General features: G+C 50.9%; 77 protein-coding genes and 1 riboswitch (1 of these 78 running past the window's edge). Of the genes, 21 read left to right on the plus strand and 56 right to left on the minus strand.

Annotation, left to right across the window (positions count from 1 at the left end; genetic code table 11):
* The 20 genes from ACTJKB_RS21675 to ACTJKB_RS21770 all read right to left on the minus strand — a co-directional run.
* A protein-coding gene (locus ACTJKB_RS21675) for a 1,4-dihydroxy-6-naphthoate synthase (protein ID WP_074110342.1) crosses the window boundary here: on the minus strand, nt 1–120 show its 5' end (the start). The gene continues 261 nt to the left of window position 1, outside the view; the window shows 120 of its 381 coding nt (coding positions 1–120); the start codon lies at nt 118–120; the stop codon falls past the left edge of the window.
* Nucleotides 121–133: 13 nt separating this feature from the next.
* Entirely contained in the window at nt 134–1,261 is a 1,128-nt protein-coding gene (locus ACTJKB_RS21680; RefSeq protein WP_440836446.1) for an RHS repeat-associated core domain-containing protein, read from the minus strand.
* 30 nt (nt 1,262–1,291) lie between these two features.
* Nucleotides 1,292–1,594: a hypothetical protein gene (locus tag ACTJKB_RS21685; RefSeq protein ID WP_440836447.1), complete on the minus strand. Its 303-nt coding sequence runs from the start codon at nt 1,592–1,594 to the stop codon at nt 1,292–1,294.
* Nucleotides 1,591–8,670 (minus strand): DUF6531 domain-containing protein, encoded by a 7,080-nt coding sequence (locus ACTJKB_RS21690; protein WP_440836448.1) that lies wholly within the window; start codon nt 8,668–8,670, stop codon nt 1,591–1,593. Before ACTJKB_RS21690 ends, ACTJKB_RS21685 begins: the two co-directional genes overlap by 4 nt.
* Nucleotides 8,671–8,695: 25 nt before the next feature.
* Nucleotides 8,696–10,795: an S-layer homology domain-containing protein gene (locus ACTJKB_RS21695; RefSeq protein WP_440836449.1), complete on the minus strand. Its 2,100-nt coding sequence runs from the start codon at nt 10,793–10,795 to the stop codon at nt 8,696–8,698.
* A 51-nt stretch (nt 10,796–10,846) separates the two neighbouring features.
* A riboswitch (cyclic di-GMP riboswitch) is annotated at nt 10,847–10,939 on the minus strand.
* A gap of 251 nt (nt 10,940–11,190) precedes the next feature.
* Complete coding sequence (locus ACTJKB_RS21700; RefSeq protein ID WP_020433541.1) at nt 11,191–11,427, minus strand: DUF6953 family protein; 237 nt, start codon at nt 11,425–11,427, stop codon at nt 11,191–11,193.
* 781 nt (nt 11,428–12,208) lie between these two features.
* Entirely contained in the window at nt 12,209–13,252 is a 1,044-nt protein-coding gene (locus ACTJKB_RS21705; RefSeq protein ID WP_440836450.1) for an ABC transporter ATP-binding protein, read from the minus strand.
* Nucleotides 13,253–13,292: 40 nt separating this feature from the next.
* A complete protein-coding gene (locus ACTJKB_RS21710; RefSeq protein ID WP_440836451.1) occupies nt 13,293–14,093 on the minus strand; it encodes an ABC transporter permease in 801 nt (266 codons plus the stop codon).
* A complete protein-coding gene (locus ACTJKB_RS21715) occupies nt 14,090–15,013 on the minus strand; it encodes an ABC transporter permease (RefSeq protein ID WP_440836452.1) in 924 nt (307 codons plus the stop codon). The genes ACTJKB_RS21710 and ACTJKB_RS21715 overlap by 4 nt, the downstream gene beginning before the upstream one ends.
* Before the next feature lie 99 nt (nt 15,014–15,112).
* Nucleotides 15,113–16,225, minus strand: a complete 1,113-nt coding sequence (locus tag ACTJKB_RS21720) for an ABC transporter substrate-binding protein (protein ID WP_440836453.1) — start codon at nt 16,223–16,225, stop codon at nt 15,113–15,115.
* Between the two features lie 189 nt (nt 16,226–16,414).
* Nucleotides 16,415–17,533 (minus strand): alpha/beta hydrolase family protein, encoded by a 1,119-nt coding sequence (locus tag ACTJKB_RS21725; protein WP_440836454.1) that lies wholly within the window; start codon nt 17,531–17,533, stop codon nt 16,415–16,417.
* A 77-nt stretch (nt 17,534–17,610) separates the two neighbouring features.
* The gene (locus ACTJKB_RS21730; RefSeq protein ID WP_440836455.1) at nt 17,611–18,048 is read right to left on the minus strand and encodes a MarR family winged helix-turn-helix transcriptional regulator; all 438 of its coding nucleotides are present in this window, start codon (nt 18,046–18,048) and stop codon (nt 17,611–17,613) included.
* An 84-nt stretch (nt 18,049–18,132) separates the two neighbouring features.
* Nucleotides 18,133–19,497 (minus strand): MATE family efflux transporter, encoded by a 1,365-nt coding sequence (locus tag ACTJKB_RS21735; protein ID WP_440836456.1) that lies wholly within the window; start codon nt 19,495–19,497, stop codon nt 18,133–18,135.
* Between the two features lie 73 nt (nt 19,498–19,570).
* Nucleotides 19,571–20,230, minus strand: a complete 660-nt coding sequence (locus ACTJKB_RS21740) for a dihydrofolate reductase family protein (RefSeq protein WP_440836457.1) — start codon at nt 20,228–20,230, stop codon at nt 19,571–19,573.
* Between the two features lie 18 nt (nt 20,231–20,248).
* Entirely contained in the window at nt 20,249–21,388 is a 1,140-nt protein-coding gene (locus ACTJKB_RS21745; protein WP_440836458.1) for a sugar ABC transporter substrate-binding protein, read from the minus strand.
* Entirely contained in the window at nt 21,351–23,339 is a 1,989-nt protein-coding gene (locus ACTJKB_RS21750) for an alpha-amylase (protein WP_440836459.1), read from the minus strand. The genes ACTJKB_RS21745 and ACTJKB_RS21750 overlap by 38 nt, the downstream gene beginning before the upstream one ends.
* Nucleotides 23,340–23,376: 37 nt before the next feature.
* Entirely contained in the window at nt 23,377–24,417 is a 1,041-nt protein-coding gene (locus tag ACTJKB_RS21755) for a zinc-dependent alcohol dehydrogenase (protein WP_440836460.1), read from the minus strand.
* A 248-nt stretch (nt 24,418–24,665) separates the two neighbouring features.
* Nucleotides 24,666–25,787 (minus strand): hypothetical protein, encoded by a 1,122-nt coding sequence (locus ACTJKB_RS21760; protein WP_440836461.1) that lies wholly within the window; start codon nt 25,785–25,787, stop codon nt 24,666–24,668.
* Nucleotides 25,788–25,882: 95 nt separating this feature from the next.
* Entirely contained in the window at nt 25,883–27,349 is a 1,467-nt protein-coding gene (locus tag ACTJKB_RS21765) for a sensor histidine kinase (protein WP_440836462.1), read from the minus strand.
* Nucleotides 27,346–28,041, minus strand: a complete 696-nt coding sequence (locus tag ACTJKB_RS21770) for a response regulator transcription factor (RefSeq protein WP_440836463.1) — start codon at nt 28,039–28,041, stop codon at nt 27,346–27,348. Before ACTJKB_RS21770 ends, ACTJKB_RS21765 begins: the two co-directional genes overlap by 4 nt.
* A gap of 313 nt (nt 28,042–28,354) precedes the next feature.
* Here ACTJKB_RS21770 and ACTJKB_RS21775 point away from each other — a divergent pair, with 313 nt between their 5' ends.
* On the plus strand, nt 28,355–28,744 hold the full coding sequence (locus ACTJKB_RS21775) for a hypothetical protein (protein WP_440836464.1): 390 nt from the start codon (nt 28,355–28,357) through the stop codon (nt 28,742–28,744).
* A 294-nt stretch (nt 28,745–29,038) separates the two neighbouring features.
* On the opposite strand, the gene ACTJKB_RS21780 is transcribed toward ACTJKB_RS21775, so the two are convergent.
* Both ACTJKB_RS21780 and ACTJKB_RS21785 read right to left on the minus strand, forming a co-directional pair.
* A complete protein-coding gene (locus ACTJKB_RS21780; RefSeq protein ID WP_440836465.1) occupies nt 29,039–30,061 on the minus strand; it encodes a S66 family peptidase in 1,023 nt (340 codons plus the stop codon).
* Nucleotides 30,062–30,282: 221 nt separating this feature from the next.
* Complete coding sequence (locus tag ACTJKB_RS21785; protein ID WP_440836466.1) at nt 30,283–31,311, minus strand: AI-2E family transporter; 1,029 nt, start codon at nt 31,309–31,311, stop codon at nt 30,283–30,285.
* 315 nt (nt 31,312–31,626) lie between these two features.
* Between ACTJKB_RS21785 and ACTJKB_RS21790 the strand changes: the two genes are divergently transcribed.
* The gene (locus ACTJKB_RS21790; RefSeq protein ID WP_440836467.1) at nt 31,627–32,466 is read left to right on the plus strand and encodes an SDR family oxidoreductase; all 840 of its coding nucleotides are present in this window, start codon (nt 31,627–31,629) and stop codon (nt 32,464–32,466) included.
* Between the two features lie 156 nt (nt 32,467–32,622).
* On the opposite strand, the gene ACTJKB_RS21795 is transcribed toward ACTJKB_RS21790, so the two are convergent.
* From ACTJKB_RS21795 to ACTJKB_RS21820, 6 genes are all read right to left on the minus strand, one after another.
* A complete protein-coding gene (locus ACTJKB_RS21795; protein ID WP_440836468.1) occupies nt 32,623–33,069 on the minus strand; it encodes a hypothetical protein in 447 nt (148 codons plus the stop codon).
* Between the two features lie 39 nt (nt 33,070–33,108).
* Nucleotides 33,109–34,038 carry an ABC transporter ATP-binding protein gene (locus ACTJKB_RS21800; protein ID WP_440836469.1) on the minus strand — a complete coding sequence of 310 codons (930 nt, stop codon included), beginning with the start codon at nt 34,036–34,038 and terminating at the stop codon, nt 33,109–33,111.
* Nucleotides 34,010–35,026, minus strand: coding sequence for an ABC transporter ATP-binding protein (locus ACTJKB_RS21805; RefSeq protein WP_440836470.1), 1,017 nt, complete (start codon nt 35,024–35,026; stop codon nt 34,010–34,012). Before ACTJKB_RS21805 ends, ACTJKB_RS21800 begins: the two co-directional genes overlap by 29 nt.
* Before the next feature lie 16 nt (nt 35,027–35,042).
* Complete coding sequence (locus tag ACTJKB_RS21810) at nt 35,043–35,888, minus strand: ABC transporter permease (protein WP_440836471.1); 846 nt, start codon at nt 35,886–35,888, stop codon at nt 35,043–35,045.
* 4 nt (nt 35,889–35,892) lie between these two features.
* A complete protein-coding gene (locus tag ACTJKB_RS21815; RefSeq protein ID WP_440836472.1) occupies nt 35,893–36,843 on the minus strand; it encodes an ABC transporter permease in 951 nt (316 codons plus the stop codon).
* Between the two features lie 83 nt (nt 36,844–36,926).
* Entirely contained in the window at nt 36,927–38,543 is a 1,617-nt protein-coding gene (locus ACTJKB_RS21820) for an ABC transporter substrate-binding protein (RefSeq protein ID WP_440836473.1), read from the minus strand.
* Nucleotides 38,544–38,769: 226 nt separating this feature from the next.
* Between ACTJKB_RS21820 and ACTJKB_RS21825 the strand changes: the two genes are divergently transcribed.
* Nucleotides 38,770–40,599, plus strand: coding sequence for a glycosyltransferase family 2 protein (locus ACTJKB_RS21825; protein WP_440836474.1), 1,830 nt, complete (start codon nt 38,770–38,772; stop codon nt 40,597–40,599).
* Nucleotides 40,600–40,669: 70 nt separating this feature from the next.
* A complete protein-coding gene (locus tag ACTJKB_RS21830; RefSeq protein WP_440836475.1) occupies nt 40,670–41,926 on the plus strand; it encodes an MFS transporter in 1,257 nt (418 codons plus the stop codon).
* A gap of 459 nt (nt 41,927–42,385) precedes the next feature.
* Here ACTJKB_RS21830 and ACTJKB_RS21835 read toward each other — a convergent pair whose 3' ends face one another.
* From ACTJKB_RS21835 to ACTJKB_RS21855, 5 genes are all read right to left on the minus strand, one after another.
* Nucleotides 42,386–42,562, minus strand: a complete 177-nt coding sequence (locus ACTJKB_RS21835; protein ID WP_440836476.1) for a hypothetical protein — start codon at nt 42,560–42,562, stop codon at nt 42,386–42,388.
* Entirely contained in the window at nt 42,562–45,204 is a 2,643-nt protein-coding gene (gene clpB / locus ACTJKB_RS21840) for an ATP-dependent chaperone ClpB (RefSeq protein ID WP_440836477.1), read from the minus strand. The genes ACTJKB_RS21835 and clpB overlap by 1 nt, the downstream gene beginning before the upstream one ends.
* A 153-nt stretch (nt 45,205–45,357) precedes the next feature.
* A complete protein-coding gene (locus ACTJKB_RS21845) occupies nt 45,358–46,359 on the minus strand; it encodes a DnaJ C-terminal domain-containing protein (protein ID WP_440836478.1) in 1,002 nt (333 codons plus the stop codon).
* A 358-nt stretch (nt 46,360–46,717) separates the two neighbouring features.
* Nucleotides 46,718–47,185: an Hsp20/alpha crystallin family protein gene (locus ACTJKB_RS21850; RefSeq protein WP_440836479.1), complete on the minus strand. Its 468-nt coding sequence runs from the start codon at nt 47,183–47,185 to the stop codon at nt 46,718–46,720.
* Nucleotides 47,186–47,348: 163 nt separating this feature from the next.
* Nucleotides 47,349–47,915: a GNAT family N-acetyltransferase gene (locus ACTJKB_RS21855; protein ID WP_440836480.1), complete on the minus strand. Its 567-nt coding sequence runs from the start codon at nt 47,913–47,915 to the stop codon at nt 47,349–47,351.
* A 102-nt stretch (nt 47,916–48,017) separates the two neighbouring features.
* Between ACTJKB_RS21855 and pdxR the strand changes: the two genes are divergently transcribed.
* The 4 genes from pdxR (at nt 48,018) to ACTJKB_RS21875 (ending at nt 51,671) form a co-directional block, all read left to right on the plus strand.
* A complete protein-coding gene (gene pdxR / locus ACTJKB_RS21860) occupies nt 48,018–49,439 on the plus strand; it encodes a MocR-like pyridoxine biosynthesis transcription factor PdxR (RefSeq protein ID WP_440836481.1) in 1,422 nt (473 codons plus the stop codon).
* Between the two features lie 127 nt (nt 49,440–49,566).
* Nucleotides 49,567–50,400 (plus strand): lipase family protein, encoded by an 834-nt coding sequence (locus ACTJKB_RS21865; protein WP_440836482.1) that lies wholly within the window; start codon nt 49,567–49,569, stop codon nt 50,398–50,400.
* Between the two features lie 31 nt (nt 50,401–50,431).
* On the plus strand, nt 50,432–51,244 hold the full coding sequence (locus ACTJKB_RS21870) for a lipase family protein (RefSeq protein WP_440836483.1): 813 nt from the start codon (nt 50,432–50,434) through the stop codon (nt 51,242–51,244).
* Between the two features lie 94 nt (nt 51,245–51,338).
* The gene (locus ACTJKB_RS21875) at nt 51,339–51,671 is read left to right on the plus strand and encodes a hypothetical protein (protein WP_440836484.1); all 333 of its coding nucleotides are present in this window, start codon (nt 51,339–51,341) and stop codon (nt 51,669–51,671) included.
* A gap of 772 nt (nt 51,672–52,443) precedes the next feature.
* Here the strand turns inward: ACTJKB_RS21875 and ACTJKB_RS21880 are convergent.
* Nucleotides 52,444–53,469, minus strand: coding sequence for a helix-turn-helix transcriptional regulator (locus ACTJKB_RS21880; RefSeq protein ID WP_440836485.1), 1,026 nt, complete (start codon nt 53,467–53,469; stop codon nt 52,444–52,446).
* 117 nt (nt 53,470–53,586) lie between these two features.
* Here ACTJKB_RS21880 and ACTJKB_RS21885 point away from each other — a divergent pair, with 117 nt between their 5' ends.
* Complete coding sequence (locus tag ACTJKB_RS21885) at nt 53,587–54,012, plus strand: VOC family protein (RefSeq protein ID WP_440836486.1); 426 nt, start codon at nt 53,587–53,589, stop codon at nt 54,010–54,012.
* Between the two features lie 99 nt (nt 54,013–54,111).
* Here ACTJKB_RS21885 and ACTJKB_RS21890 read toward each other — a convergent pair whose 3' ends face one another.
* The 4 genes from ACTJKB_RS21890 to ACTJKB_RS21905 form a co-directional block, all read right to left on the minus strand.
* Nucleotides 54,112–54,855 carry an MFS transporter gene (locus tag ACTJKB_RS21890; RefSeq protein WP_440836487.1) on the minus strand — a complete coding sequence of 248 codons (744 nt, stop codon included), beginning with the start codon at nt 54,853–54,855 and terminating at the stop codon, nt 54,112–54,114.
* Nucleotides 54,856–55,039: 184 nt separating this feature from the next.
* A complete protein-coding gene (locus ACTJKB_RS21895) occupies nt 55,040–55,279 on the minus strand; it encodes a hypothetical protein (protein WP_440836488.1) in 240 nt (79 codons plus the stop codon).
* Between the two features lie 347 nt (nt 55,280–55,626).
* Nucleotides 55,627–56,835 (minus strand): spr1629 family repressor/antitoxin, encoded by a 1,209-nt coding sequence (locus ACTJKB_RS21900; RefSeq protein ID WP_440836489.1) that lies wholly within the window; start codon nt 56,833–56,835, stop codon nt 55,627–55,629.
* 39 nt (nt 56,836–56,874) lie between these two features.
* Complete coding sequence (locus ACTJKB_RS21905) at nt 56,875–57,630, minus strand: spr1630 family ClpXP-sensitive toxin (RefSeq protein ID WP_440836490.1); 756 nt, start codon at nt 57,628–57,630, stop codon at nt 56,875–56,877.
* Between the two features lie 277 nt (nt 57,631–57,907).
* Between ACTJKB_RS21905 and ACTJKB_RS21910 the strand changes: the two genes are divergently transcribed.
* The 7 genes from ACTJKB_RS21910 (at nt 57,908) to ACTJKB_RS21940 (ending at nt 68,213) form a co-directional block, all read left to right on the plus strand.
* Nucleotides 57,908–58,621, plus strand: coding sequence for an ABC transporter ATP-binding protein (locus tag ACTJKB_RS21910; RefSeq protein WP_440836491.1), 714 nt, complete (start codon nt 57,908–57,910; stop codon nt 58,619–58,621).
* Nucleotides 58,614–60,212 carry a hypothetical protein gene (locus ACTJKB_RS21915; RefSeq protein WP_440836492.1) on the plus strand — a complete coding sequence of 533 codons (1,599 nt, stop codon included), beginning with the start codon at nt 58,614–58,616 and terminating at the stop codon, nt 60,210–60,212. Before ACTJKB_RS21910 ends, ACTJKB_RS21915 begins: the two co-directional genes overlap by 8 nt.
* 108 nt (nt 60,213–60,320) lie before the next feature.
* The gene (locus tag ACTJKB_RS21920) at nt 60,321–62,786 is read left to right on the plus strand and encodes a GH39 family glycosyl hydrolase (RefSeq protein ID WP_440836493.1); all 2,466 of its coding nucleotides are present in this window, start codon (nt 60,321–60,323) and stop codon (nt 62,784–62,786) included.
* 220 nt (nt 62,787–63,006) lie between these two features.
* Entirely contained in the window at nt 63,007–65,052 is a 2,046-nt protein-coding gene (locus ACTJKB_RS21925) for a beta-glucosidase family protein (protein WP_440836494.1), read from the plus strand.
* A gap of 35 nt (nt 65,053–65,087) precedes the next feature.
* Nucleotides 65,088–66,446 carry a glycoside-pentoside-hexuronide (GPH):cation symporter gene (locus tag ACTJKB_RS21930; protein WP_440836495.1) on the plus strand — a complete coding sequence of 453 codons (1,359 nt, stop codon included), beginning with the start codon at nt 65,088–65,090 and terminating at the stop codon, nt 66,444–66,446.
* Nucleotides 66,447–66,620: 174 nt separating this feature from the next.
* Nucleotides 66,621–67,406, plus strand: a complete 786-nt coding sequence (locus tag ACTJKB_RS21935; RefSeq protein WP_440836496.1) for a MerR family transcriptional regulator — start codon at nt 66,621–66,623, stop codon at nt 67,404–67,406.
* 81 nt (nt 67,407–67,487) lie between these two features.
* The gene (locus ACTJKB_RS21940; RefSeq protein WP_440836497.1) at nt 67,488–68,213 is read left to right on the plus strand and encodes a lysostaphin resistance A-like protein; all 726 of its coding nucleotides are present in this window, start codon (nt 67,488–67,490) and stop codon (nt 68,211–68,213) included.
* 42 nt (nt 68,214–68,255) lie between these two features.
* Here ACTJKB_RS21940 and ACTJKB_RS21945 read toward each other — a convergent pair whose 3' ends face one another.
* From ACTJKB_RS21945 to ACTJKB_RS21960, 4 genes are all read right to left on the minus strand, one after another.
* The gene (locus tag ACTJKB_RS21945) at nt 68,256–69,191 is read right to left on the minus strand and encodes an alpha/beta fold hydrolase (protein WP_440836498.1); all 936 of its coding nucleotides are present in this window, start codon (nt 69,189–69,191) and stop codon (nt 68,256–68,258) included.
* 145 nt (nt 69,192–69,336) lie between these two features.
* A complete protein-coding gene (locus ACTJKB_RS21950) occupies nt 69,337–70,236 on the minus strand; it encodes a DNA-3-methyladenine glycosylase family protein (RefSeq protein WP_440836499.1) in 900 nt (299 codons plus the stop codon).
* Nucleotides 70,217–70,771 (minus strand): methylated-DNA--[protein]-cysteine S-methyltransferase, encoded by a 555-nt coding sequence (locus ACTJKB_RS21955; RefSeq protein WP_440836500.1) that lies wholly within the window; start codon nt 70,769–70,771, stop codon nt 70,217–70,219. The genes ACTJKB_RS21950 and ACTJKB_RS21955 overlap by 20 nt, the downstream gene beginning before the upstream one ends.
* On the minus strand, nt 70,764–71,339 hold the full coding sequence (locus ACTJKB_RS21960) for a bifunctional transcriptional activator/DNA repair enzyme AdaA (RefSeq protein WP_440836501.1): 576 nt from the start codon (nt 71,337–71,339) through the stop codon (nt 70,764–70,766). The genes ACTJKB_RS21955 and ACTJKB_RS21960 overlap by 8 nt, the downstream gene beginning before the upstream one ends.
* Nucleotides 71,340–71,568: 229 nt before the next feature.
* On the opposite strand from ACTJKB_RS21960, the gene ACTJKB_RS21965 reads away from it, so the two are divergent.
* Complete coding sequence (locus ACTJKB_RS21965; protein WP_440836502.1) at nt 71,569–72,198, plus strand: hypothetical protein; 630 nt, start codon at nt 71,569–71,571, stop codon at nt 72,196–72,198.
* A 219-nt stretch (nt 72,199–72,417) separates the two neighbouring features.
* On the opposite strand, the gene kdgT is transcribed toward ACTJKB_RS21965, so the two are convergent.
* The 3 genes from kdgT to ACTJKB_RS21980 all read right to left on the minus strand — a co-directional run bounded on the left by kdgT (nt 72,418) and on the right by ACTJKB_RS21980 (nt 77,098).
* Nucleotides 72,418–73,422 carry a 2-keto-3-deoxygluconate transporter gene (gene kdgT / locus ACTJKB_RS21970; protein WP_440836503.1) on the minus strand — a complete coding sequence of 335 codons (1,005 nt, stop codon included), beginning with the start codon at nt 73,420–73,422 and terminating at the stop codon, nt 72,418–72,420.
* A 170-nt stretch (nt 73,423–73,592) separates the two neighbouring features.
* Entirely contained in the window at nt 73,593–74,606 is a 1,014-nt protein-coding gene (locus tag ACTJKB_RS21975; protein WP_440836504.1) for a tripartite tricarboxylate transporter substrate binding protein, read from the minus strand.
* 173 nt (nt 74,607–74,779) lie between these two features.
* Nucleotides 74,780–77,098 (minus strand): helix-turn-helix domain-containing protein, encoded by a 2,319-nt coding sequence (locus tag ACTJKB_RS21980; RefSeq protein ID WP_440836505.1) that lies wholly within the window; start codon nt 77,096–77,098, stop codon nt 74,780–74,782.
* Nucleotides 77,099–77,431: 333 nt separating this feature from the next.
* Here ACTJKB_RS21980 and ACTJKB_RS21985 point away from each other — a divergent pair, with 333 nt between their 5' ends.
* Nucleotides 77,432–79,078, plus strand: a complete 1,647-nt coding sequence (locus tag ACTJKB_RS21985; RefSeq protein ID WP_440836506.1) for an SWIM zinc finger family protein — start codon at nt 77,432–77,434, stop codon at nt 79,076–79,078.
* Nucleotides 79,075–82,107: a DEAD/DEAH box helicase gene (locus tag ACTJKB_RS21990; RefSeq protein ID WP_440836507.1), complete on the plus strand. Its 3,033-nt coding sequence runs from the start codon at nt 79,075–79,077 to the stop codon at nt 82,105–82,107. The genes ACTJKB_RS21985 and ACTJKB_RS21990 overlap by 4 nt, the downstream gene beginning before the upstream one ends.
* Nucleotides 82,108–82,134: 27 nt before the next feature.
* Here ACTJKB_RS21990 and ACTJKB_RS21995 read toward each other — a convergent pair whose 3' ends face one another.
* Nucleotides 82,135–82,929 carry a hypothetical protein gene (locus tag ACTJKB_RS21995; protein WP_440836508.1) on the minus strand — a complete coding sequence of 265 codons (795 nt, stop codon included), beginning with the start codon at nt 82,927–82,929 and terminating at the stop codon, nt 82,135–82,137.
* Nucleotides 82,930–83,203: 274 nt separating this feature from the next.
* Nucleotides 83,204–83,380 carry a hypothetical protein gene (locus ACTJKB_RS22000; RefSeq protein WP_440836509.1) on the minus strand — a complete coding sequence of 59 codons (177 nt, stop codon included), beginning with the start codon at nt 83,378–83,380 and terminating at the stop codon, nt 83,204–83,206.
* Between the two features lie 177 nt (nt 83,381–83,557).
* Between ACTJKB_RS22000 and hflX the strand changes: the two genes are divergently transcribed.
* Nucleotides 83,558–84,835 carry a GTPase HflX gene (hflX, locus tag ACTJKB_RS22005; protein ID WP_440836510.1) on the plus strand — a complete coding sequence of 426 codons (1,278 nt, stop codon included), beginning with the start codon at nt 83,558–83,560 and terminating at the stop codon, nt 84,833–84,835.
* A gap of 107 nt (nt 84,836–84,942) precedes the next feature.
* Here the strand turns inward: hflX and ACTJKB_RS22010 are convergent, their stop codons facing one another.
* Nucleotides 84,943–85,692: an SDR family NAD(P)-dependent oxidoreductase gene (locus ACTJKB_RS22010; protein ID WP_440836511.1), complete on the minus strand. Its 750-nt coding sequence runs from the start codon at nt 85,690–85,692 to the stop codon at nt 84,943–84,945.
* Between the two features lie 165 nt (nt 85,693–85,857).
* On the opposite strand from ACTJKB_RS22010, the gene ACTJKB_RS22015 reads away from it, so the two are divergent.
* The gene (locus ACTJKB_RS22015) at nt 85,858–86,745 is read left to right on the plus strand and encodes a LysR family transcriptional regulator (protein WP_440836512.1); all 888 of its coding nucleotides are present in this window, start codon (nt 85,858–85,860) and stop codon (nt 86,743–86,745) included.
* A gap of 95 nt (nt 86,746–86,840) precedes the next feature.
* On the opposite strand, the gene ACTJKB_RS22020 is transcribed toward ACTJKB_RS22015, so the two are convergent.
* The 8 genes from ACTJKB_RS22020 to ACTJKB_RS22055 all read right to left on the minus strand — a co-directional run.
* Nucleotides 86,841–88,598 carry a hypothetical protein gene (locus tag ACTJKB_RS22020; protein ID WP_440836513.1) on the minus strand — a complete coding sequence of 586 codons (1,758 nt, stop codon included), beginning with the start codon at nt 88,596–88,598 and terminating at the stop codon, nt 86,841–86,843.
* Between the two features lie 97 nt (nt 88,599–88,695).
* Nucleotides 88,696–89,754 (minus strand): glycoside hydrolase family 88/105 protein, encoded by a 1,059-nt coding sequence (locus ACTJKB_RS22025; RefSeq protein ID WP_440836514.1) that lies wholly within the window; start codon nt 89,752–89,754, stop codon nt 88,696–88,698.
* Complete coding sequence (locus ACTJKB_RS22030; RefSeq protein ID WP_440836515.1) at nt 89,744–91,468, minus strand: glycoside hydrolase family 3 protein; 1,725 nt, start codon at nt 91,466–91,468, stop codon at nt 89,744–89,746. Before ACTJKB_RS22030 ends, ACTJKB_RS22025 begins: the two co-directional genes overlap by 11 nt.
* A gap of 1,032 nt (nt 91,469–92,500) precedes the next feature.
* Nucleotides 92,501–95,884, minus strand: coding sequence for a carbohydrate-binding domain-containing protein (locus ACTJKB_RS22035; RefSeq protein WP_440836516.1), 3,384 nt, complete (start codon nt 95,882–95,884; stop codon nt 92,501–92,503).
* Between the two features lie 304 nt (nt 95,885–96,188).
* Nucleotides 96,189–97,742: an ABC transporter substrate-binding protein gene (locus ACTJKB_RS22040; RefSeq protein WP_440836517.1), complete on the minus strand. Its 1,554-nt coding sequence runs from the start codon at nt 97,740–97,742 to the stop codon at nt 96,189–96,191.
* Between the two features lie 52 nt (nt 97,743–97,794).
* Nucleotides 97,795–98,697, minus strand: coding sequence for a carbohydrate ABC transporter permease (locus tag ACTJKB_RS22045; RefSeq protein WP_440836518.1), 903 nt, complete (start codon nt 98,695–98,697; stop codon nt 97,795–97,797).
* 92 nt (nt 98,698–98,789) lie between these two features.
* On the minus strand, nt 98,790–99,776 hold the full coding sequence (locus ACTJKB_RS22050; RefSeq protein WP_440836519.1) for an ABC transporter permease: 987 nt from the start codon (nt 99,774–99,776) through the stop codon (nt 98,790–98,792).
* 311 nt (nt 99,777–100,087) lie between these two features.
* Nucleotides 100,088–101,809 (minus strand): autotransporter outer membrane beta-barrel domain-containing protein (locus ACTJKB_RS22055; protein ID WP_440836520.1); only part of this gene is annotated, 1,722 nt, incomplete at its 5' end.

The raw sequence follows: 101,809 nt of genomic DNA on the forward strand, positions 1-101,809 counted from the left end.
AATGCTTGATTGTTCTAACACTCCACCAATGTTTTCCTTAACAGATTCTAGAACGGCAGTTCTAGCAAAATCAGTGTCCAAAAATATTTTACAAAAAGGGTCAAAATCATCATTTAACATATTCTCACCTCTATCATGGTAAAGGTATTTGAGTTCCATTATCGAATGGACCGCCGGACTTGACAATTGAGATATCTACATCCATTCCTAAAGCCTTCTGTAACTCTTGACGCAAACTACGCAATCCTGCTTCTCCGGACTGAATCTTCCCTGTTTCTATTGCATGTTGCATAGTTCTTTCTTTTGCCGAACCCGGATTAGGTATTCCGAACCTTTGGGTAATAAGTTCATCGAACTTCTCAGGAGAAACCCGTACAGCAAAATCAATGTCCGAATCAGGTCTTGCAGTACCATTGGCTCTACTTCCTTGAACAACAATATCATCGCTTATAGAGCCTACTTTTTGTCTTATTATTGATGAAGCATTGTTGAATTGTTCACTGGTCACCCCTTGAGGAATTGTAAGTTTTCCCGTCCCCTTAGGAACAACCGCCTCACTATCCGTCACCGTAGGGTTTTTTATCTTAACGGTACTTACATGAGTTACCCCATCCATTGCCATAGATGCAATATACCCTGACAAATTTGCATCAAAAAATTCACAGATTAACTCTTCTCTTGCCCAGCTTGCATTTCCGGCACTGTTCTTATACGCACTTGTTCCTGTCAATAAACCAAACAAGTAATTGTACCGGTTGGTTTTCAAAATGGATGCAAAGCCGTACCGTTCCCATATTTTATCATGATATGCCTGATACAGTTTGCTTCCTTTATTGAGGTTTTTCCCAATTGCATCATTCAGTAAGAACCTAAGTTCGTTTACATCATAAGGCTCCCATGGCTTGTTCCCGCTAGGGTCCGTATACCGCAAAGGATTATTCTCCACATACGTATACAAATTCAAGCTCAGCGGATTTGTCAGTTCCCCTTCATACGTATCCTCATTTATAAACCGTCCCATACTCGAGTCAAAATCCCGCGCCTGTGCATGGGAGTATCCGCTGTAGTAATCATAGCCCAGGCTGGTGTAGCCGAACAAGTTGTCCGGGCCGGACCAGTTCAGATCGAATTTCTCAGGCTCTTCGGCTACGCCGAATTCGTCGTAGCGGTACCGTGCGGACACGCTGCCGTCCTGGCCTTCCAGGCCGATGACGTTTTTCTTGCCAGCGAGGTTGTTTCTCTGCCAAGAAATAATGACCACATGAAAGCTTCCTCTAATGTGGTCATTATTTTATTGATAAAGGCCATCATTGAAAACTGAAGTAATTCTCATATATAATTCTGTAACAATGCTGGTGTCCTCATCTTTATTGGACGATATTTGGCTAATAACAGTTGTATATAGATAAAATAATTCATATGCCAATTTTTTAGATATATCATCTCTTCCTCTAGTGTGTTTTTTTAAATCCTCTAAATAATCAATCAACATTAATATTTCTCCATTTGGTATATTTCTGTCTTTCCTCATCAAAATAAGAATTTTATGAACAATCGATGATATTTCCTTCCTTAATTCAGCTTCATTTGTCATGGAATCCACCCCACTATCGCACTTCTTGGAATGTATTTATAAACTGATACTTCACTATCATTCTCCGCCATTTCAGCTGCATATTCGGTACCAAATGGTTCATATACTCCCATAAATTCATATTGTGCTGATTTTTTAATTGAACTAACTTTATTTAAATCAATCAAAACAATTCCATGCTCTCCTTTAAATCGCCCATTAGCTATTCTCAATTCTCTAGTTGTAGCTATCCAAGGATCAAATCCCATAGATATATCTTTTCCACCTTCTTTCTTGCCTCCGTCTAATATATGTTCAAGTAAAGACCATTCTCGGTGGGGAGGGGTATGTTTGGAAAGAATACCTCTGCCAGCTACTAAGTTACCAACATCATAGGGAGTAAGCGATCTGAACACTATATTTTTCGATGTATTCTTTTTAATATCCTCTGCTTCTTCTAAACTTAAAACAGAGATATTTAAACTCTCAGCAACCTTCGTATTTATATATTCCTGATCTTCACCTGCAGGTGTTGCAGCAAATAATGCACCGATAAAGGTTGCAACAACGGTAGCCGCCAAACCAATTCTGCGACTTTTTTTAATTTCTTTCCCTGCTCCGCCTGTTATAACCTTAAAATCCCTGATGATCTCTTCAACTGATTTTGGTAATGCTTCATGCCCACTAGGATCCGTATACCTCAACGGATTATTCTGCACATACGTATACAAATTCAAACTCAGCGGATTATCAATCTGCCCTTCATACGTATCCTCATTTATAAACCGCCCAATGCTAGAGTCAAAATCCCGCGCCTGCGCATGAGAGTACCCGCTGTAGTAATCATAGCCAAGGCTCGTGTACCCGAACAAGTTATCCGGCCCCGACCAGTTCAGATCGAATTTCTCCGGGGCTTCGCTGACGCCGAATTCGTCGTAGCGGTACCGTGCGGACATGCTGCCGTTCTGGCCCTCCAGACCGATGACGCTGCCCTGTGCATCACTCAGGTAAAAGAGGGTCTTCGACGCAGCAGACACAGCACTAGCTCCGCTGGCTCCGGCGGTCGGCTCCCAATCGTTGTTCGCGTCTCCGCTTACCAGATAGCTCATGCTGATCCGTTCTTCACCGGCTCCGTACACATAGGATTGCTTCCAGTTCTGGCCGTCTGCTCCGCTTGCGGTCAAAGGCTGCGGAATGCCCATGGTGATGTCATTGGTAAAATAAATGTCCAGCTGCCGCTTCTTATATTGCGGCTCCCAGCCATCCCGGTTGCCGGCAGGATTCCCTGGCAGGTACGCATCTTGAATCGCACCGTCTCCGAGGGTGGTCCGCATGCTGACCCGGTTGCCGTCACCGTCGTACTGATATGTGGTGATATCGCCACTCATTTTGGTGTTCCCGATCAGGCGGTTAGAGGCATCCCAGCGGTTGCTCTCCAGCACTTGCGGGCCTGCGGCCAGTGCAGCCTTCAGCATCGCTTCAGGGTTAAGAGCTTTGTCTGCCCCGTAAACCTCGTCCGTAACTCCTGTATCAAGCTTCGCATCCGGTAAGCTGGATAATGAAGCTTCGGCAGCATCTGGTGAAAGTGTTCCCGCAGGACTCCCGGAAGGACCTGCAATCGTTGACAACGGATCTAACAGCCCAGACAATGCATCTGTCGTTTTGACAGTACCTGTAGTTGTGACTGCATCTGTAGCTGTGACTGCTCCAGCATCTGCACCTGCATTCTTGCCCGCTTCCAGTCTCTTTGTATCCGAGTAAACACTGTCCGGTACTGAAATCTTCTGCGCATTCGCCTGCGCCGTGAACAGCTTCAAAGCCGATTCGCTGTCGATCCCGCTCACTTCCAGCAGATTGCCTCGCTTATCGTAGGTGTAGTCCTTATAGTCGCTGCCTTTTTCAAAATGGGTCAGCTTGTTCGCTGCATCGTAGGTATAGCTCTCCATGGCGGTACTTCCGGCCTCTGTGGCTTCTTTCCCTAACCGGTTGCCCACGGTATCGTAGGAGTATACGACCTTGGAGCCATTCTGCTTCTGCACCTGCACCAGTTGGTTCAGCGCATCGTAAGCGTAGTCTGAGATATCTGCCGGACGCTGAGCTCCGCTCGGATTATCCTCATCACTTCCGCCTTCCAGACGCTCCGTGCGTGTTTTGTTGCCAGCCGGATCATAGACATAGGTTAGCTGCTCCAACAGCCCGCCGCCCGGCGCCGTATGCTTCATCTCCAGCAATTGCCCCACGCCGTCATAGCTATAGGTACTCTTCCCGCTGTTCGGCAGCAGCTTCTCTGTCAGTCGGCCGCCCGCATCATATTGATAGCTGGTGATCTGGTTCTGAGCATCCGTCACCTGCTTGATCCGGTCTAACTTATCATAGTCATAGCTGACCACGGTGTTATCCGGGTAGATGATCCGGCTGCGCTGTCCGGTTGCCGTCCATTCATAACGCACGTTATTGCCGCGCGGATCAATGACTGACGTTGGCCGGTTCAGTGCGTCATAGGTATACCGCGTATTCCCGGTACTATCTGTCATGAGGGTACGGCGTCCCGCGAGGTCATATTCATATTTTACCGTAAGATTGCTGCCATATTTAATCTGCTCCACCTGATTGCCCTTATTATAGGCATACACGGTTGTATTGCTGTCCGGTTCTGTGATCTTCTGCAGATTGCCGTTGGCATCATAGGCAAGGGTCGTCTTCTCCTGCAGCGGATTCACTGATTCAATGACCCGATTGAGTGCATCGTACTGGTAGGAGGTCACCGCTCCCAGCGCATTGGTTTTGTCCAGCAGGTTGCCGGAGGCGTCGTAGGCGTACTTAGTAGTACTGCCCTCTGCATTCTTCACTTCCGTCAAGCGGCCGAGCGGATCATACGTAAAGGCCGTCTCATGATGATTGGCATCCACGATCTTCTCTATGTTGCCTTGGGCGTCATAGGTATAGGAGGTTTCATACCCAAGGGCATTGCGCACCTGTGTGCTGCGTCCCAGCGCATCGTATTCGTAAGAAGTCTTTTGTCCCGCCGCATCTGTAAATTCAGTCATTAGTCCGCGGTCATTGCGGGTGACTGTCGTTTCTTCATTCAGCGGATTGATGGTTCCGGCATCCAGTCCCCGGCTGTCGTATTTGGTCGTCCAGACCGAATGATTAGGGTCGGTGACAGCGACCTGGTTGCCGTTCTTGTCATACTGGTATTCGGTTACTGCACCCAGCGCATCCGTTTCCTTCACCAGTTGTCCAAGCGCATTATAGTCATAGTAAGTGCTGTTGCCCAGCGCATCCGTCTCTTTGATGGTATGGCCTGCCGCATCGTAGCGGTAACGGGTCTTGGCCCCAAGCGGATCGGTTACGCTCAGCAGTTCATTGCGCTTACCATACGTATAGGAGGTAATGTTACCCTTTGCATCCTTCTGGGTAAGCATGTTTCCGTTATCGTCATAGGTATATTTGCTCGCCTGGCCTTCAGCATCAGTAACTTTCTCCAGCTGTCCGACACTGTCGTAGCTGTAAGCCGTAACGGCTCCGGCTTCGTCCTTCACTTCTTTGACACGGCCAAGCGCATCGTAGGTCTGGCTGGTACTGTTATGGAGTGCGTCCTCTGTGCCGCTCAGACGGTACACATTATAGTTGCTAACCTTCTTGGTTCCAGCTGCATCTGTCTGCTCCACCGGATTGCCATTGGCGTCATACGTGACGTTGCTCGTCTGGTCCAGTGCATTGGTGACAGTAACCCCACGGTCTTTCTTGTCATATTCAACGGCCTGCAGTTTGCCTTCCGCATCCTTGATCTGAGTGGTCCGGTGCAGGGTATCACGTTCAATAATGGTCGTGTAGCCGCTTGGGTCCTTGATCTCCTTGGCGAATCCGTCGGCATCGTTGGTGTAAGCCGTGGTATGCCCTTCCGCATCGGTCACGGAGAGAGGAACCCCCTTGCTGTCCCAGGCAATGGCGACTGCGTGGCCAAGGGCGTCCGTACTTTTGACCAGGTTGCCTGCCGTATCGTAAGCATACGCGGAGCGGTTGCCGAGAGCATCGATCTCCTCAACCGGACGGTTCAAGGCATTATAACGTGTGAGTGTGGAATAACCGCTCTCATCCGTCCTCTGCGTTACATTTCCGCGCTCGTCGTAGGCCAATTTCCCTTTGTTGCCGTTAGCATCCGTAATGGCTGTTACCTGGTCACTGCTATCATAGCTGTATTTAACGATGGCTCCATTCGCCGCCTGGCGCTGTGCAACCTTGAAATTGTTGTTCCATACATAAGCTGTATCTTGATGCAGCGCATTGGTCCATGTGGTCTTGTTTGCCGTAGTGGCAATCGAAGAGGCTAATCCGGCAGTACTTGCCGCAGTAGCATGTCCGGAACTGGCTCTGTCGGCTCCATTGGCACTGCTGGTACCACTGGCACCGTTCGCTCCATTGGCTCCGTTTGCACTGCTGGCTCCGCTTTGTGAATAGGTCAAAATCGTCTGGCCTGTCCCTACACCCGTATGAACGATAGGGGTCTGGTTCGGGGTCATATCTCCGCCAAGAACGAATAGCCCGCCAGTCTGCACATTCAGATTATTATTAACACTGACATTGTCACGGACGAATAAGTCACCGCCGGTTACCGTCAAATTCGCGGTCTGGTTATTGGACACAATCCCGCCGACGACCATTTCCTGGGCAATGTTCATCTCCACGCGGGTGTTGATCGACAAATCTCCCGCAATCAGAATCCGCTTCGCCTCTATGGTCAGCCCGCCACTGTTGTAGGTCAGACTGCCGGTTTGCAGCGTATCCCCCACAGTTACGGAAGAATCATTGTTGAGATGAATCGTTCCCCCGGACCACAGATTGCCGTATAAACCTTGAACCTTCTGCACGTCGAGTGCAAGCTTGGTGTTGGCGTTCAGTCCCTGCTTCAGAACCAATGTGCCGTACACGCGTACTGTGATATCCTTATTCGTATTCATCCCGTCCACGATCAGGACTACGGGCTTACTGGGCGATCCGAAGGTAACGCTCTCCTCCACATTCAGCTGGCCTGTGCTGATCACAGCCGGGGATGCATTGCTCGCCGCAATAACTTGTTGGACCGCAGGAATACCGCCCGGAGCAGCAACCGCAGAAGCAATGAAGGCATCCCTTTTGCTGTCGTTGGTTCCGATGCTGCCCGTTAAATAATCGGCTATGAGCGGCTTCAGCCCTTCAACGTTCTTGTATGCCGGTGCATGGGCGAGATTGTTCATCGTACCTGACAAAATCACTTCATCCGAGTCCGGAATATCCCGTCCGTTCGCAGGGTCTATCCCTGTCTGACCGTCATCAGGCTCTTCGCCCCGAACCACTGGGGCCACGCGCCCTTCATAACTCGAAGAACTCGTATTCCCGTAAAAATCGGTAAAGCTGGTCACACGCTGATGGTCATCATAGGCTACGCCCATCGTCGCAGAACCCTTGGCATCCGTTACGTTGAGCACATGATGGCTGTTATCATAGGTAAGCTTGGTTGTGGCTCCGTCCACATCCGTAATCGAGGTCAGATCCCCACTTGCCGTATCGTAATGAAATGACATTTGCCGGCTGGCCGGGTCACTTACAGCAATCAGCTTGCCTGCTCCATCATAGCTTAGACTTAGGGATGCCCCGGCTGTACTGACCGCCTCCAGCTTCGTTCCCTGATATGAAAAAGTGATTTTATTTCCATTCAAGTCCGTGACCGATTGCAGCAGTCCCTCAGCATTGAAGCGGTAACCATCGCCTTGAGGCGATGTGAGGGTATAGGTCCCGGCAGATGGCGCACTTAGCGTCCAGTCGGTCCCGCGCGGGGTCAGATACGCTCCTCCGGACAACGGCACATATTCAAAAAGCGAACCGTCCGGGCTCATGACCTCCACCTTGCCGCCGCTCAGCGGGTTCAGTTTCCATTCATAGCTGTGATGCCAGCCAAGTCCAGCGACACCTGTGAACGGGTCACGGCTTAAATAGCTCAACCCGAATTGCAGCGGCATCAATGCTTGCAATGTAATTGAATCTGTCGAGTAGACAAAATCACCCCGGGCCGGATCAACCGGCGCCTGTCCCGACGGGTTCACGATCCGCAGCCGGTCATGAATGGCTGCTTCCGTAAATTGCGTCAGATCCCCGCTGGCAATAGCCCGGGTCGTCTGCGGATCAGTCAGCAAAACGGAGGTTAACCCGCTGATTGTTCCCGCCGAGGTTGCAGACAGGTTCAATACGGCAATATCCTTTGCCTTCTCCTTCATGGCTTGCACCGTATCCAGCTTATAGTAATAAGCCGCCAGGGCTTCCCAGCTGATTGAAAAAGCAGGAATAGGCGCACGCAGCACCGCAAGCGGCTCCGAATACCCTGAGAGCTTGCCGTCTTTCTTCGCTCTCGCCGTGATATGCGCGGCTTCACCCGGTGTGATCCCGATCTGCTGGCTCCATTGTCCTGCGTTGTTGACTGCAATATTGGAGAACAGCTTTTCCTCCCTAACGGATGGATAGTAGAGCTCTAATTCAAGCAGGGTTCCTGGTTCAGCAGTCCCGGATACCACAGATTGTCCGGAGGCAGCAGGTTTGATCTGCAATGCTGCCGGAGGCGCTACTTCGTCGCCGCCAAGAATTTCGAAGCTGGCAATTTGCCCGTAGTATACGCCAACTCCGTTATATTCGGCAGGGGAGATGCAGACGTTATAGCGCCCTTCCTCCAGCGGTACGCCTCCAATCTTGCCATCCCACTGATATTTGTGAACGATGTATTGACCGTTCTGTTTCGTTTGATAATCTCCGCTCGTAATCAGATCCCCCAGGAGCGGGGCCGAGCCGTCTTTTTGCGGAGTACACAGGTTGATGTTGGTCTTGTGAGACTCCTGGCCGTCGTCCGCCGCATTGAAGCTGAACGAGATTTCAACACTTTTACCGGGTCCCGGGCTCAGCTCACTGGGCTCAATTCGCATGTTGGTCGCCGCAAAGGCTGACGATGTGAGCTTGGTAAGTCCCGGAAGAACCGGGATGTAAGAGAGGACCAGCAGCAGCGCAAGCATAAGGTTCACACGTGTTTTCATGCTGCTGCGCCACTTCCTTGTTATCTTTCGAAATGTCATAGACTGATCTCCTATCCGTTATAAGTTAGAGTAATTTCAACTCGGCCAGCAGCTTGTACATAATGACTGCCGCCTCGGCTCTCGTGGATGAATCCTTAGGCTTCAAAAACTCTCCGCTGCCCTGCACCAGCTTCTTCTCGACTGCAGCAGCTACAGATTCCCGTGCCCATGCGCTAATGCTGTCCTTATCCTTGAATCCGGAGAGTCCAGCCTCACGCTTGACCGCATCCGCAGCAGAAGCCTTGTTGCCCGTATTGCTGTCAATCGCCCGCATCAGCATCACCATCATCTGTTCACGGGTAAGCGGATCATTGCCATGAAAAAGTCCAGCTTCTCCGGTTACGATTCCGGCCTTGGCTGCCGCCTCCACATAAGGGTAAGACCAGCTCGCCACAGGGACATCACGGAAGGTCGCCGTACCCGGCTGCACCGGCTGCAACTGAAGAGCTGTTGCCAGCAGCTTCGTGAATTCCGCCCGGGTCAGAATACCTTTTGGCGCATAGTTGGTTCCGTTCATCCCGTTCACAATTCCTCTTGCTGCGAGTACTTCTACCTGTTGCTGTGCCCAATGGCCTGACAAATCTGTGAAATCAATATCGCGCAGCATAACCGCATACAGTCCGGAGGCTGTAATCTTGGCCTGCACAAATCCATTCTCCGCTGCAGTCACTCCGCCGATATAGGTCCAGTTGCCTTTTGCCGGATTGTAGCTGTAGATTCCAAGCTTCTCACGACTTGTCGTCCAAAGCTCTTCCTTGGGATATTGAACCGCCAGCTTGGCCGGGATCAGGAATGGAGAACTCGCTTGTATCTGCCAGGCGGAACCTGCCTTCAGCAGTTTTTTGCCGTTTGCGTCGAGCAGTGCCTGTGTCTCCAGCTCCGCCTGGGCCAAGCTTACAGTGGTATTGTCCTTGAAGGTTCCTGCTGAAATCTCCAACCGCGCCCAGCCATTCAGTACAGACAAGATACCGCCGGCACTGCCGATAACCTGAGTATCCTTGGCTCCGGTTACTATAGGGATCTTCACTTCAGGAGTAGAACCTGGATTCGGGGCTGTACCTGGATTTGGAGTAGAACCCGGATTTGGGGTTGAACCTGGGGATGGAGCCGTTCCCGGACTTGGAGGAGTTGATCCTTCTTGCAAGTTAATCGATTCTATGTAGTCATTCTTCTTGCTGTACAACAGCTTATCGCCGCTTATACCAATCAGCTTAGCCCCTGCCTCTAACGCTGACAGCGGGTGTACCGCATAGGTTGAGAGGTTTACTTGCTTCAGGGTGACAACACCATTTACATCCTCTTGAAAAACGGCCTGTCCTCCGCCTATGGACATGAAGGCATACTCTGTTCCTCCAGGCTTCATCTCCGTGAGATCCACAGGCTGTGCCGTCAGATCTTTGATATTCAGAAGCACATATTTACTCTCAGAGGCGCCGTTCTTTTGCTTAAACAGCACATGGCTCCCGTTAAAAACAAACCAGTCCACGTAATTCGCTCCGCCCAGACTAACAAGCGCACGCGTGACTCCACTGCTTAAATCCAGCAGACTGAGGCCCCCGTCACGGGCATTCTTATACACCACTTCGCCACCGGCCAGTACCGGGAACCGTCCTTCGCCGAGGTCGGCTTCAACCCCCGTAGCCAGGTCATGATAGATCATGCTGCCGTAATTTTTGCGCTCGTACCAGACCACGCCAACTCCATCCGTAGTCGGATTCCCGTATTGACCGGACTGCTTGTTAAGCTTGATGCGGGTGCCTGTTGCAAGATTTGCAGAGTAGATATCCCAGTTCAGGGAAGATTCCTGCTCCGTTCCCTTGTCTGCCCACACGGCAATATTGCCGCCCACAGAAGGGGCATCCTTGGCGGATGAGCTCGTCGTAAGTACCGTATCCGCACCACTGGATTGATTCAGCGAGTACACCTGTCTGACCCCGCCCGCATCTGCTTCCAGCCATACGATCCGGTCACCGGATACACTATAGTCCGTTCTGCCCGGATCTGTCCCGGCTGCCGAAACCTGCTTCAAGCTGAGCTCACCGCTTAACAGGCCCCCAAGCATACACACCACCGCCACTGCGGCCACAAGGGGCCGCGACAACTTTATTTCCCTTTCCAACCTCATTCACTTCTCTCCCCCAGCGCTATTTGTAGGCACACCAAAAAACCAAGTGCCTTGAGCGGCCCGGCTACCCTAACATCCTTCCCGGATGAAGTAGGCCCGTGGCTTTGCGTCTCCGACTTTCGTACGGATTTGCCTTTGTTCCAAACTCGGTTTTCTGTCCCTTTACCCTTATGTATTTGTGACTTTCGATGTACAGGACTCTATCATTATCGGAATTTATTCCTGTAGAATTAAGATGTTCTATTTTTTCCTTTTTTAGGGATTTAGACATAGAAAAAACCACATTCAGGGGATGCCCCGCATGTGGTTTATAGTCAGCTTCTATACTTCTTCTACTGGACAAGCAGAAAGGGCTTCAACGGTCAGCAGCGTCATAGCTGGCCCGGGGGCATATTTCAGGTCCAGGCCCACAGGAATCCGTCACGGTCCCAGGCAATTCTTCCGCCGTGCAGCTTGCGGAAGGCCTTCTTCACATCCTTGGACAACGAAGCATTCCCGTTCTCATTCACAAATACAAACTGCTCGCCAAAATTAGCCTTCACATATTCAATCGCAGCGGTCTGGTACAGAGTTCCCGTAAAACGGATCTCCTTGACCATCCACTCCGCTACCTCTTGTGCGGTTGCTTCCATAAGGGTACTGCTCCTTCCTGTAAATCCCTCTACAATGCCTTCCCATTATAGCATGAATATGGTCACACGGGAGGTTCGCTGGACGGGGCAAGGGTCGGGATAATGGAGAGAGAATAGGCGGGCCGAAGATCAAGAACGGGGAGTGAACAGCACGACGGACGGGCAACAGTCATGGCAATTCAGGCAGAACAGGTTCGCATAGAAAGGATTAGAAGAAGTAGAAGAAGTGAAAGAAGTGAAAGAAGTGAAAGAAGTGAAAGAAGTGAAAGAAGTGAAAGCAGACGGGCACTCCTCCGCCTCCCCGCACATGCCCGCTGCTTGATGGTGTATAAGCCGAACTTAAGAATTCGAATATGCTACCCAATGAATTCTCTGTTCCTACAGAGATTCTTTCGATTCACAGAGATCGATTCTAAATCAACTCTATATCGTTTATGCTGAACGAAAAGACTGGCTCACGTATGCACGACGGAGGTTAGTTGGAATTTATACATTTAATTTCCGATAAATCGTATAAATACTAGTATTAGTTGGAATTTGTACACTTAATATTGGTTAACATGGATAATTCGGGCTGAAAGTAGATTTTTAGTTTTACTTTTTCCACTTCAGTGCTGTGATATCGTAATTCCAGCTGATTAGTGGTAGTTTTTCCACATGAATTTGTATATCAACGATAAGTAATCATAATTTAAGAACGTTGAGCGATACACATAGCAAACTTCCATTCCAGCGAAAGCATCGACGCTAAGCCTTGGAGTCAGGACTTATATCCCCGCCTCTACGCCCCCTCCTGCTCCAGATGCAGCAGCTGGGAGGGATCAAGCAACAGGGTCACATGATCCCCTTCCCGAACCCGCAGCCAGCGGCCGTCATTCAGCAGGTCTACGGTCAGACTGATCCCCTCTGCCATGACCGTGGCGCGGATGATATTGCCCAGAATCGACACGGCCTGAACCTGTCCGCGTACATCCACCATGCCATCCGCATCATCCTGGATCGCCTCTCCTTCCGGCAGCAGTGTTACCGCCTCGGGGCGGATCGCGAAACGGTCGGAGCGGCTGTCGATCCTGCGGAACAACGCGAGTGCCTCCGCCCGGTTGAATACGTTATAGCTGCCCATGAACCGGGCTGCGAATTCTGTGCGGGGCGCTGTGTACAGCTGCTCCGGGGAACCTTCCTGCACCATGCGCCCCTGGTTCATGATACAGATCCGGTCCGAGAGGATCAGCGCTTCCTCCTGGTCGTGGGTGACGAACAGCGTCGTCATGCCCAGCCGCCGCTGGATATCGCGGATTTCCGCGCGCAGATTCTTGCGGATTTTGGCGTCGAGCGCGCTTAGCGGTTCGTCCAGCAGCAGCAGCTTCGGCTGGACGGCCAGTGAGCGCGCCAGTGCCACCCGCTGCTGCTGTCCGCCGGACAGCGCCTGCGGATAGACATCGCGCTTGTCTTCGAGATCGACCAGCGCCAGCAGCTCTTCGCACCGGCTGCGCCGCGCCGCCGGTGCAACGCCGCGCATGCGCATTCCATATTCCACATTCTGGATGACGGTCAGATTGGGGAACAGCGCATAGGATTGGAACACCATGCCCACATCTCTGCTGCGCGGCGGCAGCTTCGTCAGCTCCTTGTCCGCGAGCACAATGCTGCCGCTGTCCAGCTCGGTCAGCCCGGCGATGCAGCGCAGGAGCGTGCTTTTGCCGCAGCCGGAAGGGCCCAGCAGCGTGATCAGCTCCCCCTCTGCGATTTTCAGATCCACTCCAGCCAGCACAGGCGCATCACCAAAGCTTTTGCGGACACCCTCCAGCTTCAGATAATCTTCCATTCCTTTATCCTCCTTATTGTGGACCTCCGGCCGCTAGACCTTACTTCGCCTGTCCTTTAATCTTCAAGCCAAGCTTCATCAGCACGGCCGACAGCAGCAGAATAAATACAAAATAGGAAATGGCAATTGCGCTGGCCAAATGTCCGCTTTCCCCCACCCGCTGGTACAAATAAACCTGAATCGTCTGGATATGGCCTCCCACCAGCATATTCGTCAGCACGAACTCCCCAAATAGCACGGAGAAGGACAGCAGCGCGGAGACCATGACCCCCGGCCAGATATTCGGCAGAATCACATTTACAAACGCAGTCCGTCTCCTGGCCCCAAGCAGCTCGGCGGCATTCAGCAGCTCTACGGCCGATACGCTCAGCAGGCTGTTGCGGATGCCCTGATACATATACGGCAGGATGACCACGAAATATGCCCCGACCAGCAAATAAGCAGTACCCGAAATGTCAAATGGGCCAGAGGAATAGGTGCGGATCAGACCTACAGCCGCCACAACTCCCGGCACAGCGTAAGGCAGAACAACAATCCCCTTCATGAAGCTCTCCCAGCGCGGAAAATAAACCGTAATGACAAAAACAGCCGGCAGCATCACGGCAAGACTGAGCAGCACACTGATGATGCACAGATACAACGAAGTCCACAGCGCCTCCAGAAAACGGATATCCCGGAACATGTCACCGAACCAGCTAAGTGTCCAGCTGCGGGGCAGCAGCGTATTCTGCCAATCCTGGGCAAAAGCATATAATCCCGTTGCCAGCAGTGGCAGCAGCAAATAGACCATGAGCAGGAGCATGAAGGTGCGCGGGGCGAAGCCCGCTTTGCGCGTATTCATTGTCCCGCCTCCTCACGGACTGCTGGCCAGCGCCGGTTGGATCGTCCGCTGCTGCGCTCCCGCCTGGCAGGACTTCTGCCGCCGAATCCTTCCATCCGCCGCACCATCCGCTGATTTAGGAACACAGCCAGCAGCGTACTTAGTGCAAGCAGAACCGCGAGTGTACTGCCCATCTCCGGCTGGGTCACCACATCGCCGGCGACCAATGAGCCGATGCGAACGGCGAGCAGGTTGTAGTTCCCCCCAACCAGCGCGTAAGCAGTGGCGTAAGCGCCCATCGCATTAGCGAAGAGAATGCCGAGTGTGCCGAAGATCGCCGGAGACAACACCGGCAGACCGACTGTCTTCCAGAATTGCCAGGGCCCTGCCCCAAGCAGGGCAGCCGCCTCTCTCCACTGCTCCCGGATGCCATAGAACGCCGGATACATCAGCAATAAGGCCAGCGGAATCTGGAAATAGACGTACACTAGAATCAGACCGGACCAGCTGTACAAGTTAAATCCGCCAAATACGCTCCAGCCCCACTGTTTGAACAGCAGCGTGAACACGCCATTGTTGCCAAGCAGAATAATGTAGGCAAAAGCCAGCGGAACCCCGGCAAAGTTCGAGGTCATATTGGACAGCATCAGCAGCCGGTCCCGTACCGCAGGTGCAAAGCGGGTAATACAGTATGCACATAGAAGCCCTACACCCACCCCGATCAGGCTGGAGAGGACGGAGATCAGCAGGCTGTTCTTGATCGCCTGCATATAGTAGGCGCTGCTCAGCGCATGCCGGTAGTTGCCCAGGGTGAAACCCGCTTCGTCCGCGCTGCGGAAGCTGCCCGACAGCATGGAGAAGACGGGCACCACCTGAAAGGCCAGCACCATCAGCACAAACGGAGCCAGGGCCAGTATCAGGCCGCGTTGTCTCTGTTTCATCCTGCACGCTCCTTTCGTGAAGAATAAGCAAGCGGGCGCCTTAGGCATACAGCTCAGGCGCCCCCATATCTCTTGTATGAAAACTGATTATAAAGACGGTTAGTTCAAATGCACAAGCACGCGTTCCTGCCACAGCTGGGGAAGGCTCTTCGCGGTTTTTTCCCACACTTTATAGTCCCCAACCGGCTTCACATTGGCGTATTCCGCTTTAGGCAGCAGCTTCGCGGCAACATCCTCCGGCAGCTTCACGCTGTCGCGGATCGGACGGGCATAGCCTTTAGCAAGATTGATCTGCCCTTCGTCGCTGAGAATATACTCACGCGTCAGCTTGGCCGCATTGGGATGTGGAGCCCATTTGTTGATGACCGTCGCATAGCCGCTTACCACACTGCCTTCCTTCGGAATCGCGACGTCAAAACCGTTTTTGTCGATCTGGTCCTTATAGTTCAGCGCGTTGAAATCCCACAGCAGCGTCACTTCCACTTCGCCCTTCTCGATATTGGCAAGTGAAGCCTCAGCATTGGAGAGCCGGCCTTTTTTCGCCAGGTCTTCAAAGAAGGCAATCCCCGGTTCAATGTTCGACTCATCTCCGCCAAAGGCAATCGCTGCAGCCAGCACAGCCATTTGGGCCTGAGCCGCTTTGGTCACATCGCCCACGATGATTTTGTATTTGCCATTCTTCAGGTCTTCCCAGCTCTTCGGCGGATCGGCCACCAGCTTGGTATTGGTCAGAAAAGCAATACTGCCTTGATAACCCACAACCCAGTTGCCGTCCTTATCCTTGGCCCAATCCGGGATCTCGTCCCAATGGGAGGTTTTGTAGGGCTGAGTTACGCCTTTATCCACTGCAACCGGACCGAAGGCAATGCCCACGTCGCCAATATCGGCTGTAGGCTTATCCTTTTCCGCTTCGAACTTGGCAATTTCCTCGGCACTCGACATATCGGTATCGGTATGTGTAATTTCATACTTGGCCGTAATATCATTCCAGGTATCCTTCCAGTTGGCCCACGAATCCGGCATGCCCACACTGACCACAGTGCCTTCTTTGGTAGCTTCGGCTTCAATTTCGCTTAAGCTCAGCTCTTTGGCCCCGGCATTACCGTTCTTTTCATCAGCTTTGGCTTCCGAGTTGGCACAAGCGGCAAGCAACAGGACGAGCAAGGACAACAGCAGACCCATGGATAAAAGTTTCGCGAATCTTTTTTTCATGATTTCCCTATCACTCCTATTTCTGATTTGCGGGCTCCCTCTCTGATCCAAGCTTATTCGCTGCCCAACTGAAGTATAGAGGGACACTATTCGCCAGACATTAAGAGTAATAGTAACATTTGTAAAAAAACAACTGTCTGGATTGCAGACAGTTGTTTTCTGTAATTCTTTGTAGTTACGCCGTACAAGCTACATACGCAGATGCTTTTTGAACCAATCCAACATTTCCGGGAAGACTTCGTCCAGATAATTCATGGTGCAATGCTCCGCATCCTCCATATAATTCAGCGTCGTTTCCCCTTTGGCCCAGCCCACCATTTTGTCAGCATGCGTCTTGGGCGAAGGCATCACCTCATCACGGCCCGCATGGTAAAAGAGCAGCGGTGAGCGTAGGGCGGGAGCCTCTTCAATATCATAATTGAACTGCGGGAGCGCTGCTTCCAGCGTTTCGCAGCCCGTCATATAGGTAACCCCCCGCTGCCAGATCGGATTCAGCTGCTTCAACCCCCGCAACCCGCCGATATACACCAGACCGCTGTTACCGGCCGTACATTTCACTCTCGAATCGCGGGCTGCCGCCTCAGGCGCCAGATATCCCCCCAGACTGAAGCCGACAAGGCCGATCCTTGTGAGATCCATTCCGCTCGGCGGCTGCTGTTCAAACCAGTCGATTACCGCGGATACCGCAGAATGGTAATCCCGGGCGTCAAATTTTAGCGAGCGCCACATTTCCCCCTGTCCCGGTCCGTCAAATGTAAAAAAGTTAAAACCCTGCCCGCTAAACACCGAGCCGAAATGATGCCCTTCCGCTTCTTTAATGTTATCCATGCCATTCACAAAAATAACAAGGGGTCTGCCCTCCGTGTCTGCTTTCCGCAAATAACCCGGGATGAAAACTCCGCGATACGGGATATCCACCCGGACAGGCTTCTCCGTGTCGTTATACAAAGAGAGCGCCCGGACATAGCTTTTTCTTGCCTTTTCCTGTGTGGCTTCTTTCTGCACGCTGTCGATAAAAAAGATATGCTGACCCGCATGGTAGCAGGCTACCGCTTCATGGAATAAAGCCCTGGATTTGCCCAGGCTGCCTTCCGCAAGTGCCCTTTCCGCAGTGCGGTACACCTCATCTCCTTCCGCCGTCCAGATCTCACACCACTTGCGCCAATCGCCGATTCTCGCCACCACTCTTCGGAGTCTTCCATAATCCGTCCCGAACATTAGAAACCTGCCATACCAGTGCTGATACACTCTCTCTTCATTAAAAACAAACCGGAATGCGAATCTTTCCTTCATTGTGAGCTCTGTCATGATCACCCAATCCTTTCGCGGTTGAAATTTAATAGTTATATATATAATAGCTATAACAACCATTTGGGCAAAAAAATTTATTGAGCGTTCCGGCAAATTTTCTCTAAGGTGTGGATGAATTGCGCCAGTTCCTCACCCGGGATATCTTGCTTAAATAGTTCATTTAACTGGTTCACATGAGGAATAAGGTCGGCAAACATCTCTTTTCCCGCTGCTGTCAGATAAATCTGATAGCTCCGGCGGTCTTTGCCATGCGCTTCGCGGGCCACATACCCCTTCTTGGCAAGCACATCCAGAATACGCGTAACATTCGTCTTGTCCTTGAAGGTTCTGGCCGCAATCTCGCTCTGAATGATTCCAGGCTCTGCATACAGCACATTCAGCACTGTCCATTGCTCAAAGGTCAGGTCGTAGCCCTTCTCCATAAAAATGCCCAGCATCCTGCGCTTGATCAGCACCTCGCCCTTGATAATCTGAAATCCAATCAGCTCTGTATAATCAAATCCGTTAGGCATACACCTCACCCATCCTCAACAAGTTGTCACAGCTATAGTAGCTGCAACAACCTTTATTTGTCAAGGACCTTTATCCGTAAAAAATCAGACTTCGAGTTTACTCAGATCGCTAACTAAATTTCGCATCCACTTGCGGGAGTAAATCCGGGCATAGCCGAAGCCAAAACGGACAACCTCCTCCAGAGAGATGACGAGATACACAAGGTAGACAGGCTGCTTCCAAATGTACGACAGCAGCAGCCCGGATGGGACGCCTATAAGCCACGTTGCGGTCGATTCCATGCCAAACACGAACTTGCTGTCTCCCCCGCTATTCAGAATGCCGCCGGCGATAATCATATTGGATACTTTGACCCAAAGAAATCCGGCGAACACGATAACGATATAAATACTCATTTGTTTGGCATCTTCGGAGATGTTGAACGCAGAGACATACAGCTTCGAGCCTGCCGCAATAATGCCCCCGACGATCAGAGAGATAATGATTCCAAGGCGAATGAACCGTTTGGCGTGACGGAGTGCGATATCGGTCTCGTTCGCGCCTAAACGGTTGCCAACCATTACCCCGGCTGCACTAGCCAGACCGGACAACAAACCGATGCAAAGCCCTTGCAGCGGGAATGTAATGGTCATCGCAGTCATCTCTGTCGTTCCCATGCGGCTGTAGATGATCGCATATGCCGTTTCACCCAATACCCAGATCAATTCAGTCAACAGCAGCGGATAGGTCGTTCCAAAAAACTTGCGGATGAGCGGTTTAGGAATCATGAATAAGTTCTTTAATCCAACAGCTCCCGGCAAACGATACCGGTATACGGCACCAATGATTAACAAACATTCGAAAACCCTGGAAATAAGGGTAGCCATAGCCGAGCCCTTCAGACCAAACTCAGGAGAGCCGAAGTGACCGAAAATAAGCACGTAATTCAGGATAATATTCAAACCAACTGTTATTAAGCTTACATACATCGGCCATTTGGCATGCCCGGTACTGCGCAAAATCGCGGAATACATCATTGTGAGCATGACAGGCACGAATCCAAGTGACATCACCCGCAAGAAAATGTAACCATCGTCTATTACATTCACGTCTGTGGTGAACATGCTCAGAAACAGCGGTGAATCGATGAAGACAGCCGCAGAGAACAGGAACGAGAACGCAAAGCCGACGATCAGCCCGAGACCCAGCACCTGAGATACACTTTTGGCATCTTTGTTCCCCCAAAACTGGGCAGCATAAATGGATACCCCTGTCGATAAACCGGCCAATACAACCGCGATGATCCCGTATATTTTCGTAGACATCCCGACCGAGGCAATCGCCACATCTCCTAGCTGTCCCACCATCAATTGATCCGTTAGGTTAAGCAGTGCCATCAGCAAGCTTTGAAGCGTAACGGGCACAGCGATTTTATATACACTTTTGTAGAAATCGTCCTTGTCTGGCATAGATTCTACACAACCCCCATATTCTCGATTTACAGCTCCCCTAGCCATTCGAAGTCTATGACTTAGTGTGAGGTCATATCACTTTTTTGTAGCGCATGAGCGTGTAATTATCTTTTGGCTGAACTTCTACAACCTTGAACTTTTTCGCAAAGCACAATTCCTGATATCCGTCTCCATCCACTAAAGTAATATTCGTGGAGCCGCCTATGATGATCGGAAGCTGCATCAGAATGATTTCATCGACGATGTCCTGATTGAAAATATGCCAGTTCAGAAAACCTCCTCCTTCTACCATCAGACTGGTAATGCCGTAGTTTTCCTCCAACTGGCGCTCAAGCTCCACGAAGTCGACTTTATCTTCGCCGCAGATGAGGCATTCCTTCCCTTTTTCCCGGATCAGTCTCATTTTCTCCTCGTCCCGCCCTTTCTCGGTCGTGACGATAATCGTCCTCCCCTGATCGGAGAGCACATTGCTGTCCAGCGGAATGTCCAAAGTACTCGTCGGAATGATGCGGATTGGATTTTTGTTGGCCTCATATCGATTCGTGAGAAACGGATTGTCCGTCAGAATTGTATTTTTCCCGACCATAATCCCCTGTACATTGCCCCGGAATAGATGGATGAATTCGATATCTTGACTGGAAAACAACGAAAATAGCTCCTTACTCGAATTGCCTGCCCCCATCGTTAGCTTTCCATCTATAGAAATTTGGCTGAATATAGTAGTTTTCATTTCGCTTCTCCCCGTCTCTTATTGGCTTTGAAATGCGCTTAAAGATTTCTGGATTGTCAGATCGATTTTTTGGAGCGCCTGTTCCGGATTACTCATAGGCAGTTCGGTCAGGCCCGCACTGAGCGCCTCCCAGATATGGATCATAAATGAATCGTTAGGCATCGGGCGCGCATGATCCAGAAGCGACAAAATCTTTTTTTTGTTAGGCACAGCTGAAGCGGCCAGATGATTCTGCACCTTCTCATGAGCCGGAATCCGCTGTACATGAAACGCCCACATCGACTGGCATTCTTCGCTTAGCATAAAACGCGTGAACGATAAGATGTTGTCCCGTTCCTCCGATGCTAACGAATGATTAGGGTAAATCAGACCGATGGATGAAGACATAGACAACGATTGCCGGCCTGCAATGATTGGAAGCTGACAAACCCCAAGCTTATGTTTCATATGCTTATCCAGATGGTTATAAATCCACTCGCCGCAAATAATAGCGCCGACCTTACCGTCAATGAACTGCTCAAGCAGTCCGTTTGAGCCGTCGAGACTGGTGAGTACACCTTGGTCCATTTTGTTGCGGATGAAATGAAGCGCCTGCTTCATTTCAGAGGTGGCAAGATTCGGCTTGCCTGCCTCTACAGGCCAACCGCCAAATGCCGAGAGGAACGGAATGAACCAGTAGCCCTGCTGTAAATCCGCCCCGATGGGCACAATGTCCTGAGCAGACAGCTGCTCCGCTGCCTCTTCGAATATGTCCCATGTCGTCGGCGGACTGGCATAAATTTCTGTATTGTAATAGACAACCAAGTGGTTGCCCCGCAATACCGGTACACCATACTGAACACCATTTACCTGCATTGTTGAAAGAGCACCTTCAGTGAGCACATCGGCAAACAGCCCGCCCGGCACTTCGGAGTACAGCCCGTTCCCGACATAGGAGGACATGTCAGCAGGAACCATTGCCAGCTGCGGACCCTGACAGGTGTCCTTAATTCGGTTCAGACCCGCAATGAGCTCCGTAATGTTCATCACTTGTGGGGTCACCTGTATACCGAAGCGCTCCGTGTACAGCTTGCAAATTCCCTCCAGCACTTCAATCGAGGTATCCCCCGGACCATCAAATTCATGCCATAAGACGAGTTCTTTGTTGTTCCTCTGCATAGCAGCCTCTCTCCTTTAATTGACTATTGTTGCTGACAAGCACCACTGCCTGATTGGGTGCAAGCAGCAAGTGGTCTAACGACTGACCTATATTGCCGGTAGTTAAGGAGCTATCCAGTGCCACAGTCATTGGACCGCGGCCAGGGACGGCAGCCATCAAATCGATTTCAGAGCAAGCATCAGCATTCAAATTAAAGCAGCACAGCATCGTTAGATCCCCACGCATGTATCCGTAGAGCACGGTACCCTCCGGTGATTCAGCCACGAAGAAATTCTCTGGCTTGACCAGCTCGAGCCAGTCTTTTTTGAAGTCACTTAGCTCAGCCAGCAGTGGCAGAAGCGGTGCAGGATTCGTCCAATTAATCTGCAGGACATTAAAAAATGCGCGCGGGATGTCGCCTCCGTTCGTATTGTCTCCAAGGCCGCAGTTCAATGGCTGCTCTTCGTTCATTTCATAACCGGTTGTCACGTATGGAATCGCGTTCGGAAGAAATTGATTAAATACCGCGGTCATACGGGCAACCTCTACGCCGCCCCGGCTCGTGATCCGGGGCGTATCTGCCGTTTCTGCACAGGCAAACACATGGATATTTAACTCAGGCAGTTCCTCCAGGTATGCAACCAGATTATCCTTTGTCATTTGCGTCATGACATTCCATCCGCTGCCAAGCATAATATTGTAGCCGGTGCTGGCCGCTTTCTTGTGATTGCGGTTAAACAAGTCTTCGCTGATCAATATGGCATTCGGATTTATCTCTTTTATCGTGTCAAAAATACGGGTAAGCAGCTGAGTCGGAAGCACATGTCCGATGTCAATCCGGAAGCCGTCAATGCCATACGTTTCGAGATTAAACCGTACTGCCTGCTCCAGAACATCCCACAGCTCCAGATTGGGTTCTTCTCCCGGGTAGTCATTGCATTTAATGGTATCGAACAGCACAAATGGCGCTTGATCCGGACGTATAAGATGTCTCACTTGCGGAGAGAAATCCTTATAGAGACGCAAGAACGTAATGTCTGTCCATATCGGTTGCACATCATTAATCCAGTCAGAATGCGCCGGAGAAGTCGTTATCCCCAGTTCTTGCTCCACCAAGGTCAGTATTTCTTCTCCGGTTCTGGCAGCCCTTTCTCTTAACTGCTGCCAAATGACTGGATTCAGTTCGTTTGGCGGCTGTGAAAACTTCCGAAGAAACGCTTCAGTCTCTTGGCTTCGATAGACCAGCTCCAGCTTGTCAGGCGTACATTCCTCAAAAAAACCAAGCTCTGGAATCGAAGGCGGTGCAAAGCCCTCGAGAGCATCAGTCTTGATCCAATACACCCAATCCGGATGCTCGGCTATGAACTCACTGTTTTTCGCTGTTACGCGCGGAATGAAATCGACAACGGTCTTAATATCAAGCAAATGGCAAGCTTCTACCAGAGCGCCAAGCTCATCGTGAATGGTGAAGTTGTCCATACCGTCGAGCAGGCTGTCATGCAGGTTCTGGTCCAGGTGGAATAACGATTGCACGGCATAAGGCGATCCGATGTCTCCCTTCAGGTTCAACGTGCTATACTGGTTAACCGGAAGCATGTACAAAATATTGATACCCATCCTTTTCAGCAGCGGCAGAAGAATACAGAACCGCAAAAAAGTACCAGACTCTGTTGTTCCATCATGATTGTAATCCCAAGCTGTTGAGTAGCGGACAAGCGCGGAATAGATAGCACTGTCGTCCAGATTCGTGCGCTCCTTGAGCAAATGCCTCCACGAAAGCTTGTCCAAATACTTGAAGTGCTCCGTCATAAAATCATACGGGTGTACACAAATTTCACCCTCTTTGGCGAAGAGAACACGTTCATATTGGCACTCGTTCCACACAGCAGGTATCCAAATCGGCTCTACGTCTTTATCCTTGTGAGTAGACAAGTAATCCTGAACAAGTCTTAATTTGCTGTCTTTGCTCATTAGCAGGTGCCACCTCTCGTTGATCGTAGTTCTACGTTTACGGAACAAAAACCGTCTTTACAGTTTCACTCCCTACCGGCTTCAAAGTGTCCAATTCATAGCCGATAAGCTCGTTAATCGCTGCTTCGTGCTGATTCAACTTCACTTTTCTAGTCACTAGATTCTTCAATTCCGGTGTTTCAGCAGCAAATCGTAAAGCCTCCTCGAACATGTTACGGTACTCCCCTGCTGCGATAATTTTGATCGCCTGCTGTGCAAACTTGGTGGGGGAAAATGTATACCGGTACTTCGCATTAATCCCAAAAGGAACAATACGCCCTCCACGCTCAATCCATTTCTCTGCGAATTCGAGCTGGGTGCCCACCGTATCGATAATCAGATCAAATTTGTGGCCCGAGCAGATCTCGTTTACGGTGGCTTCAATGAGTTGGGATGGTGTCATAGCGAAATCTGAAATTTCTCTTGCAAAGGCGAGCCGGTAGGGGTTAATTTCTGTCGCAACTGTGAGCGCTGCTATCGATTTGCTGACCATTTGGCACAAAATACCCATCGGGCCCGACCCGAGAACAAGTACCTTATCGTCTGCCGAAACGCCAGCCTCCTTGAAATTGTGCATTACACATGCAAGCGGCTCAATCAAAACCCCCGTCTCCCAGCTCATATGGTCCGGAATACGGTGTGCAAACGTTTGTGCAGTTGAGTAAAAAAAAGTGAATGTCCCATTTCGATTCAAGCCTGCAATAGGCATTCCCTTTCCGTCTATGCCCGTACACAGGTGAGGCTGGTTTTTCAGGCAAAAATAACATTCACCGCAACTTTGATTCGGATCAATAACTACCCGGTCTCCCACCTTCACGCGGTCGACGCCGCTGCCGATTTCTACGACGGTCCCTACAGCCTCATGACCGCGAATAATATCTGGAGCACCCTCCTCTTTACCGGTTATGACCGCTAGATCCGTTCCGCACACACCTGTCATTTCAATCCGGATTTTGACTTCATCCGCCGCTGTGATCTGCGGCTCCTCACAATCGCAGAGTTCCAGCTTGTGATTGGATGACCATACCAGAGCTTCCATCTACTCGCCTCCACTTTCATCCTTTTTTCAGAAAAATTTGATTCTCTTTCAATTTCGTCCAAAATATATCACATTGCCTTTGTCGAAGTAAGGTGAAATTTGTAATTAAATGTTATCCATTAACATTTTCACATAAATAACACATGCGAAAGCGTTATTATTTATATTTATGGAGTCGTGAATTTCTTCTCGGCAAACCACAAAAAAGGCATCCCCAATAATCCCTAAGGATGCCTTTATTCGGCATATTAAGACAGTCTTATGACATACGTAATGAACTGGTATGCATTATCCTTCAGGACCGAAACGGATGCCAGCAGCTTTTTGCCCGAGGGACTCCAGCGCAGCTGGTCCGCCACCTCAATGTCATTCAGCACAGGCGTCTGCTCCCCCGTCTCCACCTCGGTGATGAACAGGCCATCCTGGTCCTCGGCAGCGTTTGCGGATGTGGTTACATAGGCCAGCTTGCTGCCGTCCGGCGACCAGCTGGTCCCGAAGATCTGCTGGCCTGCAGCCAGCCGGGACTGTTCGCTGCCTTCACTGTCGCAGATCAGCAACACCATCTCTCCAGGCTTCGTCCGCTCTACAATCGCCAGTCTGCTTCCGTCCGGTGAAGGGATCGCCCACATCACATTCTTTTTCAGTACCTTAGTCTGCTTCGTTTCGGTATCATAGGCACTGAGCTGGCTGTCTTCCCCTGTAACATAAAGAATCCGGCTGCCGGACTGAACGACCTCATGAACGTAAGGAATGCCAGTCTTCAGCACCGTTTCCTGCTTGCCGTTCACGTCTGCTTTTACAATATTTCCTTCCATATCCGGGAAAAGCACATGTCCATTGTCGGCCCATGACCCTTCCTCACTTCGGAACTCTGCAGCACTCGCCTTCACGGATACACCCGTGGCCAGATTCATAATGAAACCAAGTCCGGTAGCATCATAGAGTTCTTTGTAAAAAAGTTGGCTTTTGTCCGGGGACAGCTGCGCCGCACCATAATTCTTTTCACCCTCCTGCAGAGGCGTTTCCGCACCCGAAGAGAGCGTGCGGAGATAGAGATTATGCGGATACCGTTCCTGGCCTTCCACTGTCTGCGGAGGGAGATTACGGTTCTCTTTATCGAGTACGATGACCTCCTCGCTGACAAAATCCAAACCCCGTATACCCTCGGTTTTTTCGATACCCTCAAGCTTCAGCTTCGTATAGACCGATTCACTGGTATTATCCATGACCGTGATTTTTGTGCCCGATTTCTCGACGGTCTGACGTGAATCCGTATTCTCTGTACTGCAGGCAGCCATGGACAGAAGAACAGCACTGCACAGCAGAATTTGCACCGCTTTGCCTGGCCTGAAGTTTTGGTCAGGATTCATAGTATGGTTCCCCCCTGATTGAGTTGCTCCCAGCATAACGGATACTTATTTCTAAATAACCCGCCAGATGTTTCCAAGTTGTAAACTTAAGCCCTTCAGGTCATGACGGGAAAAGACAGCTGAAACGCCGCACCTTCACCGTCCGGCTCCAGCAGGGTAATAGTTCCGTTCTGCTTCTCCACCAGATTACGGACCAGAGACAAACCTAATCCTGTCCCTCCCGACTGTCGGGAGCGGTCACGGTTGACGGTGTAGAAGGGCTCGAAAATCTTCTCTCTGAATTCTGCCGGTATGCCAATGCCGGAATCCCTGACCGTAATCCAGACCCGGCTAGCCCGGACCACGCTGTGAAGATGAACCGTCCCTTGCGGAACATTATATTTGATCGCATTATCCAGCAGATTGATGAAGATATGCATGAAGCTTTCCTTATCCATCCAGATCCGCGCCGGCTGTACGTCCAGCGTGATGGTGAGCCCGTACCGTTCTGCCTTGCCCTTCATGCGGCCGCAGATATCCTGCAATACGTCCGCTACCTCCAGCAGCTCCGCCTGGGATTCAAAATCATATTTCTCCAGCGCCGTCAGCTGCAGCACCTTCTCCACCATTTCATAGAGCCGCTGCGTCTCCTTTGCAATGCTGAGCTTGGCATCTGACAGCAACCCGGGATCATCATCGTACATGTTCAAGAGGTCAACATAAGCCTTGATCGAAGTCAGCGGCGTCTTGAATTCGTGGCTGATATTGCCGATGTACTGCTTCTGCTGCTGCTCCAGCGCCTGAAGCTTCTGCACGGCGAGCTGCAGCTTGCGCTGCTCCTCGTCCTTCGCGGCAATGCTGGTGTCGATCTCCCGGCTCATGAAGTAAATGCCTTCCGCCAGCTCGCCCAGCTCATCTTTGCGCTTGACCGGGGGAGCGGAGATGTATTCGGCGCGGCGGATCGATTCCGCCGCCCTTTTCAGCCGCCCGATGGCCGCGGCGGCCTTGTTGAAATACAGGTAGCCGCCAATGAAGCTTAAGACCAGAACCGCGGCACCTGTAGTCAGGAAGAGATTCAGCAGCGTCCGCTGGAAGCTCTGGGCATCCTGCAGCGGATACTCCAGCTGGACTACTCCCATCTGTTGGTCCGGCCCCTGCAGCGGTGCCAGATAGAGCATGGTATCGCCGGAGCTCTGGTAGGCGATTTTGTTCTGCAGCGCATAGGCCAGCGCATCGGCGGGTTTCTGCCCCGCCGCCGGGTCTCCCCCCTGCCGGGATGTCCCCGCCTGCTGCCCCTCTGCATCGTACAGTGTCACCTGCAGACCGGTGAACCCGGCCAGCTCCACCGCCAATGCTTTCCCCCGCTGCTGCATGAATGCCTGCGGCTCAAGCCGTGTGCCGGTATAATAGGTCTGTTTGACACGCAGATTTACCGTTTTGACATGCTGGGCGAGTGCACTCTCGATCTGTGCCTGCTGGTTACGCTCTACTCCTTGCAGTACGAAGTAGCTCAGGATACTAATCGATAGAATCAAGAGCACCGCCAGAAATAGGCTGAATTTCAGCTTGATGCTGATCCTCATGCGAAGCTACCCGCCGGAACAGCCTTGTAACCAACCCCATAGACGGTTTGCAGAATATTCTGGTAGGGCTCGCCCAGTTTTTTGCGCAGCCGCTGGATGTGAATGTCCACTGTGCGTGTACCGCCGGCATAGTCCATTTCCCAGACCTGCTCCAGGAGTTCTTCGCGCATATAGACCCGCTGCGGATGAGAGAGCAGCAGGTGCAGGAGATCAAACTCCTTCGGTGTCAGTTCCAGAAGCTCCTCCCCAAGCTGGGCGGATCTCCGGTCCAGGTGAACCCGCAGCGCACCATATTCGATCAGCTCGCTTTTGACCTCAGCCGTATTCTTCTCCAGCCTGCGCAGCAGCGCCTTCACCCGGGCCAGCAGCTCGCGGATCTCAAACGGCTTGGTCATATAATCGTCCGCTCCCAGCTCCAGACCGATGATTTTATCGACAATGTCATTTTTGACGGTGAGCAGTATAATCCCGATGTCATCACGGTCCTCCAGCTTACGGCATACATCATATCCGTTCAGTTTCGGCATCATCACATCCAGCACCATCACGTTGGGATGAAAAATTTGCGCTTTGGCAAGCGCCTCTTCGCCGTCTCCGGCGGTATCCACCTCATAGCCTTCACGCCTCAGCGCGTAGGCAATCGCATTTACAATACCCGGCTCGTCATCGACTACCAGCACTTTTTTGGTCATTTGAGGTTCACCTCTTTCACTTGCGGTTATTTATTTCATGCCCGGCCTGTTCAGCCTTAATCTTGCTCCTAATTCCACATATACTTCCAGACGGACACCATGCGGAAAAGTTCCCGTTGCCTGAAAATAGTTGAGACCCCGTATGATGTAAAACGTAGTATCCGGCAGAGGCCTATTCTTTAGGTTATCTTAAAGAAGAGTTAAGCTTAACCTCAGCTTTGCCGGTTACAATGAATTTAAGCATAAGTATCCTAACCCATGAAACTAATGACCCTGTGCCGATATAATATAACTTGAAAAGAGGATGAATGGTATGAATATTAAACGAGTGATGATTGTCGGGAGCATGATTGTAGCGATCTCCTTCGGTGGAACCACCTGGGGCAAACCCATCGCAAATGCGAGTCCAGTCGCCAAATGGTCTGCCACCAATGTAGCCGAGAAAGATGATTTGCTGGAAGCGTTGAATCAATCCTCCGACCAAGAGCTGTATGACGCGCTGTACGACGGTAAGTCGCTGAAGGACATCGCTCTGGAGAATGGCGGAAATATTGGAAGCATCATTAATTTGCAGGTGAACCAGCTTACACAGCAGCTTGATCAACGCCTCGCCAACGGTAGCATCACCCGGCAGCAATATGCCGCGCAAAAAGCTGAATTACAAGAGATCGTAACCCAAAGTGTAATGACTTCATTTGGCTGACAGAGGGTACATACACTCTATATAGTCTGGAAAAACAGGCTGTCTCCTCCGCAGAAAACTGCTTAGGAGACAGCCTGTTTTATTTGAGTAACGGCGTCGGTACTGGCGCCACCAGTAACGGCATTTATGCCGTTGTTGCGCGCCTGGTGCCCGGCTGCGCCGCCAGTAACGGCATTTATGCCGTTGTTGCGCGCCTAGTGCCCGGTTGCGCCGCCAGTAACGGCATTTATGCCGTTGCTTCATGCCCGGTGCTGCGGAACCGATGACGCATGGCGACGCCCTCCTTTTGCCCCGTTACGGTTTAAAAGTCTGTCTTACCGAGCCGATGCCCTCACCGGCCCTCATTTCTACTTCGGCATACGCGCCGTTGATGAGGGTCAACTGCGGCGGAACATGCCCGCAATCGATATCGTAGAGGACAGGAATCTGAAGCTCCTCTGACAGCTTTCGGTATACATCTTCCACCGTATAGTCCTCAACCTGATGGTTTGCTGCGCTCCGGCCAAACATCACTCCGGCACACCCCGTGAACCATCCTGCCAGCTTCATTTGAACAAACGATCTGCGCAGGTCTGTGACAGACATTTCACAATTCTCCAGATACCATATAACCGGTTCACCAGGAATCATGTGATTCCGGAAATACTGAACATCACCAAACGGCGTACCAATCAAATGCCTGATCACATCGATGCACCCGCCTAGTAGGCGGCCCTGCATCTGTACATCTTTGCCGGATATGGACTGCCACCTTGTCTGTTCCGTCAAGTGAAACATACAAGGCGAGGGAGCCTCAAAGTTCCACTCCTTTTGATAATGTGAAGATGAATGCTGAAGAATGGAGGCTCCTGTCCGGGTTGCCAGCACCTCTGACCACATCGCTGTGGTCTCATCCATGAATTCTCCTCTCAGATCCATCAGATTCGTCCCATGCGCAGTCGCAATACCCGTTCTCAAGGTAATGGCCAGCAGCAGCACACTGATATCCGAATATCCCAGGACCCATTTACTGCAGATGTGATCCCAATCTATATCCTCCAGAATCTCAACCAGCAGTTCTCCGCCCCAAGGTGGAATAATCAGCTGAATGCTCTCATCTGCCATCATCTGATTAAATTCGGCTGCACGCACCTTTGCCGATGAGGAGGTAGCCTTGGCCTGCGTCCATACGGTATTACCACATACCACGCTGAAGCCCCTCGACTCCATACGTCTTGCCGCCTGCTTCAGTAATTCGTGCATGTTAACCTGTACACCAGATGAGGGTGCGGTTGTGCCAAGGGTAGCTCCTGCATGTAAAGATGGATATCGGATCATTGAAATCCCCCCAATAAAAAAAGCGACATTCACACTACGGTCAGCAGGAATGTCACTTTGGTTTTGTAAAAATATATGTTTCACGCTATAAATCATCCTTCTATTTCTCGCTGAAACGGATTCCTGAAAGCGATATGTAGTATCGCTGCTTCGGAAGCATAAGCTTTTATAAGGACGGCGAAGCCGTTTCCACTTGCTATTGAACTTTCGCCAGGCAAAGCTTAGGCTTTAGGCTGATCCCGGGTAATGTCTAGAATATCCAGGAAAAAGACGAAAATAGGAATCCCGAGGATCAGGCCCCATACGCCGATATAATGCTCGGAGAACATCAGCACAATGAAGGTATAGAACATGGGCAGATTCATTTTGGAGGACATCAGCTTCGGATTCAGGAAGTAGCCTTCCATGAAATGCAGCACAGCAATCAGTCCCAGCACGTACAGCGTCATTACGAGACCGCCGATATTGTAGCCGATGATGCATAACGGAATGAGTGAAATCACAAACCCAACCACCGGAATCAAGCTAAGCAGGAAGATCATGATCGCCAGCGCGAAAAGGTACGGGAACGGCTCGAAGAAGAAGCCCATGATCCATAAGCCCACCACAGTGAACAGGGTATTGAAAAGAGCAATGAGAATTTGTGCTTCAATAACCTTGCCGAAAGAAGAGATGAATTTCTTACCGAAGTACTCCAGTTCCACATAGAACCAGGAAATCTTGCTGTCTCTCATACGGGAGGTAAAGTTGACAATACGGTTCTTCTCAAGGATGAAGACAAAGCTCAGAATAGTTGATAATACGAAGGTAGTCCCCCAGTTACTGATTTTGAGTATATATCCAATTCCGTGGGTCATATAGGATTCATAATTCAAATCCTTCAACTGATTGAACAGGTACTGTGTAATTTCGTTCTGCGGGAGATCTTCAGAGGTTAGGGTGGTTAGAAAATCGGTCAATTGCGTAATCTGCGTATATACCTTCGGCAGATATTTGACGAGCGCCAGCACGATCATCGTGATTAGAGCGAGGTATAAAATGATAATAATCACCTTGCTGTTCACCTTGACGAATTTGCCGATCTGCTTGGACAGCAGCACCTGAAAGCTATTCATTACATAAGCAATCAAAAATGTCAGCAGCACCAGATTGAGCATATCCCGGATACTGTACAGCAACAGTGCGATCAGCGCCAGAATCAAAAAGCGCCGGACCGTTAAATTCGCATAATAACGCTTAAATACATCCATTGTTCCTCTGTTCCTCTCCATTCGCTTGCAATTAGGACCTTTATAATATAGTCTACATTACCGAAATCACTTATAGCAACTGCAAGCCTCTTCAAATATGCGAAAACACTAACTTTATGTCGGATTTCGGGAGCTGGACTGTTATATGTTATAATATGCCAGTGGAAACGGCTTCGCTTCTTGTAAAAGCTTATGCTCCTGAAGCAGCGATACTACGTATCGCTTTCAGAAATCCGTTTCAGCGAGAAATAGAAGTATGATTTATATCATGAAACCTATACATCCTTATATTTTAAAACTGGAGGCTTAACTTTTATGGGGAAAATTATCTGCATCACCGGCGCATCATCCGGAATCGGGCTATCTTCGGCTCTGAAATTCGCTAAGGAGGGTTGGACTGTCTATGCGGGAACCCGCAACCTGGAACGGGATCAGGAGCGATACAGCGAAGTGCCCCATCTGAAATTCGTAGAACTGGAAGTCACAGAACCTGACAGCATTCAGCGGGTAATCGATCAGATTGAGCAAGAGCAAGGCCACCTGGATGTATTGTTCTGCAACGCTGGCTTCGGCTACCTCAGGGCGCTTGGACAAGCACCGATTGAAGATATCCACCGCGTATTCGATACCAATGTCTATGGAGTCATGCATACGATCCGTGCGGCGCTTCCTCTGCTTCGGAAGACCGGTTATGGACATATTGTAGCGACCTCCAGCGTGGGCGGACTAGTGGGCCAGCCTATGAACGAGATCTACTGTGCCAGCAAGTTCGCACTGGAAGGCTTACTGGAAAGTATGGCTACCTATTATAAACCACAGTTCAACATTGATATCTCTTTGCTTGAGCCTGGTGCTATTGCCACAGAGTTCAATAACACCGTGCTTGGGCATGTAGCCAATACCGGTGGCATTCTGGAAGACGAATATAAGCCGATTCTGGATGCCTACAGAGCCACGTTCCTTGAGCGTAATACGGAGCCTCAGACCGCTGAATCCGTCGCCGAAGTGATGTGGGACCTGGTGCAAATGGAGACCAAGCCGCTCCGTATCCGCACTTCAGAGCAGGCTGAGAAATTCGTCTCCCGCAAAGTAAGCACAGACCCTACCGGCCTGGAAGGTGTGCTCAGCACCCGTAAGATCCAGCTGAATATGTAGGTCACGCTTACCCCTTCTGCTGAAAAGCACAAGTAGATGAAAAAAATAACCGGACTGGGGCAGCTTCTTGCCCGGTCCGGTTTTCAGTTGTGCCTGCGTTTGGAACGCCATAGGCGAACAACTGTCTATTGCCTGTCCTCGCGTTTCACATCACACTTATCTCTGAATCGGCTCAATCCGGTATACTCCGGTTCCACCAGTACCTGATGGCCCGCCTGTAATCTGCCAGCCGAAGGAGAGCACAGATGCCAATCTGTTTTTTTCGGCTTCGGTCAAAGCTACTTCCGCCGCTTCCTTGCCTTCCTCCAGTTCCAGCTCGGCCTGCTTGCCAAGAGCAACAGAAATCCAGCTGCGGATGCCGCGAATGGTATTATATTTGATCTGGTAGCCTTGCGTTACCGCCTGGCGGAATGTTTCCGGCTGCTCACCCGCCAGAACGGCCAGCTGGGCATAATCAAATTCATACTCACTTTCATCCACCGGCAGTTCGCCTGCCTCTACTCTGCGCAGCAGTTCGTCATCGGACCAGCCGAGGGATCGCAGAGATTCTACCAGCAGGGCATCCCATTGCGAAAGCTTTACTTTTTGTACGGTTTCTGTCATCTCATTACCTCCCATTATCATTGTAAATTGGTGCTGTATTCAGTCAAGAGCCACATAGTGGCCCGGGCTTACTTCACGCAGCATTGCCTGTGCAGCTGCTTCCCCTTCACCTGAATAGCCTTCCAGCCTGATTCTCTCGCTGCCCTTACGCGGGTCCGTCTCCAGAATAGAGGATAGCAATGCCTTAGTGTAGGGATGGAGCGGGTTGTCATACAATTCGTCGCTGTCCGCTACCTCAACCAGCCGTCCGCCATACATGACGCCGATGCGGTCTGATATATGCCGGACCATCGACAGGTCATGGGCAATGAACAGATAGGTGAGGCCGAACTCTGACTGCAGATCCTCCAGCATATTGACAACCTGGGCCTGAACCGAAACGTCCAGTGCCGAAATGGGCTCGTCACAGACGACAAATTCTGGCCGGACTGACAATGCCCGTGCAATGGAGATGCGCTGCCGCTGCCCGCCGCTGAACTCATGGGGAAAACGGTACAGATGCTCCCGCTTAAGCCCTACCCGTTCCAGCAGTGCAGCGACCGCCTCCTTGCGTTCTTCCCCCTTATAGATGCCATGGATCTTCATCGGTTCACTGATCAGCTCAAGCACATTCAAGCTCGGATTCAGGGAAGAATACGGGTCCTGAAAGATCGACTGAATGCGGCGGCGGAAAGGCTTAAGTCCCTTCTCCCCAAGCTTGCCAAGCGGCTGGCCATCAAAGAATACCTCACCGCCGGTATAATCGTACAACCGAAGCAGGCAGCGTCCCACTGTGGACTTGCCGCTGCCCGATTCGCCCACCAGCCCGAAGGTTTCTCCCTGGCGGATCTGAAAGCTTACGCCATCGACAGCCTTCAGCACAGCTGTATCTCGTCCGCGCATATCCTTGCCTTTAGAGAAGTGCTTTTGAAGATTAGTCACATCCACCAATACTTTGCTCTCACTCACCGGAATCTCCCCCTTCGGCATGGACTGCGGTCTGATCCTGCATACCCTCCGCCAGCCAGCACATAGAGCGGTGGCCCGCAGTGACTTCTACTACAGGCGGGCGTTCGCTGCAGCGGGCAAAAGCATGGGGGCAACGCTCCATGAACGGGCAACCCGGCGGCGGGTCGAGCAGATCCGGAGGTGTGCCTTCAATCGGAATCAGCCGCTCACGTGAACCGCCGCCGCGCTTCGGAATCGAGCGCAGCAGGCCCTCGGTGTACGGATGCCGGGGACGGTAAAAGATATCCTCCACCGTCCCTTCCTCCATAATCAGCCCTCCGTACATCACAATCACGCGGGTGCAGACCTGTGCAACCACACCCAGATCATGGGTAATCAGTGCAATTGCCGTATCAGAATTCTCTTTGAGCTCCTTGAACAGGTCCAGGATCTGCGCCTGTATCGTCGCATCCAGCGCTGTTGTCGGCTCGTCGGCTATCAGCAGCTCCGGCTGGCAGGACAATGCCATGGCGATCATTACGCGCTGACGCATTCCGCCGCTGAATTCATGCGGATACTGCTTCAGACGCTGTTCCGGATTCTGGATCCCTACCTGGAGCAGCATCCTGGCTGCTTCGGCAACCGCCGCTTCTTTATTCAGTCCACGGTGTCTGCGGATGACCTCCGTCAGTTGCTGGCCGATTTTTTTCACCGGATTCAGGGAGGTCATCGGGTCTTGAAAGACCATCGCGATCCGGTTGCCCCGCAGACTCCGCCACTCCTTCTCTGAAAGTCCGGTCAGACGCTCGCCCCGAAACTCGATATTCCCGGCCGTTATGCGTCCCGGAGGCGTAATCAGCGACATGATCGCTTTGGCCGTGACACTTTTGCCGCTGCCGGATTCCCCGACAATCCCCACCGTTTCACCAGCATCTATATGAAAGCTGACCCCCCGGACGGCCTGGTTCTCCCCATCCCGGGTAGCGAACGAAACCTGTAAATCCTCAACAGACAGCAGCCGCTTCGTCATGACGTCTTCACTCTCCTTATCTCCGCATCAGCTTCGGTTCAAAGCCGACACGTAAAATATCACCCAGCACATTAAAGCTCAGTACAGTCAGCAGGATCAAAAGACCCGGGAACAGCGCGAGATAAGGCGCCTGGGCAATATAGCCCTGCGCGCTGTTCAGCATGCTGCCCCACGTCGCATTCGGCGGCTGCACTCCAAACCCGAGAAAGCTCAGTGAGGATTCCATCATAATCGCCGAAGCGATATTGTTCGTCGCACCTACGATAATTACCGGGACCAGGCCGGGGAGAATATGCCGCCAAATGATGCCGGAGGCGCTTTGTCCTGAAGCTTTGGCATAGAGCACATATTCACGCTCCTTGATCGTCATCGTCTCCGCCCGGACAACCCGGGCCACGTTCATCCACATCAAGAGAGCAATTATAATGATAAGGTTACCGACGCTTGGCTTCAAATACACGCTGAGCAGCAGCAGAATCAGAAAGGACGGAATCGACATGATTACATCCAGCATCCGCATCAGCAGATTATCCAGCCAGCCGCCAAAGTAGCCGCTGATTACACCTATGGTAGCCCCGATGCCTGTCGCCACAATCATTGAAGCGAAGCCGACCAGGAGAGAGATGCGCCCGCCGTATAGCGCTCTCGCCAGATAATCACGGCCATAGTCGTCCGTACCGAACCAATGGCCGGTACCCGGCGGCGTGAGCCGGGCCACGGCATCCATGGCATTAGGATCATAGCCGGACAGAAAGGCAAACACTGCCCCAAGCGTGAACACGATCAGAGTCAGCAAGGCGGCGACACCCAGACCGTTCGCAAACAGCTCGTCTTTTACATTTTTCCATTTACTGCGGTTCATGAGGTCACCCCTTTAGTTGGATTCGCGGGTCCACGAAGCTGTAGAGTATATCTGCCACCAGATTGCCAAAGATCAGCATCAGGGAGGAGAACAGGGTAATCCCCATGATTAGCGGATAATCCATTCCCTTGACTGCTGTCATGCCCAGCGAGCCAATGCCCGGCCAGGAAAAAACCGTCTCCGTCACGATAGCACCCGCCACCAGATCACCCATCGACATACCGAGCAGCGTAATCACCGGCAACAGCACATGCTTCAGGACATGACGGAACAATATCGTCGACTTTTTGGAGCCAAAAGCATACTGAATCTGCACATACTCCTCCTTCAGCTGTCCAATGGTGCTGGAGCGGATATAACGCACATAACCGGCAAGAAAACCAAAGGCCAGCACAGAGCAGGGCAAAATGCCATGCTTAAGCACATCCGCCGCCGATTCTACCCCAATGGTGCGCATACCCATGCTTGGAAGCAGGTGCAGCTTGATCGCGAACAGGTACATCAGCAGAATCGCCAGCCAGAATAATGGAATGGAGATACCGACATATGAAATGAAGTTAATCAGCTTGTCGGCCCAGCGGTTGCGGTTCGCTCCGGCAATCAGGCCGAGGGGAATCGAGAGCAGCACAGCCAGCGCAATCGCGCTGCCCATCAGACCGGCCGTTGCTGGCAGGCGCTCCAGAATTTGCCCAAGTACAGGCTGGTGGTTAACCAGGGAATACCCGAAGTTCCCCTGTACCATCTCTTTAATCCAGATTAAATATTGAATATAGGCCGGTTTGTCCAGTCCCAGGTTATGACGGATACGCTCTATGTCATCCGCATGCATATTCGGCGTAACAAATGACAGCACCGGATCTCCCGGAGCCAGCTTGATCATGGTAAAGCACACTACCGACACAAAGAACAGCATCGGCAGTGTTTGCAGCAATCTTCGGACGATGAGTTGTCTCATACGCAGCTTCTCCCGCTCCCCGCCGGCAAAAAAATAAGCTGGGCGGCCCAGCTTATTTTTTCCCGCATTTATTTTTCCCGCGCTTATTTCTGATAGATCTTGGACAGGTCTTCGAAAATCACGACAGGCTTCAGTACCGCTTCTTCAAGACCGCCGTAGTTCTTGGATATAGCGACAACGGTTTTGGTATATGCGATGGGATAGATCGGTGCATCCCCGGCGACGATCTCCTGCGCTTTTTTGTAAATATCCGCACGTTTGGCTGGGTCGGCTTCACCCGCACCTTCATTCAGCAGCTTGTCGACTTCAGGATTCGCATAATGCGAATAGTTCGAAGACGCTCCCGAGGTGAACAGAATGCGGTAAGCATCCGGATCATAACCCATAATATAGCCGGTCAGGGCCAGTTCGAAATCAGTGGCCTTCAGGTCAATGAACTTCTGAACCCAGGCCGAAGAATCCATACTCTTCAGTTCAACATCCACGCCGACGGCCTTCAGCTTCTGCTGTACATACAGCGAGATGGCTTCCTGCGCCTTATTGCCGCTCTGCACGATGAATCTCAGCTTCAGATTGCTGACTCCTGCCGCTTGGAGCATTTCCTTGGCCTTCGCTGCATCGTTATCAAAGGTAGGCACATCGTTCGTGAAGTACAACGCATCCGGAGTCAGGAATGATTTGGCCGGATCTGCATATTCACTGGAAGTGTAAGCGGTCTGGATGATTTCATCACGGCTGAGTGCCAGTGACAGGGCTTGACGGACTTCTTTTTTGGCCAGGACACCGGTGTCGCTGTTCGCATTGAACATCAGATACGACAAGCGTCCTTCGGCGTACGGCAGGATTTCAAAATTATTCGTGGCCTGAATCGTACCTACATCCTTAGGGTCAAGGTATTGCACATTAATCTCGCCGTTCTGCAAGGCCAGATTGGCTGCGTTCGCATCCTTAGCAATCCGGTAGGTCACTGAATCCAGGTGCGGCTTGCCGCCGAAATAGTTGTCAAAACGCTCCAGTGTCAAATATTCGCCTGCTTTGTATTCTTTGAACTTGAACGGGCCGGAGCCTACCGGAGCAGCGTTTTTGGTGCTTTTCTCAATATCGGTTTCATTCTCAAAAATGTGTTTCGGAATCGGAGTGACCTGCACCAGGGTAGCCTCGAAAGCCGGACTGACCTGCGGCAGCTTGAATTCCACAGTCAGATCGTCCACCTTCGTGGCGGTAATTGGTTGGTCATTAATCAGGAAGTTGGCCCGCAGGAAGCTGTTCTGCTTCTCATCCAGAATCTTCTCGATAGTGAACACTATGTCATCAGCTGTAAGCTTCTCCCCATCATGCCAGGTAAGTCCGCTCTTCAGCTTCAGTGTATAGGTAAGATTATCGGCAGATGGTGTCAGGCTGTCCGCCAGATAAAAGGTTTTCTTCCCATTGTTGACCTGGAACAGCGGCGCGTACAGCGCCTGGTCAATCGTCAGGCTGACACGGTCGCCCGCATAGTTCGGATTAAGTACTACCGGGTCGGCTGCTACACCGATAATCAGGCTTCCTCCATCCTTCGGCCCTTCGACCCCAGCAGGCTGCTGTGATTCCGCAGGCGTCCCGCTTGCTGCCGGTGATGCGGCGTTGTTCCCCCCGGAGCACGCACTAATCAAAAATGTTAACAATATGATAGCTATAACCCCAGATAACCCTCTGCGCATATCTTTCTCTCCTCCATTGTCTATGAGCAAGCTCACTCTTTGTTTTTCTGAATTATATATCGGAATACTCGGAATTACAATGGATGGGAATTAACATAAATGTAACACGAAGGAAAAACATGGTTTGAACTTCTTATCCCGCAAAAAATGAGGGTTAGTCCAGTACCTCTGTAAATATATTGAATACATATAATCCATACATCTATCTGTACTGGAGTGGACCATGATGAACGAGAGCAAGAAGCGGGTGCTGCTTGGCAGCCCGATTCACCAGAAGCCGCATATTCTGCAGGAATTCCTGAATTCTCTGCTGCGCTTGCGGCGCGTAAACATCGAACTGGATTTCTATCTAATCGACGACAACGAGGATGAGGCGTCCAGCCGTCTGCTTGAGGATTTTGCCGCCCGCAGAAATGAAGTGTTCCTGCAATCCTCCGGCCTTCATGATGCCTATATCCGCAATGATACAACCCATTTCTGGAACTCCAGCCTCGTCTGGAAGGTGGCAGGCTTCAAGAACCTGATGATCCGGAGGGCTGAAGCCTTCGACTATGATTATCTGTTCCTGATCGATTCCGACCTGATTCTGCACCCGGACACGCTGCTGCACCTGATTGGAACAGACAGGGACATTATTTCCGAGGTCTTCTGGACGCAGTGGCAGCCGGGCACCCTGCTGCAGCCGCAGGTCTGGATGCATGATGAATACAACCAATGGGAAGCAGAACCGGGCGAGCAGCTCAGCCAGGAGGAAATCAACCGCAGATTCCACCAGTTTCTGGCCAAGCTGCAGCAGCCGGGCATCTATGAGGTTGGCGGACTGGGCGCATGTACCCTGATCAGCCGTAAGGCGATTACTGCAGGCGCAAGCTACGACAGGGTCCGCAATATCTCCTACTGGGGCGAAGACCGCCACTTCTGCATCCGCGCCGCCGCCCTGGGCATTCCACTCTATGTGGATACCCATTATCCGGCGCTGCACCTGTACAGGGACAGCGACCTTGACAAGGTGGCAGATTTCATCCGGCTCTGCAGGGTGGAACCAGAAGTTCTTACCCAGGAGGACGCAGAGAATGAAAGAGCTGAAGAAGCGGTAGAGCAGGTTGAAGCTGGTACAACGGAAGAGACGGAGGACCAGGCCGGGGAGAACGAAGGACACGAACGGACCGCTATAGATGGTGCCGGGGCTAAAGCGGCTGCACATTCCGCCGCCCAGAACGGCGCCAAGCCTTGGACGGAGGCGGAGGCCCTACAGCGGCTGCGCAAGGAGCCGCTGCCGGAAGCGGGAGCAGACAGCAACAAGGCTGCGCGTGCGGCAGCTGAATTTGCTGTATCTTTTGAAAGACGGGCTGCACTCCACAGACCCAAGCTGACCCTGACCATGGTGGTCAAGAATGAAGGCCAGAGGTTCCTGCGGCAGGTTCTGCAGACGCACCGCCAGTACATCGACGAGGCGGTCATCATCGACGACGGCAGCACCGATGGTACGGCTGACATCTGCCGGGAGGTTCTTCAGGGGATTCCGCTTCACCTTGTGCGCAACAGCATCTCCAAGTTCAGCAATGAATCCGAGCTGCGCAAGCAGCAATGGGAAGAGGTTGTGAAAACTGATCCCGAATGGATACTTAGTCTGGATGCGGATGAGATTTTTGAAGAGCGGTTTGCCGGAGACATCGACAGCCTGCTGCGTGAGGACAGCTGCGATCTGTTCTGCTTCCGCCTGTACGATTTCTGGGATGACCGTCATTACCGTGAAGACAAGTATTGGCGCTCCCATCTGAGCTACCGGCCCTTTCTGCTCCGCTACCGCAAGGATTTCAGCTATGCATGGAATGATCTCCCCCAGCACTGTGGACGGCTGCCGGAGAATGTTTTTGAGCTTCCCCATCTGCTAAGCAATCTGCGGCTGAAACACCTGGGCTGGTCCAAGGCAGAATTCCGGCTGGATAAATATCTGCGCTATATGCTGCTTGACCCAGACGGCCAGTACGGCTGGAAAGAGCAGTATATGTCCATTCTTGACCAGCATCCTAATCTGGTTCCTTGGACAGAGTGAGCGGTGGTATAATGAACCTCATGCGGTTAGAACCCTAACCAGGACGCACTTTAACTCCAGGAGGTACATCTTGAAAGCTGACCCGGCTCTCCATTCCGCTTCATCCAAACGCAATTATACACTGCAGCTGCTGACGGTATTCGTTGGCTATCTGATCTTCGGCTTTTCTGAAAATATCAAAGGTCCCGCTATCCCGCGTATCCAGAGTGATCTCCGGCTGGATGAGATGCAGCTCGGTACCCTGCTGTCGCTGAACTCACTCGGATATCTGCTGGCTTGCACCTTCACTGCCCTGCTGATCCGCAAGATCGGCATCAAGGCGGTCAGCTTGCTCGCCTTCGGCTCCATGGCCGTTTCCGGTGTGTTCATCTTCCTCTCTCATAGCTACCCGGCGCTGTCAGGCTCTTTTTTTCTGATGTATATCGGAAACGGTATGCTGGAAATCGGTCTCGCTGTGCTTGGAGCAAGGATCTTTGTGAAGAATACCGGGACGATGATGAACCTGTCGCACTTCTTCTATGGGCTAAGCTCAACCGTCGCTCCGCTGATCTCCTCCGGGCTGATGACGGTGACGGTATTCGGCCATATGCTGGATTGGCGCGGAGTGTATCTGATTATTCTGATGCTGTCCATGATTCCTATGATTCCAGCGTTTCTGGGCAAGTTCCCCGGCGATGCCACACGGACAGAGGATCGGATTCCGCTCTCCGCGATTTCCCGTGATCCGGTCATTTGGCTGCTGGTTGCTGTTCTTTCGTTCGGCGTGATCTCAGAGCTGGCTGTCGGCGGCTGGCTGGTCAATTTCCTGGAAAAAGCCTATGGCTGGGAAACACCAGCCGCTGCCGGCATGCTGTCTGCGTTCTTCCTCTGCTTCACGCTGGCCCGGCTTGTGCTCGGACCCCTGACGGACAAGATCGGCTTCGCATTGTCGCTGATTGTGTTCTCTGCATTCTCGGGCATCTGTACTTTCGCTGCCATCCTCTGGGGAGAACCGGGAGCCGTGTTGTTCGCCATCGCCGGTCTCGGCATCGCGCCCATTTACCCGACAGTTATGGCGCTGATCGCTGACCGCTACCGCAATGGAAGTGATACGGCAATCACCTTCGTCGTCACCCTCATCGGTGTTGCCAGCGTGCTGGGCAACTACTTCATCGGTGCCATCACCGAAGGGATTAAGGAGCTGTTCTCCTCGGGACAAGAGGAAGGCATCGGACTGCTGCGCGGACTGCAGGCCGGCTACGGCTTCATCGGACTGTGCGCGCTGTTGTGCTCTGTTTCGGCATATCTGCTGTATCGTCATTTAAAAATAAAGGAGCAGCTGATGTAAGGGGGCTTGTCAGGTGCGTTAGGTGCGGTGTCTGCATCGTGACGGGGCCAAAAAAACAAGCGTCCCCAGCCTTTACGGCTTGTGGACGCTTGTTGGCCTGGAGCATAAGCACTCTAAAAAAGGCTGCTAAATATATACAGAGAAGCAGCCAGGTTCGCAGCCGATGCAACCAGCAGCATCACATAATTGGCATATTGTCGTGACCCTGCTTTTGCCTGCGTGGTTCTGGTCTCAAACGCTTGGAATAAACACATCATACTTAGGCTTGAGCTCATCAATAGCAACCCTACATTTTCATTAGGCTTGATAAATACAAGAATTGCAAAGACAATGACTGCCGCCGAGAAAAAATAACGAATCCATCTTAACAAAGATATGTTCCTGATTTTCTCACCCCCGCCCGGTTCATGCGGCAAGCCGTCATTAGATTTCCAGCCACTACATCACCATCTACTCCATCTATTTTACTGGAACAAACTGGAATATGATAGAAGGAAAAATACGTTTGCTTTGCTCAGTGAAATTGGGCAGCATAGCATACAATTCAACAGCTGCGATGAATGTCGCAGCCCATTGAATTGTACGAGGTACAGCTACGCTATCTTTTTGATTTTCGAAGCGTCCCGGCCACTTCATTATTTGGTGTGAAGCGCCTCTGCCGGCTTCGGATGACTGATAGATACGGACAGTTCGCCTCCAGCCTCGTTAACCTCTATTACCGAGCCTTCTTCTGCCTCACCTGCAATCAGTGCGCGCGCCACACGGGTCTCCAGACTCCGCTGGATGAACCGTTTCAGCGGTCTTGCGCCATATACCGGATCGAAACCTTCCCTGGCGATAAACCGCACCGCCGATTCGCTAAGCGCAAGGCCAACCCCGCGATCAGCCAGACGCAGGCGGAGTCCATCCACCAATTTGACTACAATCTGTTCAATCTCATCCAGCTGGAGCGGCTTGAACATCACAATGTCGTCCACGCGGTTCAGGAACTCCGGCCGGAAATGGCCGCTCAGCTCTTTCATGACCCGGTCCTTGACCGCATTCGTAAGCTCCCCGTTGTCATCGGTGCCCTGAATCAGATGCGGCGAGCCGATGTTCGAGGTCATGATGATAATCGTATTCTTGAAATCCACCATCCGGCCCTGTGAATCGGTCAGCCGCCCGTCATCCAGCAGCTGCAGCAGGATGTTGAATACATCGGGGTGGGCTTTTTCCACTTCGTCCAGCAGCACCACCGTATACGGCTGGCGGCGTACCGCCTCTGTAAGCTGGCCGCCTTCCTCATAGCCGACATACCCCGGAGGTGCACCCACGAGACGGGAAACGCTGTGCTTCTCCATATATTCCGACATGTCGATGCGGATCATACCGTCTTCACGGTCGAACAGCGACACAGCCAGTGCTTTGGCCAGCTCTGTTTTGCCGACACCCGTCGGCCCGAGGAACAGGAATGAACCTATCGGCCGGTTCGGGTCTTTGATACCCGCTCTGGCCCGGAGCACCGCATCCGAGACCAGCCGGACGGCCTCCTCCTGCCCAACTACCCGCTCATGGAGCGTATCCTCCAGCCGCAGCAGCTTATCCCGTTCACCTTCAACCAATCTCGTCACCGGAACACCTGTCCAGCGGGATACAATATCGGCGATCTCCTCTTCGGTCACAGCTTCACGCAGCAGACGGCTCTCCTGATCCTGCGAAGCGGCTTCCTCTGCAGCCTTCAGCTGCCGCTCCAGATCGGGGATAATGCCGTAGCTCAGCTCTGCAGACTTGTTAAGATCGTAGACCTCCTGCGCATCCACCAGGTCTTTCCGGGCCTGCTCCAGCTTTTTCTTCAGCTCACGCAGTCCCTGAATGGCCGACTTTTCTTTCTCCCAGCGTGCCGTCATGCCCAGATGCTTCTCCTTGAGATCGGCCAGCTCACGCTGCAGAGTTTCCAGGCGACGCTTGCTGGCGTCGTCGGTTTCTTTTTTGAGCGCCGCTTCTTCAATCTCCATCTGCATCAGTCTGCGGGTTACCTCGTCCATCTCGCCCGGCATGGAGTCAATTTCCGTCCGGATCATGGCACACGCTTCGTCCACCAAATCGATGGCCTTATCCGGCAGGAATCGGTCCGTAATATACCGGTTCGACAGAACACCGGCGGCTACCAGCGCGCTGTCATGGATTTTCACCCCGTGATGGACTTCGAAACGCTCCTTCAGCCCGCGCAGAATGGAGATGGTATCCTCCACATCCGGCTCGTTGACCAGTACCTGCTGGAAGCGGCGCTCCAGCGCCGGGTCCTTTTCAATATATTTGCGGTATTCATCCAGTGTCGTCGCCCCGATACAATGCAGCTCGCCGCGCGCCAGCATCGGCTTCAGCATGTTGCCAGCATCCATCGCGCCTTCGGTTTTACCCGCACCGACAATTGTATGCAGCTCATCGATGAACAGAATGATCCGTCCGTCACTCTCTCGGATCTCCTTCAGCACCGCCTGCAGCCGCTCCTCGAACTCTCCCCGGTATTTAGCCCCAGCGATCAGTGCACTCATATCGAGCGAAAAAATCGTCTTATCCTTCAGTCCCTCCGGTACATCCTTACGGACAATCCGGTGGGCCAGCCCTTCAACAATCGCCGTCTTCCCGACACCGGGTTCACCGATCAGCACCGGATTGTTCTTGGTTTTGCGGGAGAGAATGCGGATGACCCTGCGGATCTCCCCATCACGCCCGATGACGGGGTCAACCTTGCCCGCCCGCACCTCGGCCACCAGATCGCGCCCGTATTTCTCCAGCACCTCATAGGTCGCTTCCGGTTCCCGGCTTGTCACCCGCTGATGGCCGCGAATCTCCGCCAGCACCTCCAGCAGTTTGTCACGCGTCACGCCCCGGCTGGTAAATAGTCTGCTGAGTTCCCGGTTCCCGCTGCCAGAGTCAGACACCATCGCAAGCACCGCGTGTTCCACCGCCACGAATTCATCCTGCATCTGTGCAGCTTCCTTCTCCGCCTGCTCCAGCACAGCGATCAGCGAAGGCGAGGCATACCGCCGCATCGTCCCTGCGCCGGAGCCGCTGACGCTGGGCTTCCGCTGCAGCAGTTCCTCCGTACCCTGCATCAGCTCGGGTACGGGAATATTCATCTTCTGCAGCAGGCGCGGCAGAAGACCCTCATGCTGCTGGAGCAGCGCCTTGAGCAGATGGAGATTATCAATCTCCTGATGCCCGGCAGCCGCTGCCAGCGACTGCGCTGCGGCAACCGCCTCCTGCAGCTTCTGTGTTAATTTGTTGAAGTCCATTTCCTTCATCACCTTTCTGTGGTTTTGCCTGTTCGCCGGGAATCCGGGCGACCGCGACGCGCCCAACAACGGCGTTTCTGCCGTTGTTCCCGCCTGTTCCGGCCGCGGCGCGGGTTCTCGCCCGCCCGGCCATCGCCCGCGTGCGCCCGGCGCTTAACGCATTGCGGCCTTGCGCCGCGTTGCACCCGGGCCCTGCCGCTTGGGCCCGGCCTGGAAGCTGCCAGCTTCGGACAGCTGGCGGTACAGCTTCTTCTCCGCCTCCGTCAGATCGGCGGGAATCACAATCTCCACCGCGAACAGAATATCACCGTTCGCGCCATTCGGCCGCTTCAGGCCCTTGCCGGAGAGGCGCAGCGTCTGGCCGCCGGCCATCCCGGCCGGGATCTTCAGCTTCACGCTGCTGCCGTCCGGCAGCGGAACCTTGGCTTCGCCGCCAAGCACGGCCTGCCACGGTGCAATTTCTACCGAGCCATACAGGTCCCCGCTCTCCGGCTCGTAAATATCATGCTGCAGCAGATGCAGCGAGATCAGCAGGTCACCGCCCTGCGCCGCCCCATTCCCGCTGCTACCGGGAATCCGGATTACGGTTCCCTCAGCGGCACGGGCCGGAATGCTGACGTTCACGTCTCTCCCGCCAACCTGGACGCGGATGTCTCCGCCTTTATACGCTTGCTCCAATGTGACCTCAAGCTGCGCCTGCATCGTACTGCGGGCCTCGCCAAAAGGATTACCAGCGCCCCCGCTGCCCGAGAAGAAATCAAATCCTGCCCGGTCCGCAGCCCCCCTGCTGCCGAAAAACATGTCAAACAAATCCTCGCCCTCCATACCGCCGCCGGAGGAGGTGGAGCTACCGCTCCATCCTGTACCAAAAGGCGTCTCCCCATACGACGCAGACGAAGCTCCGCCCCGCCGATGTCCCTTGCCGGCTGCTGCGCCGCCGAAACCGTAACGGAGCTCCTCGTCATAGGATTTCCTCTTCTCATCATTGCCAAGTACTTCGTAGGCTTCCGCCGCTTCCTTGAACTTGGCTTCTGCCCCCGGTGCCTTATTGACATCGGGATGCCATTTCTTGGCGAGCTTCTGGTAGGCCTTCTTAATCTCCTGCTTAGAGGCCTTTTCCCCTACTCCCAAAGCTTCATAATAGTTTGCCGCCAAGGATACCTCCTCCTTTCGTGAACTAGAGCCGTATTCCTTGTCTACTTTTAATTACCCTATTTTCTATTGCGGTGCTGTAGAAGCTACAGCTGATCAATTTCGTGAAAAGGCGCACCATAGCCGGAATTCCCACTACAATGCGCCTGTATGATGGTGCTATATGAAAAGCCCGGTGAATCGGCTGTTCCTGCAGGGATCTTAGGGGAACGGCGTTGGCCGCGGCCCGGAAACCCTTTTTACCAGCCCATCCGTCCGAACTTGAACGTCTGCTTCCTTCAACATTTACAATCAATTGTGCATACGCTCAGCGCGCTCCGCTTCCCCCGGATGCCTGCCACATGCCCTTCCTGATTTGCTTTTATTGAAGCTGCTCACCGGAATTGCCGCTGTCCTGGATCTCAATGCGTTTGCCCAGCGGTTTTTGCCGTTTCGGTACCGACAGGGTCAGCAGGCCGTCCTTCAGCGAAGCGCGGATCTCATCCTCGGCAATATCCTGGACATAGAACCGGCGGACATACTCTCCATATCGGCGTTCTCTGCGCACCACCTGATGGTCCTTGTTTTCCTCACTGTTTTCTTCTTTGCGTACTGCCTTAATCGTCAAATAAGGGCTGGCATAATCAATGTCGATTTCCTCTTTTGTGAAGCCGGGCAGTTCCGCCTCAATCAGATACGCTTGCTCACTCTCACGAATATCTGTACGGAAGGACAGGGTGGAGCTTTTCATCGGTGCAAAGAAATCATCATTAAACACTTCATTCAGGGACTTGGCCAGCACACCAAAAGCATCATCTCTGCGTTTTCCAAAAGGAACTAAATCAAACATCTCTCATTCTCCTCTCATTTGACTTTGACTTTATTTGACCTATGGCTTTATTATAGCCCCCTTTCCGGGGGAAGACAAAACCTGTATAAGCCGAAAAACCGGGAAAATCCGGCATTTCAGCTCATTTTTAAACCCAAATTTTAGTGTTATTCCTTTTTTGATCTTATTTGACCTTCGTCGCTGGATAACGCTCTCTGTACTCATTCTCCAGCATGCTCATCATTACAACATCATGGTACTCATGATTGTAGAAAAGCACCTGCCGCCGCACGCCCTCCCGGACAAAGCCAATCGACTCATACACGTGCGCAGCACGGTTATTATATGTATAGACCTCCAATTCAATACGGTGCAGATTCAAAATCCCGAAGCCGTAGTCCAGCATCAGCAGCAGCGCCTCCCGGCCGAAGCCTTGTCCCTGATGACTCTCTTCGCCGATGGCGATCCGTAAATTGGCTGTACGGTTATTACGGTCCATATCCTGAATCGCGATGTCGCCAATGATCTCATCATTCTCCTTAAGGGCGATCAGTAGAAGCACCGAGCTGTCATCCCCTGGTTTGTGCTCAATATATGCCGCGATCTGCTCCTTGGTCAGATGCTTCTGCGTCCCTGTAAGTCTGCGGGTTTCCGCACCATAGAACATATGGTAATACAGCTCGGCGTCTTCCGCATTAAGCGGGCGCAGGTACACCTTCTCTCCCATTAATAGTCCTGATTGCTTGCTCATTTTCTTCATCCCCTGTCTACTGTATAGCTCAATGGTACGGTAAAATTGTATACTTACAAATAGACAAAACCGTCCTTTTTTAAAGGACAGACAGGAGTTACTATGCTGCTTGTCCCGAATCTTAGCGACACTGGCGGAGTGCCTTACTACATACAGCTATACGACTATTTCAAAAAAGAGATCATCAGCGGCTCGCTGCCTATGGGTACCCGGCTGCCCTCCATCCGCATGATGGCTGCTGAGCTGCAGCTTAGCGCCACTCCAGTTGAGCTTGCTTACCAGCAGCTGCTGTCTGAGGGCTTCATTGTGAGCAGACCGCGCAGCGGCTACTATGTTCAGCAGGTGCATCTGGTCAGCGGCGTTAAGGCAGAGCCGGAACAGCATCCGCTGACGCTGCCGACAATCACCGCCCGGGATTCCCGTACCTATCCGTATGATTTCCATATTTCGCGTAACGACTTCTCCCTCTTCCCGGACAAAATATGGCGCTGCCTCTACCAGGAGCAGCTTGCCAATCCCGATCTGCTGCAGTATGGCGATCCCCAGGGAGAACCAGCATTGCGGGAGAGCATTGCCGCCCATTTGCAGCAATTCCGCGGGCTGCGCTGCACCGCAGAGCAAGTTGTGATCGGCGGCGACCAGTATACGCTATGCTCGCTTGCTGCACTGCTGCTGCAGGAGAAGACAAACCGGATCGCCATTGAAGATCCGGGATACCACCTACTTCCTGCGGCGTTCAAGCGGCATGGATTTCAAATCATTCCTGTCCCCTTGCAGGAAGATGGACTGGATATAGAGCAGTTGTACAACAGCAGGGCCAATGCCGTATATCTCTCGCCCTCCCACCAGTTCCCCCGGGGGATGGTGATGCCAATCGCGAAGCGGCTGGCGCTTCTGGACTGGGCCCGGGCGAACAGCGGCTATATTATAGAAGACGATTACGACGGTGAGTTCCGCTATCATGGACGGCCGATTCCCGCGCTGCAGGGACTCTTGGAAGACAGCCCTGTAATCTATATGTGCAGCTTCGCCCAATCGGTAGCCCCGGCGCTCTGCATTCATTATATGGTGCTGCCCAAGGAGCTTGTGCCGGATTATCACCGTCTGAAAAGCGAGCTGTACCTGGAGCACTCGGCTTCCCGGCTGAATCAGATTGCGCTGCATTATTTTATCGAGAGAGGGCATTTTGCCAAGCATGTTCGGCGGATGCGACTGGTCTATCAGAGGAAGCATGATCTTCTACTGCGAGCCATCCAGCATTATTTCGGGGAAAAGGCTGCCGTTTCCGGTCAAGGTGCCGGATTTCATCTTCTGCTCACGCTAAGAAACAGCGGCAGCGCGCGCCTGCTGGCGGAACTCGCAGAGGCCGCAGGCATCCGCGTTACGCCAATGTCCTATACCTGGTGGAACCGTCCCGAAAGCGATGAACCGGAATTTATCCTGGGCTTCGGCGGCATTGCCGAGGCGAGCATTGAAGAAGGAATCCGGCGGCTGGCCGGGGTGTGGGCGAGCACCGAAAAGTAAATTCAGCCCGAACCATACAGATTCTGAAAGGAATTCTTACAACCAGCCAATTGGGACATCATCTTTTACAAATGAGTTTCATATCTTAAATGTGTCTGTCAAAAATAGAAGGAAAGGAGCATCTTATATGGGTTATACCTACAAAAAGAATATTTTCAATAGTAAAATGGCAATATTACTTGCGGCTATGAGTTATCAGACCTATCCATTTTTCTTAGAAGGAAAGCTGATCTTGCCTAAAGGCTTTAAGCTTCGATATACCATTCGTGCATTTGCTGACGTAGAGAATCCTACGCAATTAGTATTTGGTTTTATTGCAGAGTCACAAAAGCAAATCATTATAGCATTTAGAGGATACGCCTCGTATCCTGCGGATCTCTTAGTATCCTATGACATATTTCAGGTGCGCTATCCTTTTGTTAGAAATGGGGGAAGAACCTCGCGTGGGTTTACACGTCTTTATCAATCAACAAGAAACCAATTCATCAGAGAAATTAATAAGCTGCCTAGAACAAAAAGGTTGTATATTACCGGTCACAACTACGGTGGAGCTTTGGCCACATTAGCGGCTTTAGACATTGCAGTAAACACCAAGTTCAAGAATCCCTTCCTCTATACTTACGGCAGTCCGCGTGTTGGAGACCCAAACTTTGCTTTAAAGTTCAACAAAAAGGTCAGGAATAGTGTTCGAATTGTAAATATTCATGACTCTTTCCCAACCTTCCCCGCTCAAAAATATCCGCCTCCGTTTACAAAAAAGGGACTAACCTATCAGCATGTAAGATCAAAGGTTTCGATCTCTTTTCAACTGAATAATACGCCGCGTAATGACGGGATTGCCTGCTACTTTAGAACCCTCAGCAAGAAAAACCCTCTTTTTGCCGAAGCGTTATGCCATGAAAATCCAGGTTTTTGTCCCAATACCGAAATGTGTCTTCCCTTTCAAGGCTGTTTGCCCTAAAGGCAACAATTTCTAACGAGGAGCTGCATATATGAGAATCTCAAGCGTTTATAGCAGTGAAGATGCGATATTGCTTGCGGCCATGCTCTTTCAGTCCTATCAACTTTTTGAACAAAAAACGGTGATCTTGCCAAAAGGATTTAACCTTCGCTTTACCATACATGCTCTTGCTGGTGTAGAAATGCCGGAAGAGGAAGTATTTGGTTTCATTGCAGAGTCACAAGATAGGATCATTGCAGTTTTTAGAGGAACCCGAACATTTAAGGACAACGAGTCGGACCAAGACTTATATCAGGTTACGTACCCATATGTCAGTAATGCAGGTCAGACCCATCGTGGATTTACATGTATTTATCGGTCGGCTAGAAATGAATTGCTCAAGGAATTAAACAAGCTTTCTACAACAAAAGGTCTATTTATTGCGGGCCACAGTTTAGGAGGAGCTTTAGCCGTGTTAGCTGCATTGGATATTGCAGTTAACACCCCGTTTAAGAATCCCTTCGTGTATACGTATGGCAGTCCTCGTGCTGCAGACCCTGCCTTCGCTTCCCGCTTTAACCAAACGGTAAAGAACAGTTTTCGTATTTTCAATATCCATGACATTATTCCGACTTTACCGGCTCGAGCCTATCCACCTCCGTTTACAAAGGATGGATTATTCTATCGGCATGTAGACACGAAGGTTCCACTCTCTTTCCAGCTGAATAGCTTACCTGTTCGCAATCATGAGATTGTCTGCTATTTTAAGAATCTCAGCCAACAGAATCTTGATTTCACCCAAGTACTATGTCATGGAAACCCGGGATTTTGTCCCGATACAGGATTATGTGTTCCATTTCGCTGAAAATGTGATTAATCCCATGATTCCACCATAATGCTAAGAAATCCCCTTGCTACACTGGAACCACATTAAGCACCAGTGAAGGGGATCTTAAAGTATGAAAAAGAATATATTCAAGTTTGTATTTGACACCGGTATGGCTCTTCTCTTTATCTTGCTGTATCCCGTAGAACTTACGGGACTGAAATTCCACGAAATTTTCGGTATCGTTCTGGGATTACCTATCGTTATTCATGTTCTTCTGAATTGGAAATGGGTGAACAGCGTAACCCGCAAGCTATTCTCCAAGAAAACGCCAGGAAGGACAAAATTATCCTATGTAATAAACCTATTGCTGCTACTGAATATGCTGGTCGTGGCAATCAGCGGCCTTTTTATATCACGCGTTCTGTTTCCGCATCTCCAGTCTGTTTTCACCGGTCTCCCCTGATCTTGATTGCAGACTGCTGATGAGAGTGGTCCGCATTTCCGTAACGACCTTACCATCATCATTAAAGCTCCTAATGGGGACTACCATTGCTATAACCGAACTAATGAAACGGACAAAAGAGCTTGGTGCCTCGTACTGTTTTGGTGGCGTTCCCGAATTCTATGCAAAGATTGGCTTTGAAACGGTTTGTCATCGAAAAAAGATGTCGAAAGTATGGTCCTATCAGGTATCCTAGAGTAGCCCATTCCGCTGCAACTGCAACAGTGGAGGGGCTTTTGCTTTCTGCAAGCAAGACTCATCCATCATGCACCACCAAAACTTGCCCCTACTTATGGTACGGTTCAGCGTATTGTAATTAAACACAAAGTACAGTTCGACCACAATGTATACATCATATAAAGATATAGCCGCTCCTAACAATGGAGTGGTTTCTTTGGATAGAACTTCTCATTTATCGAACTATCGTTTTTCGTTAGTGCAATCAGCAACTCATCTTAACCAAAACCTTAACAGATAACAGCTACCATCAATAGTCAATTGGTTTTGTCATTATTTTCGTGTTAATAATGAACTTTATGTTTAGATACAATGCGGTGAACCACATAAATCCTAAGCATTTACCACGCTATTCTGTCCGATAGTGCTTCGTTTTTTCTGAAAAACTTGCCCTCATTTATGATACGGTCCACCGCATCATAAGCCAAAGAGAAGGTGAAAACAGAGTGACATAAACCATAATCCACTTCCTCCAGAAATCTTCTTTACTGCTGCACTAACTATATTTCGCCAGCATTTCAGCGAGCAGTTCCTTCACCCCCACGACCAGCTCCGGCGGTTCCTGTACCGCAGCCTCATTGCACAGGCCAATCACGAACCGCGTGAAGAATCCCAGATCCTTGCGCGGGATCTCTCCTTCCAAGATACCGGTGCCGTCTTCGCGGATATGGAGTATGGATGCCGACCATAGCTCAGCCTCGCATGCCTGAACGCCTTCATGGGTCAGCTCAACGTACAATCGGACCTGTTGCAGGTTCTTAGCTGTCTTCCGATCCTGTCTTTTATCCACTCCCTGCTCCGGATCCTTCCGCCACTCGAATTCTCCACCCTGCTGCACATGGCTGTAATCATCCTTATTTCCCAAATGCACATCCCGCAGATCCAGCGGTGCAGGGCCAGAGGTGTCATACACTGCTGCATGCATCCGGTCACAGCGGAACACACGGATGCTGCTCCGCAGGAAACAGTAGGCTGGACAATACCACAACCCGCTGCTCGCATAGATGCCGATCGGCTGAATGGCTCTTTCCATACGTTCACCCCTGGCTTCATAATCAATCCGCAGCACTTTTTGCCCCGTAGCCGCTTCCAGCAGAATAGCGAGATACGGAAACTCGGCTTGTCTTGACGGGATTACGAAATCTATCCGGTCCTTCATCCGATCTATTCGGTCGCGGACATCCCCGGACATATAATGATAGAACTTGTGCAAAGCAGACAAAGATTCTTCCTTGAACGGCAGATAGTTGTAATGGCGCAGAGAATGGCTGGCAAAAAAGATAGCCACCGCCTCCTCCTCAGTAAAGGCAATGGGTGGGAGGATTCTCTCGTTCAGCACCTGGTATCCGCCGTGCGGCCCCACTTCGGAATAGAGCGGGACACCCAGCTCACCCAGCTCCTGCAAATCCCTAAGGATGGTGCGCGTAGACACGCCGAATTCCGCCGCCAGCTCTTTGACGGTGAACTTGCGCTTGCGGTTGACGGTCATCATCAGGTCCAGCAATCGTTTCGATTTAGACATAGCGCAGCTCCAATATCTTTTTATTTGTGACAATACTTGTCACTATTATATCCTACAATGAATATATAGCCCAGCCGCTGGTGGCGGGCAAATCCAACCATAGGGAGAGATTTGAACATGCCTATACAGCTGAATCCTTTTATACTGCTCGACGGAAATGCACAGAAGGCGATTGAATTTTATCAGGAGACGCTGGGAGCGAAGCTGCTCTTCAAGCAAACGGCCGGAGAAGGGCCGCAGAATCCCGATACACCGATGTCAGAGGAAGCCAAGGCACGCATTGCCCATTCCGTACTGCGCGTGGGAGAGACGGATTTTTTTGTGGCCGATCTGGAGGAAGGACAGGCGCTGGTCCCGGGCAATGGCATCAACATTTGTATTACGGTCGACAACGCCGCAGAGGCAGAGCAGCTTTATCACTTATTAAAAGAAGGCGGGCAAGTTGATATAGAGCTCGCTCCCACCTACTTCAGTCCCGCGTTCGGCATGGTCACCGACAAGTTCGGTGTGGCTTTCCAGGTGTTCACAAAGCGCGGGCAATAATTGAAGAATCCCCTTCTGCTGTTGTTAGCGGAAGGGGATTCTTCGGCAAATACGTCTTATACCAAAAGGTGTAAGCCATTCCCTGTGCCTAGTGATGAATCAATTATGTTCAGGGGCCTTTTTTATAAACCAGCCCAGCGCCAAAATAAGTATTGCAAGAATAAACTCAATCCAAAAAACCGTCTGCAGACCGGAAACCATGCCTTGTGTCTTCTCATGCATCGCAGTGGGATCGAGCGAATGATGAAGATAACGATTGGCTCCAGACGACATGATGCCGACGAACAATGCGATGCCCATTCCCCCTGCAATCTGCTCAAGCGTATTGTATATGGCTGTGCCATGAGGGACCAGGTGACGCGGAAGTTGATTCAATCCTGCCGTCTGAGCCGGCATGACGACGAACGACATGCCTAAGAATAAGAGGACATGATTGAACAGAACGGAACCTTGTGTTGTATCACTGGCGATGCCGGCAAATAGCCACAACGATATGGCGATCAGGAATAGTCCGGGCACAATGACGAGTCTCGGCCCAAATTTATCGAATAATTTCCCCGATACCGGCATCAGCATCCCGTTCAAAATGCTGCCTGGCATTAGAAGTAAGCCTGCCGAGAATGCGGGCAACTTCAGCACATCCTGCATATAGAACGGCAGCAATGTTGTTGTGGCGAATAGAACCATCATCAGAATTACAATCAATACGTAACCTTCGGGCTCTAGAGAGACACTTGTTTGGCTGAAGCCGTAGGTGACGCAACCGAAACCGACGGTTGACATCACAATGGATACAAGATCGACCTTTGGCTTGGTTACTTCTGTCACATTCTTCAAGTACATGAATGCATAAATAATCAGGAAGCGCATTGGCAAGCAAATTTTCGTTAAGAAACGCAACAAATGCACCGATGAGTAGCGCGGTTAACATCGGCCCTCTCTTCATTTCACTTGCTTCTTGAACCCGTTTGTTCATCTTCTACCTCCCGAATATACATTTCGTAGAATCGCCAGCCTATCGTGCGGATCATCCTACCCCATCACTTTCTAACAAGGAATAAAAATTATCGCGGTCTTCGTCATCGAATTTGCCAAGTGTCCGTACCCTGACAATTTCATGTCCACCATACATGTCTATTTCCTCACCATACCTATTGTAGAGCGCGATCATATGGCCATCCTGATTCAACTCCATGTACCCGTAACATTTTGCTTCAGGCACTTCACCGTAAAGGAGCATAAATCTGATTTTGTCCACTCTGTTCATGCAGCTCCTCCTTTTCTGTCTTTCGTAATGGCCTAAGAAAATTCTACGTGAAACCGGATGAATTGGAAAAAGCGATATCGCTCTTCAACCTCGGAAATCCATTCCTATTTCGAAAGAATAAGGGGGGGTCCCCCGCTATGTCGCTCATTTTCACATTATCTCTTGACAAGATGAGATTTGGGGATTACTATAACGTGCCGGTTAACTCTACAAGATAAATTAATAAAAGGGCGGACTTTTAGAAGAGCCTTGGCACCGAATCGTCAGCCTGTTGTAAAGCAAAAAGACGACCTTCATTCAGAAAACAAGAATGAAGGTCGTCTTTTCACTGCAGCCTATAGCAGCACTTACATATCATCGCTAGAAATATGCTCGTGTATTTTTGTTACATTTTGAAGATCAAAATCTAAGTTTCTCGTCACATACCTGTTAAAAAAGTCAGGCTCAATCCCTGTCAGTTGATGAAAGAAGGACATTTCGGCTTTCCAATCGTTTTCAATCATTTGACGAATATCCACTAAACCTCTCTTCGAAACGAGATCGATAATGGATTTAACCTTCATTGGTTTTTGGATCGGAATTATTTTATCGAGCGGTTCCCTTTCCAAATATTTTTTTCGGTGCATTGCCGCGTAAAAGTTCCGATGATTCTTGGGTTCCATAAGCCCAAGTTGAGTTGCCCTATATCCCAACACCTGCAACGAAGTTTTCCATTTCTTTTTCAAATCGAGGTAATCATCAGGGTTAGTGATATGGACAACATCCTTCATATCCACTGCAAATTTGTCCTCTGGCAACAATAATGCTCCGGCAAACAGATTCGCTTCATTCTCAATCATTTTGTGCTCTTTCCGGTCCAGGTTAGCGAACTCAAGGCGATAATGAAGCAACAGATGACCCAATTCATGTGCGATGTCGAAGTTTCTCCGTACAGCCGAGCGTTTCATATTGCCTAAGATGATGTAGGGACGATCGTTCTGGGTCCAGAGGCTGTAGGCATCAATCTCTTCACCAATGGCCTTCTCAAATACAAACACTCCGCTTTTTTCGATCAGAAATATCAGATCATCATTTGTCGATTGCGCTAAATCAAGTCTTTCTCGCGCTAAACGGGCAACATGATTGATTTGAACCGCTCTGTCGTCGTCTGAATGATTTAAAAAATTAATAACCTCATCCCTTAACTTGATGATTTTAAGGGTAGGAAGGCTAACTTTGGCCGTAATATAGTTGATAAAAGCATCCAAGTATTCAACATGCTTCGCTTCTGCCTGTGTCTTCGAGATGACATTCAAGACTTTTGAACGATAAGCGATGTTCATTAAGTCGACACTAGCAGGCGTCAAATATCGAGCAAGCATGTCTTCCGTATAAAAGTATTTACTTTTAACGCTGAAAATCCGTTTTAACTCATTCACGATTTGCAATTTCGGTGATGTATAAGCGTTCTCATACTGCCAGACTGCTTGTTCTGTGACACCTAACTTTTCGGAGAGCTGTTTTCTCGAATATCCATGCATGATCCGTAAATTGGCCAGATTTTCACCAATGAACATGCCTACATCCCCCTTAATTAACTAACACCATTCTGCCAGTCATGATTGTTGTTGTTCATCTTCAAGTATCCCGATATCAAATGCAGCCGGGTCCATAATTTCTTCGTTCATTTCCGGTGCCACGACTTCACGATCCTCGTCCGTTAAATCCGCTCCAGAGATAAAGTCTGAGAGATCTTCTACAAGATAAGCGATGTTATCGACCGGATTAGGCAAATAATGCTTGATTTCAGATATCTGGTAAGCCTCATCCAGGGCATATGTTAGAATGTGGAATTCGGTATATGAAGATGCGAATTTCTTCAGTTCATCTCGCACCTGACTCTCAACAATCCAGAAGGAAAGTTGTTCGACCCGCTCAGCTTCTTTCCCTTCTGTCGATAATTGCGGATTGGAAGAGAATTTCAACTCTTTATTGATTTTTGAAAGATCATGAAGATAGGTACGATGAGGACCTTTCTTGCTGTTTTCGTTTGGGATCTTTGCTGCCGAAAAGGAACTCTCATTGAAATAAGCGGCATTTTTAATAAGAAAAAGGATCTTGGAGTCTCCGTGGATAAATTGAAGATAATCCCATGTTAATCCCGCTTTTGATTTCTTGTACGTGAAGCCGTAATTAACACAATCTTCCGCAAGCCTGCTTTCAATAAAATTCCCCTTCGTCCAGGCAAAAGCTGAACTGATTTTCATTTTTGATTTTCGATCTTTACGATGTTCAATATAATCGCGGTACCCGTCAACGATAGCATCAACAATCATCTTATTGTGTTCAGAATTGAATTTGTATTCTTCCATATCCACCACTCCGATTCACGATGATAAAGGCAGTTATATTCTAATCGAAACTGGAGGATATGGAAATGATTTTTTTTGATTTTCTTAAAGTTTGATTGTATATCACCATAAAATTTTATAGTTTTAGCGCTTTACCAGGTACTTCGCTTGCATTATTCTCGTTCCTGCTAATTATTATTCACTTCAGAATAGAAGGACTCAATGAACGATTAGCATAGGCTAAACGTATTATAAATATTCTGTTAGAACCGCATACACCAAAAAAGAGGTGAAGGAAATGCTTACCATAAAACACTTTACCAAGAGCTATAAAGGTGGTAAAAAGGCAGTAAATGACTTGAATTTAGTGGTCGAGCGAGGCGATATCTATGGCTTTATCGGACATAACGGTGCAGGAAAGACAACAACCATCCGGGCAGTAGTTGGTGTGCTTGATTTTGAAGAAGGGGATATTGAAATTGACGGTATCTCCATTAAGAAAGATCCAGTAGCTTGCAAGGCGAGTATTGCGTATATTCCCGATAACCCGGATCTATACGATCATCTTACCGGCATACAGTACTTGAATTTTATTGGCGATCTCTTTAGCGTATCCAAGGCGGATCGTGAGCTGCTCATCAAAAAATACAGCGATGCTTTTCAGATTACGGCCCATTTGGGTGATATGATCTCATCGTATTCTCATGGGATGAAGCAGAAACTTGCGATCATCTCTGCTCTCATTCATAAACCAAAGTTGTTAGTGTTAGACGAACCCTTTGTTGGACTTGATCCAAAGGCTGCTCACATGTTAAAGACAATCATGGTAGATCTATGCAGCCATGGCAGCGCCATCTTCTTCTCAACACATGTGCTGGATGTGGCCGAGAAGCTCTGCAATAAGATAGCGATTATCAAAGCGGGCCAATTGGTAGCCCATGGCAAGACCGAAGCAGTAAAGGGGGAGAATAGCCTGGAGGATGTATTTATGGAGTTGATAGACAATGATTAATACTTGGAGATTAACGAGGCTGCAGTTACTTTCTTCATTTGGCTTGAATAAGGCTTTACACACGAAAGATGTTAGGGAAAGACGCAAATTGCTTCTACTGAGCATCGGGATTCTGGCGGGTGTGCTCATGATAGCAGTAGTTTCATTTGGCTACAGCTTCATGATGGCACTGACTTTTGAACAAATGGGGCGGATGGACCTGTTGCTTGCCATAATGATGGCTATCACTTCTATTGTAGGATTCTTTACTACGATCTATAAGGCAAGCGGTGTATTGTTCAGCTATAAGGACTACGATCTGGTTATGTCGCTGCCTATAAAGACGAGTCATGTTGTCGCAAGCCGTGTTCTCCAGCTCTATGTACTGACTTTGTTTTTTACTGTGATGGTCATGCTGCCAGCCGGTATGGTATATGCTATAAAAGTGATTCCTGGGGCGTTATTTTATCTGTTTTTTCTAATGACGCTCTTATTTATTCCGTTACTGCCGATTATTGCCGCAACTATTATTGGCTCATTCATTAGCTGGTTCTCCTCCCTGTTTAAAGCGAGCCGGATGATCAGCCTTGTATTAACTTTTGCTGTAATTATTGCATTCATGGTTGGTTCATTTACTCTGAATGGGAACGAGCAGGTATTAGCTGATATGGGGACTGGGCTGGCAGATATGATATTTAAGCTGTATCCCCTGACAGCCATGTATGTAGATGCTGTTTGCTCGTATCGCATAAGTTCATTGTTATTATTTACTGCGATATCCGTACTTTCTTTTATAATATTTGCCGCTGTGCTAGGTACAAGATACAAAGCTATTCATACAGGTCTAATGACCAGTCATGAAAGCAGTAAATATATAATGAAGCCGTTAGCCGTATCATCTCCATTTCGTGCACTGTACAAGAAGGAGTTAGGCCGATATTTTAGTTCTTCTATTTATGTGCTGAATACAAGCATTGGCATGATTTTATTACTGGTGATGTCGATTGCTTTATTGTTTGTCAGCTCGGAGAAGCTAGGGGAACTGATCGAAATTCCACAATTATCACAATATCTGAGTACGCTGGCTCCAATCATAGTTTCCTTATTTGTAACTTTAAGCTGTACAACGTCAAGCTCCATTTCTCTTGAGGGTAAACATTTATGGATACTAAAAAGCTCACCCGTGTCGAAACAAAGCATATTGCTTAGCAAAGTTGCCGTGAATCTCACCATTACATTACCGGTCTTGGTTGTGAGTTGTGTGCTGCTTATGATATCGCTGCGTACGGGGTGGACCGAAAGCTTATTATTGCTTGTTATCCCATTGATATATGCTTGTTATTCAGCGATGATGGGCGTAATTGTTAATTTGAAATTACCTAATCTGGAGTGGACAAGCGAAGTTACGGTGGTAAAACAGAGTGCAGCGGTCATTGTGTCTATGTTCATAGGAATCCTTAGTCTGTTATTTCCATTTGGTATATCCCTTCTTTTGACTCATGTAAATGACAATCTCATCTTGTTAGGTGATGGAATGCTTATGGTAGCGATATGTGTAGGAATGTTTAGATATATACAGACTAAAGGGGACGAGTTGCTTCAGAAGCTTTAACAAGCAACTTGTGAACCGTATCACAAGTAAGGCAAAATTTACTGGGAATGATCCGCTATGATAACCGCAGCCCGGTTGGTTATAATGAGTTATTAAGGGGGGGTTGTTTTGAACTATTCTCTGAATCACATTCCGTATCTACCGGGGTGTCCGGCATACTTCACCTTCGATGAAGACCATGCCGAGCAATTCCATCAACACTCGGGTCTGGAGCTGATCTGGCTCACTGCGGGGCGGCTGAAGGTGACGATCCAGCGGCAGGATTACGATCTGAATGATAACGATCTTCTGCTCATTAATCATTTGGAGCCTCATTGCGTTACTCCGCAGGTGCCGGACACCCATTTTATCCTGGTCCATCTGGACAGCCTGTTCCTCTCCAATTACCATCCCGACTTTTACGATTTGCACTTCGATGTGAGGTCTTTCAGAAACAGTGAAGATAATCAAAAGGCCTATGATATTATCCGTATTTTGCTTAGTCAGCTATTTAACTCTATCTATCATACAAACCACCAAGAACATCAGGAGGTTCTCCGTCTCTCGGGTTATCTGACCTCTCGCTTTACACGGCCAGCACACCAGATAGACCCGGACACTCCATCTTCTTCACAGGATGTCAGCATTGTCCGGCAAATTTTGAACCGGGTGGAATGGGATTTCAAAGGAAAAATAACCCTGAATGAAATTGCCCGGGAAACGCATTACAATTCCTCGTATTTGTCCGACATTTTCAGGAAAAATGTTGGTGTCACGTTCAAAACATATCTGGAGCAGATACGAATCCAATTTTCTTTATATTTGCTGCAATCCCAGAATACGTCGATCATGAACATCGCCCTGTCCTCCGGCTTTAGCGATGAGAAGAGCTATTACAAGGCGATCAAGCGTGAGTTTGACGCAACGCCGATACAGTTAAAGAGACGTTGGCAGGAATCAAGTTCTCCCACAGACGCTCCTTGCATGAGGGCTGCACACGAGGCCAAAATTCACGATTATGCTTCGCAGTTAATTGAATCCTGCATGCTGGAAAAAAATACGCTGCAGGTTTCCATAGTCAAGGATATCCAGTCCGAGGGGTATAAGCTGAAGCCTGTCTGGAGCAAGATGATGAACATTGGCTCAGCCAACACATTGCTGAATCAAAACATGCGCGATCAGATTAAGGAGATGACGGAAGACATTCCGATCGAATATATCCGGTTTGAGGGGATTTTCAATCAGGAAATGGATATCATCCAAAAGGATCAAGGCGGATTAAAATTCAACTGGAAATTTGTTAATCATATTCTCGATTATTTACAGGATATTGAGGTCAAGCCCTTTATTTGTCTGAGCTATATGCCGCTTGCCTTTGCCAGCAAAAGTACCAGCTTCTTCAACTATCAGGGCAATACCTCACCTCCGAAGAAAATGAGTCAGTGGCTGGCTCTGGTACAATCCTTTATTACGAATTGCATTAACCGGTATGGATTGGATAGTGTATCAACATGGTATGTCCAGATATGGACGGAGTTTCCGGTATATGATATCCACTGGAGCGGCACGCTGGAGCAATATTTTGAATTGTACAGACAGACGGCACTGCTAATTAAGGGGATTTCTCCCACGATCAAGGTGGGGCCTGCGGCTGAGAACTTCCATACAAATGACCAGCCCTCAGAGCGGCTGCTGGAATTTTGCCAGGATCATGCGGTGCCGATTGATTTTTATAGCTGCAATATTTATCATAACCGGATCAATTTTATCGAATGGAGGGAGCGCTCTTCCGCAGATAAGGTAGACATTCAATCTATTCCCTTTCAATACGAGTCCAAAAACCACACCAAGCATGTGCTGGTCAGAACACACCGAATGCTGAGAACGCATTATGCGGAAGACGTTGAATTTATCGTCACTCGCTGGAACCTTAGCTGGGATGTCACCAATTCGCTTCACGACACGGCATTTATGTCGACATTTATTATAGATAATATGCTTGACGAATCGGCGGCGAATGCTGGGGCGATCGGCTTTCTGTCAGCCTCGGATATTCTCTATGAATGGGATATCAAGAATGCACCCTTTTACGGGGGAACGGGTCTGGTCAATACGGAGGGCATCAAAAAATCAGCCTATTATGCTTTCGTATTTTTGTCCAAGCTGGGGGGTCTGGTGATCGCCAAGGGAAAAAATTACATTATCACGCGGCAAGGGGATAACATTCAGATTCTGGTGTATAACCACACTTATCTTAACCAGTTATATGTAAGAGGTCAGCAGCAAGAGCAGCAAATCTACCATAATTTCGAGGAATCCAGTGATTTATCGGTTGATATTCACCTACAAAATATTTACGGAACCTATAAATGCAAGCAATACAGCCTGAACCAAGCTCATGGATCGGCCTACGACGAATGGGTTCGGATGGGGGAATATGTTGATCTGAATGATGAAGAGACGGAGTATCTCAAGAACATTTCCAGACCCGTGCTGCGAATTAGACAGGTTGTCCTGAAAGGTGAGTTCCAGTTTCCCCTGCATGTCCCGGTTCATGGCATCGAATGTGTGACCATGAATAAGCTCTACAACTGAGCCAAGAAATCCCCTGCTTTTTGGGGGCGATTTCTTGGCTTTTTTCTGATATTCGATTCAAATCAATGAACAGTGTACCTTCTTGCCTATGCTTCACCTAAGAAACAGGAAGGAATCGCGATTCGAATTGGACTACACTTTAAGCAATGATATTTATAAAATCCCAAATTTGAAAGCGGTTTTATAAATACTGAAAATTCATGACAGGAGGAAGATCACCATGAAAGCAAATAAACAGTTTCGTTTATCCTACACTGGAAAAGCGAAAGAGGTTGTAAAGCAAATGAGTTTAGAAGAAAAAGTGTATCTCATGAGCGGCCAGGTATCCATGGAAGAGATGCTGGAGGATTTTAAAGTCAGACATTACAACTGGAGACCTTATCCGGCGGGCGGCAATGAGCGACTGGGTGTGCCGGAATTGAAGTTCGTGGACGGACCACGCGGAGTGGTATCCGGCAACAGCACCTGTTTTCCGGTAGCTATGGCTAGAGGAGCCTCCTTTGAACCGGGGCTGGAGGAACGTATCGGACATGCTATAGGCAAGGAGGTGCATGCGCAGGGCGGCAACTTTTTTGGAGGCGTTTGCATTAATCTCCCGTACAATCCCGGTTGGGGAAGAAGTCAAGAGGTGTATGGCGAAGAATCGTTCCATCTCGGCGTGATGGGCTCGTCTCTGGTCAAAGGGGTTCAGGAAGAAAATGTAATCGCTTGCGTGAAGCATTATGCGTTCAACAGCATGGAATGGGCACGCTTCAAGGTAAGCGTTCTGGCCGATAAGCGTACGGAGCGCGAGGTGTTCCTGCCGCACTTCGAGGATTGCATCCATGCGGGCGCGGGCAGTGTGATGAGTGCGTACAATTTGTACCACGGTCTTCATTGCGGACATCATGACTATTTGCTGAATCAGGTGTTGAAGGGCGAATGGGATTTCGACGGCTTTGTTGTCAGTGATTTTGCCTGGGGAGTGAAGGATACGGTAGAGGCTGCCAATGGCGGCATGGATGTTGAAATGTGCCATACCAAGTTTTTTGGCGACAAGCTGGTGGATGCCGTCAGAAAGGGTCAGGTCAGTGAAGAAAAGATCGATGCCGCGGCAATCCGGATCGTACGTACGATGCTTGCGTTTACGGAAGCAGATCAAGGCGCTGTATACAGCAAGGACCTGATCGCATCACCTGAGCATGTCGCTTTGGCGCTGGAAGCTGCCGAGAAGTCCATGACTCTGATGAAAAATGACGGGCAGGTGCTGCCGTTCTCCAAGACTGCAACAAAGAGCATAGCTGTCATTGGAGAGCTTGGCAACATCGGCAACATCGGCGACCATGGTTCAAGCCGCGTGTTCCCTCCTTATGTTGTAACTGCACTGGAAGGAATCAAGCGCTTGCTGCCTGGTGCCGAAGTGGTCTTCAATAACGGCGATGATCTGGAGCAGGCGAAGCAGTTGGCAAAAACCTCGGATGCGGTTGTGTTCGTCGTAGGCTACGACCACGATGATGAAGGGGAATCCGTTACGAACGAAGATGCGGATCTCAAAGCGGGCGGGGACCGCAAGCATAGCCTAGGCTTGCATGCGAAGGATAATGCATTGATTAATGCGGTTGGACCGCTGAATAAACAGTCCGCAGTCGTGCTAATTGGCGGTAACATGATCATGATCGAGGATTGGAAGTCATCTGTATCTGCCATTTTGATGGCGTATTATCCTGGCATGGAAGGCGGCACAGCGATTGCAAAAACCTTGTTCGGTGATGTGAATCCGGGTGGTAAATTGCCTTTTGTCGTACCAACCAGTGAAAGTCATCTCCCTCAGGTGGATTGGGATGCGAGCGAAATAAAATATGAGTACTACCATGGATACACCAAGCTGGACAAGGAAGGAATCAAGCCATCCTTGGCATACGGCTTCGGGTTGTCCTATACTGACTTTTCCGTCGCCAATGCAGACTTTGCCGTCGTTGATAAGCAAATTGTGGCCAAATGCGAGGTAAAGAACACAGGAAGTGTGACTGGAGATGAGGTGCTTCAGTTCTATGTCGGCTTCCGCAATTCCAAGGTGGATCGTCCGGTGAAGGTGCTGCGCGGCTTTAAGCGGGTGACGCTGAAGCCAGGACAATCAACGAAGGTGGAAATCACTTGTCCGATTGAAAAAATCAAATGGTTCAACCCAGCCACAAATCAGTGGGAGCTTGAGCAAATGGACTATGAGGTATACATCGGCAGCAGCAGTGCTGAGAAGGATCTGATTCAAGGTAGTATTCGCTTATAAGGTTTATACACACGTTCCCATCAGGAGGCTGCAAAATGTCAATAAGAGAAGAATCAAATCATAAGTTATCCTTACTGGAAAAAGTGAGCTACGGTCTGGGAGATACTGCCTCGAACTTGATCTATGCGGTGGTTACGACGTATCTGACGTACTATTTTACCGATATATATGGAATTGGCGCTGCGGCTGTAGGTACACTCTTGCTGGTAGCACGCCTTGTTGATATGATCGACAGCCCCATATTCGGTATTCTTATAGACAAGACAAATACCCGTTGGGGGAAATCGCGTCCGTGGATTCTGTGGTCCTGTCTCCCTTTTGCCATCGTAACAACATTGCTGTTTATGGGCCCTGAGCTAAGTGCTTCCGGCAAGCTGGCCTATGCCTATATTTTCTATATCGCATCTAATGTTCTGTACACGGCAGTGAACAACCCGTTGACCACGCTGCTTCCTAGCCTGTCCAGTGACATCCAGGAAAGAACCGTAGCTAACAGCTTTCGGATGTTTGGCGGACAATTTGGCGGCTTGCTTGTGAACTTGACCTTATTGCCACTTGTGGCATTTTTCGGAAATGGAGACCAGCAGAAGGGTTTCTTTCATACGATGATTCTGTTCGGCATTTTGGGGCTTATCATGTTCCTGATTACGTTCTTTAACACCAGAGAGCGTGTCCAAGATAAATCAGGCGGTAAATCCTTGCCAGTTAAGGAGAGCATTAAAGCGATCAAGGGCAATTTGCCCTGGTTTGCCGGGGTGTTGGTAGGCGTGGTTTTCTTCATCCTGTATGTGATTAAGCTGTCTTCCGGTATTTATTATATTACTTATAACCTGAATCATCCTGATATGGTATCTACAGTAAACACGCTGGGATCGCTAACCTTGGTAGGCATTGTTTTTGTACCGTTTCTGTCTAAAAAGTTCAGCAAGAAAACCCTGATGATTGTCGGGATGACCGTCTGCTTGCTGGGTCAATTCATTATTTTTCTGGGCGGACAGAGCACCTTCATCCTGCTAACGGGTACAGTCATTGGTGCGATTGGCTTGGGGCTACCTGTGGGCCTGCTGTTTGCCTTGATTGCGGACACTGTCGACTATGGTGAATGGAAATCAGGCGTTCGCGCTCAGGGCTTGCTGGCTTCAACCGCATCCGGAATTTCCATTAAATTAGGCTCAGGCCTCGGTGGTGCTATTCCGGCCTGGCTGCTCGCTGCCGGGGGCTATGTTGCGAACCAGACACAGACTCCCTCCGCTCTTCGCATGATCGAAATCAGCTTTATCTGGCTTCCAATCGCCCTGTGCTTGTTATCCATCCTCATTCTGACATTCATGTACAAATGGGAGAAACCGCATCATGAAATTATTGCGGAGCTGGAATTAAGAAGAGCGCAATAGGAGAGGTTCAGATTAAGCGCTTCAAGCAACAACGCCTACAACGCGCGGTTCACTACTGCTCGTTATAGGCGTTGTTTATTGCTGTGGAGCGATTGTACTGTGAATTCCACGGACCACAAACGCTTATGATAGAATAATCACTAATACAATATATGGGAGTAAGGAGAAAGAGCAATGTATACAATAGGTCAGATCGCTAACATAATGGGAATTTCCAAGGATAAGCTAAGGTACTATGAAGAAAAAGAGATTGTGACCCCAATACAGGATGATGAGAATAACTATAGACAGTATGGTTATAAAGATATAGATAATGTATTAGCAATAGATTTCTATAGATCATTGGATTTGGAATTTAAGACCATTCAGAAACTGTGCAAGGAAAGTGATACAAAAGCTATTAAAGGGATCTTAGATGACAAGCACAATGAAATCATTCAACATATAACCAGACTAAATAATATAGAAATTAGAATTGAGAAAGCTAAAAACGATTGCAGCGATATTGAAAAACACCTGAATAAATATTCAATTAGACCTATGCCACCTATAAAAGTATTAGGACAAATATCAGATTTTAGAGCCTATGAGGAATTTGATGTTATACATAATAATAGAAATCAATTAGCTGAAGAGCCTATTTTCAAAAGCTTAAAACGGCATATTATTTTTAATGAAGAGGGAATCCAATCCAATATAATGCTGGTTACAAAAGATACAGAAGTTGATAACGCTGCAGGGGAACGGGATATTGTACACTATGAAAAATGTCTATATACGATTGTTGAAGATGGAGTTCAGTATAAGGATGTGATGGAGGATAGCTTTATAAAGGGTATGCAATGGGTCGATGCCAATAACTATAAACATAAAGGCATAGTAATTATAGGGATGTTATTAGTAGGCTACCACGAAGGAATATTAAAGTCATATTTAGAAGTTTATGTCCCGATTGAATAAGGTTATTTACGTAATGATTGACCTTGGGACGACCCCATAGTTTAGATTGTAGAAGAATTAAACTATAGGGGGAACAGGATTATGAATAAAGAAAATGAGATCAGAAGCATATGGAAGCTTATACTTCTTCACTTATTTCCAGGAATGGCGTTATGTCTTCTTTACCTATTATTATTAAAAGTGGGGAGTTTAGCGGAATATCCCAAGCTTGTCACACTAGGCATAGCAGGTTTTTTTTCAATAGTGCCTATCGAACTGGGATATTTATTGTATATCGCCAAAAAGGAAACGGGAAATTTCAATATCTTTAAGATACTGGGACTAAAAAGTAAGCTGAAGATTAAAGAATATATAGTTTACACTCTTTTACTGCTTACAGTGGCCGGAATACTTATGAAGGTGTTATCTCCATTTTCAAATTACATATTAAGTACTGTATTTAGCTGGCTTCCAAGGGATTTCAATTATATCCAGGGCATGGACCAATTCAGTAACAAGCTTATCCTAATTGCAATAATAGTAAGCTTTTTCTTTTTTACGCTGATTGGCCCTATAACTGAGGAGCTCTATTTTCGAGGATTCTTACTGGCACGTATGAAATGGATGGGGAAATACAGCGTACTAATAAATCTTGTATTATTTGCTGTTTATCATTTCTGGTCACCTTGGCTTATTCTATCGAGAATCGTGGCATTTTTCCCATTATTTTATTTTGTACACAAAAAAGACTCAATGAAATTAGGGATATTCGTACATTGCTTAGCCAACTTTACAGATGTAGTAGCTTTAGTGATGATATTACTTTAAAACCTCGCAGACCCCTGCACTGGATTTCAATCATCTCCGTGCTCAAGGTGAAGCCGGGGAAGCACTTAAGAATGCATTTACATCCTCGGCTATTTTCTTATATTGCGTCCAATGCAGATAATGATGTCCTTTTAATGTGATGAGTTGATGGGTACGTACATTCTTGAGCTGCTCCTCATAGAAGGTGATATTGGATCTGCCGTTCTCATCTACCTTATCCCTCTCGGTCGTAAAAATCATCACAGGCAGATTGGGCGGGAAGGTCATCTCCTTCGTTGTGTTGATGTTATTCCCCAGTTCTCTGGATTCATTTACTACGTTTTTATTGTAAGCTTTCCAGGCTGTAATCATTTTGGTCAGCTTTTTGTTCTGGTCAGAATATGTGCCTTCATCCGCTATCGGTAAGATATATGAAGGAACTATATAGGATGCAAGTCTTGCCAGACCGCTTGGTGCAATCAAGCTCATATATGCAGGCAGCTCAGGGACAGGTTCATTGAAGTACTCCACTGCCTGCGGCAGGGTGATATCAATTCCGGCAATCGCTTGAATTTCATCAGGATATTTATTGGCATAATACATACTGTAGATACCGGATACAGAGTGGGGCAGTAGCGTGTATGGGCCCTTGATGTTCGCTTGTTGCAATGCGCTGCGCAGTTCCTCTACTATATTATCCACGGTTCGTTTTTCATCGGTCAGATCACTCCAGCCATACCCGAAAGGCTCTACGACTACCACTTTATTTTGTTTGGCCAACTCATCCACCAAAGGCTCAAAATCCAGCACAGGCGCTGCTGTCCCTAGTCCGGGTAACATTACAATGGTGTTGCCCTTTGTCCCCTTCGTATACACATGCATTTTTTTACCCTTCACTTCAACATACTGGCCCCATGCCGGATATTGCTTATGTTCATACATTGTCATTACACCATTACCCGACACGATGATAAGCAGGATTGCGCCTAAAAACAGCATGATGTTCCTGATTATTCTCAAGAATTTGAACTTTCTCTTTGTTTTCATTGAATTCATTGCCCCTTAAACAAATGATACCTTCTCATTCATTGTAGGGACCTTAGGTTAAAAACCGGGTTGGTGACCGTTTAAAGTTTGTTTAAATTTAATACAGCGCCCGCCACAAATAAAAAGTCGCATAGGCCTCCCAGCCGCGCCAGGGCTCCGCCAGCTTCAAAAGCTCTGCGGGGGTCGGCTTCCGGTCCATGCCGGTCAGGAATTTGACCGCATTCTGCAGGCCTACATCCCCCACCGGGAGAGCTGTAATATCATCCAGACAGCGCATCCGGACGTACTGCGAGGTCCACGGACCGATGCCGCGAATCTGGAGCAGCCGCTGCTCGGCAGCTTCCGGGGATGGCAGCGCCAGCAGTTCTTCACGGCTTAAGCCGCCACTGGCAATTAGTGCCGCCACATCCAGCACCGTCCGCGCTTTGCTGCGGGTCAGCTGCAGGGCGCATAGCTCCTCCTGCTGCACATCCGCGAATACCTCCGGCTTTGGAAATTCATAGTACCTCTGTCCTTCATACTCCAGCGATTCTCCATAAGCAGCCGTCAACTGCTGCTTCAGCCTGTAAGCAAACGCCAGATTTACCTGCTGGCCCAGAATGGCCCAGCACAGCGCTTCGAACAGATCAGGAATGCCCACGATCCGCAGGCCTCTGTGCTGCTCCGTAAGCGGTCCAAGCAGCGGGTCGGCTTCTGCCAGACGGTAGAACGGTGCCAGATCACGGTCCAGATCGAACCATTCCCGAATATAGCGGGCCAGCCACGCTATCGCTTCAGGACCAGGAGTTTCACCGTACAGCAAGGTTACCCGCAGCCGGCTCCCCTCTGGTACCGTCAGCCGGACAAGAACCGGGTGGGCCTCCAGATTGAAGTAACGGGTCACTCCCTCCTGATCCGTACGGTACAGACATTCAAGCGGGGAACGGTTCAGATAATCCAGGCAGACGCCGAAATCGAAGAACTCCGGCAGCGGCAGCTCAAAAAGCAAATCGTTCATGGCCCGCCTCCCCCACATGCATAATACCTTCCAGCACCAGCAGCTCCTGCTTCAGCTTGAGCCCGCCCCGGTAGCCGGTTAATGTTCCATTCGTGCCAATAACCCGGTGACAGGGCAGAATGACCGGAAGCGGATTCTGCCCGTTCGCCGTCCCTACTGCACGCATCGCCTGCGGCCTGCCGATCCTCCCGGCAAGATCACGGTAGGTAATGACCTCACCATGCGGAATGGTCGCAAGTCCTTTCCAGACCTCCTGCTGAAACGGAGTTCCCCAGATATCCAGAGGGATATCCTTGAAGCTGACCGGTACCCCCGCAAAATAATTCTCCAGCTCCCGGGTAATCCCGAGCTGCGCGAACACAGCCTGATGCTCCTGATAACGGTGCAGCGGAGCATAGGTTTTCAGCCATGCCCCCTCAGGCAGCTTCTCCTCTCTCCCAAAGGACAGGCGGATTAGTCCTTTGTCACTGGCCCATAGGGTCCAATCTCTATTCCCTAGGTTCAGGGTATGATGGTAAATCGTGATTTCACTCATGATGAATCCCTCCTTGGATTTGGCTGCGGTATTCGGTCGGCGCCAGGCCGGTTTTTCGCATGAACCACGCAGCAAAGTGTGACGGCCCGCGAAAGCTGACCGCATGTCCCACCTCGGCAGCCGCAAGCTCTGTATCCGCCAGCAGCGCGCACGCTTTCTCCACGCGCAGCTGATCCAGCCTCTCCGCAGGCGACCGCCCGGTGACCTGCTTATAGGTGCGCTGGAGATGAAACGGGCTGACCTTAAGCTGTGCGGCAAGGGATTGGAGTGTAACCTTCTGCCCAAATTGTGCTTCCATCAGCTTATCCGTCTCGGACGCAAGCACCGCGTCCGGACGCAGCACGCCGCCTTCCTCCGGGCGGCATCTTTTGCAGGGCCGAAAGCCCGCCGCTACCGCCTGCTCCAGCGAATCATAAAAAACGACATTGCCTGCCTTCGGCGTTCTTGCCCGGCAGGAAGGGCGGCATACAATATGTGTTGTCAGCACCGCTGTATAATACACACCATCATACTTTGGCTCACGCCGCACAACGGATTCGTAGATCTGCTCGAATAATGCCTGTTCCATCGGAAATCACCTCTTACCGCCAGTATATACGATTCAATTTGCCTTATGCAGCCCTTTGAAACAGGAGAGCAAGATTACGACAGCGCTACTATAGGCCGTACTTTGCTCTGTACTCCACTCGCCCGGGGAGGTACAATAAGTTATTCATCAGAACCAACGACGCGTCAGGAAGAACATAATATGGTAATATTATGAATATTTCCATTATCGAACATTCAGGAGGATCACTATGCAAAAGCACTCATGGCTATTAAGCACACTTTTTCTTTCCCTTGCGTTATTTACAGGCTGCAGCTCATCAGCCTCGAGCAATGCACCTGAACCCAGCCCTACGGCCTCTGAAATTGCAGCACCCTCTTCTGAGAGCACTTCGCCTCCTGCTGTGAGTGCAGCTCCTGCACCTGAGAGCAGTACTTCTCCGCAGGACAGCACAGCCGAAACGGCAGCCGTTCAAGCCGCCACAGAGTATAAGAATTCCGAGTACACCGTCAAGGATTATTCGGATGTCCTGTCTGAGGAGAGCATTGAGCAGAGAAACGATGCGATGAGATCCTATCTGACAGAAGATTTTTATCAAAATGCAGTTAGCACCCGTTACACTTCCCTGCCCTTGCAGGTGGTCCAGAAGCAGCAGATGTCTGTGAAGCCGGAAAATCTGAAGTTCACCCTAACGGATGGAACGAAAAAAGATATCGTCGAACTGAAGTACAACGTAGACCTGGTACTGCTCAATCAGAAGGGTAAGGAAAACAAGCGGGTGCCTATGGAGGGCATATTGACTATGTTTAATGTGGATGGGCAATGGCTGGTGCAGGGCGACCGGTTTGACAACGCCGCGTTCAACAAGCTGATCAACTAATTTCATCGGTTATCGCAAGTGGAAACGGCTACGCCGTCCTTATAAGGGCGGCATCCGTTTCAGCGAGAAAGAGAAGGATAATGTATAACGTGAAACATATAAATTCTTGTCTTTAAAAAAAGCCCCTCCAACTTCCGCCATAACGGCGTAATTCGAGGGGCTAAATGTATGAGGACACTCTTCTATAAACTGTATAATTTTCGTTGTTACAAGAATATATTATATGGCTGCTTTTGAAGTCTGAAGATCCGCAGGGCCGTCCGCAACTGGCGGGTTCTTCTTCTTCATGTAACCAGAGTAGTAAGCGGTAATGATTGGAACGAGGATGGAAGTCACGATAACCGATGCTGCCACGAGTGCAGTTGCTGTCTGGGCGGCTGGCAGAAACTCAGGTTTCATATTGGCTACCAGCATAGGGTTCGCTACAGCGGCTCCGGCTGTACTGGAAGCAGCAAGTCCGGCAGTCCCGTTACCACGGCCAATGTACTTGTCAGCCAGAATCAGCGGAACACCTGTAATGATGATAACAACAATACCCAGCAGAATACCCAGCAGGCCTGTATCTACAATGACACCCAGGTCAATGGAGCTGCCCAGTGCGAAACCAAAGAACGGAATCAGTGTCTGTGTAGCTTTGCCGAAGTAAGCGCGCAGATCATGATCCAGGTTACCCAGCAGGAATCCGACCAGGAAAGGAAGCACAGCGCCAACAAATACATGCGGTTCGAATACGGCTACCCCGGTGCTGCCCAGGATCAGCATAGTTACAAGCGGACCGGATTCCAGCGACATCAATACAAATGCGCCAGATTCTTCTTTTGTGCCATACTGCTGCATAATGGAAGCGTACAAGCCGCCATTGGTCATATCCATTGCGGAAATGATCGCCAGAACGGATAATCCGGCAAAAAATCCGGTTTGAACGCCGCCCTCAGGCAGGAACTGAATCGCAATCAAGGCTACTACCCAAGCTACCGCGATTTTGGTCAATACGAGTGTTCCGGATTTGCGGAGTACGGTTCCGGTTGCTCTAACATCAATAGCAGCACCCATACAGAAGAACCAGACGGCCAGAATAGGTACCGTACCTGTCATCAGACCTTTGGTGAAGCCTCCGAAATATTCGCCTGCATTCGGGAAAGCCGTGTGGATAATGGCACCAAGGAACAAAGGAATCAGCATCATGCCGCCGGGAATCTTGTCGATCGTCTGTTTGATTTTCATGTGATTGATCATACCCTTCTTATAATGTGCTATAATTTTTTTGCAGAAATTGATTATTTTGTCTTCCATAGGCGCAGCAAATCAGTCCCCCGAATCTAACCATCCGTTACAGTACGCAAACCTGCGGACAGCTGTCTCAGAGAGAAAATTTGCTTGACTACGCTTTCACATCACTTACGGCTAAGTCCGAGCTCCGGGATCATTTTGGCGAATAAGTCGTCGCTTTCTTTTAATTGCCGGGAAAAGTCTTTGCCGTCCTTAACCATCAGTCCAAGTCCATTTACATTCATATACTCGCGGAATGCCTTGTCTTCGGTTCCTTTGATAAATGCCCCGGCGAGTATATCCGCAATGGCGTCCGGTGTGTCCTTCGGTACAGCAAGTCCTCTCCATGTACTGGTGAAATTCACATGTATTCCGGTCTGCTCTTCCAGAGTCGGAACGCCCGGCAGCGCTTCAGAGCGCTTGTCGGCGTTAACCGCCAGTGTCCGCAGCTTTCCTTCATCCACATATTTTTTCACTTCGGCGGGACTCACAGGCACCGCATCTACAAAACCGTCCATTAAAGCGGAGACGGCGGGCCCAGCACCTTCAAAGGGAATATGTGCAAACTTCACACCTGTTTCCCGTTCCAACGTTATGGCAGCTAAATGCCAAATGCTTCCCGTTCCTGCGTTTCCCATTTTCAATTCACCTGGATGCGCTTTCGCAAAGTCGAGAAATTCATTTACGGTTTGCCACGGCGCGCCTTGCCTTACGGTTATGGCGGAAGGATCAAAATTCGTTTGAGCGATGGGTTTGAACTTCTCATAGGTAATCGGCAACAGACCCAGATGTGGAAGGATGGTTAATTCGGCCGGCAAAAAAGTCACCGTATATCCGTCACCCTTGGCACTCGCACCTTCCATCAGTCCGACGGAACCTCCGCCGCCTGTACGGTTGACAACGATAACCGGCTGTCCCAGAAACTTCTCTGTCGCTTTGGCTAATGCCCTTGCTGTTGTATCCGTTCCTCCGCCTGCAGCGTACGGCACAATTAATGTGATCGGCTTCTTGGGAAAATCAGCGTGCTCTCCCTTGTTGCTGCGATCGTCCGTTACGCGGTTTCCAATAAGAAGAAGGATTACTACAGCCAGCAGCGATGCCGTCCAGATTCCTATTTGTATTCCCCGTTTCAAAAGCATCCCTCTTCTCTTATTAAAGGATATCGAGCTGCTGGCCGGAACTTGAAATCCTGCCGTTTGCTCTATCGCCCCACCCCCGAATTTTCAAGCATCAGCCAGTGTGTTTCGTAGCTGTGAAAGTTTTCTCAAATAGAACTTTATCGTATTCGGGGGTGTCCTACAATCATATTATCTTATTCTGAATCCTCAGAAACGCCGGAATGGCGCGGTTTTGGCCGATCTGCATACTCGCTGGCATATTTGTTGCTCTCCCGGAACTTGCCGGGTGTCGTCGATTTGATTTTACGGAAGGCCCGGATGAAGCTGTTCTCATTCTGGTAGCCCACCTGGAGGGCAATATCGGCAATTTTCAGGCCGCTGTCCAGCAAAAGCTCACAGGCTTTATTAATTCTCAGATTGGTAAGGTAGTCATAAACGGTCGTTCCGGTCTCTTCCTTGAAGAGGGTGCTGACGGAGGATACCCCCATATTGATATGGGCAGCGATATCCTGAAGTCCGATATTCTCCTGCAAATGACTCTCCATATATGCTATCAGGTTCTGCACCTGCAGATATTCCTTCGATTGCCGGTGTGCGCCCAGCACATTTGCCATATGGACGACGATACGGCACAACATATCTTCCAGCTCGGTAAGATCCATGGTCGTCACCTGATGCCACGTGTAATCCGCAAGCTCGGCAGGAAGCGGGTGGTTCCCGGCTGCGGCAACACTCATCATTTCCTCTAACAGATCATTGATGGAACGGAACACCTTTTGCGGCTGAATGCCTTTTTTGCGGGTGTCGGCTGCTCCTCTGCGGATCCACTCCAGTCCCGTCTCAGCATCCGATGACTTCAGCGCCTGCAGAACCTGCTGCCTCCAGGCATCATCGGATGGACCAACGCCTTCTGTATATTGGTTCTCTGTTTCCGTGTAAGTGTGGACAAGTCCATAGCCTTCATACAGCCGGCAGGACAAGGCCAACATGGATTCGTTGTAAGCCTGGGCCACCTGGGCAATAGCAGCAGAAGTGCTGCCGATCCCGATGGATACGGATATTTTCAGGACTTCCTCCAGAAGGCTAACCAGTCTGACCGCTTCCGCCTGAAGATCGCGTTCTTCCTGCGTCCGGACCTGAAGCAGCACGGCTACACTATCCTTCTGCGGAGCTGTGGTTACTGCTCTCCAGGAGGGTTCGAAATATTCCAGGACAATGTTATTCATCGCGTATTTCAGCAGCATCTGGTCCTCTTCCATAAATGCCGCTGCCCATTGTGCATGGCGGTCGACCGATATCAGCAGCAGCTCAAAAGGGCCCTCCTGCCAATCTGCAAAATAGTGCTCCCATTTCGTCTGTATCTCCTGCGTGCCCATACTGCGGGTAATCAGATCATTCACATATTTGGACCGCAGCTCCGGCAGGCTCCACTCCGCTACGAGCGATTTGCTCTGAAAATCACCGACCAGCTTGCCGATTACCGGCTCCAGGTCGTACAGATTGCCATGTCCGGCTGATGCTGTATCCGGAGCCAGCAGCTTGTTGATCCGTTTCAAAGGCCGGAAGGCCGCGAAATTATAATAGTAGATCGCGCAACAGCCCACAGCGATGGAGATCAGCGACAGCATGATCATCATATTGCGTGCTGTTGTCACATTTTTGAGCAGCTGCTCCATAGGAACGAGTGAAATCAGCCGCCAGCCGGTCACATTGGAGAAGGTCTGGTTGGCCATATAGGCCTTGCCCTCGATCTTCACATGTGCAAACGGGCTTACATCGATGTCTTTCAGCATCTCGTTCATTTCCGCAAGAGGGAACGGCAGGTTCAGCTTCGGATAGATCAGGTCGCCCTCAAGGTCATACACCAATTGATAGCTCGACAGATGACTGTACATTTTGGAGAACAGCATGTCGTAATCCAGATCAATCAGCACAGCCCCCGTCACTTCACCCTCCTGGACAATCGGACGGGCTAAGGACAGCAGCTCTGTGTCGCTGAGCTGAGGATCGGTGCCGGTGTACACCCTTCTCTTGATCAGAAGCGGTTTCTCCTTAATCTCCTCAATCCACGAAGTCCAGGCATGCTCCGGCGCCTCATCCCAGGAGCCCTTATAGCCATAGCCGCTGGAAATCACGGAATGATCCTTAAATTTGATGACGCTGATGGCGTGAATGTCCGGCTCTGTTGCGAGCGTTGTCAGATAATCCTGCGGCTCGGCGGCAATGCCTGCATTCTCTGCTGAGGCTGAGTTAATGTATTTCAGTATAACCGGATGAAATGACAAATCTACCGCCTTATTGTCCGACTCCCGGAACGCCCGATTGGTGACATCCAGATTGATCTGCAGCAGCTCAATATTCGGCGTATTCAGCTCGGTATCCAGTGCGTTCCGGTATTCCCTGTAGGAGAACAGGCCGATCAGTATAATCAGCAGCGACACACTGACGGTCAACATCAGGATCAGCCGGTTTTGTTTGTTGTTCAGCAAATATTTTAACTTAAATCGCAGCATTGGCGTTGCTTCATCCTTCCGCGGGTCTCATGGTCCAGACCATAGAGTAGCATGTTTTTTCTGTAGTTCAATATGGAGCATATCATATTCTTTAAGATTTTAAACGTTTGGAGTGAAGAACATGATAAATGATATAATAGTAGAAGCTAAGGGGAAACGAAGTAGCCGTCCTTCTATAAGGGGCGATACCGTTTCAGCCAGAAAACAGAAGGATGCAGATCGCGTGAAACCGATTCATTCTTATATTCCAAGTGGAAACGGCCTGCCGTCCCATATAGATTCCGTTTGAACCAACCGGATTCACACAGACTTTTGTACAGGAGATTAACCCAAATGCAGCCTAATTTGATGATCAACGATGCCGAATGGGACAAGCTCATCTCGGATGTGGCCTATTATTTTGAGGATCTGACTCTCAAGCGGGGATTTCAATATTATAAGCAAAACCGCGTAAAGTCTCTCCGGATGATCTCATCGCGGAGAATAATGGCGGTAGTCGAGGGCAGAGAGGATTATGCCGTCAGCCTCGAGCTGGACCAATTGACGGAAAGCCATTGCGATTGCCCGGTGCAGGGACCCTGCAAGCATATGGCGGCGGTGCTGATGAATGTCGCCGAGTCGCAGGAGCGGTCTGTGAACATGCTCGCCAATGCCAAGGCAGTCATCGACCGGAAGAAGATAGAGGCCTTAGAGGCTTCTGCCGCTGCCAGTGTCTCCGGCAGCCGGCAGGAACAGGCGAAGAAACTCGCCGGACTGATACCAGGAGCAACGGTTGCGCAGTGGCGCGAATACATGGCACTGCTCACCGCACCGCTGGCACAGTCCGTGCGCAATCCGCAGTATTCCGGCAGAGCGCTGTCCGCCATCATGGAGGCACAAGCAGAGCTGGCCCCTGCCGCTGCGCTGCTGTTCCAGCTTAATGCCCATCTGTTCATTCTGGAGAGCCTGATTCAGCCAATCAGCCCATATCACGCAGGAACCCCCTCCTCTTCAAGTTATTCGCTAGGATACTACACGGCTATTGCGGTCTCTGAGCTTAAGGAGGCGGTTACGCGTCTTATGAAGTCGGGCCTGCCGCTGGCTTCAGAGCCGGAGGAATGGCCCCGGGTTAGAGAAACCCTGGATTACGTCCAGCTTGAAATGCTGACGGAATCACGCGACCGTCTGCGGGAGCAGCCGTACTTCTCTTTCTGCTACGACCGGCTCTGGAATCACTGGATTGCCCCGAACACCAGCGGCTCGGAGCTGTATCTGGAAGAACTTGATGCACTTCGGGAACGTGCAAGCGCGCTCGGCGCCGCAGCGAACCGCTCCGCACTGCTGCTGGCGGAGAGCCGGATGTACTTCTACCTAAACGACGATAAAGCGGCCTGGGAGCGGCTGGCTGCCGCATCGGAGCGTCCCGGCCTTCATCCGGACGAGCTGATGGGCTTTCTCCCGCCGCTCGCCGAAGCCGGGCACTGGTCCCGCCTTGCGGCCTGGCTTGAAGCTACAGGCCCGCTGCTGAACAGCCGCCTCTATAATCTGCAAGGCTATGCCGCTTACTGGGAGGACGCCGTGCGTCATCTGCCGGAAGCAGAGCCCCAAATGTGGAACACCCTATCTGGGATGCTGCCGCTCTCACAGGATATCTACGAAGAGAAGCTGCTGGCTGCCGGCAAATGGCGGGAATGGATGGACTATCAGCTGGCCGCCGGCAAAGAGCCTTCCGATTTCCGGGTCAGCGACCTGCAGCCGGTAGAGAAGAACGCGCCGGAGCTGTTGCTGCCGTTCTACCATCAGGCGGCGGAACGGTTCGTGCTGGAGAAGAACCGGCACAGCTATAAGGCTGCCGTGAAGTTATTGAAGCGACTAGCCAAGCTGTACAAGAAGATGAAGCGCGAGGCCCGGTGGGAAGAATTCCTGGAAGCCTTCACCGCCAAGCACAGCCGGCTTCGCGCACTGCAGGAGGAGCTGCGGAAAGGAAAGCTGATCCCATGAGTATGCACACGCGAAATATTACCATCCAGCTGGCTTTGAGCCAATATGGCGATGCCCTGATCTACGGCATTAATGAGAGGGATGACTATGTCCCCGGTCTGCTGCTCAAACAGCAATTGTTCGCCTGGCACGAGGACTCCTTCTATGGAACGGAATTGACAACCCAGAGCGCCGACGGCGTCGAGCTTGTCATTCTTCCCGCCGAGCAGGTGATCCCGTTCTTCGCGGAACTTCAGGTGCTCCGGCATATCGGCTGGAGCTGGGAAGGCAACGCGGCGCTGCTGACCGAACTAGCCCCGGTTCTGGCTGCACTGCTGGACGACAAGCAGTACGTCCCCAGCTTCTCTGCCTTCCGCGAAGGCCAGCTGCGCTGGGACTGGGACGGCCAGGCGCTTACGCGCTCGGCCGCCGGCAGTCCCGCCGCTGCGGAAGCGCTGCGCGGGCTGCAGGAGCGCAGCGCTCTTGCGGAAGGGCTGCAGGCCGCCTTCTCGGCGGCGGTCTTTCAGCGGTATTACCGCACGGAAGCCGAAGCCGGCGACCTGCGGAGCGAATTCCCGCTGCTGTTCAGCCGCAGCGGGCCCCAGGCCGCCGGGATGGACGCGGACAGCTGGCTGATGTCCATCGGCTGGAAGGCGGACAGCGCGCCGTTCCGCCCTGCGCTGCAGCTGCTGGAGCCGGACGAGGACTCGTCCTCTTGGCGGCTGCAGCTGCTGCTCCAGGACAAGCGCGACGAATCCGCGCTTGTGCCGCTGCGGCTCTCGGATGACGGAGAGCCGCATGGCCGCTGGCCCGCGCCGTGGACGGAGCACGTCCACGAGCGGGCGGCCGGGTGGCTGTCGCGCCTGCGGGACAGCCTGCCCGGCGAGCACATCGGCCGCGGGCGCGATGTGCTGGGAGAACCGCTTAGCGACGAGGTCGCGTGGCGGTTCCTGACGGTCAACAGCCGGCGCCTGCTGGAGGCCGGCTGGCAGGTGCTGCTGCCGGCGTGGTGGGAGGCCGCCAGCCGGAAGAAGCCGCGCCTGCGCGCCAAGATCAGCTCCGGCGAGGGCAGCCGCGGCGGCGGGTCGCTCTTTGGGCTGGATGCGCTGGTCGACTTCGACTGGCGCATCTCCATCGGCGACGCCGACCTCTCCGAGGCGGAGTTCGCGGAGCTTGTCGCGCGCGGCGAGCGGCTCGTGAAGTTCAGGGGCCAGTGGATTCCCCTGGACCCGGCTCTGTTGGCCCAGATTCAGCGGGCCATGGCCGGAATGGACAAGTCGCAGGGCTTGTCCTTCCAGGATGTATTACAGCTGCATCTGCTCGGCAGCAGCGAAGATGAGGCTGCCGAAGCCTCTGCTGAACAGGCCGAGGAGGAGGCCGCACGCTTCCGGCTGGAGGTCGAGCTGAACGCGCATCTGGTTCAGCTGATCGGCCAGCTCGGGCAGCGCGAACAGTGGCCGCAGCCCGCGGTGCCTGCCGGACTTCACGCAGAGCTTCGAAGCTACCAGCAGGAAGGGTATGCCTGGCTGGCTTTCCTGCGCCGCTTTGGCCTCGGAGCCGTTCTGGCTGATGACATGGGCCTCGGCAAAACCGTGCAGCTGATTGCCTATCTGCTCCATCTGAAGGATCAGCAGGAAGCGGCTGAAGCGGACCCTGCTGCGGGTCGGCTGCGGCAGACAGACCCGCCCGGCTGGCCTGCCCTGATTATCTGTCCGACATCTGTACTCGGCAACTGGCAGAAGGAGCTGCAGCGCTTCGCCCCTTCCCTGAACGTAATGCTGCATTATGGAGGCAAACGGCTGGATGCAGGCTACTTCTACGGCGCTGCTTCGCAGGCCGATGTGGTTCTGACCTCCTATGCCACGGCTGCACTCGACCAGGAGCTGCTGAAGCAATTCACCTGGGCTGCAGTCTGCCTTGATGAAGCGCAGAACATCAAAAATGCCGGGACCAAGCAGTCCTCAGCCGTCCGCAGCTTTCCGGCGCTGCACCGGATCGCGCTGACGGGAACACCGATCGAGAACAGGCTCTCCGAGCTGTGGTCGATCTACGACTTCATCACACCGGGATACCTGGGCAGCGCAAAATCCTTCCAGGACCGGTTCGCAAACGCTATAGAAAAGGAACGCGATCCGAAGCGGACAGCGGATCTGCAGCGGATGGTCAAGCCGTTCATGCTGCGCCGCAAGAAAAAAGATCCGGCCATTCAGCTTGATCTTCCTGACAAAAATGAGATGAAAACCTATGTTCACCTCACCGCTGAACAGGCAGCCCTGTATGACCAGAACGTCAATGGGCTCCTGGAACGGATGCAAAAGCTGGAGGGCATTGAGCGCAAAGGGGCCATTCTGGCAGCACTGACCAGCCTCAAGCAGCTGTGCGATCATCCAATGCTGCTAAGCAAAGAGGCCCTACCTGAGGCAGATTCAGAGGGCCGCATTGAAACGGCTCCCTTGATTGAGCGGTCAGCGAAGCTGGAGCGGCTTCTGGCCATGGTGCGGGAACTGCGCGAGGAGAACGAGCGCTGCCTGATCTTCACCCAATATGTAGGCATGGGTAAAATGCTGCAGGCCGTGCTGTCGCAGGAGCTGCAGGAGCCAGTGCTGTATCTGAACGGGAGTACGCCCAAAAGCGCCCGTGACCGCATGATTGAACGGTTTCAGGCACCCTCGCCGCCGGAGGGGGAAGCCTCACCGGCAGAGGGTCAGCTGCAGTCTGACCAGCCGAATATATTTATCCTCTCGCTGAAGGCGGGAGGCGTTGGCCTGAACCTGACCGCAGCCAACCATGTCTTCCATTTCGACCGCTGGTGGAATCCGGCTGTCGAGAATCAGGCCACGGACCGTGCATACCGCATGGGCCAGACCAAGGATGTGCAAGTGCATAAATTCATCTCGCTGGGAACGCTGGAGGAGAAAATAGATGAAATGCTGGAGAGCAAACAGCAGCTCAGTGATGATGTGATCGCAAGCTCCGAAGGCTGGATTACCGAGCTATCCACCGATGCGCTGAAGGATCTGTTCACGTTGCGCCAGGAATGGGTCGGCTGACCAGAGCGGGCCTGATGCGCCCTGAACTTACCATTGTTCGGACATTCTGAACACCGCAGCCAGGTTGTCTGAACCCGCAAGCGAACTGACCACAAGCGTAATAATCTCATCCGTCAGGTCATATTGGAGCTGCTGATCCGCCAGCTCCGCTGCTACATTCTGATAGGCCCCGGCTATCCCTGAGCCGATACCCTGGGTGATGACTCTTCCGCCTGTCACCGTCGTGCAGGTATAATTCACCTGCAGCGCTGTTTCAGTGACCGGTATTGCCGTAGTGGGTGTAGGGTAACTGACGAAGGTGCCGTTCACGGTGCCGCCGGCCACGATTTTGTACCGGACAGGTGTAGAGGCCAGAATGTCCAGACTGTCCGGTTTGATTTCAGCGGCAACAGCCTCCGGAATCACAACCGCTGCATTTCTGCGGAAGCTGATAAGCGCGAAGTCGGATGTAGTCACAGCGATATTTTCCCGGAATTCTGAGGTGATCCGGCTGACTTCCAGCTGTTCCAGCGGAACAGGCGCCAAGATACCTGAACTGTCTACAAGGAAAATCTGGATCTGCATCTGTTCCTGGGAATAGACTGCATTGAATTGAAAATAAATTTGGGTGATGTTATAGGTTTTGGTCACCACCTCCCGGTAATTCACCTCAAATAACTCCTGGGCAAACAACGTTTCCGGGGTTACATCATTATTGAGACCTGTTATATACACCACAGCTTTGGATGATCCGTTGTTGACCACTTTTACTACTACCTGGCTGATGGTTCCAAGCCCTCTGGTAGGTCTGCTCGTTAATGTGTTGGTAAATAGATAAGGCACAGGTCATCCTCCTTCTAGTAACGTCGTTCTTATAGGGTATGCAGTAGAATTTGGAAGTTTCTAGATAAAACGGCAGACGTGCATGCTGACCACATATTCGGGCACTTCCTGAATTGGTGCAAGTTGCCAGTTCGCGGCAGATGTGCTAAAATCAACGTAACTTTTTAGAACGGAGGGTTGCGTGTGATAGACTATATCCGGATTCGTACTTTACGCGGCTAAGCTAATTGTATAGCGCGAAAGCTCTGCCCCGTGCAGAGGACTCAGGATAGGTCTATCCATTTTTGAAGGCAACCCGTAGCTTGAACTTTTGTCCGGCAGACAGGAACGGAAGCCGGCACACGCCTTTAGGAATCATTGCATCTCCATACACCATATCAATGAACCGCCGCGGCATGCGGGTGGAGCAGCTTGCTGTTCCGCCTGGCCGCTGCATTTTCAGTACATTCATTGTTTGCTGTGGGAAGATGCTGACGGAGAGACTGGGAGAGAATCCCTCCCCTCCATCCTATTCTGTTGTCCTCTATGAATACTGTTAGCACAGGCAGACGGCTGCCTGTGCTTTTTTTCATTATTTTTGGATTAAAAGAAGAATTCATCAAATTTAATCGTGGAGGTTAAACAATATATGGAAACTGAAACTATACAGCAAAAGGCAGTGATCGTCGGTGTTCAACTGCAGAATGATAAGGATTTCGCATATTCCATGGAGGAGCTGCGCAATTTGGCGGCGGCCTGTGAGCTGGAGGTGGTTGGCGAGCTGAGCCAGAAATCCAGCCGGATTAACCCGTCGCATTATATCGGGACAGGTAAAATCACCGAACTGAGTGCCCTTATGGAGGCGCACGATGCTCCGGTTGTTATCTTTAATGATGAGTTGTCGCCTTCCCAGATCCGCAATCTGGAGTCGGCGCTGGATCGCCAGGTCATCGACCGGACCGTGCTGATCCTGAATATTTTTGCCGAGCGTGCCAAGACAAAGGAAGCCCAGCTCCAGGTGGAGGTGGCACAGCTGCAGTATATGCTTCCCCGGCTGACCGGGATGCGTGAGTCCCTCGGCAGACAAGGCGGCGGCGCAGGACTGAAGAACCGCGGTGCCGGGGAAACCAAGCTTGAGCTGGACCGGCGCAGAATCGAGGAGCGAATCACCGCGCTGCAGCTGGAGCTGCAGACTCAGGTAGCCCGGCGGCAGATCCAGCGGAAGCAGCGGCGCAAAAACGAGGTGCCCGTGGTCTGTCTTGTCGGTTATACCAATACCGGTAAATCCAGTCTGATGAATACACTGGTAGATACCTTCCACCCCGGCTCGGAAAAAGGGGTTTTGGCTAAGGATATGCTGTTCGCCACACTGGAGACCTCGGTACGCAGTATTGAGCTGCCGGACCACAAGACCTTCCTGCTTACCGACACGGTCGGTTTTGTCAGCCAGCTCCCCCATCATCTGGTCAAAGCCTTCCGTTCTACGCTCGAAGAAGTGACCGAAGCTGACCTGCTGATTCATGTAGCCGACATTTCCGATCCGCAAGTCAGCCAGCATATGACCGTAACGGAGGAGACCCTGAAGGCGCTGGGTGCAGATGGAATCCCGACCGTTATCGCTTATAACAAAGCCGACCTGACGAATCTGCCTTATCCCGTGGTGGCTGAGGATTCCGTTACCCTTTCCGCTAAGCAAAATAGCGGAATCGCCGAGCTGATCGGGCTGATCCGCGGGCACGTGTTCAATGATTATATCCAGTGTGAAATTCTCGTTCCGTTCGACCGCGGCAGCGTGGTTTCCTACTTCAATGACCATGCCGATGTGCAGTCGGTCAGCTATGAGGAGGAGGGCACACGCCTGAAGCTGGAATGCCGGGTTACCGATTATGAGCGGTTTAAGGACGATTTTATTGCAATTCTGCAGTAGAAGCCGATATAGCTCTCAAATGACAAGTTAAGCAGACAAAAGACTCCGCAGCAGCCTCACTTAGCTACTGCGGAGTCTTTTTGTTTTAGTGTTAACTGATCCATCATTTATTTAAACGAAGCATATCCTTCATCAGCCATAACAACGCTGCCGTTGATTGCACTGGCCTCATCCAAGGTAAGCAAATAGACGGAATCGGCTACCTGCTCGGGTGTTGTCAGTTTATTTCCAATGACCTTGGCTTTCATGGATTCGACCAAGCCCTGATCTTTATATCCCTGGATAATAGGTGTATCCACCGCACCCGGCGCAACCGCCACAACCCGTATTCCATATGGGGACAATTCTAATGCGGCTGATTTAGTCATCATAATGACAGCACCTTTGGAAGCATGATAGGCAAAGGTACCCGGGGATGCCAGAAAGCCGAAAACAGAGGCAGCATTGATAATCACACCTTTAATTCCGAGTTCCCTCATTTTTTTACCAGCGGCAATGATGCCATAGGCAACACCATGCTGATTGACATTGATTACACTCTGATAGTCATTCAGGTTCTGATCCAGGACAGGCGTATTACGCCCAATGCCCGCATTGTTAAACATCACATCGATTCTGCCGAAAGCAGCAACTGCTTGTCCAATAAGCGCCTCGACCTCTTCAAATTTTGACACGTCCGTTCTGACGAATATAGCTTCGCCGCCCGCTTCCTTAATCAATTCTACCGTCTTCTTGCCGCCTTCTTCATTAAAGTCAGCGACAACAATCTGATCACCTTTACTTGCAAATTTTAAGGCTGTGGCTCTCCCTATTCCGCTTGCACCACCTGTGATCACTGCTACTCTTGTATGGCTCATCAAATTCTCCTCCTCTACGGTGATGTAATAGACTAAAATAGTAATGAGAACATTAATATTTTCCATTGAAAGTACTTTCATATACAGTGTAACTCTCTCTAAATTTAAATAAAATTTAATTATATTTACTTATAGTTAATCAAAGCTTAATAAGGAGAGCTGACGATGAATCTTGAACAGATTGAATACATTGTTGAGGTTGCGAAGAAGGGGTCTTTTACAAAAGCTGCTCAAGATTTACATGTCACTTTATCGGCAATCAGCCAATCCATCTCTTTACTAGAAACCGAATTAGGCATGACCTTATTCACCCGTTCCCGTGGTTTAGGAGCCATACCAACGATAGAGGGACAGCAGATCATCAATAAAGCAAGTGAAGTCCTGGTAAAAGTAAACGAGCTAAAAGAAGAGGCTAAAAGCTGCAGCAATACTTTGAGTGGGGAATTGAAGATAGCTACCATACCAGGTCCTATGCATTTACTCGTAGATGTTGTTTCGAAATTCAAGGAAGATTATCCCCAGGTCAAAATAGAAATTATCGAAAAGGGACCGAGGGAGATATTAGATGATCTGGAACACAGCAACATTGATATTGGGTTAATCGTGTTACCGGAGGATTTTATCGAAAAAAGCGAGCATTTGACCTTTGAAAAACTGTTGGAAGGGAAAATGGTTGTAGGTGTAAATAAAAATTCGCCGCTGGCCTTTGAAAAGAAAATAACGCCCGAACAATTAGTTGGACAAACGTTGGTATTGTATGATGATAAGGATCTCTGGGACCATACCAAAGCTTTAATCTCCAAGTTTGGAAAAGCAAATATTCTTTTTACAACAAATAATACAAAAGCCATTCAAAATGCAGTGAATCGCGGGCTCGCCATTACTATCGGACTCGAGTACTCATTCACAGATATCCTGCCTGAGATTGTTCCTATAGAGTTTGAAATGCCTAGCTTAACCCCTGTTCAATATGGATGGGTTCTCCATAAGGGAAAACATCCTTCCCAGGTATCGAAAAGGTTCATCCAAAGACTTCAATTAGAATTTTACTGATTTCGTTTTATCGTGGACACAACAAAGAAGGCAGGAAAGTTCCTGTCTTCTTTGTTGTGCTTTTGAGCAGCTTAACGGGCCGTCCCCTGCAAGCTCTACTCCGCCGGACCGGGGCGCAGCTGGAGCGTGAAGGCTTCCGCCTCCTCCCCGCTGCAGCTTACCCACAGGCTTCCGTCATCTTTCAGCTCCAGCTCCGGCCCGGATTCATCCGGTACCTGCTGGATATCCAGCGAGAATACCATGGCCGCTTGCTGCAATGCCGTGAAATCAATGTTCCTCCGTGGCCCCGAATAGAGGATCAGCTCCACCAGGAGTAAATCCGCAGTCTTTTGAATCTCCCATGTCCAGTCACGCTGCGCCCCTGAATGCCCTGTAAATGCTGCAAACCATGTCGTCAGAATACACTCGGTCTCTCCGATTCGGATGATCGCCCCTTCCCTGGTGGACACAGCAGTAACCCCATCCAAATGACCGCCAATCTCCAGCCGCAGCCGTAAATCATCAGCCTCGATGGTGCCCCCGGTAGGGTCCAGATTGGGATGGGTGTCTCCACCATCGGTGATAAAATCAATGCCGAACAGCACCTGACCTTGATCCTGCTTCGATTTGAAGCGGGCCGAGCAGTAATCATACCCGTCATGCAGACAGCGAAGCTGAATATAGGCCGGCATGCCGTTATTATCCACGTACGCCAGCAGCGGTCTTCTCTGATTCCATAAATCACTGGTTGTAAAAGATCCTACACTCACCTGTGGGGTCATATAGGTAACCGCCCACCTGCCGCTGCCATCCTCTGCATTCCCTTCATAGAGCTGTCTGATTTCCTGTGTGCGTGGAACGCTGAAGGCCTCCAGAAAGGCAGCCGGACACTCAAAGCCGCTCTTATACCATTCCTCTTCGTACGGCAGCTCTTCCCAGTCAAAAAACATCACCCTCCCCTTAGTCGCCAGTTGCAAAAACGCCTTGCTCTGATCATTAATCAGCGTCTGATAACAACGGGAATGCGGCCCGGACCACTGCGCAGTAGCAGGGTGATAATACCCGGCCACCGTCCTCCAGCTCAGATCAATCAGCCCGCGGCTGAGCATCCGCACCTTGTCATCTGTGGTTTCGGCATGAAGCTTGGACAGCTCCAGGATGGCAATGTACGTATAGACCGGGCTGTTGTATTCCTGAAAAGCACCGCGTTCCATCGTATAGTCGTACAGCTTCTGCAGACGCTTCAGTCCATATTCCGCATAATCTCCGCGGCCCAGCTGTTCCCCCGCGATTCTGGTGACGAAGGCCCCCAGTATCGCGATGTTCGTATAGTCCGGCCCGACATTCCGCTTGATAATCGCCTCACAGGCGTACTCAATGGATTGGGCAACCGCCATCTGCAAAGACTGGGGAAACCTGCGGCCGTGGCGCGAGAGAGCCTGGACCAGCCGGCTGCCGCAGAAATCAGCCCAGTTCCAGTCCGGCGGCGCCATCTGTGCCAGCGGTTCTTCGTAGAACCAGGGCCAGATGCCGAAGGTATCATGGCTGCGGTCGGTATCCTGAAGGGACACTACCTGAGCGATAATATCGAAGGCCCGCTGCTCATACGCTGGCAGCTCCGTATCCAGCAGCCCCAGCGCATAAGACAGCGAATCCCGCGTAGAATGGATGAACTCAGCCTCACGCAGCGTGGTATGATAGCCCGGACTGCTGAACGGGGACCAGAGCAAGTGAAGCTCCGGGTCATACCGGTGCTCCAGCATTTGCATTTTACGGATCAGCATCCGCTGATGATCGATGGCCTCATGCTTATAGGCCGTCTCCTCCTTACCCGGTGTTTCAGGAGCCTTGCTTCCCTCTGCGGTTTTCTTCACAATGATCTTCCTTTCCTTTAGGTAGGGAAATCCTAACCACACTTTCCTGTTGACCACTTCCTCTTGGGAGGGCTCATTGTTCAGCTGCGGTTCCGGTCTACAGTTGGCAATCTTTCAGATCCAGTTCCTGCGCAAGCAGCTGCATCACTAGCCCCTGCCCGTAGAGCGAAGGATACACTTCAATTGTATTGTAGGCTTCTTCCGAAGGCATGACGGGCGTGCCGCCGGATACTCCCTGTACTTCGCCATTTTCCGCGATTAGCGGAAGAACGCCGCTCACGGCAAGCCTGGCAGAGTCCAGAAAAGAGGAATCCAGCATGCCATTCCTCACTCCCTTGAAGAATCCGCAGGCAATGCCCGCACTGCCTGAAGTCTCCTGAACGTAATCCGGTCTGTTCAGGACCGTATGCCATAGTCCGTTTCCGGCTTGGCAGGACCGCAAGGCTGCCGCAAGCGATGAATACCGGCTGTGTAGCTCTTCCGGAATGTCAGCCACGCCTTGAACCTCCATCACAATCTGCGGAACCGCCAGGGTAATCCATGCATTGGCCCGCGCCCAGCGGACTGCAGACATATGATTGCCCTCACGGCTGTTCCAGCCGTGATACAGCAGTCCTGTAGCCGGGTCCTGCAGCAGCTGCAGGTGAAGCAACGTCTGCCGCAGTGCGGCATCGGCCAGCCGGGATTCTCCCGTTAGCCCGCCCATACGCGCCAGGAACAAGACGGCCATAAACACCGTATCTGCCCATACCTGTTCCGGGAAATCCACATTTTCCGTAACGGTATGCTCCAGTGCCCCTTCCCGCGTGACCGGCGCAGTGTTCAGCATCCAATCGGCGGTGGACATCGCTTTTTGCAGAAACCACGGGTCACCGGTCTGGCGGTACAGCTCAGGAAAAATCGCGAACGGAGCGAGAGCATTGATGACTTTGACCCCATCGGCCTTGTGCTTGTTGCGGTTCACCCATTGCAGCAGATACTCCATGACCTTCTCCTGCCCGCCGACTGTGGCGTACTCCATGAGCGAAATCACACCCACCCCCGGCACCCAATCCCAGTGGTCAATATCCATTCCCCAGTCACCCCGGTGCGCTTCCTTGATCATGTATTGAAACAAACGTTCCAGCGCCTCCGCAGGCTTCCGCTCAGTGCTCAAAATGATGCATCCCCCTTAGATCAAGTGAACCACCCTGCAGGTCCGTCTTCACCGGAGACCGTCCCTGAAAAGGCAACTCCCCGAACAGCGCTTTGACCGTAAGCTCCACGGTTTCCTCATGCAGCGAATAGGCATTGACCAGCGCATCCAGAAACGGCATATCTTGCAGCAAATATGGGGTGGCAAAAGAAATCCCGATGGGCCGGATGGTCTCTGCATGCTGCATTGCCCATATCGCTTTGGCCGCCTCACCTACCGGACGGGCCGTATTCATCATGCCGTGCAAGGGCAAAAAGTAAGGTGCAAAAGCAGCATCCCAGCGAATCCCCGACAACTCCCATTTCCGGATCGTGCCCAGCGGCTCAAATTCATCCAGTATATCCACCTGAAGCCCTCTCGCCCGTAAAAGATCCACAAAGACATTCATCCGCTCATACTTGCGGCCTTCCGTCACTTTGTTCAGCAGGATCACTAGCACCCGGCGGGTAGTCTGCGGATCAAGCGGCAGGATATTGCCACGGTTGCGGACAAGTGTAATACAACGCTCCGCGAGGGACTGACTCAGGCCCCTTGCTTCCAGATCCAGCTGCGGCGGCAACTTGTCGTTCAGCAGCGGAACTGCCCGCGGGTCCCGACCTTCTTCATCTATGCCATGCATACCCAGCCTGGCCTTGAGCTCCAGAATACGGCGGACACTCGCATCCAGCCGTTCCATACGGACGGTGCCCTCCCTGACGGCCCGCTCCATCACCCCGAAATAATCCACACCCGGCCACAGCAGCACATCCGTTCCACAGTTGAAGCAGTCGATTATCCGTTTCTCATAACTGCCCCAGGCCAGAAATCCGCCCATATCCAGCGCATCCGACAGCACCACACCTTCAAACCCCATACGTTCCCGTAGCAGCTCCGTTGTGATGCGCTCCGACACCGTTGCCGGTACAGGCTTCTCCCCCTGATCTCCTTCCATCCAGGGAAGAGCAATATGCCCGGTCATGTACGAAAGCACGCCCTGATCAATCATAGATTGGGATACCTGCCCGTAGGTGGCATGCCACTCTTCCTCGGTCAAGCCGTTAATGGTGGTCACAATATGCTGATCGCGGTAATCCACCCCGTCTCCCGGAAAATGCTTCGCACATGCTGCCAGGCCATGGTCCTGCATCCCCCGCATGACTGCACCAGCCAGCCTTGCCGCCCGTTTGGCATCATCCCCCAGACAGCGCGTAGTAATGACTGGATTCATCCAATTCAGCAAAAGATCTGTACCGGGAGCCAGCGCCCAGGTAAAGCCCGCCGCCCGCCCTTCCAGTGCCGTAAACTTACCGTATTCGTAGGCCAAGCTCTCATCATCAGCAGCAGCCAGTGCGAGGAGCGGCGGGAACGCGGTTAAGCTTTTGACTGCCGATCCCGCGCCGAATTCCAAATCACCGGAGAACAGCAGCGGATATTTGCTGATCCGCTGCAGCTGCTCCGTCCACTCCCGGTACTCCGCCGCCTTGCCCGCCGCCTTCTGAATCACCTCACCGCCGATAAAAAAACTGCCTACTGGATACGTCTTCAAATAGGCCTCAAGCGCCTCAGTATCGTTTCCCTTGAAAGGCAGCCGCCCTGCATGATCCTGCATCGTCTGCCCAATCTTCTCCCGCAGGCTCATGGACGCGAGCATCCGCTCCACCCATTCCTGCTCCTCCCTTGTTAGAGGCCTTGGCATGGTTGCACTTCCTTTTGAGTGATTTCGATCCCCCTAAATCCCCCTTAGCCAAGGGGGACCCCAAGGGCCCCGGCCCTCTGGACACCCGGATAGCTGGCGTGGGCGGAGGGATTGTGCTCCCGGGCTGCAGTGTACGGAGAGCGCTTTACCCCTGCGGGGACGCTTTGGCTGTAGTTCACCTGCGCAAGTGCAGGGGTACGCTCCGCTGCCCCCAAACCGTAACTGCAAGGGGACGCTCCGCTGCCCCCAAAACGTAACTGCAAGGGGTACGCTTCACTGCCCCCAAACCGTAACTGCAAGGGGGACGCTCCGCTGCCCCCCAAAACGTAACTGCAAGGGCACGCTTCACTGCCCCCAAACCGTAACTGCAAGGGGGACGCTCCGCTGTCCCCCAAAACGTAACTGCAAGGGCACGCTCCGCTGCCCCCAAACCGTCAGATCGTTCTACTCCTGTATAATTTCCTCACTACCTTAAGTGTAGTCGGGGAATGGCGGAGACTAAATAAGGTCATCTATAAAAAAAGTTCGAAATCCTACAGAGTCTCAAAGGGAATAACATCTAATAAATGCAATACTCAACCCTCTCAAAGCTAGAGAAGCACCTTAACAAAGTGGAAAAAGTATCACTAATTCTCGATTTCCAGTCTGTAGTCAAGGGTTAGTTGGAATTTGTTTACTTAATTATGGATCAAATAGCAAACAACGGCGTTTTCAGCATAATTAGTTATACAAATTCCACCTAGAATTCGCAGCAGTACAAGTTTCCATAAATTAGTTTTCCTATTTCCACCTAAATTCGTTTCACCCTGGGAGCAACCTCCATTAACGAGTACATCCAGATACATCCTGCATAAACCAGCTTAACTTCCGCTTCAACCCGTTAACTTCCGATCAACCCGTGTTACTTACGCTCAACCCGCTTACTTCCATTTGAATCAGCTTAGCTTCTGTAGGGAGACAGAAGCTAAGCTTTGTAGCGCACTCATCAGATTTCAATCCAGATTAATAGCTTTACAGCGTCCTCATCAGCTTTCAATTCAGACTAATACTTAGTGTCTCGCTCAATTTGTTATTCTCCTTATTCATCTCCTCATACCTCCAGATATCATTCACGAAGAAGCTGACCGTGAAGTCGCCAATGGTCGGAACTGTCCACTTGGGCGTGCCTTGGGCGCTGCTGTTGGCGGTCAACGTGATCTCTTCTCCAGGCTGAATCACTGTAGTGTTCGTGTCCGACCAGGAAACGACACCACCGTTGACAGAGAAGGCGCCGCCGGTAATTTGCCCGAGTCCCGTGGAGGTGTTCAGCGGGGTCGGGCGCACTCCGATATTTTTCACCTTGGCCCAGAAGATTAAGGAATCACCTAGTTGCGGCGTGGTATGGGAGGATGGAGTGCCATCACTGTTCACGATATTCCAGCCGATATCTGTAACGGTCAGGTCCGCAAGTGGTGCCGGAAGTGTGGACTCGTAGCTCTCGAATTCGAATCCATGGACCATCACCAGCCCGTCGGTCCCCTTGATCTCAATCCGGTGCAGCCCGTACTCCAGCCCGGTAAGCTCATAGACCATCCGGTTTTCACCTTCCATTCCGGCCTGGGGAATGATTACTGTCTCCATATATTCCCCGTCGACGTAGACATCGGCGCTGCCCATATCGCTTTTGATATCCGATCTCCAGCGGACCCCGATGCCCCTGAAATTGAAAGATGCTGTGGCGTCAGGCGCATAGGTCACGTGAGAGACACCGTTGGAAGCGGTCGTAAATCCGGCATAGTCGATATAAGGATGATCATGCTCTATGGTATACCAGGCCGAGACCGGAACATAGGCTCCTTCCTTAAGCTTGAAATAATCGATATTGGCACCGTTCCCGGCGGAGGTGAAGCTGATCATGTTATACCCCGGCTGGAGCGTAATGCCATATTGCCTCGCGGTAAAGTTGCTGTTCCAGCTTCCTGTGGACGGCAGCGTCACGGTCGTTTGTTTTTGTCCGTTGACGAGGATGTTTTTCTTCGACTCCTGGTTGGAAGCGTATGCAATAGTTACGGTGTAGCTTCCTCCGCTCTCTGAATAGAATCCCTGAACCGTCAAACCTCCCGCATGGGTCTGCTCCACAACCCTTCCTCCTGAAGCGATACTGTAGTATCCGATTTTGAGTGGCGGGGCAAAGGCTGTGGCTTCCGCCTCGAATTTGGTTGGATCTCCAGCCACATGCGGCGTAATCGGCATCGGCAGTGTGGTTGCGGATACGGCTGCGGTCAACGGCGAGACGTTGCCGAAATCATCCACGGCCTGAACCTTGTAGCTGTACGCTGTCTCAGGAGCTACCGTATAGTCATTGTAAAAAGTAATCCGGCCCGGAACGGTCATCACCGGTTCTGCTCCATCATCCCGGTACACATTGTAGCTGACGACCCTATCGTTGTCGGTTGAGGCATTCCAGGTCACCTTCACCTGCTCATGGCTTACCGCCACTGCGGCCGGACTGGTTGGAGCAGTTGGCGCAGTAGTCTCCAGCTCATCGAGAATATACTGGACCGTCTCACCGGCGCCCAGGGTAACCGTGAGCGTAAGGTCCGGCGCTGCTTCAAGCTGGACCTTGGAGTGAGCGGCGGCATAGGTGTCGCCCGGTCCAAACCGCTCTCCGGCATACTGCCCGCTGCCGGGCATAGTGACCCGCACCTGCATCGTCACAGGCTGCGTCTCAAAATTCACGAAATTCAGCAGAATTTTATCTGCAGAAGCTCCTATGGCCGACGTGCCCAGCGCTGAGGTATCGACTGCGCGGAAATACGCTTTTTTCTCGTTCAGTGCAGATGGATTCAGGATCTCGTAGCTGAGCGGGCGCCCGTGGGTGGCATACGCAGCGGCCAGCCTGCGGAACGTTTTTAGCCGCGTTTCACCAAGCTCATTGCTATTAGCGGCTACAGCCGCCGTATCCTCGAATCGATGTGTATTCCAGTTGATGGCGGAATCAAATAATCCGAACTCGGTCCCGTCATTGAAGAAGGCTGCATGCTGCATAATATGGTCTACATAGCCAATATCTCCGCGAAGCTCCCGGTCAAAGGCGGAAGCGAACCTGTACGCATAGGTGCCGTATTTCGTACTGTCGGAATGATTGTCATTGCTGCCGGTTTCACTCATGGCCATCTCTTTGCCGAAACCCTCATCCGCTTCATGGTATACCTGCAGATTCTCATACAGGCTGCCGCCCGGCAGCGGCTGGACACCGGTTCCGCCATAGCTGTGTCCATTCGTCACATCTGAAAGCGCTTCAATCCCTTCGCGCTGGGCAGCGTCCCGCTCCCACCCGTCAGGAATTCCGTTATATGGCCAATAGGCCCAGCCGGGCGCCACAATTTTTAGATAGGGCTGGCTGTTGGTCTGGCGCTCCTCATCCATTAGCTCATGAATCGCCATTATCGATGCCCGGGACCAGCCGAACAATCCGGGTTCGTTGCCCGTCTCCGCGTATTGGTACAAATCCCCGAATTTACTGACAAAAGCGGCATAATAACTCCTCAAAGCCGTGCTGATCGTACCGCCCACCAGATCCGCATTGTTCTTCCAGTTGCCTCCGATAATATTGACCATTGGCGTAAGGTTCAGATCACGCATCGTCGCCAGATAGTTCCGCCCCTGCGGGTCCCAGCCTGCGCTCGTATCCGACCAGAAGGAGGCGCGCATCCAATTGCCGCTGTAGGCGATGCCCATCCATTTGGTCATGGGCGCCAGATGGCGGATCGCGTTCTCATCATATTTAAAAGTATTTGCGGCAAGCGTGCTTCCCAGATGCACGTACCGCCCATGTATCGGCTCATCCGCCTGCTGAGGCCGGGATTTCAGCTTGAAATAGTCCCATTCGAACCATAAATAGGAGTCTCCGTCATAACCGGGAGCCTGAGGGTCCGCATACAACCCACGGTCGACCACCAGCTTAAGCACATTTGAGCCAACGTGCAGCTGCTCTTTGGGAATATACAATCTGTAGGTTTGTTTCCAGGTATGCTCCAGAGCGGTTTCGCCGTTATTCAGACCTGTGATTTGAATCAATCCACTCATAAGGCCATTTGTGAATACGGCAAGCTGGGGAATCGCGGTGCTTGCATCAATTACTTTGAAGCTGAACTCGGCTCCATACTGGGGAACCGCCGCCAATTCAAACGTAAAATTCATCGTTCCATTGATATCGGCCTTCATTCCTTTGGGGATCGTATTACTGCTGCAAGCTGGAAGAGGCAGGGCAAAATCGCTGTACACATTATTGTAAACTGTAAATTCGGCAGAGCTGTCGTCCGGCTCGCCTACCTGCCACAGCAAGCCCGATGGATTATAGGTGGCGGTTGTGGCGGTCACCGGCAGCGAAGCTTTGGAAGCTCTACTTGAGCCAGATTCTTGTTTTACTTTCACCGCAGGACCTGAAATTTGCTGCTCTATAGCTGCTGCTATCCCTGGAGGATCAGCGGATACCCTACGATCATTTGGCATCAAAACCATTGTCAGCATACAGAACACAAGAGACAGTAACGCTATATTTTTATACATTCGCACATTAACACCCTCTTCTATTTAGAATAGAAACAGGGCCCCCAACTGCTAATTCGGCGAATAGGAATACCCGACATCCTGGCAAGCGGCCGCTACAAGCTGACAGTAAGAATCAGGGGGGTGGCCGAACTTTACCGGATATCGGGTCTGCTAATCATTCAACATCTTATTTGGCGGCCAAAAATGCATCCATTTGCGACTGAATTTCGCTTATCACGGCATCCAGTCCAGCGGCCTTCAGCTTGCTGTTCATTTCCTTCAGAATCGGCTCAGGATCTTTTTCCCCGGAATACAGGGTATTCTTATATTGCTTCGTAATGTTGATCAGCGCTCCGATCTGCGACTGTACCTTGGTTGAATCAAAGACAAATCCGATGACAGGGGATACCTTGGAGTTTTTATTCCAGTCGGTATAGAGCTGTACCCGTTTGGGATCTTCATCCTTGTTCAGGTAGTTCAGCAGCACATTCCCGATCATCCACGAGGATACGGAGTTGTAGCCGCTGTCTGAAATAAATTCAACCGTATTGTCGCCTACCTTCTTATAATGCTTGCCTTCAATCCCGAAGGTTAACAGGTTATAGAGGACGGGATCGGTATGAATCAGGTTCATGAACATCATGGCCCGCTCAGGGTTTTTGGAGGTTCTGGAGATGGCGAGCATGGAGCCCTGCAGGCTTTTGGTGCTGACCTGTACCGGCAGGAGGGTTTTGATGATCATCGGTTTCTCCGCGAGACGGGTCCAGTCATTGGTGGACGTTGGATTCATATTGCCGTAGGTGAACCAGGCCTTGCCGCTTTTTACGGCATCCTTCAGCTCTGTTTTGTCAGTAGCGCCATTCTTGTTGATATAGCCCGCTTTGTACCATTCCCGGATCAGCTTCAGCCGTGCGAGAATCTCCGGAGTATCGTATTCGTTAAAAACCTTCATCGTCTTGTAATCGAGCAGTGTCGGAATTTCATTACTGCCATCGAGGTCCTCGCTGTCCGGGTACACGGTGAACCAGTTCAGGCTGTCGGTGTGGTTCATAAAGAGCGGTGTGATGGCCGGTTCTTTCTCCTTAATCGTCTTCAGCATCGGTTCAATATCCTCAAGCTTCGCGATGCTATTCACATCGAACCCATACTTGTCGACAATCGCCTTGTCAAAAGCAAAGCCTACCGACTGGCCCAGTTCCTTCTCGGTTGGAATCGCATACAAATGTCCGTTAACAGTAGCGGCTTGCAGGTAAGCCGGATTAATCTGTGCCTTGGTTTCCTTGGCGTAGGTGTCCAGCAGCTCTTCGAGCGGTAGATACGCGCCCTTGGCAGCATTGGTCATGAAGTTCCAGGTATAGACCATATCGAACACTTCGCCGGACTGGATCATCAGATTCACCTTGTCTGCCGGTTTATCCCAGCTGAGCTGATTGATCTTGATCGTAGCGTTAATCTTATCCTTCAGATAATCATTGATCGCCTGTTCTACGGAGGCCACATCCTTATCCGGCCCGCCAGGCAGATAGAGCGACAGTTCTACCTGTTCCAGCTCATTTGTCTTCTCAGTGGCTGCGGCTGTAGCTGTAGCTGTATCCGAGGCGGCTGGTGCGGTGGTGCTCTCCACTTTGTTCTCATCCTTGGCAGCCCCGTTGTTACTGTTGTTGCCTCCGCATCCGCTTAGTGAAAGTCCTATCAGCAGTACAAGTGAAAGCAGTAGACCCGTGCCCTTTTTTCCTGCCATATCTTGTTTCCTCCCCTTGATGGTCAATATATGCTAATCGGATGATCCGAGGTTAGCCTTTAATGGAGCCCAGCGTCAACCCTTTGATAAAATACCGCTGGAAGAATGGATAGGCCAGCACAATCGGACCAATGCCGATCAGTGCCATAGCCATGCGGATGGTTTCACCCGGCAGTTTTGCAAGCTCCGTCGCCGAGCCTTGAATCAAAGCCCCGTTGCGGCTCAGGTAGTCCGCCTGGGAGATCATTTTGTACATCAGGTACTGCAGGGAATAGAGGTCTGTGTCCGTAATGAAGATCATGCTGTTGAACCAGTCGTTCCAGTAATGCAGGGTGTTGAACAGTCCGATCGTAGCGAACACCGGCAGCGACAGCGGGAACACAATCTGGAAGAACGTCCGCAGCTCACCGGCACCGTCAATCTTGGAGGCCTCAATCAGCGCAGGCGGGACACTCATCTGAAAATAGGTCTTCATAATCAGCACATTGAACGGGGACAGCAGCATCGGAATAACCAGGGACCAGATGGAGTTCTTCAGATCCAGCACCTGGGTGTAGACCATATACCAGGGCACCAGCCCGCCGCCGAACAGCATGGTGAAGAAGATCAGGAAGGCGAAGAAACCTCTGTACCTGAAGTCAGTCCGCGAGATCGGATACGCATACAACGAAGAGATAAATACGCTGAGCAGCGTGCCGACAATGGTTACGAAGAAGGACACGCCGTAGGCTTTTACAATGACGGTATAGTCCTTGAAGATATAAGCATATGCCTCCAGACTGAACTTCTCGGGGAAAAATTGATACCCGTTCAGCACAATGGAATCGTAGTCGGTAATTGAAATCATGAACACCAGCACAATCGGCAGCAGACAGGTGATCGACAGGATGATGAAAATCATATGGAGTATCACATTCGTCGGCCGGGATATTTCATTGTTGGTCACCAGTTCCATCCTCCTTTCTTCATTGCGTTCCAAAGGTGTTGTTCTCTATCGCTCCAGCAGTTCCAAACTTCACCTCCGTTACTTTCACCTTTAGTCATTTATCAAAAAACAGCCTGGTCCTTGTCGACCTTGCGTACGATCCAGTTCGAGCCCAGGACCAGGAAGAAGCCGACGATGGATTGGTATAGACCCGCTGCGGCGGACATGCCCAGGTTGCCCATATTGATCAAGGCGTTATAGACGTAGGTATCAATGACGAGTGTCGTCGGATACAGCGCCCCGGAGTTAAGTGTGGTCTGGTAGAAGAGCCCGAAGTCGGAGCGGAAAATTCCGCCAATGGCGAGAATGGTGGTGATGATGATGACCGGGCGGATGAGCGGGATCGTAATATGGAGGATCTGCTTCCATTTGCTGGCCCCGTCGATCAGCGCTGCTTCATAATATTCGTTGTCAATGCCGATAATCGCCGCAAGGTAAATAACGCAGCCATACCCTACGCCTTTCCAGAGGTTGATCAGCGGCAGAATAAACGGCCAATACTTCGGCTCGGAGTACCAGTTCAGCTCATTCAGCCCAAACATCGCCAGAATGCCTTTGTTCATGAAACCGTATTCAACATTTAGAAAAGCGAACACGAGGTAGCTCACCACCACCATCGACAGGAAATACGGAAAGAACATAATGCTCTGATAAAATTTGGCGGCCAGCTTATTCTTCAGCTCATTCAGAGCAATCGCGATGGATACCGCTATCACTAGATTGAGAATGATGAACACGAAATTGTACAGCACCGTATTGCGGGTGATGATCCAGGCATCCGATGTGGCGAACAGGAATTTGAAATTATCCATCCCCACCCATGGGCTTCCGAGTATCCCGTCTACGTAGTTAATATTTTTGAACGCAATGATGATCCCGAACATCGGCAGGTAGTTGTTAATGAGCAGGAAAATCACACCTGGCAGCAGCATCAGCAGCAGCACCTTGTGCTTCAGCAAATGCCCCAGCATGGATTTTCTTTTCGCATGTATCCGCACTGGTAACCGCTGCCCGGTGTCCAGCGCGTTTCTTTTCTCATGAGTGATCATCGCTTACGCCTCCTGATTCCTTCAGCAGTCTCTCTCTTCCATGTTTCAAGTGTACCCGTAGAGCGGCAGATGCTAAATAAGGTCATCTATAATAAAAGTTCGATAATCTACAGAGTTTGGTGATGCTGCTTCCAGGCAAGTGGAAACGGCTACGCTGTCCTTATAACGACGGTATCCGTTTCAGCGAGAAAGAGAAGGATAATTTATAGCGAGAAACATATAAATTCTTATCTTTCAAAAAAGAGGCCTTCACCCCATGGATGTCGGCCCCTTTTGGCTGCAATCTAAATTCAGTTCTTCTTACGATAGCATTAGATGAATCTGTGGACGGACCAGATCACGCCCGAGGAGGTGCCTCCCAGATCAAGTGGAACCGTTAAACCATCCGCCTCATAGAAGAGGCCGATCACATCGCCTGCTGTCAGATCAAACTCACCCGTCAAGGTGACTGTCCCGTTGCCCAAGATCGTTCTCAGGGTCAACAGCAGGGCAATGTTCACATTCAGCAGAGGGAACAGTCCAGTTACCAAATCTGTAGTCACAGGAGAAGTTCTCCGGATCACAAATGCCGGGTTGATCCCCGCCCCTAACGCGACCGAAATTGCTGCGGTGGTAGAGTAGTTGATGGTGGCTTCAAAAGAGTACCGGCCCGTAACCGGGACCGTGTAGTTCCCTGCTGTTTCGTTAAACGAGGCGCTGTCGTAATACGGTGACGTCACCGTCCAGCCGGCAAGCTGAGTACTGGCACTAGCCGAAAATGTTGGCAGAAGCGCGGAGAACCCTTCCGCCGCAACATTTGGGCCTGTAGCACCAGTGGCTCCAGTAGCTCCCGTTTCACCAGTCGCTCCTGTCACACCTGCAACCCCAGTTGCTCCTGTTTCACCAGTCGCACCTGTCACACCTGTAGCTCCAGTTGCTCCGGTTTCACCAGTCGCACCTGTCACACCTGTAGCTCCAGTTGCTCCCGTTTCTCCGGTCGATCCTGTCACACCTGTAGCTCCAGTAGCTCCCGTTTCTCCGGTCGATCCTGTCACACCCGTAGCCCCAGTAGCTCCAGTTACCCCGGTCGCTCCTGTCACACCCGTGGCTCCAGTTGCTCCAGTTTCACCTGTCGCTCCTGTTACGCCCGTAGCTCCAGTGGCTCCCGTTTCTCCGGTCGATCCTGTCACACCTGCAACCCCAGTAGCTCCGGTTACCCCGGTCGCACCTGTCACACCTGTAGCTCCAGCCACTCCGGTTTCCCCGGTCGCTCCTGTCACACCCGTAGCTCCAGCCGCTCCCGTTTCACCAGTCGCTCCAGTCTCACCAGTCGCTCCTGTCACACCTGTAGCTCCAGTGGCTCCGGTTTCCCCGGTCGCTCCGGTCACACCCGTGGCTCCAGCCGCTCCGGTTTCTCCCGTCGCTCCTGTCACGCCCGTAGCTCCAGTGGCTCCAGTTTCACCTGTCGCTCCTGTCACGCCCGCGGCTCCAGTAGCTCCCGTTTCTCCGGTCGCTCCTGTCACACCTGTAGCTCCAGTAGCTCCCGTTTCACCTGTCGCTCCTGTCACGCCCGTAGCTCCAGTGGCTCCAGTTTCACCTGTCGCTCCTGTCACGCCCGCGGCTCCAGTTGCTCCGGTTTCTCCGGTCGCTCCTGTCACACCTGTAGCTCCAGCCGCTCCCGTTTCACCAGTCGCTCCTGTCACACCTGTGGCTCCAGCCGCTCCCGTTTCCCCGGTCGCTCCTGTCACACCTGTAGCTCCAGCCGCTCCGGTTTCTCCTGTCGCTCCTGTCACACCTGTGGCTCCAGCCGCTCCGGTTTCTCCGGTCGCTCCTGTCACACCCGCAACCCCAGTTGCTCCGGTTTCACCAGTAGCACCTGTCACACCTGTGGCTCCAGTTGCTCCCGTAGCTCCAGTGGCTCCCGTTTCACCAGTAGCACCTGTCACACCTGTAGCTCCAGCCGCTCCGGTTTCTCCGGTCGCTCCTGTCACACCTGTGGCTCCAGCCGCTCCGGTTTCTCCGGTCGCTCCTGTCACACCCGCAACCCCAGTTGC

It is taken from the genome of Paenibacillus sp. 22594 (assembly GCF_052044425.1).
Taxonomy (GTDB): Bacteria; Bacillota; Bacilli; order Paenibacillales; family Paenibacillaceae; genus Paenibacillus_AQ.

What these genes read in the sequence shown, in the direction of transcription:
- ACTJKB_RS21935 (WP_440836496.1), top strand. Translation starts at nt 66,621, where the DNA reads ATGTATACAATAGGTCAGATCGCTAACATAATGGGAATTTCCAAGGAT.
- ACTJKB_RS21940 (WP_440836497.1), top strand. Translation starts at nt 67,488, where the DNA reads ATGAATAAAGAAAATGAGATCAGAAGCATATGGAAGCTTATACTTCTT.
- ACTJKB_RS22050 (WP_440836519.1), bottom strand. Translation starts at nt 99,776, where the DNA reads ATGATCACTCATGAGAAAAGAAACGCGCTGGACACCGGGCAGCGGTTA.
- ACTJKB_RS21955 (WP_440836500.1), bottom strand. Translation starts at nt 70,771, where the DNA reads ATGAGTGAAATCACGATTTACCATCATACCCTGAACCTAGGGAATAGA.
- ACTJKB_RS21695 (WP_440836449.1), bottom strand. Translation starts at nt 10,795, where the DNA reads ATGAGGTTGGAAAGGGAAATAAAGTTGTCGCGGCCCCTTGTGGCCGCA.
- ACTJKB_RS21755 (WP_440836460.1), bottom strand. Translation starts at nt 24,417, where the DNA reads ATGGAAGCTCTGGTATGGTCATCCAATCACAAGCTGGAACTCTGCGAT.
- ACTJKB_RS21700 (WP_020433541.1), bottom strand. Translation starts at nt 11,427, where the DNA reads ATGGAAGCAACCGCACAAGAGGTAGCGGAGTGGATGGTCAAGGAGATC.
- ACTJKB_RS21975 (WP_440836504.1), bottom strand. Translation starts at nt 74,606, where the DNA reads ATGCTTTTGAAACGGGGAATACAAATAGGAATCTGGACGGCATCGCTG.
- ACTJKB_RS21710 (WP_440836451.1), bottom strand. Translation starts at nt 14,093, where the DNA reads ATGAATACGCGCAAAGCGGGCTTCGCCCCGCGCACCTTCATGCTCCTG.
- ACTJKB_RS21765 (WP_440836462.1), bottom strand. Translation starts at nt 27,349, where the DNA reads ATGAGGATCAGCATCAAGCTGAAATTCAGCCTATTTCTGGCGGTGCTC.
- ACTJKB_RS21820 (WP_440836473.1), bottom strand. Translation starts at nt 38,543, where the DNA reads ATGCGCAGAGGGTTATCTGGGGTTATAGCTATCATATTGTTAACATTT.
- ACTJKB_RS21915 (WP_440836492.1), top strand. Translation starts at nt 58,614, where the DNA reads ATGATTAATACTTGGAGATTAACGAGGCTGCAGTTACTTTCTTCATTT.
- ACTJKB_RS21815 (WP_440836472.1), bottom strand. Translation starts at nt 36,843, where the DNA reads ATGAGACAACTCATCGTCCGAAGATTGCTGCAAACACTGCCGATGCTG.
- ACTJKB_RS21800 (WP_440836469.1), bottom strand. Translation starts at nt 34,038, where the DNA reads ATGCCGAAGGGGGAGATTCCGGTGAGTGAGAGCAAAGTATTGGTGGAT.
- kdgT (WP_440836503.1), bottom strand. Translation starts at nt 73,422, where the DNA reads ATGAAAATCAAACAGACGATCGACAAGATTCCCGGCGGCATGATGCTG.
- ACTJKB_RS21900 (WP_440836489.1), bottom strand. Translation starts at nt 56,835, where the DNA reads ATGTTCATTGGTGAAAATCTGGCCAATTTACGGATCATGCATGGATAT.
- ACTJKB_RS21705 (WP_440836450.1), bottom strand. Translation starts at nt 13,252, where the DNA reads ATGGAAGATTATCTGAAGCTGGAGGGTGTCCGCAAAAGCTTTGGTGAT.
- ACTJKB_RS21715 (WP_440836452.1), bottom strand. Translation starts at nt 15,013, where the DNA reads ATGAAACAGAGACAACGCGGCCTGATACTGGCCCTGGCTCCGTTTGTG.
- ACTJKB_RS21685 (WP_440836447.1), bottom strand. Translation starts at nt 1,594, where the DNA reads ATGACAAATGAAGCTGAATTAAGGAAGGAAATATCATCGATTGTTCAT.
- ACTJKB_RS21960 (WP_440836501.1), bottom strand. Translation starts at nt 71,339, where the DNA reads ATGGAACAGGCATTATTCGAGCAGATCTACGAATCCGTTGTGCGGCGT.
- ACTJKB_RS21895 (WP_440836488.1), bottom strand. Translation starts at nt 55,279, where the DNA reads ATGAACAGAGTGGACAAAATCAGATTTATGCTCCTTTACGGTGAAGTG.
- ACTJKB_RS21925 (WP_440836494.1), top strand. Translation starts at nt 63,007, where the DNA reads ATGAAAGCAAATAAACAGTTTCGTTTATCCTACACTGGAAAAGCGAAA.
- ACTJKB_RS21985 (WP_440836506.1), top strand. Translation starts at nt 77,432, where the DNA reads ATGCAGCCTAATTTGATGATCAACGATGCCGAATGGGACAAGCTCATC.
- ACTJKB_RS21810 (WP_440836471.1), bottom strand. Translation starts at nt 35,888, where the DNA reads ATGAACCGCAGTAAATGGAAAAATGTAAAAGACGAGCTGTTTGCGAAC.
- ACTJKB_RS22015 (WP_440836512.1), top strand. Translation starts at nt 85,858, where the DNA reads ATGAATCTTGAACAGATTGAATACATTGTTGAGGTTGCGAAGAAGGGG.
- ACTJKB_RS21720 (WP_440836453.1), bottom strand. Translation starts at nt 16,225, where the DNA reads ATGAAAAAAAGATTCGCGAAACTTTTATCCATGGGTCTGCTGTTGTCC.
- ACTJKB_RS21875 (WP_440836484.1), top strand. Translation starts at nt 51,339, where the DNA reads ATGAAAAAGAATATATTCAAGTTTGTATTTGACACCGGTATGGCTCTT.
- ACTJKB_RS21850 (WP_440836479.1), bottom strand. Translation starts at nt 47,185, where the DNA reads ATGTTTGATTTAGTTCCTTTTGGAAAACGCAGAGATGATGCTTTTGGT.
- ACTJKB_RS21690 (WP_440836448.1), bottom strand. Translation starts at nt 8,670, where the DNA reads ATGACATTTCGAAAGATAACAAGGAAGTGGCGCAGCAGCATGAAAACA.
- ACTJKB_RS22000 (WP_440836509.1), bottom strand. Translation starts at nt 83,380, where the DNA reads ATGAATGTACTGAAAATGCAGCGGCCAGGCGGAACAGCAAGCTGCTCC.
- ACTJKB_RS21885 (WP_440836486.1), top strand. Translation starts at nt 53,587, where the DNA reads ATGCCTATACAGCTGAATCCTTTTATACTGCTCGACGGAAATGCACAG.
- ACTJKB_RS21775 (WP_440836464.1), top strand. Translation starts at nt 28,355, where the DNA reads ATGAATATTAAACGAGTGATGATTGTCGGGAGCATGATTGTAGCGATC.
- ACTJKB_RS21990 (WP_440836507.1), top strand. Translation starts at nt 79,075, where the DNA reads ATGAGTATGCACACGCGAAATATTACCATCCAGCTGGCTTTGAGCCAA.
- pdxR (WP_440836481.1), top strand. Translation starts at nt 48,018, where the DNA reads ATGCTGCTTGTCCCGAATCTTAGCGACACTGGCGGAGTGCCTTACTAC.
- ACTJKB_RS21785 (WP_440836466.1), bottom strand. Translation starts at nt 31,311, where the DNA reads ATGGATGTATTTAAGCGTTATTATGCGAATTTAACGGTCCGGCGCTTT.
- ACTJKB_RS21930 (WP_440836495.1), top strand. Translation starts at nt 65,088, where the DNA reads ATGTCAATAAGAGAAGAATCAAATCATAAGTTATCCTTACTGGAAAAA.
- ACTJKB_RS21730 (WP_440836455.1), bottom strand. Translation starts at nt 18,048, where the DNA reads ATGCCTAACGGATTTGATTATACAGAGCTGATTGGATTTCAGATTATC.
- ACTJKB_RS21950 (WP_440836499.1), bottom strand. Translation starts at nt 70,236, where the DNA reads ATGAACGATTTGCTTTTTGAGCTGCCGCTGCCGGAGTTCTTCGATTTC.
- ACTJKB_RS21890 (WP_440836487.1), bottom strand. Translation starts at nt 54,855, where the DNA reads ATGTACTTGAAGAATGTGACAGAAGTAACCAAGCCAAAGGTCGATCTT.
- ACTJKB_RS21725 (WP_440836454.1), bottom strand. Translation starts at nt 17,533, where the DNA reads ATGACAGAGCTCACAATGAAGGAAAGATTCGCATTCCGGTTTGTTTTT.
- ACTJKB_RS21910 (WP_440836491.1), top strand. Translation starts at nt 57,908, where the DNA reads ATGCTTACCATAAAACACTTTACCAAGAGCTATAAAGGTGGTAAAAAG.
- ACTJKB_RS22045 (WP_440836518.1), bottom strand. Translation starts at nt 98,697, where the DNA reads ATGGAACTGGTGACCAACAATGAAATATCCCGGCCGACGAATGTGATA.
- hflX (WP_440836510.1), top strand. Translation starts at nt 83,558, where the DNA reads ATGGAAACTGAAACTATACAGCAAAAGGCAGTGATCGTCGGTGTTCAA.
- ACTJKB_RS21945 (WP_440836498.1), bottom strand. Translation starts at nt 69,191, where the DNA reads ATGCTGTTTTTAGGCGCAATCCTGCTTATCATCGTGTCGGGTAATGGT.
- ACTJKB_RS21905 (WP_440836490.1), bottom strand. Translation starts at nt 57,630, where the DNA reads ATGGAAGAATACAAATTCAATTCTGAACACAATAAGATGATTGTTGAT.
- ACTJKB_RS21855 (WP_440836480.1), bottom strand. Translation starts at nt 47,915, where the DNA reads ATGAGCAAGCAATCAGGACTATTAATGGGAGAGAAGGTGTACCTGCGC.
- ACTJKB_RS21835 (WP_440836476.1), bottom strand. Translation starts at nt 42,562, where the DNA reads ATGAAGTGGCCGGGACGCTTCGAAAATCAAAAAGATAGCGTAGCTGTA.
- ACTJKB_RS21780 (WP_440836465.1), bottom strand. Translation starts at nt 30,061, where the DNA reads ATGATCCGATATCCATCTTTACATGCAGGAGCTACCCTTGGCACAACC.
- ACTJKB_RS21980 (WP_440836505.1), bottom strand. Translation starts at nt 77,098, where the DNA reads ATGCTGCGATTTAAGTTAAAATATTTGCTGAACAACAAACAAAACCGG.
- ACTJKB_RS21735 (WP_440836456.1), bottom strand. Translation starts at nt 19,497, where the DNA reads ATGCCAGACAAGGACGATTTCTACAAAAGTGTATATAAAATCGCTGTG.
- ACTJKB_RS21870 (WP_440836483.1), top strand. Translation starts at nt 50,432, where the DNA reads ATGAGAATCTCAAGCGTTTATAGCAGTGAAGATGCGATATTGCTTGCG.
- clpB (WP_440836477.1), bottom strand. Translation starts at nt 45,204, where the DNA reads ATGGACTTCAACAAATTAACACAGAAGCTGCAGGAGGCGGTTGCCGCA.
- ACTJKB_RS21795 (WP_440836468.1), bottom strand. Translation starts at nt 33,069, where the DNA reads ATGACAGAAACCGTACAAAAAGTAAAGCTTTCGCAATGGGATGCCCTG.
- ACTJKB_RS21790 (WP_440836467.1), top strand. Translation starts at nt 31,627, where the DNA reads ATGGGGAAAATTATCTGCATCACCGGCGCATCATCCGGAATCGGGCTA.
- ACTJKB_RS22040 (WP_440836517.1), bottom strand. Translation starts at nt 97,742, where the DNA reads ATGGCAGGAAAAAAGGGCACGGGTCTACTGCTTTCACTTGTACTGCTG.
- ACTJKB_RS21760 (WP_440836461.1), bottom strand. Translation starts at nt 25,787, where the DNA reads ATGAATCCTGACCAAAACTTCAGGCCAGGCAAAGCGGTGCAAATTCTG.
- ACTJKB_RS21825 (WP_440836474.1), top strand. Translation starts at nt 38,770, where the DNA reads ATGAACGAGAGCAAGAAGCGGGTGCTGCTTGGCAGCCCGATTCACCAG.
- ACTJKB_RS22030 (WP_440836515.1), bottom strand. Translation starts at nt 91,468, where the DNA reads ATGCCAAGGCCTCTAACAAGGGAGGAGCAGGAATGGGTGGAGCGGATG.
- ACTJKB_RS21745 (WP_440836458.1), bottom strand. Translation starts at nt 21,388, where the DNA reads ATGCAGAGGAACAACAAAGAACTCGTCTTATGGCATGAATTTGATGGT.
- ACTJKB_RS21965 (WP_440836502.1), top strand. Translation starts at nt 71,569, where the DNA reads ATGCAAAAGCACTCATGGCTATTAAGCACACTTTTTCTTTCCCTTGCG.
- ACTJKB_RS22010 (WP_440836511.1), bottom strand. Translation starts at nt 85,692, where the DNA reads ATGAGCCATACAAGAGTAGCAGTGATCACAGGTGGTGCAAGCGGAATA.
- ACTJKB_RS21750 (WP_440836459.1), bottom strand. Translation starts at nt 23,339, where the DNA reads ATGAGCAAAGACAGCAAATTAAGACTTGTTCAGGATTACTTGTCTACT.
- ACTJKB_RS21880 (WP_440836485.1), bottom strand. Translation starts at nt 53,469, where the DNA reads ATGTCTAAATCGAAACGATTGCTGGACCTGATGATGACCGTCAACCGC.
- ACTJKB_RS21805 (WP_440836470.1), bottom strand. Translation starts at nt 35,026, where the DNA reads ATGACGAAGCGGCTGCTGTCTGTTGAGGATTTACAGGTTTCGTTCGCT.
- ACTJKB_RS21740 (WP_440836457.1), bottom strand. Translation starts at nt 20,230, where the DNA reads ATGAAAACTACTATATTCAGCCAAATTTCTATAGATGGAAAGCTAACG.
- ACTJKB_RS21770 (WP_440836463.1), bottom strand. Translation starts at nt 28,041, where the DNA reads ATGACCAAAAAAGTGCTGGTAGTCGATGACGAGCCGGGTATTGTAAAT.
- ACTJKB_RS21865 (WP_440836482.1), top strand. Translation starts at nt 49,567, where the DNA reads ATGGGTTATACCTACAAAAAGAATATTTTCAATAGTAAAATGGCAATA.